Genomic DNA, 112,243 nt, shown 5'->3' on the forward strand with positions numbered 1-112,243 from the left:
TTTCTGTTTTTTGAAAAAGATCAAAAAGATACAACGGTGAAAAAGCTGTTTCAGCTGAAGAAAAAAGACGTCAAGGTCATGATGCTCTGTGTTGCTTCTCTGTTGATCTACATTTCGATTTTGGAATTCATCGGATTTTTGCTTTCTACGGTAATGCTGCTGATCGTTTTGCCCGCGGTGTTGGGATATCGAAATTGGACAACGGCTGCGCTCGTTTCACTGATTTTCAGCGGCACAATTTATTTTTCATTCAACTATGTGCTCAACATCATGCTTCCGCAGGGGGTTATGCCTTTTTAATCGAACATAAGGAGGAAAGTGCATGTTAGATAGTATATTATACGGATTTCAGGTGGCGCTGACTCCGCAGAATATCATGTTCGCTTTTATCGGGGTGCTGATCGGGACGGTTATCGGGATGCTGCCCGGGCTTGGGCCGATCACTGCGATTGCCATTATGATCCCGTTAAGTTACGGAATGGACCCGGCCTCCGCGTTAATTTTGATGGCGGGTGTCTATTACGGAGCGGTCTTTGGCGGTTCGACGTCATCGATTCTGTTAAATGCCCCCGGAGTAGCGGGCACTGTCGCAACATCGTTTGACGGCTATCCGATGGCAAAGCAGGGGAAAGCGGGAAAAGCCCTTGCCATCGCTGCAATTTGCTCCTTTGCAGGCGGAACGATCACCGTAGTTGCGCTGATGCTCGTCGCACCGACAATGGCAAACATTGCGGTGACATTTGGACCGACAGAATATTTTGCATTGATGATGCTCGGCTTGGTGGCAATTTCAAGCCTTTCCGAAGGATCGACAGTCAAGGCGCTGATTTCTGCGACATTGGGCTTTATGACCGCTACCATCGGGATTGATCCGCAGACGGGGACCGAACGGTTTACATTCGGTGCGGCAAGCCTTCTGGAAGGCATCGATTTTCTGATCGTGGCTCTCGGTTTGTTTGCACTTGCTGAAGTTGCGTTCTTGATCAAGACGCGGAACAAGCCGATGACGGAAGGAGCGTCTCAGGTCGGCAGCCTGAAGGTGACGAAAAGCGAAATGAAAGAGATTTCGGGACCGATCGCAAGGCATTCGGTCATCGGATTTTTGCTCGGCATCCTGCCCGGTGCAGGGGCGACAATTGCATCATTTATTTCTTATATTACAGAGAAGAGAATCTCAAAACATCCTGAAACGTTTGGCAAGGGAAATATCAAAGGGGTCGCAGCACCTGAGACTTCGAACAATGCGGCAACGAGCGGCGCATTCGTACCCCTTCTGACACTCGGGATTCCCGGATCAGGAACAACGGCCGTCCTGCTCGGCGCCCTTTTGGTCGTCGGCGTTCAGCCGGGACCGCTCATGCTGACGGATCATCCCGACGTGTTCTGGGGCGTGATCGCAAGCATGTATATCGGCAATTTATTTCTGCTGATTTTAAATTTGCCGTTAATTCCTTTCTTGTCAAAAATTCTTCTGATTCCGAAGCAGCTTTTAATTTCGCTCATATTTGTTTTCTGCCTGATCGGCGTCTATGCTGTGACATTTAATGTCGTACATCTTTATATTCTGGTGTTCTTCGGAATCCTCGGGTATTTTATGAGAGTGCTGTCTTTTCCGGCGGCTCCGTTTATTTTAGCTTTTATTCTCGGAAGTTTGATGGAAGAATCGTTTAGACAAGCGATGACGCTGTCATCAGGAAGCCTGTCCGTGTTTTTTGAAAGTCCCGTCACAATCGGTTTATTGATTACGGCTCTTTTGTCGCTCATCGTACCGCCGATTTCCCGGGCAATGAAGAACAAAAATAAAAAGTCGATCGATTTGGAAGGCTGAGCTTTTGATGTCCGGAACGCTACGTTTCCGGACTTTCATTTTTCACAGGCTTGTAGCGGCGTTCGGGACGTCCGACGGTTCCATAGAAAAGTTCTGTTTTTACATGCTTTTCCGCAGCTAAAAATTCTAAATAGCGCCTTGCGGTCGTCCGGCTGACACCGATGGTGCGCCCGAGGTTTTCGGCGGTGATGCCATCGCTGTTTTCGCTTTTGTTTAAAACGCCGGCTACTTTTTTCAGCGTCAGGCCGTCGATTCCTTTCGGATAATCGGCTTCAGCGGTTTGTTTTTCTTTCATGATGCTTCGCCTTTTTGCCATCAAGCTGTCAACGTCTGTCTGATCGATTGAAGACATTTCATTTACCTTGAGCCGGTAGGACCGATAGTTTAACAGCGTTTCTTTCAGCCTGGAAAACATAATCGGCTTGATCAAATAATCGACGGCTCCCGCGCGAATCGCCTGTTCGACATACTCAACTTCTTTCGCCGCCGTAATCATCATGACGTCTGTATGTCTGAGCTTTTGTCTGATCAGCCAGAGAAGCTCCATGCCTGAGCCGTCCGGCAGAAAAATGTCGAGCAGGACAAGGTCGGGCTTCACGTCCGGAAGCAAATCCTTTGCATCTTGAAAATTTTCTGCGATTCCAATAACAGAAAATCCTTCAATTTTGCTGATCAGTTTTTGATGTATGTCAGCGTTCCTGATGTCATCCTCCACGATAAACACTTGTAATGCTTTCATAGGTCAGTCCCCCAGCGTTTCTCTATTTTGGTATCACGACAGTAAACAATGCTCCGCCAAGGTCGCTTTTATCCGCTTTGATTTGTCCGTTTAACGCATTGACGGCTTCTTTGACTAAAAAGAGGCCGAGACCGCGGTGATTAGCCGCTTTTGTCGAATAAAACTTTTGAAAGATCCGCTCCTGTTCCCCCTCGGGAATACCGTCTCCCGAGTCTTCGACTTCAATTAAGATGTGATCTCCCCCGTCTGACAAGAAGACAAGGATGCTGCGGTCTTTTTTGTGGGAAACGGCGTCAAAAGCATTCTCAATCAAATTTCCTAAAATCGTAATGAATTTGCCTTTGTCCATTTCGTCCGGCAAAGCGTCCAATTTTGAGCTTTCATCGATTTCCAGGTTGATGTGCAGCTCTTTTGCACGGTTGACCTTTCCCAGCAGCAACCCGGAAAGAAGCGGATCAGGAATCGAATGGATGAGAAATCGCAGCATTTCCTGATGGCTTTTGTTCTCTTTTTGGATCAATTCGAGCGCTTCAGAATAGCTTTCCAGCTGGATCAGTCCCGCGATTGTGTTCAGCTTGTTTGAATATTCGTGGGTCTGGGCTCTCAGACCTTCCGCGTATTGCGAAGTTTGCGCCAGCTTTTTGGAGAGTTCGTCAATGTCCGTCTTTCTCCTGAAGCTTGCAACGGCCCCGCGGATTTTTTCGTTTTCGAAAATCGGCACTCTGTTGACGATTAATTCTTCATTTCCGATCGTTAATTCCTGATCTTTTTGCGCCGTTTTCGTTTTCATCACTTCGGGGAGCAGCGTATCTGGAAGAAGCTCGGAAATCGGTTTGCCGAGCCACTGATCTTCGCTTTCGACGCGAAGGAGCTCACACGCTTTTCTATTCAAGAGCGTGATTTCTTCATGTTTGTTGATGGCGATCAAGGCCTCGTGCACAGATTCTGTAATCGCCTGTTTTTCAGTATATAATTGATTAATTTCATAAGGTTCAAGACCGAAAATGGACTTTTTGACATTGCGGGAAATATAGACGGCTCCCAAAACCCCCATCAGCACGACAAATCCTAATAAAAATATTAATTTTGTCTGATATTGAGAGACGATATCCTGAATATTTTCTTTTAAAAAACCGACTGAGATGATTCCGACGATTTTGCCGTTTTCATTAAGGATCGGGGCTTTGCCCCTGATGGCTGGGCCAAGCGTGCCGACGGCTTCCGAAATATATGCTTCCCCTTTTTCAAGAGCGCGCTGATTGTCTCCGCCGACCATCGGTTTGCCGATTTTTCCCGGGTCCGGATGAGCATAGCGAATCGCATCCGCCGAGCCGATCACAATGTATTGCGCACCGGACTGCTTTCTCGCGTTTTCTGCAATTGGCTGAAGGATTCGGGACGGATCGTCCGTTTCAAAGGCTTCCTGGACGGAAGGCATCTGGGCGAGCGTTTTCGCCATATCGAGCGCTCTGGCTTGAATTTGTGTTTTTAACGAATTTTCTAAAATGATTAAATAGAGGCCGCTCATAACAGAAAGCAAGATGAATAGCAGGGTGAGAATCAGCAATGTAAGCTTGGTGGTCAGCTTCCGTTTGATGTCAAAAACTCCTTTTCTAAAAATTTCGAGTTCTATAATACTACTTTATATAAAATCAGCCTGAATTTGAAGCGTTTTCAAAAAAAGGAAAGCTTCCGCGCATGTTGAATACTTGATCAAACAGGAAGGAGAGAGACAATATGTTCAGTGCAATGATCGATCAAGAAGAGATCATCTGTCTTGCCGACGGATACAAAACCGAAGATCTCAAGCGATTGAGAAAACGACATTTATTTTACTGTCCGGTTTGCCGGTGTGAACTCGACCTGAAAGTCGGTGCCGTCAAGCTCCCACACTTCGCTCATAAGCCGGGTGCAGCATGTCCGGTGCCTCATGAACCGGAGAGCTCCTATCACCTGAAAGGAAAACGGCTGTTGTACGAATGGCTCGGCAGACAAGGCTTCCGCCCGGTGCTTGAACCGTATTTGCAAGAGATCAGACAAAGGCCCGATTTGCTTCTGGAACACGAGACCCGCCAGGTTGCGGTTGAATTTCAATGTGCGAATCTAGATGCGGCAGCGTACCGAAAAAGAACGGACGGCTTTCTCAAACTGGGAATCGCGCCGTTGTGGATTCTGGGCGGTAACCGGGTAAGACGCTTGGCGAGGAGTTTTTTTCAGCTTTCAGGGTTTCACTGGCAGTTCGCTCAGAAAAGGGATAAGCCTCCTAAGCTCCTGTTTTTTTGCCCCGAACAAAAGGCTTTCATCATCCTCGAACACTTGATTCCCTTTCAAACAAACAAAACATCCGCATCCTTGCGTTTTCTCCCACTTGCTGAAGCAGGCTGGCATGATTTAACCGCATGGGAAAACTGTTCGCCTCTCCAGCTTAAAGGTTGGAAAGAAAACATCCGCAGCTTTCGAATGTCGACCGTGCGTTTTTTATCAAAAGAAGCGAAGCAGATAGCCGCGCTCTTTTATGAAAAGTTCCGGCTCCCGCTCCCGTTTTTCCCCTCAGAAGTCTTTCTCCCGGTGCCGTCAGGCTATATTTTTGCCCACCCGGTTTATGTGTGGCAAGGGCACCTTTTCTTATTTATAACGAAGCATGATACGTTTCGCCTGCAGTCTGCGGTTCATTATATGGACTGGCTCGTCAAGGGTAAAAGGCTGAAGCTGAGATGGAGCGGGCAGCAAACGGCTGCTGATGCCGTTTGTGAATACATTTGTTTTTTGCATAAAAAAGGATTTTTAGAGAGGAAAGAGGAATTTTATTATTCCGCGGGTCCTGTTGCTCCGGAGCCGCGGCTGGAGGCGCTGTTAAAAAGGGATGAACATTATTTTTCCGAATGATTATCAAGCCTTTCGTTCAACCTAAAGAAAGGAAGGTGGTGTCCGGACTGTTTCAGATCAAAAGATATGTATTTTATTTTTTAACGGCGGGATTTTGCGTCTTTTTTTTCGCATATGATTTGACAAAAGACGGTGAAAAAACAGAAGATAAACACAATACAAGTTTATTGGACAACAATGGACTTGGAGTAAAGAAAGCGAGGGGATTGACAGTGGCTGAAGAAAAAAAATCGAAGAAACTGCCTTCAAGAGAAGAGGTGAAGCAAGAAGACACGTGGAGACTTGAGGATATCTTCCCGTCAGATGATGCTTGGAGCGAGGAATTTCAAGCCGTTAAAGAACTGCTGCCCAAGCTTTCCGAATTCAAGGGCAGGCTCGGCCATTCCGCCGATGATCTATATGAAGCGCTGACTTATCAGGATAAGGTGATGGAGCGTCTCGGGAAGCTGTATACTTACGCTCACATGCGCTATGATCAGGATACTGGAAATTCTTTTTACCAAGGTCTCAATGATAAAGCGGCCAACCTCTATACCCAGGCAGCGAGCGCAACGGCCTACATGGTGCCGGAAATACTATCGATTCAGGAAGAAAAGCTTCAGCAGTTCCTGCTGGAAAAAGAGGAGTTAAAGCTTTACTCGCATGCTCTCGAAGAAATCAATAAAGAGCGTCCTCACGTACTGAGCGAGGAGGAGGAAGGAATTTTGGCCGAAGCGTCTGATGTTCTTTCATCTTCTTCCAACACGTTCGGCATGCTGAATAACGCTGATATGGAATTTCCGGAGATCACCGATGAAAATGGAGAAAAGGTACAGCTCACACACGGCAATTATGTCACCTTTTTGGAAAGCGAGAACCGCGATGTCCGCCGCGCGGCATTCAAGGCGGTTTACGAAACATACGGCCGCTTTAAAAACACGCTCGCTTCCACGCTCAGCGGAGCTGTGAAAAAAGACAACTTTTATGCGAAGGTTAAACATTATAAATCGGCGCGGGAAGCTGCTTTGTCGCGAAACAGCATTCCTGAAGAAGTCTATGACAATCTTGTCAGCACGATCAACAAGCATCTCCCGCTTCTTCACCGCTATGTTGAGCTTAGAAAAAAAGTGCTTGAGCTTGATGAGGTACACATGTATGACCTGTATACTCCGCTGGTAAAGGACTCTGGAATGAAAGTTACCTACGAGCAGGCAAAGGACTATATGCTAAAAGGTTTGACGCCTTTAGGGGAAGAATATTCATCCATTCTGAAAGAAGGCTTGAACAACCGCTGGGTCGATGTGTATGAAAACAAAGGAAAACGCAGCGGCGCTTATTCTTCAGGAACTTACGGAACCAATCCGTATATTTTGATGAACTGGCAGGACAACGTCAATAATTTGTTTACGCTCGTCCATGAATTCGGCCATTCCGTGCACAGCTACTATACGAGAAAATATCAGCCTTACCCGTACGGAAACTACAGCATTTTCGTAGCCGAAGTAGCTTCTACGACGAATGAAGCACTTTTGGGAGAATACTTGCTGAATACAATCGACGATGAAAAACAGCGGCTCTACATTTTGAATCATATGCTTGAAGGCTTCAAAGGAACGGTTTTCAGACAAACGATGTTTGCCGAATTTGAACATGAGATCCATAGCAAAGCCCAGGAAGGGGAACCGCTGACACCTGAGCTGTTAACGAGCATCTACTATGATTTGAATAAGAAATATTTCGGTGACAATATTGAGATTGATAAGGAAATCGGTCTTGAGTGGTCAAGAATACCGCATTTCTATTACAATTATTATGTGTATCAGTATGCGACAGGCTTCAGTGCAGCTCAGGCACTCAGTCAGCAGATTTTAAAAGAAGGCAAATCGGCTGTTGACCGCTATATTGAGTTCTTGAAAGCGGGTAGCTCGGATTATCCGATTGAAGTGCTGAAAAAAGCCGGTGTTGATATGACATCTTCGGAGCCGATCGAAGCTGCGTGCAAAAAGTTTGAAGAGCAGCTGAACGAAATGGAAGAACTTTTGCAAAAAGTCAATCATTCATAATAGGCGAGTATATAGAAGAGGCTGCCGGTCATACCGGCAGCCTTGTTTTCGATGAGGTCAAAAACCTTTAAATGTTTTGCGGTGGTTGAGGCGGCTGAGCGTAAAAAGGATTGATATAAATAAGAGAGGGGACGTAATATAAAGGGGAAACATATTCATCAAACCTAAAATATTCAAGACGAAAAAAAATAATATTGATGCAAGTCCTAAAATGATCTGAAGCATAAAAACCCTCCTAAGGACTGATAAAATTTCACAGGGGGAGACGATGCGCAAAAAGGCAGCAAAACCGGGCGCCAGTTCGCATAAATCGCGGTATGGCAACGTGCGGCGGGCTCGTTTTCTTTGTTACTTTGATCATATGATGGACATCTATTTTTTATGTTTTTGTGACAAAAATGTGAAAACTAATGAAATCAGTTGTCAAAACTCGACATGATTTGATATTATAAAGATGTGAAATTGATCACAAACAAACATTTACCCCTTTGTTTGACCGTGAAAAATTTCTCCCATCCCCTTTGTTGTCGTTAAGACATAATTAGAAACCGCGCTTATCCCGGCGCGGTTTCTTACTGCTTCAAAAAGGAACGTGCGTTCGTTTTAGCGCGAAAAAAAACACGGGAGAAACCCGTGCTATTTTTCGCATTGATAAAGCGGTCCGGCATCATGATGTCCGTTTATATAGCGCCAGAACATGCCGTGTTTCGCTTCCACTCTTTCGACTTTGCGGGCGAACGCGAGCTTTTTCATTTCCCGTTCCACCTCTTCCAGCGTCCAGTCGTAAACGACGGCAATTTCTTTGTCGGCTACAAATTGAAAGTATTCGATAAAAAGTTCGAGCGGAGGTGTTTGTGAAGGCTTCGGCTCATCGCCGAGCATCTCAAACAATACTTCTTCGTAAATCTCGTATGAATAATTTCCGGTTACTTTTAAGCCTTCTCCTTCGCGGAGACTGTTAAAAAACGTAAGAGTCGGGACAGATGCCACTTCCATTTCGGCAGCGATTTTCAAATCGCATTGCAGGGCTTTCACGGCGCTCTGCGAATGAAGATCCCTTTTAAATTCCTCCAGATCGAGCTGTGTATGCTCTGCGATCGCCAGCAGCACCTGTTCTTCGGTGATATCCTGCCGATTGAGAAACAGGCTTTCCTGCATGCATCTCAAAAACTGCAGCCCTGCTTTTCTGCCTTGCAGTTCCGCCGCTTTTAAAGCGAGTGAAGCGAGGTATGGTGCGGAGAGCGCTTTGTCATGCAGGAGCGTCCCGTCACAAGACATGCCTGATCTGCATGCGATCTTTTCCCATGCCTCTGCGAGGCGGTGCTTTTTACGTTTCTGAACGTTCAGCGCTGTGATGCTGCATGCGGCGATGATCCTTAGTGTGAAAAAACGGCCGTAGCGGATTTTCAACTTTTTGATCGCCGGCTCCAAAGCCCAGCATTCAGGAGACAAAGGGTCGACAAACATATAAATTTCCATCGGTTTTTGCGGATGTCCATGGCAATGGGAGAAAAATTGGTCACGCTGATTTAGTGTCAATGTGAACCATCCTCCATTTTAGGCTGATTTACCATATGTCTGGCTGTCAATGTCAGCCTTTCAAAAAGAAATTCCCTTATTTCGCCCTTTAAACCGACATGATCCATTGCCTCTTTCATACACGAAAGCCATGCGTCCGCCCGTTCCGGTGTGATTGGAAACGGCAGGTGCCGCGCCCTCAGCATCGGGTGTCCGTGTTCTTCTGTATAAAGCGGCGGACCGCCTAAATATTGCGTTAAAAATTGCTTCTGTTTTCTTGCCGTTTCCGTTAAGTCGTCCGGAAAAATCGGGTAGAGCAGCGGATGCCGCTTTACACGCTCATAAAAAGTATCAACAAGTTGCGATAGAAGCTCTTCTCCAATCGCTTCATAAGGTGCGTTAAACGATTGTCCCATGTTGACTACTCCTTTTAATATGGCTAATAGGAAAATATACCGATTCCTATCGCAAAAAAATATTTATCTTGTGCATCATTTATTATTTCACGATTGTATATACTTATTTTAGCAACCTCGTTCCATTTCTACAAACAAACCGACTTCTGCCTGCGGGCGAAAATCGCTGATTTTGTTTCAAATATCATATCATATTCGCTTCTTAAATGTGTATTTTTAATACCGGGAGGATCAAAGAGGAAGTAAATGCGGACAAAAAAAGCCGGAAAGCATCCTTTCCGGCTCAGCGTGTCGACAAACCCTCGCATTCGTTGTCAGGCCTGCGCGTCGGTGCTCACGAATTCCAACATTCGCTCCGCTCCGATGCTCGGCCTTCCTAGACTGCAAGGGTTTTCAATCACGCTGAAAGGATGACAAAATCCCAAAACTAAAAGTCGTTTTGGGATTTTGTCAACAATCTGAGCCGGAAAGCATCCTTTCCGGCTTAAGCATAGTAATTTGAGGTGATTCTTTTTACATAATTTTGCGTTTCTTTAAAAGGGGGAATGCCTCCGTATTTTTGGACATTTCCCGGTCCGGCATTGTAGGCCGCTAATGCGAGGTTCACATTCCCGCTGTATTTATCGAGCATCTGCTTTAAGTATTTTGTTCCGCCTTCTATATTTTGTACGGGGTCAAAAGCGTTATTCACGCCGAGCGCTTTCGCCGTTGACGGCATGAGCTGCATCAGGCCCATGGCGCCGGCCGGGCTGACTGCTTTTTCCTGGTAGCGCGATTCCTGCTTGACGACGGCATGAATCAGCTTCTCATCGACTCCGTATTTTTCTGCGGCGTTTTTGATGATCTGGTCAATGCTCTGATTTTGGCCGCCGAAAGAGACGGGTTTCGCTGCGGCAGATGGGACGGCCGCAATTGCCGCAGGCTTTTCGGCTGTCAGCGGCGCCTGGAGCTGAGACCCTGTCGACACGGCCGGAACAACCGCGGGCTGTGAAGACTCCAAACCGCCGACATTGCTTAAATATTGGTTTAAAATCGAGCTGAAATCAAAACCAGCATCTTCGGAACCGCTGTCTGAAGCCGGATAAAACGACCGTATCGCCTGTAGTTCCAAAAGGGCGGCCAAATGGTTGACGTTCATTGTTTTCCCACCTTATTGATCTTTAAGTTTTTGTTCATAAAATCGGATGATTTTATTTTTGGTTTCACGCTCAGGGATGCCGAACGATTTCAGCAGTTCAGAGAAATCCCGTTTTCCGCGTTCATAGTCTGTCACTTCGAATTCAACTTCAAAGTCTTCTACCATTAAGTATCGGCTGTGATCCAAAACAATTAAGCCTTGCGGCAATTTTTTTTCTGCACGGCTTGTTGCAAGCGTTCCGAAAAGGATGAGCTCGTCCGGTTGAATGCCGAGGCGCTTCAGGCAATCGTATACCGGTCCATGCGGAATTGTGAACGTTTCAAATTCGGGCTTCCCGGTCAGCTCCTGGTGGGTTTCCATCAGACCTACAGGTGCCGGCTCTTTTAATGTCAGTACATATCGCTGCTGTTTTTCGCGAATTCTTAAAGCCGCTCCTTTTTCTTTTAAAGAAAAGGAGGACGTATCGTAATAATGGTTTTTTTGTATAACAAATTGCTCGGAAGTAAATTGATAATATGATTTGATTTTCTCAAATTCTTTTTTTGTCAGCATATTTTTAAATTCGATTTCAAGTTCCTGGCTCATTCTTTAATTTTTTCATCCTCTCAGCTGGTAAAATTGCATTTTCCTTATTATCTCTTGAGAAGGAACGTTTATCAATATTGAAGCTGATATGATAAAATGAATCTGTACTTTTATTGTAAAGGAGAGCATTATGCAGAACAGAATTGAGATTACAGAAGCCAATCTGCGAAACGACCGGCTGGTGTTGACCAGCGAAATCAATGACGGAGCGGAGCGGAAACCGGCCGGACGCATGCTGACAGACTCCGATCATTTTGCATTTGTATACATACTTGAACAGGACGATTCCTTTGAATACGTCATTTTAAACGAAGGCATCTGGTCCGATCTTAAAGCGGCCCTCGACGCCAATCTTCCTGTGTTTTTACATATCGGAAACACGGAGCTGGAGCTTAACGGGTTCCATGATGAGCTCGGATATTTAATAGAGAATATTAAAGATAATGCAAATTATGGCGAAGAAATGGAAGAGAGAGTGAAACGGATATTCCTCTAGAAAAAAAGGCGATGAAATTGGGGGAAGGTTTATGGACGAAAAACAATGGGAGCAATTTTTAGCGCCGTACCGGCAGGCTGTTGAAGAGCTGAAAGTGAAGCTGAAAGGGATCCGGACCCTTTACGAATACGAGGAGGAACATTCGCCGATCGAATTCGTGACAGGGCGGGTGAAGCCTGTTCCGAGTATTCTTGAGAAGGCCAAGCGGAAAAACATTCCTCTGCACAACATTGAAAGCATGCAAGATATTGCCGGGCTCAGAATCATGTGCCAATTTTTTGAGGATATTCGCATTGTCGTCGATATGCTTCTGGCGAGAAAGGACTTCACGGTCGTGGATAAGCGCGACTATATCGCGGAACATAAAGAGAGCGGCTACCGCTCCTACCACCTCGTCGTGCTGTACCCTTTGCAGACAATCAACGGGGAAAAACAGATTTTGGTTGAAATTCAAATCCGGACGCTGGCGATGAATTTTTGGGCGACAATCGAACATTCTTTAAATTATAAATACAGCGGCAACATTCCGGAAAAAGTAAAATTAAGGCTTCAAAGAGCTTCTGAAGCAGCATCAAGGCTCGATATGGAAATGTCCGAGATCAGGGGCGAGATTCAGGAGGCTCACGTGGCATTTTCACGCAAGAAAAAGGATGAGGATGACGGTTAGGGGAAAGGAGATGGAATGATGAAGTTTGCGGTATCGTCCAAAGGAAATGATGTTTCCGATTCATTAAAAAGCAAAATTCAAACATATCTGCTCGACTTCGGTCTTGAATGCGATGAAGAAGAGCCGGATATCGTCATTTCCGTCGGTGGTGACGGAACGCTTTTATACGCATTTCACAAATACAGCGGCCGCCTCGACAAAACGGCCTTTGTCGGGGTTCATACAGGACATCTCGGCTTTTATGCCGACTGGGTGCCGACCGAGATTGAAAAACTCGTAATCGCGATTGCGAAAACGCCGTATCAAATTGTTGAATATCCGGTTTTGGAAGTTATCGTCCGCTACAATGACGGCAGCGATGAAGCGAGATATTTGGCGCTGAACGAATGTACGATCAAGAGCATCGAAGGGACGCTTGTGACAGATGTCGAAATTAAAGGGGAACTTTTCGAAACGTTCCGCGGCGACGGCCTTTGCTTATCGACCCCATCGGGAAGCACGGCATATAACAAGGCGCTCGGCGGTGCGATTATTCATCCGTCCATCAGAGCGGTCCAGCTGGCTGAAATGGCGTCGATCAACAACCGGGTGTTTCGGACGGTCGGATCGCCGCTCATTCTGCCTGAGCACCACACTTGTTTAATTAAACCGATTAATGATGTGACGTTTCAAGTCGCGATTGACCATTTGACATTGCTGCATAAAGACGTCAAGTCAATTCAATGCCGCGTCGCAAACGAAAATATCAGGTTTGCCCGCTTTCGGCCGTTTCCGTTTTGGAAAAGGGTCCAGGATTCCTTTATCGGAAAAGGAGAATAGGAAGGTTTGCTGTGAGCGATTTTTTGATGAAACAGATCATAACAGAAGAGGACAGCGGGGTTCTTTTGAAAGAATACGTCCAGCGGCTGGGCATTTCAAAAAGGATGCTGACGGACATCAAATTCGGCGGCGGGGATCTTTTGGTAAACGGCGGGCATGTAACGGTCAGATACGTTCTTCAAAAAGGGGACGAGCTCGTCATACAGTTCCCTCCGGAAAAAATGAGCGAATCTTTGCGCCCGGAAGAAATTCCGCTTGATATTTTGTTCGAAGATGACCATGTCCTCGTATTAAATAAACAGCCATGCCTGTCGTCGATTCCCTCGCGCGAGCATCCATCAGGCAGCTTGGCGAACGGTCTGATTCATTATTACCAGCGGACGGGCGTGCGCGCGACCGTTCACCTGGTGAGCAGGCTTGACCGCGACACATCGGGTGTCATGCTTGTAGCCAAGCACCGCTTCGCCCACTCGCTTTTATCGGGACTGCAAAAAAAGGGAGCCGTCAAACGGCAATATCGGGCGGTCGTCCACGGTTTGATCGCAGAAGAGCAGGGAACGATCGATGCGCCAATCGGCAGAAAATCATCGAGCATCATCGAGCGTGCGGTGATCCCCGACGGGCAAAAAGCGGTGACGCATTTTTGGGTGAACAGGCGCTTCAGCGGTATGACGGATGTCTCCATCCGTCTGGAAACCGGGAGAACCCATCAGATCCGAGTTCACATGAGTCATATCGGATATCCTTTGTGCGGTGATACGCTGTACGGAGGAACCCGTGGCTTCATCAATCGGCAGGCGCTCCACAGTGAGACGCTGACGTTTTTTCATCCCTTCACAATGGAAGAGCTGACGTTTCAAGCGCCGGTTGCGCATGATATGAGTCAGTTGATAGAGAGCTGAATTAAGCTCTCTTTTTTTATGGCTCCATACGGAATCTTGACTCATCATAAGGCAATGAAGAGGGGACAGATTCGGTTGTCAGTTCGGGGTATCTGAAAGCGGTCAGCCTGTTGCCGAATACACAACCGGTATCGATATTGATCGTATGATGTATCATTCGCGGACGTTTGACAGGAGTGTGGCCGTACACCACCCACGGATCGCCTTTGTAATGAGCGGCCCAGTCCCGCCTGACCGGCCGTCCGTCAGGCAGCGTTTCTCCTGTAATATCTCCGTATAGCACAAACTGTTTTACTTTTCCGACAGGCTTTTTGCCGATGTCTTCCGCTTTGATGCCGGCATGTGCGACGACAAGTTCGCCGTTATGCAGGATCTCATAAAGAGGGGCGTTTTCATAAAGGCGCATGAAAAGGTCTCTGATATCCTTCTGTTTATGTTTCGGAAGGTTTCTGTATTCCGCCGCCGTCGTCTCCAGCCCGTGCTGCAGCTTCACCGGATTGCCTTTGAAAAAACGGTACAGCTTATTGCAGTGATTGCCGGGCACATATCGCACAGCTCCTTCTTCAACGGCCCGTCCTACAAATTCAACGACCTCCAGCGATTTTGGCCCTCTGTCTGTTAAATCCCCGAGAAAGACAAGTGTTCTGTTTTCCGGATGAACGGGAAACCCCGATGACAGCGAGTAACCGAGCTTTTCAATCAGCGCAATCATTTCGTCATAGCACCCGTGAATATCGCCGATTACATCATATTTCATGCGTTTTCTGCCTCCTGTCTGCGTATGTATATACATTGCCCAGTCCATATATAAATCAAGCTTCAGCGACTTTCGCCGGAGAAAATCAGGCATATTACTTTTTTTTCTGAGCGAGCATTGTTAAAATCGATTTTTACACCTGTGAGAAAAGAGTTCAGACGGTTCTTTTCCCACATGAAAATGTCTAAAAAGATGTCCCTTTTATTTTTAAAAAAGGGAACGCTAATCATACCCGGAAACCGGTTTTAGAGGAGGTACCAGTTTATGGAGCACACATCTGTCTCATCTTTAGTTGTCGTACTGATTATCGCATTTTTAACGCCCATCCTGCTGCACCGTTTCAGGTTAAGCATACCGGTGGTTGTCGCTGAAATTATCATGGGTCTTATTATCGGAAAAAGCGGGTTCGATCTGGTCGCCCAGCACGATACATGGCTCGAAACTTTATCGATGCTCGGATTTATCTTTTTAATGTTTTTAAGCGGGCTTGAAATCGATTTTTCCGCATTTGAAAAAGGAAAGAAAAAGCAGCTGCTTCCAAGCGGAAAGGAAGCGCCGAATACATTTAAAACGGCTTCGGTCATCTTTATTGCCGTCTTTATTTTATCGCTCGGCCTTTCTTACAGCTTTGTCATGGCAGGATTTATTGACAACGCCTTTTTAATGACGCTGATCATTTCGACAATTTCGCTCGGGGTTGTCGTTCCGACGCTGAAAGAAGAGCGTCTCATGAAGACAAATATCGGCCAGATTATTTTGCTTGTCGCCGTCATTGCCGATCTTGTCACGATGATTCTGCTTGCAGTGTTCGCCTCAATCTACGGGGACGAAAACAGCAATATGTGGCTGCTGATGATCTTATTTGCCGCCGGCGTCGTTTTATACCTGTTCGGAAGGATATTTAAAAAGCGGCCTTTTGTCGAAGTGCTGTCAAAAGGAACGATCCAGATCGGCACAAGGGCGATATTTACGCTGATCATCGTACTTGTGGCGCTGTCCGAGTCGCTCGGTGCAGAAAACATACTTGGCGCGTTTTTGGCCGGGGTGCTTGTTTCGCTGCTTTCGCCGAACAAGGAGCTCGTTCAGCAGCTCGATTCATTCGGATACGGATTCCTCATCCCGATCTTCTTTGTGATGACAGGCGTCAAATTGGACATTTGGTCACTGTTTGGCAATCCGAAAATTTTAGTGATGATCCCGCTTCTGTTTGTGGCTCTGTTAATCAGCAAAGTCGTTCCGGTGCTGTTTTTGAAAAAGTGGTATGACATGAAAACCGTGCTGGCTTCCGGTTTTCTCCTGACTTCCACGCTTTCTTTGGTGATCGCGGCGACAACGATCGGCGAGCGCATCGGCGTGATTGACGCGCAGATGTCCGGCGCGCTGATTCTGGTCGCTGTCATTACATGCATCATCACACCGACCGGCTTTAAAAAATTAATGCCGAAAACGGAAAGCGAAAAAGAGAAAAAGACGATCACCTTTATCGGCGCAAATCAAATGACGCTGCCAGTCACGCTCGAACTTTCTCCGGAAGATTATCACGTCAGAATCCTGCATGTCCGGCAGGAAAAAAAGGAAGAAAATCTGGCGGACCCGGTGTTTGATGTTGAAGTTTTGCCTGATTATGAATACGAGACGCTTCAATCATTCGGCGTTTTCCAAACGGATATACTCGTCGTGGCCACTGGCAGCGAAGAGCGCAATACAGGGATCGCACTTTTTGCGAAGGAGCAGAAAGTCGCGAGAATTATCGCCAGCGCAGATTCTCCAGACGCCGAATCCAGACTGAAAGATAACGGAATTGATACATTCTCTATTCTGCTTTCTACAAAAACGCTGCTGCGCGCGCTTATCGAGGCGCCTGGCGTTATGAAACTCCTGACGAACCAGGATGCGTCGCTGTATCAGATCAATATGAGCAATGAGCGATTTGACGGTGTTCTGTTAAGGGAGTTTCCGTTTACGGGAGATGTTATCTTCGTCCGAATTTTCCGCGGGGTGGACAGCATCGTGCCCCACGGGGATACAAGGCTGCAATTGGGTGACAGGCTGATCGCCACCGGTTCGCGCGAATATATTGCGGAATTGAGAAAAACGCTTGGAGACTGATGCTTGACCATTTTGCAATTCGTGATAAGATAAAAGTATAAACTGAATGAACAAGAAATGTTTTCCACTAGGGGAGTCCTTGATAAGGGCTGAGATAAAAGTGTGACTTTTAGACCCTCATAACCTGAACAGGTTCAAACCTGCGTAGGGAAGTGGCACGGTATTTGAGTATGTATTTATGCAAATTCCAAACCACTTTCCTTGCGGGAAAGTGGTTTTTTTATGTTCAGAATCGAAGGAGGAGCCTCGAAATGAAGTTTTCAGAAGAATGCCGAAACAGCGCTGCAAAATGGTGGGAAGGCAGTTTTGTCCATCCGTTTATTCAAGGGATTGGAGACGGCACACTTCCGGTTGATCGATTTAAATACTATGTCATGCAGGATTCCTACTATTTGACCCACTTTGCCAAAGTCCAATCCTTTGGTGCGGCATATGCTCGCGATTTATATACGACAAGCCGGATGGCTGAACACGCGAAAGGCACATATGAAGCCGAGATGTCGCTCCATAGGAAATTCACCGATCTATTGGGAATCACAAAGGAAGAACTGGAGTCGTTTCAGCCGTCGCCGACAGCGTATGCGTACACATCGCATATGTACCGTTCTGTCGTGAGCGGCAGTTTTGCGGAAATACTGGCCGCTTTGCTTCCTTGCTATTGGCTCTATTATGACGTCGGTGAGACGTTAAAAACGTGCAGGCCTGACAGCGCGGTTTATCAGGAATGGATCGCGACATACGGAGGCGACTGGTTTAAAGAACTTGTGACAGAACAGATCAACCGCTTCGATGAGCTGGCTGAAAACGCCGATGAGAAAACGCGCGCGAAGATGAAGGAGAACTTCGTCATCTCCAGCTTCTACGAATACAGCTTCTGGGATATGGCCTACCAAAAAGAAAGCTGGTCAAAAAGCGGGGTGGATCAGCTTGCATCTGCACGCGATCACCGATGACAAGCACTCTGTGGAAGAGCTTGCTGCAAAAATCATCTCGATTCAAAATGCCGTTGACTTTATCCATATCAGGGAAAGATCAAAAAAAGTAAGTGAAATATCAAGTTTAATCGACCGCCTTGCCGAAGAAGGGGTTGATAAGCGGAAACTGATCATCAACGACAGGGTGGATATCGCTTTGTTTCATCACATTCACCGGGTTCAGCTGCCTTCACACGGCTTTTCCGTCAAAAGTGTGAGGAGCCGTTTTCCGCATTTGAAAATCGGAAAGTCCGTCCATTCGCCAGAAGAAGCGGTTCAGGCTGAAACTGAAGGTGCAGATTATGTGCTGTTCGGCCACATTTTTGAAACGGACTGTAAAAAGGGCCGGAAAGGAAGAGGAGCTCTCAGTCTGGCTGAAGTGAAGGCGGCTGTCCGCATTCCGGTCATTGCGATCGGGGGTATTACCGAACAACGACTGGCGGAAGTCAAAATGGCAGACGGCATCGCCGTGATGTCGGGGATCTTTTCTCATGACAGACCGGATGAGGCGGCCGCGCGGCTTGCCTGTCTCGCGAAGGGAGATTCATATGAGAAAGCGCTATGATACGATCGTGATCGGCGGAGGCATCATCGGGACATCCATCGCTTACCATCTTGCGAAAGCGGGGAAAAAAACGGCCGTGTTTGAAAGCGGAGAAGTCGGCAAAAAAGCGACGAGCGCGGCGGCGGGCATGCTCGGCGCCCATGCGGAATGCGATAAACCCGGTACCTTTTTCGAATTTGCCAGAGCCAGCCAAAAAGCCTATCAGCGGCTGACGGGCGAATTGAAAGACATAAGCGGCATCGATATCAGAAAGCATGACGGAGGGATATTAAAGCTGGCATTTTCAGAAAGCGACCGCGAACACCTGATGCAAATGGCTGCACTGGATTCAGTGGAATGGCTTGAAGCCGCTGAAGTATATGAGCTGGAACCGCATGCCGGAAAAGGGATTCTCGGCGCTAATTTCATTCGGGACGACATCCATGTCGAACCGGCCGCAGTGTGCAGGGCATTTGCCAGGGGGGCCCGGATTCTCGGTGCCGATGTCTTCGAGTTTACCCCCGTTTTATCGATCGAATCTGAAGCGGGGGCCGTCCGCGTCACTGCTGCTTCATGCACCGCGGAGGCGGAGCACGTTGTCATTGCAAGCGGTGTGTGGAGCGGTGCTTTCTTTAAACAGATCGGCATAGACAAAAGCTTTTATCCTGTCAAAGGGGAGTGCCTGTCTGTGTGGAATGACGGCATCCCTTTGACGAGGACGCTTTACCATGATCATTGCTACATCGTTCCGCGCCATAGCGGAAAGCTTGTCGTCGGCGCGACAATGAAGCCCGGGGATTGGAATGAACAGCCGGAACTTGGCGGAATCGAGGAGTTGATCCGAAAGGCCAAGTCGATGCTCCCTGACATTGAATCCATGAAAATCGACCAATGCTGGGCCGGATTGCGCCCGGAAACAGGGGATGGCAATCCATATATCGGCAGACACCCTGAAAATGACCGGATATTGTTTGCTGCCGGACATTTCAGAAACGGCATCCTCCTGGCACCTGCAACCGGTGAGATGATAGCTGACATGATCCTCGGCAATCCGGTCAAAACAGAGTGGGCCGAGGCGTTTAAAGCGGAGCGAAAGGAGGCTGTGCACAGGTGAACATTCAGCTCAACGGCCGGAAAATAGAGTGGAGAGATGACGGCGGCACGATTTACGATTTGCTCGCATCCTACAGTTTGGAAAATCGTGTTGTCGTTGTTGAAAGAAACAGGCAGATTATCGGAAAAGACCAATATCAAACAGTCAAACTGGAAGAACACGATGTCATCGAAATCGTTCATTTTGTCGGAGGGGGATAAACCGTTATGTTAAAAATCGCAGATCGTCAATTCTCATCAAGATTATTGCTCGGCACAGGGAAGTATCCGTCATTTGAAATTCAAAAAGAGGCTGTCAGTGCATCTGAATCGGAGATCCTGACCTTTGCCGTCAGACGGATGAATATTTTTGAAGAGTCTCAGCCTAATTTTTTGGAGCAGCTTGATTTAAGCCGTTATACGCTTTTGCCGAATACGGCCGGAGCAAAAACGGCTGAGGAAGCCGTCCGGATCGCCAAGCTTGCTAAAGCGAGCGGTCTTTGCGACATGATCAAAGTCGAAGTGATCGGCTGTGACCGTTCGCTTCTGCCTGACCCGGTAGAAACGCTGAAGGCGTCAGAAGCCTTGCTTGAAGAAGGCTTCATTGTGCTGCCGTATACATCGGACGATGTCGTCCTTGCGAGAAAGCTTGAAGAGCTCGACGTACACGCCATTATGCCCGGGGCCTCTCCAATCGGTTCGGGACAGGGAATCGTCAATCCGCTTAACCTGTCGTTCATCATTGAACAGGCTAAGGTTCCCGTAATCGTGGATGCCGGAATCGGTTCTCCGAAAGATGCGGCATACGCAATGGAACTCGGCGCTGACGGAGTGCTTTTGAACACGGCAGTGAGCGGGGCGAAAGATCCGGTCCAAATGGCGAAGGCTATGAAACTCGCCGTTGAAGCAGGCAGACTCGGATACCTTGCCGGACGAATTCCGGAAAAGAACTACGGCATCGCCAGCAGTCCTGAAGAAGGGAAGTTGACGATTTGACTGGCAGGTATTCAAGACAGGAGCTTTTTCACCCGATCGGACCGGACGGCCAGGAAAAATTAAGTCGCGCCCGCGTCCTGGTGATCGGTGCGGGGGCATTGGGCGCGGCCAGCGCAGAAATGCTGGTGAGGGCCGGAGTCGGTTCGCTGACGATTGCCGACAGGGATTATGTGGAATGGAGCAATCTCCAGCGCCAGCAGCTCTATACGGAACAGGATGTGGTTGATCATATGCCAAAGGCAGCCGCTGCCGAAAAAAGGCTGCGCCTGATCAACAGCTCTGTTCAAGTGACCGGCATTGTAGCAGATGTTACCGCGGAAAAAGCGCTCGAGCTTGCGGAGAAAGCGTCCCTGATCGTCGATGCGACCGATAATTTTGAAACGCGGCTGATCATGAACGATGCGGCGGTCAAGTTAGGCATCCCTTTTCTGTACGGCGCGTGTGTCGCAAGCTATGGCATCACATATACCGTCATTCCGGGGAAAACGCCGTGCCTTCACTGTCTTTTGGGGCATTTGCCCGCGAATACCATGACGTGCGACACAGCAGGGGTGATCGGTCCGGTTGTTCAGCAGGTTGCCGCTTACCAGGTAACAGATGCCCTGAAGCTGCTGACAGGGCATGAACCGTCAGGAATGCTTCGCTCATTTGATATTTGGACAAATGAGCGCTCTGAAGTCCGGGCTGACGCGCTTAAACATGGCTCGTGTCCGACGTGCGGAAAAGGCGAGTTTCCGTTTCTTTCAGCTGAAAACGAAACAAAAGCAGCCGTTCTTTGCGGCAGACAAACGGTTCAGATCAGGCCGGCCGCGGAACAGCCGCCGGAGCTGGAGCCGCTTGCCGCCAGATTAAAAAAAGCCGGTTTGGATGTGACGGGAAATCCTTATTTATTATCTTGCCGTACGGAGGATTTTAAGTTCGTGATTTTTCGGGACGGACGCGCTTTGATTCACGGAACGAACGATATCAATCGCGCGAAAACGATATATCACAGGTGGATTGGCTAAAGGCCGAAGGGAGTGCAAACATCATGAGCATATACAAAGCATTAACAATCGCCGGGTCGGATTCAGGAGGCGGCGCCGGCATTCAAGCCGACATTAAAACATTTCAGGAGCTTGGCGTCTTTGGCATGACGGCTTTGACAGCGGTCACTGCGCAAAATACAACAGGGGTTCACGGCGTCTACCCGCTATCTCCGGAAGCACTCGGCACGCAGATTGATGCAGTGGCGGAAGATTTAAAACCTGACGCCGTGAAAACAGGGATGCTGTGGAGCGCGGAGATGATTGAGGTCATTGCTGAAAAAATTGCAACATACGAGCTTAAACGTGTGATTGTCGATCCTGTCATGATCGCCAAAGGCGGCGCTTCACTATTGAATGAGGAAGCAGTTGAAACATTGAAACGGCACTTGCTTCCGCTTGCTTATGCGGTAACGCCGAACATACCCGAAGCCGAAGTGCTGACAGGGAGAAGCATTCAAACAATGGAAGACCGCAAAAAAGCGGCTCGTGAATTGCATGAAATGGGCGTCCGCAACATTATCATCAAGGGAGGGCATCAGCCCGAGGATGGCAAAGTAACCGATCTCCTCTTCGATGGAGAGGTGTTCACGGAAAAAACGAACACCTATATTAAGACGAAAAATACCCATGGAACAGGCTGCACATTTGCCGCCGCTCTTACCGCGCAAACAGCGAAAGGAAACGGCATTCAAGGAGCTTTCAGCATCGCTGAGGCTTTCGTCCACGAAGCGGTTGCACACAGCCTTGATTTCGGAGCCGGCCACGGACCGACCAACCATTTTGCATATCAAAAGATATCCAATGCAGGGTTGGAACTGTAGTCCCGCAATAAAAATGAATTAATATCGCGGCAGACATCAAAAACGGTCTCTGCCGCTTTTTATATTCTGAAATTGTCAGCCTGCTATTAATTGTGATACTATATATTATGATCAGGTACTAATAAAATGTTAATCATTAGGAGGATTTCATACATATGAATTTATCACTGGAAGGCCGGAATATCGTCGTCATGGGTGTAGCAAATAAACGAAGCATCGCTTGGGGAATCGCCCGCTCGCTTCACAATGCAGGCGCAAGACTGATTTTTACGTATGCGGGTGAGCGGCTTGAAAAATCGGTCAAGGAGCTGGCCGATTCTTTGGAGCGGAACGATTCAATCGTACTTCCTTGTGATGTCACAAATGACCAGGAAATTGAAGCGTGCTTCGCCGACATCAAAAAAGAAGTCGGGGTCATCCACGGCATTGCACACTGCATCGCTTTCGCAAACAAAGAAGACTTGGCTGGAGAATACTTAAATACCACCCGCGACGGTTTTCTGCTCGCACACAATATCAGCTCTTACTCACTGACAGCGGTCGCTAAAGCGGCGCGCGGCATTATGACTGAAGGCGGAAGCATCGTCACGCTGACATACCTTGGCGGCGAGCGCGTTGTATCCAACTACAATGTCATGGGTGTTGCGAAAGCATCACTTGATGCCAGCGTCAAATACTTGGCGAGCGATCTCGGAAAAGACGGAATCCGCGTCAACAGCATTTCCGCAGGGCCGATCCGGACATTGTCCGCAAAAGGAATCAGCGACTTCAACTCGATTTTAAAAGAAATCGAAGAACGCGCACCGCTTCGCCGCACGACGACTCCGGAAGAAGTCGGCGACACGGCTGCTTTCCTGTTCAGCGACCTTTCCCGCGGTATGACCGGCGAAAACCTGCATGTTGATTCAGGCTATCATATCATCGCGCGATAACATAACGCTAAAAAGCAATCCGTTAAAGGATTGCTTTTTCTTTTCTTCTGATTTCTCCTTTTTTGCATATAGATATACCATGAACAGATCGGAGGGATCAAGATGTCTAGCAGAAAAAACGATGCGGAGCAAAAGCCGCTCATGTATATTGTGCAGCCGGACTATGATAAGGCAGAAGCGAACATGCAGGATATTCTGATTAAAAGAAAGAAGAAAGCAAAACCCGACGCTTCCGAACAAAAAGCCCGGCGAAAGGAACAGCAGGATGAAGCCGTCCGGCCAGACGAAAAGGACGGCGCCGAAGCGGTGCTTAGCGATGAGGCGAATCGGTCCGAAAAAGGAGTCAAACCGATTAAAAAGCCGCTCAGCAAGATGACCATCGCCGAGAAAATCGACTTTTTGGCAAGCCTTCCCGGCAATATGCCGAAAACTCTTTGCCTCATTGAAGCAGACGGGAAGACATACAGAGGAACGATCGCCGGAAAGAAAGGCGGTTCCGTATTTGTCAAAACGTCGAGCAAAGGGGCTCCGGCGGAACTGCAAATCGAGAGTATTACTTCCTTGCACCCGCTTGGCTTTTAAATTACACGATAAAAAAAGTCCCGATTCAGGGACTTTTTAATTTGAACGATTGATCAGTTGCGGATTTAAGCATTCGATCGCACAGAAGCATTCCAGATCCACTTCAATGCAGAAATTTGTTTTTTCCAAGCGGAACACATCGCAAATTTTGTCTTTATCTTCTGTGAAATCGAGAACGCGGCGATTTTCATCAAAGGCAATCAACAGTCTCAATGTAGCGCAGCAGTCGTCAATCTTTTCAACTCTGAAAAACACGGTGCTGAAGCAAGGGCCTGCCTGAAGCTCTCCGACATTTCCAAAGGCTACGAACGGCTTAGACTTTGAAGTGTATAAAATAAACGGAATGGTGTCGCCTAAGTGTCTCGAAGGGGAAAGCAGGTTGCTGAAACAGCTTGTCGGGCAGCCTTCTTCCTCAATGGCGTTTTGCAGATCGTGAATGTTTTCAACGGCTTCGCACACGCAGTTTTCGGCTGAACATTTCGTCATGTTATGATCCCTCCTAGTTCAGGATTTAAAAATTCATTTTTCGGCCTGGCTTTTCTATTGGTAAAAGGAGCTGCCGAAAGCCGGCAGCTTTCGTGAAAAGACTGGCATCAAGCCGATTATAACGGCCGGCTTGATGCAGTCCGACACCTTTTAACCGTGGTGCTGATTGTGTTTTTTGTCTGCTGCGCGATCAACTAGTTCAGGTGACAGACATTGAATCGCGCAGAAACAAGTCAAGTCAACCTCGATGCAAAAGTCCGTTTTCTCAAGCCCGAAAAAGTCAGGGTCACAAGGATGGCAGACGCTTAATGTGTCGCCGTTTATGTCCACAGGCCTCAGGATTGAAAGCGTTGCACAGCAATCTTTTAGACTTTCTGCCCGGAAGAAAATCGATTCGAAGCACTGCATATCATCTGAAAATCCGCCGACATTTCCAAATGTTGAAAATAAACCGCCTTTTTTGTCGTACAAAAGGAACGGAATGGTGTCTTTACCGGAAACCGTCGGACTCAGCAGATTGCCGAAGCAGCTCGTCGGACATGTTTCTTCAACTGCATCCTGTTCTTTTATAATTTGTTCTACTGCATCGCATACACAATTTTCATGCCGGCCATGATGTTTTCCGCAGCTCATGGATTTCAGCTCCTTTTTATAGGGATATTTGACTTTAGTCTTTAACAACATATGTACCCGTGCCCTTGTTGGTGTGGGTAATCGTCTATAAAAATGAAGAAAAGCAGAGCTTGATGGCTCTGCTTTTTTGTATTAAAGGAGTCCGACGATAAGTGTTGCGATAACAACGGTAAGCGTTTGGACAGCTGTAGAGACCAAGACGGCGACATCGGTATCTTCTGTTGTAACTGTGACATCGCGTGAATTGTCGATAATTAATTTTTGACGGTTTGTTTGCTTGTTTGCTGTTACCTGCAGCAAGTCTTGTGATACAAGCTCGGCAAGATCAGCATCGTCAATGATTGCCAGAACGATTGTAACAATTGCCGTCTGCACCGCAGTCATAACAGATGCGACAACTTGAGTATCCTCTGTAGAGACTCGGATATCGCAAGAATCCTTGATGATGATTGTCTCATCTGACAGCTGTTTGTTCAGGTTGAGCTGGTCGAGCTCCTGATTGATAAATGCATCGTGTTTACCGCACTTGCAGTTGTAATCGTCACAAACGTGTTTCTTAGGGTGTCTCGGATAATACTCAGTTCCCGGATGCTCGCATTCTGGATCTAGCGCAACCCAAGAATATGGTCTAGTTTCCATTTGTTTTCCTCCTTCCATTTACTATTATTAAATGTTTGAAGGCTCGAACTTGTATATGGCAGATACCCTACTCCAAATCCCCATTTTTTTCTTCGGTTTGGGCGGTGTTCTCCTGCTGCCTTCTTTGTCTCAGCTTTTCTCTTAATTTATTTTTACCTGAACGTTCTCTTCTTCGTCTCGGGCGTTCTTCGGATTGTGATGATGATTCATTGTTCGCTTCTTTCTTCTTTTCCTGCTGCCGCTGGATGAGAGCCTCGGACTGCGCCTTTAAATCTTCGAGTATTTTTAAGATGTTTTCTTTTTCTTCCTCAGACAGCGTTCGCACATTGTCTTTTGAAACGCCGTGTTTTCTAAGGATATTTTGCACAAGCGTATTTGTCAGCGGATTTACTTCCGCTTTAAGCTTTTCGCGATCTGCCAATTGTTTTTCACCTCAATTTCTCAAAAAATATTAGAAAGAAAGGAAGGCTTAAAGTATGTCAAGCTCTGTGATAAGCGCGATCAGCACTTCGGTTAAAACTTGGACGGAAAGCAGGATCTCCAGCGAGGAAAGCGTAATGGTGACATTGCGGCTGCCGATGACTTTGATGATGACTCTTCTCCTGCTTTGCAGCCTGTGTACGGCTAAAACATGTTCTGTTACGATGTCTGCTGTATCCTCGTCTTCGATCGCAAGCTGAGCCGATAAAATCGTCAAAGAGATCACAGTGGCTTGTAAAGAGAGAGCTGCTGTTATGTTTGCCGTGTTTACAGTGACATGTTCGGAATCAATCACTTCAATGAGCTGGTCATATTCCCGGTATAATTCGTCAAATGTTTTTGCGTACAGCGCTTCGGCTTTTTCATGAAACGACATAACTTTCACTCCTTTCTTATCCACACTTTATTAAATGCAGACCGGTAACTTAGCGGAATGAGGAAAACATACATTTCAGCACCCAAATTTGCTGTTTTAGGCAAGCCGGTTCCGGCATATATTTGGAAGCAGGAAAGGGGGAGCCCTGTGATACAAAGCTGGCTTTTATATATTCTATTTTCTATCGCGGTATTTCGGCTGACACGGCTGGTCGTGTTTGATACGATCATGGCGCCGTTTAGAAGCCTGTTTCACGAAGAGGTTGAAGAAAAAAACGAAAAAACGGGAGAGACCGAGACGTATCTTGTCATGAAAGGAAAAGGCGTGAGAGCGTGGATCGGCGAGCTGTTGAGCTGTTATTGGTGCACGGGTGTGTGGTGTACCGCGTTTTTGCTTGTTCTTTACGCCTTTGTTCCGACCATTGCCGAATGGCTGATTCTTCTGCTTGCCATAGCAGGCCTTGCTGGGGTACTGGAAACGATCGTGTCCAAATGGCTCGATTGAATGGGGATTTATCATTGGCAACTTATGAAAAGAAGACTCATATAATGGCGTATAAGCATGAGAAAGGAAGGAATGCAATGAGACAAGTGAAAAGAAGGCAGCAAGGCCGATTAACGAACGCTTCCAGCAATCATCAGTCCACTTTCTCAAAAAAAGTGAAGAAAAAAGGCTGCGGATGCGGCAAAAAGAAGAGAACCTATTAATATCAAAAAAAGCCGGATACAGTCCGGTTTTTTTGTTGCCAATTTTTCTTCTGATGCATACACCATCATAAGGGGGAAAAGCGATGAATGTATTTGAACAGCTGGTTGAATCAATATGCCGCAAGCACGATCAAACGCAAGCCGGCCATGACCGGGTGATCTTTGAGCAGCAGAAGGAACTGGAGACATTTGACCGTTCTGCCGAACAGTTCGGCAGGCAGGTCGAAGCGTTTGCAGAGAATGCTGAAAAATGGCTGGGAGAGGACGTGAGTCTGCCGGGCATCTATAAATAATCCACGGAAGCCCTATGCATCAATCCAAGCGAATCCTATCAACTGTCATATCGTGTAGGGAGAAAAGGAGGTGCTTTAGATGGGCTTTTGTGGCGGAGGCTACGGCGGCGGCTACAGCGGAGGCTATGGCGGCGGCTATGGTTCAACGTTTGTATTGATCGTTGTCTTGTTTATTCTTCTCATTATTGTCGGCGCTTCTTTTAAATATTAGTTTTTGAGTTGAAGCGAAGAGGGCGACGGCATGTGTGCCGGGCCCTCTTCTTTTTGAACGGGAAAAGCACAAGGCTTTTCAAAGATGCATAAGATAGCGTATCACTCCCAAAAAGGAGGCATAGGTATGGACAATCAATTTTTCAAAAACATCGAAAAGAAAACGGGCGTCAGCATGAATGAGGTCATGCAGCTTGCGAATTCGCTGCAAAATGCCAACTTCAAGGATGAAAATACGGTCCGCAGTGTGATTAAGCGTGTCGCTAAATTGGCGAACAAACGGGTTCCGAAGGAAATGGAAGATAAGATTGTTGAATCCATTGTAAGCGGCAAGGAAAAAATGGATTTCAACACGATCGCGAAAATGATGAACAGCAAAAAATAAACACCGCGCCTTCCGATAAAAGGAGGGCACGGTGTCTTTTATTGCAGCTGGACCTGGGGATTCGGGCGTAAAACAGGCTGCAAAAACCTTGAGCGGTATGCCGTTCTGCCCCTTCTGACGGAAGGGACGCTGATATACAGACGATCCTCGGCCCGGGTCATGGCGACATACAGCAGCCTCCGCTCTTCTTCAAGAGCGGTTTCGTCGCCTTTTCTCGCTGTCTCAAGGGCAAAGTCATGCGGAATCGAGCCGTCCTGCACCCCCAGGATATAGACCGTTTTGAATTCAAGCCCTTTCGCACGGTGGATTGTTAAAAGCTGAACACCGTATCCGTCAGCTTTTTGCTTTTCCGCTGCTCTCATATGATCGACATGCTCAAGAAATTCGGGGATCGTTTTGAATTTTTTTGCCGCTGTTTTGAGATCCCGCAGATCGTCAGACCCTTTTTCGAGCTTGTTTCCTTCGTTACCGCGCTTTTTCAAGTAATCGGAAAAGCCCATTTTTTCCTCTGCGAAAGAGATTGCTTCAACCGGTTTCATCGTTTTTAAGCCTGTGAAAAAAGGAACGATTTTCTTTATTTTATCGAGTTGAAACGGTTTGATGTCGGTTAGTTTTTCAAGCGCGTGAACCATCGTGCAATCTTCGGTAATCGAGAGCGCTTTAAGCGTATTTAATGCGGACTGCTTGAGAAAGAGGGCGGGTAAAATCTGTTTGACGGCTTCCGCGTCATCCTGATTTTGGCTTAAGTAGAGATAAGCCAGCATCTGCCGGACGATTCTCCTGCTGTAAAACGACCGGACGCCTTGTTCAGCCGTGTACGGAATAGCCGACTGGTGCAGACGTTCAAAGATTGCGCGCCCGCTGCTGTTTGTTCGGTATAGAATGGCGAAGTCATCAGGCTTAGCGCCCATTTCAATTTTTTCTTGGATATCAGAGACGATCATAATCGCTTCTTCCTCTTCATCATAAGGATAAAATATAAGCGGTTTTTGGCGGTCATCTCTCGCGGCACTTAATGTTTTCGGAAAACGCTTTTTATTTTTCCTCACGACCATATCGGCGCTTGCCACAATCGGATGGCTCGATCTGTAATTCGTCGTGAGGCGGACCGTTTTCGCCTTCGGATAATCTTTTTCAAAATCGAGTATAAAAGAAGGGCTGCTGCCTCTGAACGCGTAGATTGACTGGTCATCATCCCCGACACAGGTCAGGTTGTTTTCCGGGCTCGCCAACAGCTTGATGATGGCATACTGAACAGGGTTAATGTCCTGAAATTCGTCGATCAAAATCGCGTGAAAGCGCGTCTGATATCGTTTTAAAATGTCTGGCTGTTCTTGAAACAGCTGCCAGCATGCAGATGCCATATCGTCGAAATCGAATTGGCGCCGCGCAGCTTTTTGTTCTTCATATTGACGGTACAGCCGGTGAACCCGCTTTTCCCATTCGTCTTCCAGCGGAATCTGTTCGCCCGGAAGATAAGCGTTCTTCCAGTAGCCGATCTGCTGGATCGCCTGATCAACCGGAAAATCTTTTTCATCAAGCCCTTCTTCGGCAAGGGCCATTTTGATGTATTGTTCTTTTTGCCATTCCCATTTCAGCAGGTGCTCGCCATTCCATCTTGCCGGATCATGGTGATAAAGAATTTTGTAGAAAAAGCTGTGGAAGGTGCCTGTCACGAGGCGGTTCACAGTCTGCATCGGCAATCCGTATTGCGAGGCCATCCGCTCTTTCATTTCTTTCACGGCTTTTGTCGTGAATGTGACGAGCAAAATGGCGGAAGGCGGGATATCGAGCCGGGATATCATATAAGCCGCTCGCGCGGTTAATACCCGTGTTTTTCCGCTTCCCGCGCCGGCCAGAACGAGAAGGGGTTCTTCGGGGGCCGTCACGGCGGCAAGCTGTTTCTCATTCAGCGGCACATTCGGAAAGACCGGTTCCGGGGCCGTTTCTTCTGCTGGGGAGAAAGGAGAATGGATGGAAGCTTCGCGAGGCGGCGTCCAGAAGTCCGCATCCGTCTTCTTTTCCTCTCCGATCGCTTTGCCTTTCGGGAGACGGAACACGCCGCTTTCTGTATAGTCGTTCTGTCTGGTTTGCTCTGTCTTCTCGTTTAAGCAAGCTGCTTCACATTGAGAAAAATCCCCGTTTTCCCGGTGGAAAAAATGTGGTTCTTCATGAATCGACAATTTCAGTCTGAGAGGCAAGCCGCAATGTTTACACGTGATTCTGTCTTTTCTTGCTTCATCAAAGAGGAATTGCAGGTGTTCTCTCGAATATGTATGTATATGAATGTCTCGGTTATTGAATCGGGCGCATTTCAAAAAGAGGTCCTCCAATTAATGGGTAATCGTCTAGTGTTATGAGACAACGTCTATCATATCAAATGAAAACCGTTTAAAACAGTAGATTTTTGGGAATTAAAGCTGATGAGGAGGAGATCGAATGGGATATTTGCCGCCTGTCCATCATGATCAATATACACAGTACGCCAATCGCAGCATCAGCCAAAAATCGAACTATGCGCATATACAAAAAACCGCCAATATCCCAAGCGAGCGCGCCTACCGCGAAGTCGAAAAAAGAGAGGAAAACCAGACTGCGGCTTTTAGGCGGGTCTTGGAAAAGAAGCGAAAAAAAACGCTGAACCGCCGTGTTGCGGAAAAGGCGGAAAGCGGACGCTACGTTAACGAGTCCGTTTGAAAGATGAAACAAACCCCGGCTTTTATACCGGGGTTTTCGTTATTTTTTGCGCAGTTTTTTGAGTCCGAAATACAGAATAATCATAGCGGCCGCTCCGATCATAATCGGAGTCGTGTACGTTCTCGCCACATTTTCAACATGGTCCCACCGGCTGCCGAGCTGTATGCCGAGGTAGACGAATAATATCGACCACGGTATGATGGCCAGCACGGTCAGACCCGTGAATTTTAAAATCGGCATTTTCGCAATTCCTGCCGGAATGGAGATGGCGTGCCTGACCACGGGAATGAAGCGGGCGGAAAAGACAACGCCTCCGCCGTATTTCTCAAACCATTTTTCGGCCGTTTGAATGTGATGCTTTTGGATCAATAAGTACTTTCCGTATTTGTATAAAAACGGCCTTCCGCCGTAATAGCCGATCCAGTATAAAAACAATTGAGCAATCGTTCCCCCGATGACGCCGGCGATCACGGCCCCTGTCATCGTAATGGAGCCGCTTGACACCAAGTATCCGCCGTAGGCCAGTACGATTTCACTCGGGATGATTTCGATCATTAAACCGATTGCAATGCCGAAATAGCCAAGATCGGTCAGCCACATTAAAATATCATTCACTATGCTTCCCATTTTCGTTTTTTCTCCCTGCTTTTGATTTCATCAGCCGAACGTTGGAGCAGCCGCCGGGATGTTTCCCTGCCGTCCGCGCGGGAAACAAGCGAATCTCAAAAACCGTCCGGATGCGCCCTGTGCCATTGCCACGCGCTTTGAATGATGGTTTGTAAATCGCTGTATTGCGGCTTCCATCCGGTATCTTCCATCAGTGTCCGGCTGTCCGCCACAAGCACTGGCGGATCCCCCGCTCTGCGCTCGTCCGTTTTTGCTGCAATGCTTCGCTCTGTCATGTTTTCCGCGGTTTCAATGATTTCTTTTACGGAATGTCCGGCTCCTGTCCCTACATTATAAACATTTTGCTTCAGTCTGTCTTCATATAACCTGTCAAGAGCCGCCAGGTGGGCGGAAGCCAGATCGAGGACGTGAATATAATCCCTGATGCATGTTCCGTCCGGTGTCGGGTAATCATCTCCGAAAATGGACAGCTGCTTTCGCTGTCCCAAAGCCGTCTGCAGGACGAGGGGAATGAGATGGCTTTCAGGATCGTGATCCTCGCCGATCGCTCCGTTTAAAGCGGCGCCGGCCGCGTTGAAGTAGCGGAGGGCTGCCCATTTGACACCGTGCGTTTTCCCGACCCAGTGCAAGTATTTTTCGATCATCAGCTTCGATTCCCCGTAAGGATTGACAGGGGAGAGGGGGGCTGTCTCTTTGATCGGGACGTTCTCCGGGATGCCATATACGGCGGCGGTCGACGAAAAGACGATGTTTTTGACGCCTTCCTTGATGACCGTTTCGAAGAATGCACAAGACTTGAGCGTGTTTTCCCTAAAGTAGAGCTCAGGCTTTTCGATCGATTCGGACACAAGGCTTTTGGCGGCGAAATGGATGACAGCATCGACATCATGATGTTTGATGATGGCTTTGACAAGTGCCGCATCACCGATGTCGCCTTCGTAAAAGCTGATCCCGCTGACGGCTTCCCTGTGTCCGGTAGATAAATTGTCAAGCACGACGACGGAGCGGTTTTGCTTTGTTAATTCGAGTACGGTGTGGCTGCCGATGTATCCGGCTCCTCCTGTAACGAGTACGGATGTCATTGCCATGCTCCTTTCTGCGTCTCTTTTTTTAGGACGCTTTCCAGGTAGGCGAGCAGTTTTGGCCGCATCTCGTCCCGCATAAGAGCGATTTCCGTACTCGCTTTAAAACTGCCCAGCTTGTCGCCGATATCAAAGCGGCTTCCTTCCAATTTGCGCGCATACATGCTCTGTTCCCGGCAGATTTCCCTTAGTGCGTCAGTCAGCTGAATTTCATTTCCCGCACCGCGCTTCGTTTGTTCGAGCACAGGGAAAATCGAAGGCCTCAGCACATAGCGGCCCATAACCGCGATATTTGAAGGGGCTTCTTTGACAGACGGCTTTTCCACAAGATCGTCAATTTGATATACTTTGTTCTTTTGCGCGGACGTCTGAATAATGCCGTATTTGCTCACGTCCGCCGGATCGACTGGCTGAACGCCGATTACTTCTGTCTGATATTCTTCAAATACTTCGAGCAGCTGCCGAAGCGCCGGCGTTTCTGACACCATGATGTCGTCGCCGAGAAGGACGGCAAACGGCTCATCACCGATGAAATGCTTGGCCGATAACACCGCATGTCCGAGACCGAGGGGCTCCTTTTGCCGGATATAATGAATATTCGCCATATCGGCGATGTCGCGTATCTCTTTTAACACATCATTTTTTCCTTTGGCGAACAGGTTTTGCTCCAGTTCAACAGAGCGGTCAAAATGGTCTTCAATCGAACGCTTATTTCTTCCTGTAATGATAAGGATGTCTTCTATTCCTGATTGAACAGCTTCTTCCACGATATATTGTATAGCCGGTTTATCGACAATCGGCAGCATTTCTTTCGGCTGCGCTTTTGTTGCCGGCAAAAACCTTGTACCCAAACCGGCTGCTGGGATGACTGCTTTTTTTACTTTCATGGTTATTCACTCCTGGTCTTTTTTATGAATCTGTTCCGGGTTCTTGAAACACCCAAAGCCTGTTTCCGATAAAGTTGATCGCCATTCCTGCGACTGTTGCGGACATTTTGCTGACAAAAAGGGAAAGGCCGGCTTTTTGAAAAATATACAGAAGGACAAATGTAGCGCCCGCTGCTGCAAGATTGATTATGATAAACCGGACGATTTCCGCGCCATGCGCTTTTTCTTTTACTTGAAACGTCCATGTCCGATTCCAGATATAGCTGTTTGCTACGCCTGCCGAATAGGAAAACAGCTGTGCGGCCAGATAGGGTACGCGGAGGGACGTAAGGATGAAAAACACGGCGAAATCAACGAGTGTGTTTCCGGCTCCGACTATCCCGAAACGGGCGAGTGTGGTGATGTTTTTTTTGTTCATAACGGCATTCGGCTGTTTACCTCCCGTCTATTTTGTGTAGGGCTTCGTAAAAGCTTAGAAACAACTTTAATAGACAATGTTGAATAAACGATAAACAAAAGATGAACAAACTATGAAATGTTTTCTGAGGAAAAGAAAAACCGTTCCGCTTAAAAAGCGGAACGGTTACTTTTTGACCATTTTGACATGGGGGATATTCGCATCTAAAAATTCTTCAGACACGACTTTATAGCCGTGTTTTTCGTAAAAGGGAACAGCCTGTGTCTGCGCGTTCAGCATGAATTGAACCGCGCCTTGCTTGGCGGCTTCCTCTTCAAGCGCCTGAATGATCAGGTTGCCGATCCCGAGGGAGCGGTGGCTTTTCAGTACACAGATTCGTTCAAGTTTGCCATAGCTGTCGACAAGCCGTAGCCGGCCAGCGCCGATCGGCTCTTTTCCGTCATAGATGACGAGATGTGAAGATTCCTGATCGAGATGATCCATTTCTTCTTCCGGTGATACGTGCTGCTCCTTGATAAAGACTTCCTTTCTAACAAAGAAGGCGTCTTCAAGCTGTTGTTGATTCTTCACAATGACGGCTTCCACTGGCTTTCTTCACGCTCCTAAAATAAAAGTTTCATAGACGGTCCAAGATCCGTTGTCCAATTGGTAAAGCAGGTGAAAGCGGTCGATGACTTCTTCGTGCGACGCGTCTCTCATTTTCAGCGTGCCGAGGACGTCGGAATGCTCATCATCTGACAGCTTTTGTGCGACTGTGACATGGGGAACAAACGCATATTCGGGTTTGTCTTCCAAAACGCCGCTGTACATTTTTTCATGAAGCTGCGTCAATTCTTCTGTCGGTTCGGCTTTCATGTAGATGACATTATTGACAGGGGCAAAGGAACTGAATTTTGTAATCTTCAGCGTGACCGGTTTCAGCTCTTTTGAAAGTTCCCTCAGGTGTCCTACGACGCTCGCGATCTCGTCTTCGGACACTTCAAAAGGTGTTCTTAATGTAAGGTGGGGCGGAATTAAAGCGTAATTCGGGTCATAGCGTTTTCGGTAGGAATTTGCAATGTCCTGAAGTTTTTTTGATGGAAATAGCACAATACCGTATTTCATTTTGTTCCCTCCTTAAACAATTGATATGGTTTAGTATATCAAAGATGGGCCGATATACAGAGAGCTACAGCATTTTTTTTAAAGCGGGGGTGATGAGCGGCTGCCAGTATGTCCACTTGTGATCCCCGTCGAAAGCTTTGAAATCGTAGTTTGTCTGCTTTTCTTCAAGCAATTCTTTTAATTGCTCATTTGGACCGGTGAAATCCAAAATTTGATCATCAGTCGTTTTGACGGCGGTTTCTTTCTCTCCGATTTGGTGGCAAATTGAAATAAGCTGCAGGGAATCGGACTGTTTCACTTTATCGAGAACATGGCGGTCGACATAAGGTGACTGCATAATGACGTTTCCGAACATATTCGGATAGTCAAGCGCCGTCATGAGGGAAACCGTTCCTCCGAGCGAATCCCCGATCAGCGTCCTGCCTGATCCGACTTGGTATGTCGGGTACTCACTGTCGGCGAAAGGGACGAGTTCATTTGCCAAAAAACGTTTATACGCTTCGAATTTTGACCCTTCCGGATGGTATGTAAGCCTTCTTTCCTGTACGTTTTTGTACGGAATGCCGATGATGATGCTTCTTTCGATTTCGCCGTTCGCCAGCAGTTCTTCCACCTGTCTGCTGATGCGCCCGAGGCGGAAATAGTCATGTCCATCCTGTGCGATGATCACATGATATTTGTAAAGCGGCGAGAAGGATGACGGCAAATAGACGAGAAGCTCCATTTCCTCGCCGAGCTCTTCCGAAAAAAGCTTCTTCTCCTGAATGACTCCTGTTTTCATAGCCAAGATGAATTCCTCCAGAAATAATGTTTGTGAACGTTTCCATTCATTTTAACACGAAATTCTCTTGTGAAAGAAGCGAAAAGGGCTGCCGAACTGTTCGGCAGCCGTGATTTTTTATGTCCGTTTTTTTTCGTACCAGGGCGTTGACGGTCTATCCGGAGGGTATCCGCAGCGTTCGCGGTACATTTTTCTTTCCTCTGTGAAATCCCACCAGCTTTTAGCGCTTTCGGGATCGTTGGCATAATGGACGATGCATCGCAGCGCATCTTCTGCACAAGGATCTTCCCAGTAGCCTTTCAGTTTTTCGAGGCGGATGATCAAATCCGCACCTGATTCATGCTTGATGTCGCCAAGGGAATAGTAGCCCAGGTCAACGGCGCACTGCGCCATTTTCGGCCCGATGGAAGGAGCGGTTTGAAACTGGGCGAGCGCCTTGATGTATGCGGCGCGCTCCAAAGACGAACCGAGCGTATGTGCAAGGACGGACAGATCCATATATGCCGTGTTTTTTATTTTTACCTTGGCTGTCCTTAAGTTTGACCGTTCTTTTTTTGTCAGAGGCAGCTTCATATGAACACCTTTTAAAGATACAGATCGAACATGTTGACGTCATAGCCGAGCTGTTTTAAATAATTAAACAGCTGGGCCCTGTGATGGAAGACGTGGGTGAGCGTTTCCGTCAGCCAGCGGCTTTGGGTCATCCCTTCATCAAGGTAAAACGGCTTTGTTTTTTTCGTCAAAAATTCCTCGTCGGAGAGGGAAGTCATATACGTTTGAAAAGCAGCGAATCCTTTCTGCATAGCTTCAGCCATTTGGTCAGCCGACTGCAATGCACTATACTTCTTTTCAATTCGGGAGATGGCGGCCTCTTCCTTTTCCTGCATGATAGCCATGTCGGCTTCTGGGATGGCCGTCAGATGGCTTGCCAGTTCTTTCAGGCTTCGCATGCGGTCGGCGGGCCGGTAAGACCAGTCAGATTCCTTCACTTTTTTCAGAAGATGACACGTGGAGCGGATGCCCGTCTCCATCTCGTGGAACAAATCGCTCCGCAGGGCTTGAACTTGCTTCATTTGCTTCATCCTTTCCATTTTGCTTTATTCTAAAAGTATCACCTAATCCTGACAGGCTTTGTCACGATTCTAAAAAAAGTCAGTCGTACCTTGCTAAAATGTCAGCAGCCTTCCGTTTCAGCTGAAGCTTGATTTCTGCGGGTTCTTTGACAGTTGCCTCAGTGCCGAGGTTCCACAAAAGTTCCCCGAAATACTCAAGTTCTGGTCTGGGGAGGTTTGCATCGATCGCCCCCGTCCCGTCATCCCGCATGGTGAGGATCTTGAATAAGTCCACATCAGCCGCAGCCCGCCTGGCTCCTCTGCGTGTCAGTTCCGCTTGCAGCCGCACCGGTTCAGAGCACTCGCTCTCCGAATGTTTGATCCAGCTGAGAACCGATGGATAGGGAAGCTGGCGGGCCAGCGGGCTGGCCGCTTTTTCCGCCCGAAGGATGCGGTCGGCGCGGAACAGTCTGAACGCCTGCCTTTTAAAGCAATAGGCCGGACAGTACCAGAAGCCGTTCCAGCTGAACAAGCCGATGGGCTGGATGGATCTCTCCGCGCAATCGTCAGTTCCGTCATAAACGACCGTCAAAACGGATTGATTGATGGCTGCATCAAGAAGCGTTTCTAAATGTTCGGCGGCTTTTGGACGATGCGGATTCCAGAACACGATTCTGTCTTTCATCGCATCAATCCGCTCCTGTGTTTCCGCGGGAAGGTGGCGGTAGAACTTTTTTAAAACCATCCGCGTTTCCGCATCAAAGGGAAGCGATCCGAAAAACTGCAGAGATTGATACGCGAAAAACATAGCCGCCGCCTCTGATTGTGTAAAAAAGAGCGGCGGAAGCACAGGTTCATTCAGCAAATAATAGCCTCCGTTCGCGCCTGTTTCAGAATAGATCGGGACGCCGAGCGCGCTCAGCTCGTCCAGATCGCGGAGAATCGTGCGGTAGGAAACCCCGAATTCTGCTGCGAGCTCCCCGGCCGTAAATTTTCGTTTTGTATGAACGGTCATCATCAATTCGATTAATCTCTCTGTTTTTGGCATCTGATTCCTCCGGTTCCGTCGTTTGGTTTCATCATACCATGTTCAATATGAGGAAAGATTTAAAAATGACCCTTGAAAAATGTCTTGACTTAGGTTAAAGTAAAGAACAATCAGAAAATTGAAGAGATTCTTATCACGAGAGGTGGAGGGACTGGCCCTTTGAAACCTCAGCAACCGGTCTGCACTGACGATGTCAGTGTACCAAGGTGCTAAATCCAGCAAGCAGATGCTTGGAAGATAAGAAGAAGCGCATAATCCCCCTTCTTCTTATGAAGAAGGGGTTTTTTATTTTTAAAAGGATGGTGTCATATGACTGAACATGTACAAACAACGCTGGCGCAAATCGGCAACCGCAGTGATGAAATAACGGGAACTGTCAATCCTCCCGTTTATTTCTCTTCTGCGTACAGGCACAAAGGGATCGGGGAATCCACAGGGTTTGATTACATTCGCACAAAAAATCCGACAAGACAGCTTGTTGAAGATGCAATCGCGAAACTCGAAGGGGGAACGCGCGGCTTTGCGTTCAGTTCCGGTATGGCTGCCATTCAGACGATCATGGCTCTGTTTCAAAGCGGGGATGAGCTCATCGTTTCGTCCGATTTATATGGGGGAACGTACCGCCTTTTTGAAAACGAATGGAAGAAATACGGACTTCGCTTTTTCTACGACGATTTTTCAGACGAAGACTGTATCAAGTCGAAAATCACGAACAATACAAAGGCACTGTTTGTAGAAACGCCGACAAATCCGCTCATGCAGGAAGCTGATATTCAAAAAATCGCGCAAATCGCCAAAGAGCACGACTTGCTGCTCATTGTTGACAATACGTTCTATACACCGGTTCTGCAAAAGCCGATTGAGCTCGGCGCTGATCTTGTCATTCACAGCGCGACGAAGTATTTGGGCGGTCATAACGATCTTTTGGCGGGGCTTGTCGTTGCAAAAGGCGAAGAGCTGTCTGAGGAAATGTTCCAGCACCAAAACGCCATCGGCGCGGTTTTATCGCCGTTCGATTCATGGCTCTTAATGAGAGGGATGAAGACGCTCGCTCTCAGGATGAGACAGCATCAGGAAAACGCGCGGGAACTTGCGGCCTTTTTGGAAGAGCAGGAGGAAATTGCCGATGTTCTTTATCCGGGAAAAGGCGGCATGCTGTCATTCCGCGTTCAAAAAGAAGAATGGGTTAATCCGTTGCTGAAAAATCTCAAGACGATCTGTTTCGCCGAAAGCCTCGGCGGAGTCGAAAGCTTCATCACCTATCCGGCGACACAGACCCATATGGATATCCCGGAAGACATCCGAATTGCAAACGGCGTCTGCAACAGACTTCTGCGCTTTTCAGTCGGAATCGAACACGTCTCCGATTTAAAGCAGGATCTAAAAGCTGCGCTGGAAAAAGTAAAAGGGGAGGCGGTTCCGCATGAGTCATGAAAATTGGACGCTTGAAACAAGGCTTGTTCATAACCAAAATAAAACGGACGGAGCAACCGGAGCCGTCAGCGTGCCGATCCAGCACGCCTCAACCTTTCATCAAGGTTCTTTTGACAAATTCGGCGAATATGACTACAGCCGGTCAGGAACACCGACAAGAACGGCGCTTGAAGACACGATAGCCGAGCTTGAGGGAGGGACGAGGGGATTTGCTTTTTCATCCGGAATGGCCGCGATTTCCACCGCCTTTCTGCTTTTGTCAAAGGGCGATCACGTGCTTGTCACAAAAGATGTGTACGGCGGCACTTACCGGATGATTACGGAAGTGCTGAGCCGCTTCGGGATTGAACATACTTTCGTCGATATGACGGATTTAAATGAAATTGCTTTAAACATAAGGGAAAATACAAAAGTCATCTACCTTGAAACACCGTCAAATCCGACGCTCGGCATTACGGATATCAGAGGCGTCGTCAAGCTTGCCAAGGCGCACGGCTGTCTGACGTTTCTTGACAACACGTTTATGACCCCGGCGCTGCAGCGGCCGCTCGAGCTCGGCGTCGATGTTGTGCTACACAGCGCGACGAAGTTTTTAAGCGGACACAGCGACGTATTATCAGGACTTGCCGTTGTGAAAGACAAAAAGCTCGGGGAAGAACTTTATAAGCTGCAAAATTCGTTCGGCGCTGTTCTCGGCGTCCAAGACTGCTGGCTTGTGCTGAGAGGGCTGAAAACACTGCAGGTTCGGCTTGAAAAAGCATCTCGAACAGCTCAGCAGCTCGCTGAATTTTTTGAAAAGCATCCGGCCGTCAAACAAGTGTATTATCCGGGGCTGTCTTCGCATCCGGGTGCGTCAGTTCACAGGCACCAGTCATATGGCGCCGGCGCCGTCCTTTCGTTCGAGCTGGAGAATGCAGAAGCCGTGAAAAAGATTGTGGAACGCGTCTCTCTTCCGGTCTTTGCCGTCAGTCTCGGCGCTGTGGAGTCGATCCTTTCCTATCCGGCAAAAATGTCACACGCCGCTATGCCGAAAGAAGAGCGGGAAAAACGGGGGATTACCGACGGCCTTCTGCGGCTGAGCGTCGGTGTGGAACATGCCGATGATTTGCAGGCCGATTTTGCCCGTGCATTGGAAGCCGTATCCGGAGCGTTCGCCCGATCATAAAAGAAGCCGCAGACTCTTCAGGGAATCTGCGGCTTTTTTTGCGTTTAAACCAGGGTAGAAAACCATGTGCCCAAGAGGGTGCCGACATAATTGCCGATCAGATATCCGAACGTCCCGACCAGCATAACCGGAGCGACGAGGCTCTGCCAGCCTTTGGCGATCGCCATCGCCGCCGCTGTTGTCGGACCGCCGACAGATGCGTTGCAGGCCAAGAGAATTTCCTCGAGCCGAAAACGCAACAGCTTTCCTGCGGCAAGCGTTACGAGCAGGTTGGACATGGCAACCACAAACACAAATGCCAAAAGGAGCGGTGCGTTCATGAGAATGATCCGCAAGTCTGCCGGAATGCCGATCACCACAAAGAATAAGTAAATCAAATAAGTCCCGATTTCCTGTGTGCCGCGCAGCCGTTCAAAATAGCGGGGAAAGGCGATTGTCAGCAAAATTGTCAGCGTCGTCAGCAGCAGGAACTGGTCACCCAAGATAAAGGCAAGAAACTGAAACCCGCCGTCAGAAGAAAAACGCTCTTTGAAAAAGGCCGCTGTTTTTACAGACACAGCAACGATCGCGAAGGCGGTTCCGATGTTTAAAGCAATGTCCTGCAAGGACATCTCTTTTCTTTTCCAATAGGCTTCCGCCTGATTTTTGCTGCCGGCCGTCTCTTCAGGAACGCCAAAGCGCTTTTGAAACCATTTAAGCGCCGGTATCCCCATTAAAATGAAAAAAAGAAGAGCCATCATAAAATTATCCGCAACCACCGTCGATGATACATATTCACCGGGAGTTGAGAACTTCGCGGCCATCGCCGCAAAATTCACGCCTCCGCCGATATAAGAGGCACTGATCATCCCGCCGATTTGGTCAAGGTGCGGAATCTGCTGCTTAAACAGAAAAAAAGCAATCACGCTTCCGGCAGCAGTGCCCAGGGCGCTGATGCAAAAGATCATCAAAAGCCTGCCGCTTTCTTTCAGGATCTTCCGCACATTGATTTGAAAAAGCAGCAAAGGTATCGCAAGCGGAACAACATAGGACCACACCGCATCATAGACGGGCGACTCGGCCGGTAGAATCCCCGCATTTGTAAACAGCATCGATCCGCCCAGCGCCAGTACAGCCCCCGATACTGCCGCAGCCCAGCGATACCGCTGCTCCAAATAAATACTCACCGCCGCCCACACCGCAATAAACCCCCAAAGCATCCATTCATCATCCGCTGAAATGAGTGAAGAATTCATTATATTCCCCCTATTCTCATCCTATATTTTTAATTATCAGATAATTAAATAGTGTAAAACGGAATGTCCAATTGATCAATCACGAAAAAATAGTCACCATGTTGACAAAATTAACGAGTAAGAGTATTGTATATTCGTCAGCATATTGACTATATTCAAAGGAGAGAACAAATGGATACCAACAGCTTAATCAACGAATTACATTTGATGCAGCAAAGCTATGCGACATTGTTTTCAGTTGTCAATAAGGTGCAAACCCGAGGTGACGAATACATGGAAATATTAACTTCGAGGCAACACATGGCACTCATCGCCATCGCGCATTTGCCGACTGAAACTGCCACGCTTACGAATATCTCCAAAAAGCTTGGCACAACCAAACAGACCGCCAACAAGCTGATGACAGGTCTGATCAAAAAAGGCTATGTTAAATCAGTGCCAAATCAAAAAGACAAACGCTCTATTAATATTGAAATGACCGCTGAAGGAAAGAAAGCGCTGGTGGATTGTTCCGAAAGGTCCGTCTATTTCTTGGCTGACTTGTTTCATCGGTTTACGGCCGAAGAGGTTGCGACATTTTGGCGGCTGCTGCAAAAGCTTTACCGTTTTGACGGTGAAGAACAAGACGGTTTTGAGGAGAATGCAAACATTCAGCTTGGCGTAGGAAATTCATTAGATACAGAAAAGATTCTCGGAGAATTTGAGAAACGCCGCTACGGAGGAGAAAATGATGAAAAATAATCTTTATGTAAAAGCAACAACTTTTAAAATCAAAGGAAAGGAGAAGCTCTATCATGCAAAAGATAAATTCCTGCAGACAAAGGAAACCATTCGCCGCGGCACAAAATTAGACAGGACAGGACCCTTTTTCTCAAGCTGCATTGCTCTGATCATCATTGGATATTCCTGGGGGACAAAGGCGGAATGGCTCGTCTGGTTAGGGGCGGCAAGTCTTTTGAGCAACGTTTTATTGCTGTTTGCAACATTTTTTCGCCGAAATCAAAAATCGATTTGACATTCGTTTGTGCTGGGGCTAATGAGTCGCACCGTAGATCAATGAGTGACTTGCGAAAAGGATGTTGAAACTTATTAGAATTGTAGACTAGCGATTTCAAAGACAAGAAGCAGTCTTGTCTTTTTTTAGTTGAAACCTCTTATTTCCATATGCGTATAAAGAAAGGGAGGTGGAAAAGTGAAACAGAAAAAAAGAGAACAACTTGTTAACCTGTTTAGTGTGTTAAATGAAAAAAAGCAGATCAACGCGGCGGTATTAGTCGCTGAAGACGGAGACATTCTTTTTCAAGGCGCCTTCGGTTATGCAAACTTGGCAGATAAGCGTTTATTGCAGGAGGATTCCTTATTTGAATTAGCATCGCTATCCAAGCCGTTCACTGCTTTGGGCATCCTTCAATTAGCACAGCGAGGGGTATTAAATATTGAGGATCCCGTAGAACGGTGGATAACCGGATTTCCTTATCAGGGCATAACGATTCACGATTTGTTGACACATACGTCGGGTCTGCCCGATTATATGGAGTGGTTTTTACAACATTGGGATCATAACAAGATTGCTGTTAATCAAGATATCGTTGATATGCTGATGAATCATCAGCCGCAACGCTATTTTGCCCCGGGTGAAGGTTGGCTGTACAGCAATACGGGATATGTGCTGCTTGCAGTTATTATTGAAAAGGCATCCGGTCTGAGTTTTGCCGAATATATGAAAAAAAGTATTTTTGAACCGGTGGAAATGCGGAACTCAAGGGTGTATAACAGAAGGCTTCAACCTGAAACCATTGAGAACTATGCGTATGGATATGTGTATGACGTGCATACAGAACAGTACGTTCTGCCTGATGATGTTGAAGAAACAAAATATGTCTCCTATCTTGACGGGATTCAGGGGGACGGAACCGTAAACTCAACCATTCATGACTTATATTTGTTTGACCAGGCCTTATATACAGATTGTTTGATCAATCAAGTCTCAAAAGAGCTTGCTTTTACTCCCGCGTCTCTGAAAAACGGAGAGTCTGTAGATTACGGGTGTGGATGGGTGCTTCGGGACAGTCCTGAAACAGGGCGAATTGTCGGTCACAGCGGCGGCTGGCCAGGCTATTCAACCGTAATGATCCGATATATCGATCAACGAAAAACCTTCATTTATTTGAGCAATGTGGAACAGGATGATGAATATGAACAGGCCATCTTTGAAGCCGTTGAAAATATCCTGTTTGACAAGGCCTACAAAATCCCTGATCGCCCTGCCGATAAAAAGAAAAAAGAGATCGATCCGGCCATTTACAAAAGATATGTCGGAAGTTATTCACTTCAGGATGGCACCGCCGCTGATGTGACAGTTGATAAGAACCGGCTTTATATGCAAATCACCGGACAGATCCGTTTTGAATTATTTCCAGCTTCGGAAACGCGCTTTTTCCTCAGGTCATTGTCTGTTGAAGTGGAATTTATTTTGGAGGATGGTGTGGTCACCCGCTTGATTATTTATCAAAATGGCGCAGAGGAAGAAGCGGTGCGGATAGTGGAATCAAGCAGCAAGGTATGAACGTTGTTTGTCAGGAAGAAAATTAATCGTTCGAGGTTGTGGGGATATCAGCCTGGCTGAATTTCTGAGGCCATCTATAAGTAGGTTCATGAGGCTGAATAAATTTAATTTTATAAAAAATAGTCATCATGAGTTTTATGAGTTAAAAGAAAACGATCTAATAAAAGCGGAAGATAGACTTGGTTTTCGATTTCCTAAAGAACTCAGAGAATTTTATTTAGAAATTGGGTACGGGTTTATAAGAGGGAATAAAAGTGCAATAAACAGATTTTTAGATCCCGCTACTATCGCAGATATCACTTTAAGGGAAGATATTTACGAATTTGACCCTGATTTAGATGGTATATATGAAGATGAAGACAAGCTTGTTTTTTATGAGGTAAATGAAGGTGTATATTTAACGCTTGATTTAAATGATTCCGATAAGTCATCGGTATTCTTTTTTGATAAAAAAATAGCTGACTCTATAGAGGGGTTTATCAAAAAAGTTGATCAAAATGATCGATACTTTGAAGATATGGAAGATTAAACATTTTTTTGGATGGAGTTCTTACAAAGCTGGACTGCTAAAACAACAGAAAAAACCGAGCAGAAAAATATCTGCTCGGTTTAAAAACTAATACCTCGGCCATCCTTTGGAATCCCAGTATAAATCATTAATCAGCAGCTTAGGCGCTCCATTGTCAAGCGCATCATAACCATGTCTGACGATGATGTTGCCGTTCACGATATCTGCGCCGCCTGGGCCTTTCCATTGGTTGTTTCCGGAGTCGAGGATGGTGCCTCCGCCTTCCGTCATTTTCTTGCCGCTTTTGTCATAGTAAGGTCCCGTAATTTTTGTTGAGCGGCCGTAAGCGATTTTATACGTGCTGTTCACACCTTGACAGCATTTATCGAACGAAACGAATAAATAATAGTAGCCGTTTTTATATGTGATAGACGGCGCTTCAACCGCTCCGCCATGGCTCGGCCTTGATGCGATCGAATAAACCTTCCCTGTAGGTTTCATCGTTTTTTTATCAAGCTTTGTCAGCTTGATGCCGCTCCAAAACGAGCCGAAGGACAGCCACGGATTTCCTTCTTTATCAATGACTAACTCAGGGTCGATCGCATTATAATTGTTCGAGGTCGTCGTCCGGGTGACAAGCCCGTCGTCGCGCCAATTTCCGGAAGAGATCCGGTCTGTTGAAGCCAGTCCGACCGCCGAAGTATTGGAGCCGAACGCGGATACCGCATAATAAAGCCAATAGCGACCATTGTAATAGCTGATATCAGGCGCCCATTGGTTTTTTTCATGGTTTGGCACGTACTTTTTCCACCATGATAATGGAGTTGTAAAAATACTTGGCGCTGGGCTCCACGTTTTTCCGTCTGTCGATTTGATGACGCGGATTCCATTGCCGATACCAGTACCGAATGTATACCATGTATTTCCTTCTTTAATCATGGAAGGATCATGAATAACGTTGTCTCCTTTTGTATCCCAAAAAGCCGCTGATGTTGGCTCAGCTGCCGAGAAAATAAGCAGAAAAAATAAAATAAAACCAGAAATAATCGTCTTAGCCACAGTTGTTCTCCTTTCAAATCTCGATGTCCTTTAACAATCGGTCCTCCCTTTGAGAAATATTTCCCAACAACACGCACTTTATTTTAGCAGGGGTTCGGTCTCTCTCAATCAGACAAAGGACTTGTTTTGTAGTCCTGAAATAAAGCGAAAAACCCAGAAAATATCCATATTTAAAAAACAATCAAACAAAAGTCATTTTTTCGTCTGAATGTTAACGAGTTGGAGGTGATTAATCCGACTTACTTTGGATTATTTTGGATATTGTGAATTATGAAAAAATAATGTGGTTGTTCAAAAGCATTGGAAGAAGAAGCACGGTTTACCCTCGAATATTTTCATTTATCCCGAGAGGTGAATGACACTATTAGTTGATTTAGTGGGTTGAAATTGGTAATATGAATTTGAAGATAGACTGTCAAAATCATAAAAAGACCACAGGTGCGTCATCAACGTATCGCTCAAACGTTCAGGTGTATTTTTTTAAAAGAAAAGCATAAAATAAAAAAGACCCGACTGCGCCAACAGTCGAGTCGAGTGTACAAAGCGGCCCAACAAGGGCTTGGCTCAGTCATTTTAAATATAGACTTCCCTTTGAACTTTACCAGGGCTCAAGGGAAGTCTATTTTTCTTTCTTCGACAACACGGCAATTAACATGCCGAAAGCAATCATTAACGAGATTGTTTCGTATGCTGTCATAAGCATCACCCCCTTTCATAGGGGATGAGCCAACTTCCCTTGAGTGAGCCCGAACTTTGTACAAAGAATATTTTACCATAACTCTTTCGATCAGCGACTGTTTTTTGTTGAATGAAGACATACAGAGTATGAGAGGTAAGAATGGAAAAAATCAAACGCAAAAACGGCAGGAACTCCGTTGAAAATCAACGTTTTCCTGCCGTTTCGATAAGGATTGAGCCAGGACGGAATTTACGGACCTAATCCGATTCCGGTCGATGAAGAAGGCGTGCAGCAATTTATTTCGCTCGCGTTCATGGGCGTTACTTCGCTGTGGGCGTACTGGAAAAATAACGACGTGACGAAGAAAGCGCGGACAAAAGGCGAATAGATAACGGAACTTCTGGCGGGCGCCTACGTATAAGATCGTGGGTGCTCTGTACATAAACTGGTTTGCGGAAATTGTTTCCGATGAAGTATAATTTTACTCAGAAAAACAGTTCGGTAAGGGCGGAGGGGATTAGGTGTGACAGATATCCAAACTATTCAAATAGAAATTAAGAAAAGTAAGACAGGATGGATTAGGAAGCTTTTCTTTTTTCCGGCAGCTATATTCGGGTTTTTGATGGGCCTTGTTCTTTGCGTAACTATAGTGGGTATTATCCCGGGTTTCTTTATGATGACTGGATCTGTGGGTATATTTATGTCAGGTCTTAATTATCGGCAGGCCACTTGCCCGCACTGTAATAAGAAAAAATATGTAGTAAGTCAAGCTGAAGACTTCAAATGCGATCGTTGCGGAAAACCGACTATTATCGAGTGGACAAAACCCCATCTTTAATCAGATGGGGTTATTTAACACTAATCAACTTGCTTTTTTGCGTGACTTTTCTGTCATCCTTATTTTTAACAAAAACTTTCAACTGGTACTTACCGGATTCAGAAAAAGTGATAGTTGTTTTATTAGAAGGAGTGTACATACGCTTTTCTATTGTTTTCCCGTCTTTGTACACATACCAAGCGAATACAGAATCCGGGTCCGAGCTTTGCGCTTGAAATTCATGTTGGTCATTAATTTTTACTATAGATATCGGCTCATTGAGCAGTTTTATGTACGGAACTCCTGTTTCTTCTGAAATAATTTGTTTTAGATATTCAGGGAAATATTTCGCGACATCTGCGTGTTCATTGTAGTCTCCCAAATCTAAGGCATACTGCATTCCTTTTTTATTTAATTCTTTAGTTAACGGCTTGACGTGGTGGTTATAATGGTACTCGCCTTTGCCGACATGCAGATAAAGTTTCGGCGACGAATTTGAATTTCTAATTCTATCTTGTAATATAGTGTTCAAGAAATTTTTGTCTTGAGTACCGTTTCCTCCGGAAATAAACCTCGAAACATCCTCTAATGAACTACTGTTGAAAAGATAATCCCCTAAAAGATATTGAGGTGATCCGGAGATTACACTATTGAATTCATATTTTATCCCGTAGTAGATAGCTGCATAACCTCCTTTGCTGGAACCGCAGGAGATGATTTGGTCGATTTCGTTTTCGCGGACTATCTCGTTTATTAATGAAATTACTGATCTTTCTATGCTGAAATCCCTGTTTTCGCACAAATAATAACTAGCTCTACATCCGAAGTCATCTAATATGTAAAGCTTGTTGCAATCATATCCTTCTAATGCGCGTAGATAGTTATAGGCAGGAGGCTTTCCCTCTGCTCCGAATGCCGAGAAGACTACGACCAGACTTCGACATGTATTCGACTTTTGAAAAAGATATTTAACTTCTCTCTCCCCTTTAAAAACGGATTCTCCTTGAATCATTGCTTTTCCCCCTTGTTGCGAATCTCAAATAGTTCATTCATGTCCGTGATGCCGAACTTGTCAATAATCTTTTCTAGTGCTTCCTTCGGGTATCTCTTTGTTTTTCCAGAACATAATTCGCTAACTGACCGTGTAGATAGTTGCAACTCTTCTGCAAAATCTTTCTGTTCGTATCCGTGCTCCTCAAGCAACTCTTTAAGACGAAGACGCATCCACCTCACCCTTTCGTGGTGTATAACTGTAGTATAAGCTAAAGAAGAGAATTACGCAAACCGTAATTGACAATTCCGGTTTAGTGTAATTATAATTACGTTAAACGTAAATTACGGAAGGCGGAATCGTTATGCATTATTTAGCGGAACATCAAACGTTCGACTCGACGGCCGAACTCAACACGGCAGTCTACGAACACATCAAGCGCAATACATACGAATTAAACGACACGGACCGGCTGACGCTGAAGACGATCGCTCGTTATGCGGTCAAGTTCGCCGGCGCAGCGCATCTCAAAGCGGAGACACTCGCGGACCTGATCGGAAAGTCCCTCAAGACGGCGCGTCGTGCCGTCAACAAACTCGCATCACTTTCGATCATCCAGAAGGTCGCAACAACCCGGAAAATAAACGGCGGCCACGGCGCAAATATTATCGTCATTCTTCCGGTTGACCAGTCGACAATGACCACGCGTGGGGATGCCGAAAAGCCAACGGATGAAGCGGCCTAAAACTACGAATGAACCATCGCATTCTATTAATCTTTCAAAAAATCACGTAATAGATACAGTGCCGGCCTGCGGTCTTAAAAACGCGTTACCAAGCGAAATCTAATCCGCAATGGCGCGCTACTTTGAAGCGGACGAAATTTATAAATACTACGGAATCTTATTGCGGGCTAAGGCAAGCGTAGATCCGACGCTAATACTCGAAGAACATCCGCAGCCATTCGTTGAAGCGTGGCATGCAGCGATTCTCAAACGAAAACAGCAGAAAATTAGACGCTTCGACGACTACCTATACGCTAGCTTCCGACAAGCAGCATGGACGGTAAAAGCCCGTGAAAATCGCGTTAAAAACGTTGGGATATTGGCGGAGTTCGAAACGTTCCTCCAGGCGGAATAGATTGATTCCGAACATTTGTTCGAGTTATACTTTCATCATATAACCGAAGGAGGACGATCGTATGACATTACGCGATAGAGGAACGATGAAATGGACGTCAATATTCTTGCCGGAGCACATTGCGCAGCTTAGGCGCCTTAAATCCGAGATTGATCACGCATATGAGCGGAAGCCAGCGATTGATCCGGGAACATTGGTGGGACTTTGAATCGAAAATTCAATACGCGTACAGGACCGGTCAGGCTTGCGAGATCCGTTACTGGCGGAATTGGGTAGCGGAATGGGTGAATGGCGTGATTGATTCCGTTGATCCGGTCGGTGGGGCATTGCGGATTGATGGTGTAGAGGTGCCGTTTAGGGAGATCGTGTGGGTGGCGTTAGAGGACATTTAATAGAAAAAAGCCCGACAGATGCGAGCCTTAATTCTTACGTTTAATTTTTCTCTGCCTATTTAATTTTTTGCGAACTGAATTTATAGCCGAATACTTCGCATGTTGTGACACGAGGGAGTTCCCCGATAAATGGGTATAGCGCATTACCATTCTTAAATCACTGTGGCCTAATAACATTTGAAGGTGGCGTAAGTCTCCTCCGGCTTCTAGATACATAGTTGCGGCCGTATGGCGAAACAGATGTGGGTGAACTCGTTTCTTTTTACCGACTTCTTTTGCGTATTCGACGAGTCTCTTTCGAAAGTGATCCCGCGTCAATCTCTCATCATAGTTTGCGAGGAATATATAATCGGTGTCAAAATCGGCTTTATTCTCCGTGATTAATTCGTTTATTAATTTTGCCGTACGTGCTTTTCTATTTTTGGCGACAGTAGCCGGCATGTGTAGTGCGCACCCTTTAAAATCGAAGTCTTCCTCGCGCATTCCTAACGCCTCAGAGATACGCATCATTCCGTCTAATAAAACGTTCATAAGGACGTAGTCTCTAAAGTTGGCATACTCACGTTGATTAGGGGCTGCAAATAGTAAGCGCAACTCGTCTTCGTCTAAAATAACGATCTCTTCCTCAGGCTCCCTGACGTTCTTTATCCCTTGCATCGGATTATTTTCGATTAATCCTTCGTCGTATAACGTTTTAAACAACACTCGCAATGTTTTAAGACGGGTGTTAATCGTTGAAGGCGCCAACCCCTTCGTCATATACTCGTCTTTTTTTAACGCATGAGCCTCGAATTTTACCTACTCGTCCTGCATGTAGACAATATACTTCCGAATTACATCTCGATTAATTTCGTTTATTTACCGCGCTATCCCCTTACGATCTAAAAATTCGAGGAAGAATCCGTAATTGTCCTCGTACTGACCGATTGTGGAATCCGCCCGTCCTTCCGATTTCTTTATTGCGCGGAACTGTACGAATAGAACATCGAGATTAGTCGTTGTTTTCCGTAAAGTACGCTCTTTCTTAACGCGTTTACCTGATCTTTTTGCAGACAAAGTCACCGCTAAGTCAGCGGACGCAAAAACGGCAGGAACTCCGTTGAAAATCAACGTTTTCCTGCCGTTTCGATTCGGTATGATTCCGACTGGGCTCGAACCAGCGACCTCTACCCTGTCAAGGTAGCGCTCTCCCAGCTGAGCTACGGAATCATGATATGTAACACTGGGTATTTGTTTTGCTGACAAGTTCTATTATATGCAGATTAGATGGGTTCGTCAACAGTTTTTCGATTTTTTTTTTGAGAACTGGGAAAGAGTCTTGCAGTACGCCGCGCGTTATGAAAATATTGTCTTATATAGAAGTCAAAAGGGAGCAGAATTGGATGGATCTGATACTTAAAAGTGTTGATAGTATTTTAATCGTATTTTTAGCAATCTTTTTTATGTGGAAATTCGTTTATGAAATTAAACATGAGAAGCGGAAGGCTGTTATCTTGCTTTTGCTGCTCATCAATGTCTATTTTATTGTAAAAGTGTTCAATCTCGTGTTGCAATTGATGTAGCCAATATCAAAATGCAGTTAAGGAGACTAAAAAACCAATGAAAACAGAAAAGCAAAAAATGCTGGACGGAGAGCTTTATCTTGCTTCTGATCCGGTGCTGTGCCATGACAGACTCAAGGCGCGCAACATTACGAATGAATTCAACCATTCGAACGAAATCGACGACAATAAAAGGACCAAGCTGATCAAAGAGCTGTTTGGTTCAACAGGGGAAACGCTCCACATCGAACCGGTGTTTCGCTGTGATTACGGTTTTAATATACATGTCGGGGAAAATTTCTTCGCCAATTTTGACTGTGTTTTCCTCGATGTATGCGAAATCCGGATAGGCGATCATTGTATGCTCGGACCGGGCGTTCATATTTATACGGCGACCCATCCGCTTGATCCGTTCGAAAGGATAAGCGGTGCGGAGTACGGGATACCTGTCATCATCGGACGTAACGTCTGGATTGGCGGCAGAGCGGTCATCAATCCCGGCGTCAAGGTCGGCGACAATGCAGTGATAGCTTCCGGAGCCGTCGTGACAAAAGATGTCCCGGACAATGCCATCGTCGGCGGAAATCCGGCAAAGATCATCAAATACGTTGATAGCAAAAACACCAATTCTATGTGATTGGTGTTTTTATATAGACGCGGTGAATGTTGGAGCTGATCAAACATCCGCGGGAAGCAGATTTCTCCCGCGGATTTAAGTGTTATCGGGTGACCGTAATATTGTTGATGACCAGCTGTCCCAATGAATTGAGATACGAAAATGTCGCTTTGCCTGGGCTGACGGCTTTTACGTACACGCGGTCCGAGGTGACGCTGACGGTAATGGCGCTGCCGCTGTAGGACACGTTTGAAATGCCGACGTATTGATCTTCCTGTCCGACTTTCATCGGCCTGTTGATGACGATCGCCTGAGGGGCGAAGATTCCTTGTGCAGATGCGTGAGAAGAGAGACTTTCAGTTTTAGAGAGTTCCTGGGCTTGTACATGCATGGGACTTCCCGAAACAGCAAGCATACCTGCCAGTAATGATGAAGCAACTAAACTTTTACTTAACCACTTCATAACCATCATCTCTTTTCCTATGTGATAGTTCCAGGATATGGCATCTCCAGCCGGCAGTCAATCGTTTCCAGTGATGATTCACACATTGGACAAACGAAAACAAACATTTCGTGAAGCGGGCAGGAAGAACGGATCATCATTCCGAAGCTGTTCTTTGGTTCAAAGCGTTAATAAAGGTTTTTACATTTTTTTTGTCTTGCATGACGGGTGAATATATATATGAAAGCGTCCTGGTAAAGGTTTGATTTTTCAGCCGGATCACGGAAAGGTTTCCATGCTGCACGTCTCTTTCAATGACGCTTTCAGACAGGAGTGACAGGCCGATGCCTGTCATGAGCGTTTCTTTGATCCCCTGGTTGCTGCTGATCGTCAGAAACGACTTGACTTTCAAACCGTTTGAACGGATGACATGGTTTAAGTATTCGCGTGTACCTGAGCCGACTTCGCGTGTTACCCATGTTTGATTTTGCAGATCGGCCATTGTCACGTCCTGTTTGGCGGCAAGCGGGTGATTACTTGAAGCGGTGATAAACAATTCGTCCTGCATAAAGGCGTGGACAGAAAGCTCTTTTTCATTTGTCTGGCCTTCGATCAAGCCGATGTCCACTTTGTACAGGCGGACGGACTGCACGATTTCTTCCGTGTTTCCAATGACCGCCTTGAGTTCGAGCTCAGGATATTCTTTTTGAAGGTCGAACAAGAGCGATGGCAAAATGTATTCGCCGATTGTGAAGCTTGCACCGATTTTCAGCTCGCCTTTGATCGAGTTGTGGTGATCGAGAATGTCTTGCCGCGTTTGTTCATATATGGTGATCATTTGTTTGGCGCGGTCGTATAAAATTTCACCGGTCGGCGTGATTTTCAAATATTTCGGAGAGCGTTCAAATAATTTCGTCTGGAACTCTTTTTCAAGATTTTTAATGTGCATGCTCACGCTCGGCTGTGACATGAGAAGAAGCTCGGCCGTTTTTGTGAAATTTTTGACTTCTGCAAGGGTAACGAATGTCTTCAGCGCATCATAATGCACACGAATCTCTCCTTTATTAAAAATTTTAATAGCTGTGATAATTAATATATATTTTACTAATGTTGAGTATTCCAGTAAACTTTAAATTAGAATCTTTTTTAGGAATGTTTGGTTTGAAGCAGGCTGACGCCGAGCGGCAAAGGGGTTGTGGTGAGTGAGCGCTTACAATATTTCTTTGCAGCAAAGCCGTGATCGACAGATGTTTTGCGTCAATAAAACCGATTTGATTTATAGGAATAGTGGTTATATGATGAATGTAATCCTTTTCCGTTTCAAACAAGTCATAATTTTTTTATTCCTTAGTGAGGTGGATATCGTTGCAACTTCAGGTAATGAACAGTCCTTTTAACCAGGAGCAGGCAGAGCTCCTCAACCGCCTTCTGCCAACTTTGACGGCATCACAAAAAGCCTGGCTGAGCGGTTATCTGGCGGCTGTGCAAACCGCCGATGCCGCGGCGGCGCTTGAAACATTGCCGGCGGAAGCTCCGGCTGCAAGTCCGGCCCAGCCTGTTTCCAAAGAAGTGACCATTTTATTCGGGTCGCAGACAGGAAATGCACAGGGACTTGCTGAAAACGCGGCTAAGACGCTTACAGAACGGGGCTTTCAAGTCACCGTCTCTGCAATGAGCGATTTTAAGCCGAACCAATTGAAAAAATTAAAAAACCTTCTCATCGTCGTCAGCACGCACGGAGAAGGGGATCCGCCGGACAACGCGCTGTCATTCCATGAATTTCTCCATGGCAGACGGGCTCCGAAGCTCGATGATTTCCGTTATTCTGTGCTGGCTCTTGGCGACACGTCGTATGAATTTTTCTGCCAGACCGGAAAAGAGTTTGATCAGCGGCTTGGTGAGCTGGGGGGCACAAGGCTCCATCCGCGCGTCGATTGCGATCTCGATTATGATGAACCGGCTGCAGCATGGCTTGAGGGTGTCATCTCAAGCTTAAACGAAGGACAGGAACAGGGCGCAAGCTCAGCACCTGCTCAAACGGCAGCACCGCAAGCAGCAGGAGGAGAAACGGTATATTCGAGAAAAAATCCGTTCAGAGCGGAAGTGCTGGAAAATTTGAATTTAAACGGCCGCGGATCAAATAAAGAAACGCGCCACCTTGAATTATCGCTCGAAGGCTCAGGCCTGACTTATGAACCTGGCGATGCGCTCGGCATTTTTCCGGAAAATGACCCGGAACTCGTCGACATGCTGCTGGCCGAGCTGAAATGGGATCCGAATGCTACCGTCACGGTTGATCAAGGGGAAAACCTTTCCCTGAAAGAAGCGTTGACTTCTTACTATGAAATTACGGTGCTGACAAAAAAATTTATTCAGCAGGCGGCAGAACTCATTGCAAATGAAAAGCTGCGCGAGCTTGCCGCTCAGGAAAACGCGGATCAATTAAAAGCATATATCGCAGGCCGCGACCTGATTGATTTCGTTCAGGATTTCGGTCCGATCGCAGCAGCTCCGCAGGATTTTGTTTCGATTCTTCGAAAAATTCCGCCGCGTCTTTATTCGATCGCATCAAGCTTCGCTGCAAATCCGGATGAGGTGCATTTGACGATCGGCGCTGTCCGCTACAATACGCACGGCAGAGACCGAAAAGGGGTCTGCTCGGTTTTATGTGCTGAACGCCTTCAGCCTGGCGACACGCTGCCTGTTTTTATTCAGCCGAATAAAAACTTTAAGCTGCCGGAAAATCCGGAGGCTCCGATTATCATGGTCGGTCCGGGCACAGGTGTTGCGCCGTTTAGGTCATTTATGCAGGAGCGCGAAGAAACCGGAGCACCGGGGAAATCGTGGATGTTCTTCGGCGACCAGCACTTCGTCACCGATTTCTTATATCAGACAGAATGGCAAAAGTGGCTGAGTGACGGCGTGCTGACAAAAATGGATGTCGCGTTCTCGCGGGATACGGAAGAAAAAGTATATGTACAGCACCGCATGCTTGAGCACAGCAAAGAACTGTTTGAGTGGCTTGAAGAAGGAGCGGCTTTCTACGTTTGCGGCGACAAGAACAACATGGCCAAAGATGTTCAGAACGCATTGCTTGAAATTATCGAAAAAGAAGGCGGCAAAAGCCGCGAGGAAGCTGAAGCCTATCTGGCAGAAATGAAAAAGCAAAAACGTTATCAGCGCGATGTATACTGATTTTGATTGAAAGGGGACTTTTTCAACATGGGGAACGAAATATTAAAAGCGCCTGAAGGCCCGCCGAGTGATGTAGAACGCATTAAGAAAGAAAGCAACTATTTGCGCGGCACCCTGAAGGAATCGATGCTTGAGCCGCTTTCAGCCGGAATTTCCGATGACGACAACCGTCTGATGAAGCATCATGGCAGCTATTTGCAGGATGACCGCGATCTCCGCAATGAGCGTCAAAAGCAAAAGCTTGAGCCGGCGTATCAGTTCATGCTGCGCGTCCGGATGCCGGGCGGTGTCGCAACGCCTGAGCAGTGGCTTGTCATGGATGAGCTTGCCCGGAAATACGGAAATGGCACATTGAAGCTGACAACCCGGGAAACCTTCCAAATGCACGGCATTTTAAAATGGAACATGAAAAAAACGATTCAATCGATCCATTCAGCCATGCTGGATACGATTGCAGCATGCGGGGATGTTAACCGGAACGTCATGTGCGCTTCCAATCCGTATCAATCAGAAATCCACAGAGAAGTGTATGAATGGTCGAAAAAGCTGAGTGATGACCTCCTGCCGCGCACACGTGCGTATCATGAAATCTGGCTTGATGAAGAAAAAGTGGCCGGCACGCCTGATGCGGAAGAAGTCGAACCGATGTACGGACCGCTGTATCTGCCGCGGAAATTCAAAATCGGCATCGCCGTTCCGCCGTCAAATGATATCGACGTATTTTCCCAGGATCTTGGGTTTATCGCGATTGTGGAGGATGACAAACTCATCGGCTTCAACGTCGCGATCGGCGGCGGTATGGGCATGACCCACGGGGACAAAGCAACGTATCCGCAGCTTGCCAAAGTCATTGGCTTCTGTAAGCCTGATCAGTTATATGATGTCGCCGAAAAAACGATTACGATTCAGCGGGACTACGGAAACCGCTCGGTTCGCAAAAATGCCCGCTTCAAGTACACAATTGACCGCCTCGGCTTGGAAACGGTCAAAAACGAGCTGGAAAACCGCCTCGGCTGGAGCCTCGCTGAAGCAAAGCCGTATCATTTCGAGCATAACGGCGACCGCTACGGCTGGGTAAAGGGTGTAAACGGAAGATGGCACTTTACAATGTTTGTTGAGGGCGGCCGCGTCACTGACTATGATGATTACAAGCTGATGACCGGCTTAAGGGAGATCGCCAAAGTTCATACCGGCGATATCCGCCTCACAGCCAATCAAAACTTGATCATTGCCAATGTCACAAGCCAAAAGAAGAAAAAGATCAGCGAACTGATCGAACAGTTTGGTTTGACTGACGGCAGGCATTATACAGCGCTCCGCCGCAGCTCGATCGCATGCGTCGCACTGCCGACGTGCGGATTGGCGATGGCCGAAGCGGAACGATATTTGCCAAAGCTGATTGACAAAATTGATGAAATCATTGAAGAAAACGGCTTGAAGAATGAAGAGATTACCATCCGCATGACGGGATGCCCGAACGGCTGCGCCCGCCATGCGCTCGGCGAAATCGGCTTCATCGGAAAAGCCCCTGGCAAGTACAACATGTACCTCGGCGCCGCTTTTGACGGCAGCCGTCTAAGTAAAATGTACCGGGAAAACATCGGTGAAGAAGAAATTTTAAAAGAACTTCGCGACATTCTTCCGCGCTATGCGAAAGAACGCAATGAAGGAGAACATTTCGGAGATTTCGTCATCCGCGCCGGAATTGTTAAAGAAACGACGGACGGAACGAATTTCCATGATTGATGAGCATTTTTTAAAAAACGCCTCAGCCCTTTGATCGGTGCTGAGGCGTTTTCTGTTTACGAAAATGATCGAACCGTTTCCGACTCGATGATCATTTTCATAAACTCGGCAGCCGCCGGTGTTGCTTCTTCAAATGAGGGTGTAATCATGCCGACCTCGCGGATAATTTGAGGAGAGATGTCTTTTTTGATCAACCGATGGGATACGGAGGAAAGCGAAAAGTTAGAAATCAAGCCGATCCCCAAGTTGTTATTGACCATATTGACCAATGTTTCCGCGTTTTGCACAGTCAGATTTTCTTTTAATTCGAGGCGGTGTTTTTGAAAGATTTGAGATACCGCGACTTCGTGCCCGCCCTTGCAAAAGATCAATTCATTTTGATGTTTTTTCAGATCAATGAAAGGTGCGTCTTTTAAGTGATGATATTGCTCAGGGATGACGGCCGCCATCCGGTCTTGAAACAATACTTGACTTTCGAAACCGTCAAAGGGAGAGGCGACGATGCCTAAATCAACCAGGCGTGTTTCGACCCATTGCTTGATTTGGTCGGAGGTTCCTTCGACCAGCTCGATTTGTACGAGCGGATACTTTGACCTGAAGGAGGCGATAGCCTGCGGCAAAATATTCGCTGAGACGGCGGGGAACGAGCCAACTTTGACTTTCCCCCTGAGTAGATGATTTTCTTGATCGGCCACTTGGTATATTTTGTTTTCAATCACAATCATCTGTCTGGCCAGTACGGCGATTTCCATTCCCGCGTCAGTAAGCTTTAACTTGTTCTGTTTATCCCGAATCAACAATTTGACCCCGAGCGACGTTTCCATGGTTTTTATGGCTTTGCTCACGGCCGGCTGTGAAATATACAGCTCGTTGGCGGCTTCTGTCATATTTAGTGTCTCCGCGACTTTCACAAAGATGTGAAGGCTGTTCATGTTCATAACCAAATGGTTATACCTCCGATAATAAAAATGTATTTCAGTTATCATCCAATATAGCATATGCTGTACATGAAACAAAGAAGAAAGGTGACGGTTTATGTTTAAAGTACTGTTGGGGATCATCTCTGTAACACTTATTTGGGGGTATACCTGGGTGACGATGAAAATCGCAATCACTGACATTCCCCCTGTTTTATTTTCGGCACTGCGGCTGTTCATTGGAGCCGTTCCTTTGTTTGTAATTCTCTTGATCAAAGGAAGGAAGCGTTCAATAGGAAAGGAGAATATCAAGCATTATCTGGTGATGAGTTTATTGATGGGTTTAGGTTATATGGGGGTGTTAACTTACGGCATGCAGTTTGTCGATTCGGGAAAAACGTCTGTATTGGTGTATACCATGCCGATTTTTGTCACTGTCATCAGTCATTTTAAATTAAACGAGAAAATCAATGTGTATAAAATGCTCGGTTTATTTTCCGGGTTGATCGGTCTTTTGTTTATATTAGGAGGAGGGATTCTGCATGTTGATCAAAATGTCATATTTGGAGAGCTTTGTGTTTTAATCGCAGCGCTCAGCTGGGGCATCGCCAATGTATACAGCAAACTGAAATTTAAAGATACAGATATGATTCATATGAATGCATGGCAGCTTCTCACAGGGGCGGTGATGTTATTGATCTTCTCTTTTATACTGGAACCGTCCCGGCCGATTCACTGGTCAAATGAAGCGATCTTATCTCTTTTATTTAACGGTTTATTCTCTACGGCTTTGACGTTCGTCATTTGGTTTTGGATCCTGAATCAAATCGAAGCGTCAAAAGCATCGATGGCTTTAATGTTTGTTCCCGTATTAGGCCTTTTATTCGGCTGGCTGCAGCTGCATGAACCGGTCACAATCAGCATCCTGATCGGCGCCTTCATGATCTGCATCGGGATTTTTATGAATACTTATCAATTTAAAAAGGTGTAAAAAAAGGCAGAGGGTCTATATGGTATGATGAAATGGGAGGGAGATTTTATGAAAATCGAACACATCGCTATATGGACGAACAATTTAGAGGAAATGAAAGACTTTTATACCCGGTTTTTTCACGGAAAGGCGAATGAAAAATACGTCAATCCGAAAAAGCATTTCGAATCCTATTTCATTCAGTTTGAATCGGGAACACGGCTTGAGCTGATGAGACGTCCCGACCTTGCAAAAGGAGAGGAAAACGCTTCCGGCTATGCACATATGGCGTTTTCCTTAGGGTCGCGGCAAGAGGTTGACGAGATGACGAGCCGCTTTGAAAAGGAAGGATACCAGGTTGCCGGAAAGCCGCGCGTCACGGGTGACGGGTATTATGAAAGCGTCATCCTGGATCCTGACGGTAACATCGTTGAGCTGACCGTTTGACGGAAAAAAGCTAATGTCCGTTTTTAGACATTAGCTTTTTTCGTTTAGATGGCAGCATCGAGCTGATTGATTTTCCATTTGTTGTCTTCTTTCACAAACGTGATCTTTCTTTTCGCAGTCACTGATCCATCCAATGCCGGTACGGAAAATTCATAGGTGCGGGTATTGTTTTTTTGAGAAATCAGTTTGATTGTTGCTTTGTCCCATCCTAAGAGGTTGTCCCCATCGCCGACAGGAACGGCCATTTTTCCTTTATAAGACATAATGTTGTATTTTTCAAATCCTTTTTTAATGGCGTCTTTTGTGAAAACCGGTGCCAAGTAATCTGTTAACTTTGCTTTTGTGCTGAATTCACTGCACATATACGTATATGGAAGACCGCGGTATTCAAATGTTTTGGTTTGGCAAGTTGAGTTTTTCGCTTTTGGATTGTGGCCGCTCATCGTATTCCAAAAGTGCTCCCGTGCCTGCAAAGTCATTTGCATGACTTGTTTATTTGTTAAATTCCCTGATGTTTGGTTTTTCGCTGCGAGAGATGCTCCGGCAGGTAAGATGAGTAAAACAGCTAATAAACAAACGATTAACTTTTTCATGTTCCTCTCTCCTTAAATATATCTCTTATGTTACAAATGTTACAATAATTACAGATGGATTACAAGAGATTTGCGAGAAAAATTTTCCTCCGCTGTTTTCTAATATATGACGACATAAAAGCGACTGGGGTTATATGTTTAGGAAAATAAATTACGTCTATTGATTCGTTTTCCCGAATTTCTCTTCTCATAAACACAAAAGCTTCATGTTGAAAAAACATCTTATACTGAAAAAGAATTCCAGCTTGAACCAGCGTCAAGAGCAGGAAAGAGGACGTCTGAAACATAAAGGAATCATGTTGTTGAAAATCAGAATTTTACATAAAATCAAACTTTATCAGTAAAAAAACTGTAACGAAATTCGCATCAATCTGTCATAGCGGTGACATTTTGCTGTGTTACGATTTTCCCTGTTAGTTTCAAAAGGGCTAACAAGGGAGGATTTAACTTATGAAGAAGACAATCATGTCCTTGGCTGCAGCCGCAGCTATGTCGGCGACTGCATTCGGAGCGACTGCCTCAGCAAAAGAAATCGAAGTTCAAAAAGGAGACACGCTCTGGGGGATTTCTCAAAACTACGGAATGAACCTCAAGGACTTAAAAAAATGGAATCAGCTTTCATCAGATCTGATTTTACCGGGTCAAAAGCTGAACATTTCTTCTCAAGAAGAAAAATCTGAAGAAAAGCAGTACACCGTTCAGCTAGGGGACACGCTCTCAAAAATCGCAAAAGAGTTCGGTGTAACTGTAAGCGATCTTCAAAAACGGAACAATCTGAAGTCGGACCTGATTATTGCAGGGCAAACGATTGCGATAAATGGAGAAGCAGGAGAGGCTGCTGCTGCAGCGCCTGTGAAACAAGAGTCCGCGCAAAAACAAAACGATCAGCCTGTCAACGTGCAAAAGGAAATCACAGTGACAGCAACTGCGTATACGGCAAATGACGGGGGCATTTCAGGCATCACAAAAACGGGAGTCGACCTGAATGCGAACCGTGATGCAAAAGTCATCGCGGTTGATCCAAGCGTGATTCCGCTCGGTACGAAAGTATATGTGGAAGGCTACGGCGAAGCGACGGCTGAAGACACCGGAGGCGCCATTAAAGGCCATAAAATAGACGTATTTATTCCAGATAAAAAAGACGCTTTCAATTGGGGCGTCAAAACCGTAAAGGTCAAAATTTTAAACTAATATCAAAAAATGCAGGAGGCGCTTCATGCCTCCTGCATTTTTTTGATGGATCGATGTTTATGCTGGATGATGTTCCCCGCGACTGCTTTTCACAAAAACCGAAATCACAAGAGCAGCTGCTGCAAAGACGATGGCTACGAAATAAACCATATGAACGCCTTCTGTCATACCTTGCATGTGCAGCTCCTGACGGCTGGCTCCTGAAGAATGCGCGATAAAGCGATTCGAAACGGTCGTCAGAATTGTCGTGTACAATGCCGGACCGATGGCCCCTGACACTTGATTGACCGTATTCATAATCGCCGAGCCATGCGGGTACAGCGGTTTGGGCACCTGGTTTAAACCGAGCGTCATGATCGGAGCCATCGTTAACCCGACGCCGAGTGTGAAGCCGGCGTACAGCATCATTCCCGCCGCCATCGGCGTATCGCTTGAAATATTCGTAAACAGCGAAAGGACGGCAATCACAATGATCAACCCGGTGATCAACAGCGGTTTAAAGCCAAGCTTATCAAACAGGCGTCCTGCAACAAGAGATGTCATCGCCAGGACAAGGCCGCCCGGCAGCATAAGAATGCCTGTATAAAGCGGTGACAGCTCAAGCGCCATCTGGAAGTAAAGCGGCAAAATCAGCATCATCGAAAACTGTAGCATCATCACGATCCACATCAGGATAACCGAGACGGAAAATATTTTTGACTGAAACGGCCTCATATCAAGCATCGGCACTTTCAATTTGAGCTGGCGCATGACGAACAATATTAATCCGATGACACCGGCTGCCAGTCCGATGATCACTTTCGGACTGCTCCAGCCCGCAGCTTCCCCGGCGTTGCTGAAGCCGAAAACGATTCCGCCAAACCCGACAGTCGATAAAAGAATAGATAATATGTCAATTTTCGGATACGTCAGTTCGGTTACATTTTTCAGGCGGAACGCCGCATAAAAAATCATGAAAACCGATACTGGCAGCATCATGAAGAAAACAACGCGCCATGAATAATGCTCGACAATATAGCCTGAGATGACCGGACCGATCGCCGGGGCAAATAAAATAACGAGCGTTAGGATTCCGGTCATCGTTCCGCGTTTTTGCGGCGGAATCAAAGTCAATATCACATTCATCACAAGCGGCAGTATCAAACCTGTACCTGAGCCTTGGATGATCCGTCCGGCGAGAACGAGCGGGAAGACCGGAGCGATTCCGGCCAGAAAGGTTCCCGCCGTAAATAATGTCATCGCAGACAGAAACAACTGCCTTGTCGTAAAGCGCTGCATTAAAAACGCAGTAATCGGCACGGCGATGCCGATCATGAGCATATATCCGGTTGACAGCCACTGGGCCGTGTTCGCTGAAATGACGAAATCGTCGATGATCTTCGGCAAAGCCACATTCATGACCGTCTCATTAATCAGAGCGAGAAAATTTCCGACGATTAAAATGGCGATAATCATGAAGGAGCCTTTTTTAGCATGTTCCATTTGCATTTCCCACCCTTTATGATCGTTTTAGTAAAAAAGGAATTTGTTCGGCGGCTGCACTGAGGGGCCGACCGTTTTTTTTCGTCACTGAGAGCACATACGCACCCTCAATCATCGCCTGTATCGCGACGCTCAGCGTCTCGGCCGTTTCCGGCGCGTAGCCTGACTGGAGCAGTTTATCCTGATAGACAAGCTGCCAGTCTTGATAAACCTGTTCACAAGTTTGGCGGAGCCTTTCGCTGAACGACCACGTTTCTGAGGCGACGGATACGATCGGAATATCATCGTTTTCTTCCATGATGTATTCCTCGATTCCGTCAGCCATCATCTGGATATAAGATTGAAACGCCTTGACAGGATCAGCTTCTCGGCTGATCGCTGACAATATATACGCTTTGATTCTTTTCCCGGTTAATTGAATCGCCTCTTGCGCCAGTTCTTCTTTGCCGCCGGGAAAATAATAATAAAGCGATCCCCGCGGCGCTCCGCTTTCGGCTGTGATTTGGCTCAGACCTGTGGCATGGTAGCCTTGTTTGCGGAACAATCGTGAAGCTGCCCGCAATATTTTGTCGCGGCTGCTCATTTTTTCTGCCATCCTATCATTCCCTTATGATTTTATACTGATCGGTCTATATAATTTTAACGAAAAAAAAGACCTTTTTTGAAGGCCTATTTTAGAAAAAGGACGATTTGTCCATATTCGGTTCACCGGGAATCCGCTGAAGGCTTCAGAAAGCCGGCAAGCAGCGGCGCCACAGCGATCACTGCCAAGATCGACAAAAGGCTGTCAGATATGAGGTGAACAAAAGTGGAATTGATGGTATAGAGTGCGAGCACCGTTAAATAAACGGCCAAAAAAACGTAGCCGAAGATTTTCTTGCGGAACGGTTTTTTGAGTTGAATAAAAAGAAACAATCCGGCCATTAAAATGATAAACGTCACAGTTCTATTCTCCCTTCGCGAATGTTTCTCAATCCTCGTATGTCCGGTTTCTTTCTTTGTTGTCTTCAAATGCCAGCTGAATGACGAATAAAAACAGACAGGCGATGATTTCCACATCCAGCGGGATGGTGATGCTGTCCATCAATTCATCAGCGAGATGGATGGCAAGCCACGTAAAAAAACATTCGATCATAAAGGTCACGGCTTTATGACCGATCATAAAGCTCAAAATCTTTTCCGGGATTTCAAACAGCGCGCCGAGGCCAAAGGATAAAAGGATATACCAGAAGAGCGACCAGGGCGATTCGTATGTCACGCCGAAAATCGCGAAAAAACCGGCGACGCCGAAATAATAAGACCCGAATAAGAGCGTAAACACAGTGAGGATCAACAGAAAGATCAGAGTCACTGCGAGCATGGTACCGAGAGTTTTTTTAATCATTAAACATTCATTCCTAATCATGCAGTGTATATTCATGATATCAGAAAAATATCCGGTTGTGAGTTATTAATGAGATTTTGGGGTTAAAGTTTGTGTGGAAGGGGGGAGTGGAGAGAGCGTTCTGAAAAATTCCTTATGGATTTTTCGAGACCTAATTAATTACCATATATCATATTTGGAGCGTTTTCATTAGGGTTGCAAAGAGGATAGGATCCCAAATAAAAAAGGCTGCCAGCCGGCAACCTTACTTTGTTAATCATATTTCGTATTTGCTTGTTCTAAAACCGACGTGTTTACTAGAAGAATTATTTTCGTGCCTTAGGTGATTTTCGATTTTGGTTCAATTGCTTTAATCTTTTAAATCTCATAAAGAGATTTTTATTTTCCTAGAGGGAACATATTTACAACCGCTGCGACTCCCGGTACACTACATAAAAACAGGACAGGCAGGTGCAAAAAATCAAGAGATGAAGCAGGCTTTAACTGACCAATACGGCAGCTTTACAGAGATGGCAGAAAATGAAATAGAAGGAACCGATTATTCGGTGGCTGCGCGGGATGCAGGGAGCGCACTGCTTGTGATGGCTCCCCACGGGGGCGGGATTGAACCGGGCATCAGTGAAATTGTCAGGGCTTTTGCAGCGGGTTCTTCGGTTTATTTATTGGAAGGATTGAAAAGGCGCGGCAATAAGAGTCTTCATGTGACAAGCGCCCATTTTGACTGCCCGCTTGCCGTGCGAATGGCTGCAGGACATCGATACATACTGGCGTTCCACGGATATGACGAGCCTTCCCGCCGGCATACGCTCATCGGGGGGACAGATCGAAGGCGCGCCTTGTTGTTTGCGGAGACATTGGAGAAGCACGGATTTTCTGCGGAGCTGGCGGCTGAAAGGGGATATCTTTCAGGTACAAACCCTGCAAGCATCAACAATCGCTGCCAAACAGGGTTAAGCGTGCAATTTGAAATCAGCACTGCCCAGCGGAAGGCGATGTTTGAGCAATTCACATTAAAGGGCAGGCGAACGTCTCAAAATGAGGTGTTTTCCCGCTATGTCAAAGCTTTGAAGGCAGGAGCCCGCATCGCATATGGGCCGAGTGCAGCCGGGAGCTGAGCCGGCTGTTTTTTATTTTCTCAGCATATACGCCGGCCGGCTTTCTGCCGCGACCATTTTGCCGACGCCGTTTGCCGTTGTGTACGGGCGGCGGGTTTCCCGGCGGTAGCGTGCAAGTTCGTCTTCTTCTTTAAGGCGAGCAGCATTCGCTGATTCGCTCTCTTGGGAAAGGCTCGCCATCCATGCCTCATGAAACTGGATCCCGGCTTGCCGTTTTTCAAAGAGCTCGATCCGTTTGACAGCGAACGATTCCGTGACTTTAAAGAGGTCGGCGATCATTTTAGCGGCTTGGCATCGCAGCTGGGGAAAATCCATTTTTAAAAGCATAAAAGTAGGGACGCAAAAATGGTACATAAATTGATTGGCCTGGAATTCCTGCAGCTCCCTGAACATCTGATTCATATAAAGCTGGTTTCCCGCGTGCTTTAATACGTGGCATAACTCATGGGCAAAATCCTCCCACTGCTTTTCCTTTGAAAGGCTGCTGTTGAGAATGATGCTGTACATGCCGTCATGCTTAATCATCATGCTGTTGACATTTTCATAGTGAATCCAAATGTTAAAATGAGCGGCTATGCGATTCATATCAATGTGGTGGGGTTCAAAAAAACCAAACTTTTGATACATATTTTTGACGTATTCTTCTAGGTGAGATAAGTAAAACTTCAATACGAGACACCCTTTCGAACAAATGTTCTGTTTTTAGCGGGAAAGAAAAGCCCGTCAAAGGGGCTGTCATGTTTTCATGCAGATCTATCATATACGATGAGCAGCCTCTTTAGCAAATCTTTCCCTTTTTTATCGTCTTAACTATTAAATCGGCGCTCACCAGGTAACGTTTAATAGAAATTCCTTTTTTATCCGTTTTGTTTATCTCCGGGCTTTCGTTTTTTCTCTTTTTCTTTTAAGTATTGAATGAACTCGATGGCCTGCTGTCTGCTTTCGGGGGAAAATTCCTGCATGTCTCGGTATGCAATTTGCAGATCCGGATCTGCGATTTCGTCTTCAATCGTTTTTTTCTTTTCCGTTCCTGTCAACAGATAGTCAATCGTCACTTTATAGTAATCGGCGAGTTTTTTTAATGTTTCATAGTCCGGCTCGCTTCTTCCGTTTTCGTAATGGGAGTAGCGGGCCCGCGATACACCGATCTGCTTTGCAACTTCTTCCTGTGTCCGTTTTCCTCTCAGGCTCTTCAGTCTGCCGCCTAACATAGAATGACCTCTCTTCCTCAATTCGGCATGTTTATCTCTATTATAGATACAAAATGTATCGAAATAAACATATGATAAAAAAAGTATCAAAAAAGCATTGATGATAAGAAGTGTATCATATATAATCAAATCATCAGATACGTATTGTATCAAAAACAGGGAGTGAGAACATGTGCGAAAACGGTTGATCGAAGAGCGTTTTAAGAGGGGATGGACCCAAAAGCAAGTGTCGGAAAGGCTTGGACTCTCCGAGGTTTATGTTCGCAAAATCGAAAGGGGAACACGCAATCCCGGCAGAGAAACGATGCTGAAATTCGAAACGCTTTACTCAGTGCCTGATCGATTGCTGTTTCCCGATCTTTTTCAGGTCTGTTTGGATACATATTGTATCAACGGAACTCTGTATGAAAGAAGGCGATGTCATGAATCTTGAACATCCGATGGTCACACACATTCGAACGCACGGCTATCCAAAGGAAGCCGACAGAGAGCAAATGCGAAGACATGGCGGACCCGCCGGATATCCACAAGGAGGCAGAATGGGTAAAATTGTGATTTCCTACAGCTCAGACCGTTTTGATCAATGGCGGCTCGGCGAAGCCGGGGGATTCATCGCTTTTACGAAAGACGGAAAGCCTGTATTCCAATTCGATCGTAAAGGCCAATACGAACGGTATCTCAGACTGAACCGCAGAAGGCAGAAGGAAGGGGGAAGATGAATGTCCCGTCCGCTCGATCAAAGCTATCCCTTTTCCGTTTACTCAGGGATTTTAACACCTGTGCACTACGAGAAAATAGGCAATGCCATTTGGCTGTTTTTATGGTGCATCAGTTCAACAACTAAGGAAATCGAACGCGATGGGATGACATGGGGCATCGTGCTCGGCAACAAACCGCTGAAAGCCGCAGAATTGGCTCTTCAATTCGGCGTCAACGAAAAAACGGTTAGAAGATGGCTCGCTCTTCTCGAACGAAACGGCTACATTGCAGTCACAAGAGCGCCTTACGGAATGATTTTGTCAGTCAGACATTCAAAGAAATTTGCCTATGCCAGCCATGTCCGGTCAGGCAGTTCTGTTCGGACAGAAGAGACTGGCCGTGCGGACATCCTTGTCCAATCCAATAAAGATATCACACAAATCAACACAAAACATAATATGACTTCCATAAAAACAATAGCAGACCGATTTGCCGCCCTTAGGTCTTTGCAGGAAGGAAAGCCTGTCCATCCCTCGTCAAAAGACTACCAGGCCATCGCCCGGATTGTCGCCCGCGGAGTGTCTCTTCCGCAAACAATCAAATGGCTTGAACAATGCTTTGAAGAGTATGAGGCGCGGCGCCGAAGCCGCCATGAAACGATCAAGGTCTTCAGCTACTGTGAAAAATATATAATCGGCCGGCTGGCTGAAGCGGAAGAGAAAACAACTGTCAGGAGGGAGAACAATGTCCAAAAGAACAATCGAAGAGATCATGGACGAACTGAGAAACAGGAGCTGTCTATCACAGGGGGACAAACCGGAAGAATCCGCCGCAAAACGGTATGACTGTCCGAAATGCAAAGATGAACTTGGATTTATCGAACGGCGCGGAACGATGGAAGTATGGGTATCATGCGCCTGCCGCGAATGGCGGAAAGCGCAAAAGCTGTTGAAATCGAGCGAAATCACCGAACAATTTAAAAACTTAAATTTTGCTCAGTTCAAGACGAAAGGAAAACACCAATCTGTAAAAGAGGCGTATGAATGCGCCGTTGAATATGTACAAGCTTACCGGGACATCCGGGAAAGCCGCAAAAACAGCATCGCGTTCTTGGGACGACCCGGTTCAGGGAAGACGCATTTGCTGACGGCCGCCGCCAATGAGCTGATGAGGAAGCATTTCGTACCCGTCCTTTATTTTCCTTTTGTCGAAGGATTCAACGATTTAAAACAGGATTTCTCATTGCTTGAGGATAAGCTGAACCGGATGAAGCGAGTCGAGGTGCTGTTTCTCGATGACCTGTTTAAACCGGTGGGAGGCAGGCCGCGGGCGACGGAATGGCAGATCGAACAGACATATGCTGTCGTCAATTACAGGTATTTGAACCATAAGCCGATCATGCTGTCCAGCGAGCTAAGCGTTGAAGAAATTGTCAGCATAGACGAAGCGCTCGGAACGAGGCTGGTTGAAATGTGCCAGGACTTTCTCGTCGTCCTGAACGGGAGCTCTTTCGGCATCAATCATAGACTGGAGGGGATGGTTTGATGTGCCCGCTATGTAACGGGAGAAAATCAGTCCACCAGGACGCAAGGATCGGAACGATGTTCTGCGCTTGTCCAAACTGCCGCGCTGAAAGCGGCGATTTGACGGATGTGATCAAACATCTGGAAGCGCTGATTGCAAAAATGAAAACAAGGGTGAAACAAGGTGCTTAAATGTTTAAAAGCGATGATTCTCATCATCTGGACAGCAGCAAAAAGAGACGCACAAATGAAACGATGGCACGAAGAAGACGGAAAGTGAGGAAGACAAACGTGAAGAACGAAAGTGCGACGTACAGCCCGTCACCATGGCGCGTTGTCAGAACAAATAGCGACCTGTACATTTATTCAGCTTACAGTAAAGCCGAAAAGAAACGGTTTCCTTATTCCAGCGGGCGGGTGATTGCCAAAGTCGCCGACTACAGCGCATATTCCAAGGAAAAAAATGCCCGCTTAATCGCCGCGGCTCCCGAACTTTTGACCGCAGCGAAGCTCACGCTTGCCTATTTGAAGCGAAAACGGCCCGCTCGCTCTAATTCAGTTGAGAATCAATTGATAAATATTTTAGAAAAAGTCGTCACAAACGCGGAATTTGAAGAGGAGGAAAATAGATGAACCATCCGGCAAAGATACAAGATATCCACGATACGACGGTTGCAAGCCGCCTTAAAAAAGGAAAGGTGACAGTGATCGTTCTTGATGGAATGAACGGCACAGCTTGGCAGGCCGAGGCGCCTGAACACGGTAAAACCGTCATTGAAACGAGAAAGGGAGACCTCGCAAGGGTCGAATTTGAAATCGGCTATAAGCTATAGTTCTACAACTTGCATATTTGTCCAAGACGGAAAGCCTGCGGACGCTGATCAGATGCACATCTTACTGTGCGGCTGATTGGTGTCCTTTTTTATTTCAAAAAAACGGAGGTACACAAAATGGAAGATTTGCTTTTCGAATATAAAAGAGCGCTGAAAAACACGAAAAAACTGTATCGGGCCTATCAGGATGAACAAGGGCTGACTGCTGAACAGCTGAAAGATAAAAAACTGATCAGAAACATGATGACCGATTTGGAATATGTGATCGACTGGCTTGAAAACGGAAGGGAGCCGGGAATCAGAAGGGCGATTGACAGGCGAGACGCTTATAAACGGATGCTACTGAAAGATCCGCTGATCATCGACACGTTCTCAGAACAGATTGCATTTGAACCGGCTCAAGAAGTGTCAGCGTACGATAAAGCCCGGATTGAAACCGCGCTGTCTGCCCTTACGGCACGCGAAAAAGAAATCTTCATTTTACATAAGGTCGAACAGTTTTCCTATGAGCGGATTGCCGCCATGCTCGGCATCAAAAAGTCTACTGTTCAAACCAATGTGAAACGGGCACAGCTGAAAATCGCGAAACAAATCGAAAAGCCCCTCGATTGTATGGCATAACGATATATCTGTCTTTTGTCATACGTTTGCCACCTATAAGTGAAAAGAGAAAAAATATAATAAAACATACAGTTCTTAAATGGAAGATTCATATAGCGATGAAATATTACTGTTTCCGGGAATGAGAGGCGGTGAAGATGAACAATGCCAAGGAAAAGGGATCCAAAAAGGGATGAAGCTTTTCGTCTCTATCAACAATACGGGGGAAACATTACGAATCTCGCAATCGCAAGAGAACTCGGTGTTTCAAATCAAAAAGTCAGCGTTTGGAAAACCCGTGACCGCTGGAAAGAGGCTGTAAACGGGGAGGATACGAGCAGAGGAAAAGCAGATATCCGCAATGAAGGGCTGAATGAACGGCAGCGTCTGTTTTGCATCTATTATGTGAAAAGCTTCAATGCTACCCAAGCAGCGATAAAAGCCGGCTACTCCCCTGCCAGCGCTCATGTGACAGGCTGCCGGCTTCTGAAAAATGAAAAGGTGGCCGATGAGATCAGGCGGATCAAAAAAGAGATGGTAGGGGAGATATTCGTTGAGGCGATGGATGTTCTCCAAGTCTATGTGAAAATCGCATTTGCCGATATGACCGATTATGTGACTTTCGGCAAAAAAGAGGTACAGGCTGTCGGAAAGTCCGGACCGCTGTTTGATGAAGAAAACAATCCGGTTATGAAAGAGATCAGCTTTGTCGATGTGAAACATTCCGACCTCGTCGATGGTACAGTCATCACAGAAGCGAAACTCGGGAAAGAAGGAATTGCAATCAAGCTGGCCGATAAAATGAAGGCGCTCGAGAAGCTCTCACAGTATTTCGATCTTTTCCCTGATTCATTTAAGCGGAAAATTGAAAATGAGAAGCTGAAGCTCGCCAAACAAAAAGCCGACAAAGATGCGGAATCAGGACCCGTTGAAGTGGTCATCACCAGAAAAGGTGATTTGGCTTGATTATAAAAGAAGTCAATCCGCATTTTGAAGATTATTTGTTTAACTGGGATCAGACGTTTCAATTTCTTGTCGGCGGATACGGTTCGTCAAAAAGCTATCATACTGCTTTAAAAGTTGTATTAAAGCTGCTGCAGGAAAAGCGCACCGCTCTCGTTGTAAGGGAAGTGTTTGAAACACACAGGGATTCGACTTTTTCTTTATTCGCAACCATTATCGATGAGCTGGGTGTTCAAACGGCGGCAGAGGCCGTTTCTTCTCCGATGCACATCAGGTTTGCAAACGGCAGCCGGATTATTTTTAAAGGGATGGACAACCCGGCGAAATTGAAATCCGTCAACAACATCTCGCTGATTTGGATCGAAGAATGTTCGGAAGTGAAGTATGAAGGCTTCAAGGAACTAATCGGCCGGCTGAGGCATCCTGATCACAGGCTGTATATGATATTGACGACAAACCCCGTCAGCCAGTCAAACTGGACGTACAGACACTTTTTCAAGGATGAGCGGAACAAGCGGTTTATTTTGGATGATGAGGTTTTGTATGAAAAGCGGGTCGCTGTCGTCGGTGATACGTATTACCACCATTCTACAGCGGATGACAACCTGTTTTTGCCGAAAAGCTACCTCAAACAGCTTGATGATATGAAAGCATATGATCCCGATCTGTACCGGATTGCCAGAAAAGGACGGTTCGGGGTAAACGGCACCAGGGTTCTGCCGCAATTTGAAGTGATGGAGCATGAGGAGGTCATGAGACAGATCTCCGCCATTTCCAACCCGCTGAAGAGAACCGGAATGGATTTCGGATTTGAGGCATCATACAATGCCGTCGTCCGGGCGGCCGTCGATCCCGACAAAAAATATCTCTATATTTATTGGGAGTACTACAAAAATAAAATGACAGACGACAAGACGGCCGAGGAGCTTAACGAATTCGCGGTTACGAAGGAGCTGATCAAAGCCGATCCCGCTGAGCCGAAAAGCATTCAGTTTTTCAGGCAGAACGGCTTCAACATGACAGCAGCCCGCAAGTTCCAAGGCTCGCGCCTGCAATATACGAAAAAAATCAAGCGGTTTAAAAAAATATTCTGTTCTGACCGATGTGCCAATACGATCTACGAATTGCAGCCGCTGACCTATGCGACGGATAAAAACGGCAATCTGAAGGAGGATCAGTTTACAATTGATCCGCACACACTTTCCGCGCTATGGTACGCGCTTGATGATTATGAAGTCACCGATTTGAAGGCTGAGCCGGAAGTGAGAAAACGGCCGAACAGGAAAAGGGGGAGATAGTGTATGTCCACTCAGCAAACGGTAAGAGCAAAAGTCATGAAATCCCGTTTTCACGAGCCTGTAACAAAACAAATATATGAAGATCAATTTTCGGAGATCTACGGAGATGAGATTATCGCACCGCCGTACAATTTGAAAGAACTGAAAGCCATTGCCGAATATTCTTCAATTCTCCAGCAATGCATTGACGCCTATAAAACGAATATTGCAGGGTTCGGGCTTGATGTCGAGTACGCTTTTGATTTTAATGGTGCGGATGTGACGCCCGATAAGAAAAAGGCTGCTGAGACCGATTGGACAAGGCTTGAAGATTTTTGCCGCCATCTTCATTTCGATGAATCGGCTGAAACGATTTTAAGCCATATGATAGAGGACCGCGAAAAAACGGGGAACGGGTTTTTGGAGGTGCTCAGAAACGGCACGGGGCAGCCGGCCGGAATTGAATATCTCGATGTCAAAAATATGCGCGTATGCGGATTGACAGAACCGATCGAAGTGGAATTTGCCTACATGGAAAACGGATCGCTAAAAAACATCAAAAGGGAAAAAAGGTTCCGCAAATACGTTCAGATGATTGAAGGCAGGAAGGTGTACTTTAAAGAGTACGGCGATCCGCGCGTCATGGATATGACCACCGGAGCGTTTGACAGACAGACTCCGCCTGAACGAAGTGCGAATGAAGCGATCCATTTTAAAATCGGCAGCGGCGTCTACGGCGTTCCGCGCTGGATCGGAAATATCGTCAACCTGTACGGAGCGCGGAAAGCGGAAGAGCTGAATTATATGTATTTCAGACAAGGCCGGCACGTCCCCGCCGTTATTACGGTTGAAAACGGCATGCTCTCAGAGGCTTCGTACAGAGAGCTGCAGGAATATATGAACGACTTGGAAGGCGTTGAAAATGCCCACAAATTTTTGCTGATCGAAGCGGAGGGGATCGCACAGGAAAAAGACATTCACGGCAGCCAGGACATTACGCCGGTGAAAGTGGACATCAAATCACTCGCCGAAATTTTGCAGGAAGATGCGCTGTTTCTTGAATATGACGAGAAAACGCGGAATAAAATCCGCTCTTCCTTCAGGCTCCCGCCGCTCTACACCGGTGATGCCCATGAATATAACAGAGCGACAGCAGATACCGCCCGCAAAATCACCGAAGAACAGGTTTTTGAACCGGAGCGGAAAATATTGATCGGCAAGCTGAATACGCTGTTTCTCCGTGATTTAAACATTTTCCATGCGAGGCTCCAATTGAAAGGACCGGACTTTCGCGATCCACTTGAGATTGCAAAAGTGCTCGGTCCTTTTATTCAAGCGGGAGCGGTATCTGCAAATGATTTGCGTGACCTGGCCGGCAGAGTGCTCGGCAAGACGCTCGATGAATGGCCGGAGGAAGAATTCAGCAGGCCGCTCGGTTACCAGCAAAGCGCAAAGCGTGCTGAAGCGGAAGCCGGAGCACTGCTGCCTGAACTGCAGGAAGCCGTCGAGACATTGAAACAGATCACTGAAAGGAGGTGAACACTTCGTGCCGAGAGAGCTTAAAAATGCCAAGATCAATTTCGTCAGTTATGTCGACAAAGCGGCGAACAAAAAGAAATTCTTTATGACGAAATCGAGTGAATCGCCGACATTTGAAAAGGAAGTCAAGCTGATTGCGAAAGCCGAGGATGAAAAGAAGCTCGTCTACGGCGTGGTCTACGAGCCGGACATTCAGGATGCCCACGGCGATTTTATGTCGGCTGACGAAATCCAAAAAGCCGCCCACGGTTTTCTGAAAAATGCCCGGAAGATCGACAAGGATCACAATTTCCAGGGAGGCGTCGGAGAAGTCGTGGAGTCCTATGTTGCGCCGGCTGATTTTGAAGTGAACGGCGAAACGATTGTGAAAGGCTCTTGGGTGCTGGTGACAAAAGCCGGCGATGAGATCTGGGAACAGATTAAAAAAGGAAGCATCACCGGCTACAGCATGGCGGGCACTGCCGAAACGGTCGAACACCCGCCCCGCGCCGGCTCTAAAACCGATGAGACCGGCAGTTTCTTTCAGCTGTTTAAGCAGTTTTTTGCCGGCGACAAACAAAAAACGGGAGAGGAAGAAAAAAAGATGAAACGATCAGAAGTTCAAGGAACGATTGAAGCCGTCTTGGCTCCGCTTCTCAAACGTCTTGACGATTTGGAAGGGGATAAAGCGGCGGACGAAAAAGAGCAGCAGACAGACCAGGATGCACATGTGAAGGAAATCGTCGAGGACATGCTCGCCCCTCTGATTGCGCGCATCGAAGCACTCGAAAAGATGAGAGGTGCCTCAAAGCAGGCAGCGGCTGAAAAAGAAGGAGAAGAAGAAGTTAAAAAATCGATTTGGAGCGGATTGCTTTAATTTGGAGGAGGAAGAACATGAGAAATCAAGAGATTATTCGTAAAGCCGAGATGTCGCTTGCGACGTTGAAAAGCGGAGGATTAATGAATCCGGCGCAGGCTTCTGCATTTATTCGCATGGTGCAAAACACGCCGACAATTTTCAGCGAATCACGTGTGATTCAAATGGAAAACGACTCGCAAAAATTTGAAAAAATCGGTTTTGGCCAGCGGATTTTAAGAGCGGCTGATGAAGGGAAAGCATTGGCGAAGGACCAATTAACCGCACCGGTGACCAGCACAGTTGAACTGAATGCGAAAGAAGTCATTGCCGAAGTCAACATTACTTATGACACGCTCGAAAATAACATTGAAAAAGACGGCCTTCAACAGACGCTGATGCAAATGCTGGCGGAACGGGCCGCTGTGGATATTGAAGAACTGATCGTCAACGGTGATGTTGCGTCTTCAGATCCATACCTTGCTCAACTTGACGGAATCCGGAAGCAGTCCGTCTCTCACATCGTCGATGCAGGCGGGGAGCAAATCAGCCGACAGCTTTTCAAACAGGGACTGAAAGCTGTTCCGGCAAAATATATGCGCGTTCCGCAGGAATTCAGATTCTACACATCGCTCGGTCAGGAGATCGAATGGAAAGACCGCGTCGCAGACCGTCAAACCACTCTCGGGGATGCGGCTGTACAGGGCGGGCTTTCAACCGCTTTTGGCGTGCCTGTTAAAGGGGTCTCAAATATTCAGCCGTATGCGTACGGAGAAGGAGATGCAGCCGCCGAAGCATCAGACATTATTTTGACGCATCCGAAAAATATTATTCTCGGTTTCTCGCGCAATATCAGAATTGAAGTCGATAAAGACATTCGCGCGCGCAAATTTATCATTGTCCTGACGGCAAAACTGGACAGCAAATTCGAAGAAGAAGACGCGGTTGCAAAAATCGTCAATGTAAAAGAGTAAATGCCTGAGTCCGAACGTTTTCACTGAAAGCATCGCCAATCGGCGGGAAACGAGTCCGAGCACAAGCGAAAGCGCCCCGGACAACAGCTAAAAGCTCTGGAAGGATGTGATGAACATGCTGATCACGCCCGACGATATCATTCAATATTCCGTTATTGAAGCCGTGAAAAACCGGCCGCAGGAATTGCTGCGGCAGGATATCCTTGAAGCCGAAGCGGAAGCCGAGCAGATCACGGGGCATCGTTTTACAGATGAAAAATATGATCCGCTGCCGGAAAAGGCAAGGCTCGCTTTGCTGCAGCTGGCACAGTACTTTGCATTGAAAAACGGTGATGAATCGCTTTTGAAAGGCTACAAATCTGAGAAATTGGGTGACTACTCCTATACGCTCTCAAGAAGCGGTGGCCTGGCGAAGCCCGACGTCTATAAACTGCTCGAAGAATTTATTCTTGATTATGAATCTGTCCGATTCAAGGTGCGGCCGCTATGAGCTACAAAAGTCTATTAAGCGACCGTTGCGATATCTATCATTTAAAGGAAGATCATGCAGAGGAAGCAAGGTACGGCATTCCCGCGCCAAACCTGCAGCCGATTCGCACATACGGGGAAACACCCGATCTTCAAAACGTTCCCTGCTATTTTACGGAAAAAAATCAGTCGATCGTCCAGCAAGATCCCGAAAAGGTCATTTATCATTCATATTTGGCCCATTTTCCGGCGGATGCAGATGTGCGCCTTCACGATCTTGCGGTCTGGAACGGTGTCAGCTACACGCTCCAGCAGCCGCGCAACATCAAAGGCCATCACCTGGAAGTCTTAGCGGTCAGGGATGAAAAACTATGAAAATCAAAGGATTGAAACAGCTATCGCGGACGCTGGAAAAAGCGGGGCAGAGCGGCTTTCGAACTGAAGCTGCCAAGTGGCTTGAACAGACGGGAACCGATTTTTTAGATCTGGTCCGCGACGAAATTGTACGCGCCGGATCGATTGATACCGGCAGCCTTTTGCGCTCTTTCAAGCGAGGGGCTGAAGGGAACATATGGGAAATCGAAAAAGGCGGACTCACGCTTGAAGTCGGGACGGAGTTAGAGTACGCCTCATTCGTAAATGACGGCCATTGGACAGGCGGAAAAGAGGAAGTCAGGTGGATTCCGGGACAATGGCACAGCGGCCGATTTCAATACGATCCCGGTTCTTCGTCCGGCATGGTTTTAAAACGGCAATGGGTAAAGGGAACAGGCTATTGGGAGCATGCGTTTTACATATTTGAGCGTTTATTTGAAAAACGCCTGAATGAAAGGCTGCAAACATGGCTGAATTCCCTTTAAGGAGGTGAAGCTTTGAACGACGAAACGGGATCTGTTATGAATTTCTTTTATCAAGTCTTTCCTGTCGTCTGTTATGAAAAGGAAATACCCGACCATTTTCAAATACCGTCGCTATATTTTCCTCCCCCTTCTGTTTTTGATGAAAATGATACGGTTTCAACATTTAAAAAAGTCTTCACCCTGAATGTGAAACTGTTTCACCATGATTCACAGCAGGCCCACGATCATGCCGAGCGCATTGCAGACGCCGTAAGGGAAGCGCGGCACATCATCCCGCTCATTGACCGGTCGGGTAAAGACACGGGAGACAGCTTGAGGATCAGCCGGATCGAGACGAGGATAGGGGATTCCGGCACCGCGTCCATTATTATTCAATGGAACAGCCGCTACTGGTACAAACGGGAAACCGAACTTTCTCTGGAAACAATCGATTTTACAAACGGGGTGAAATAATTGACAGTCAGCAAAAAAACAAAGACCGAAGCAAAAAAGGCGCCTCTTGAGGAACGAGAAGCGCTGTTCTACATCGAGGATCTGAGGGAGCACGCGAAAGAGCTTTTCGGCATTAAACCGGAAGTTCTCGACGGTGCTCTTTTTCATGTGAAAGAAGAGCAGATTTCAAAGCTTGAGGCAAGTCAGCTTATTCAAACATTTTTAGCCAAGGAGGTCATGAATTAATGAACGGCGGAACATTTACACCAGGCAAAGAAAAAGATCGTGCCGGCATTTATTTTAATTTTAAAACGACAGCAGAGGAGCGGGTTTCCGTCGGGGACCGCGGCACAGTTGCCCTTCCTGTCGTCATGAGCTGGGGGGAGCCGCAATCATTCGTATCGATTTCCAGCATTGAAGATTTAAATAAAAAAGTGGGATTGAACATCGATGATCCGTCTCTTCTGCTTTTCCGCGAAGCGAAGAAAAACGCACAGACCGTTTTGCTGTACCGTCTGAACACGGGAGCGCCGGCGAAAGCCCAAATCGGCGAAACGCTGAGTGTAACGGCAAAATACGGAGGCGAGAAAGGGAACGACATTTCAATCCGCATTTCCGAAAATGTGCTCGATTCTAAAAAGTTTGATGTCACAACCTTTGTCGGAACAGATGAAGCTGACCGGCAAACCGTCAAAACGGCAGAAGAGCTTACCGCAAATGCGTACGTCACGTTTCAAGGGGAAGGCGCGCTTGAGCTGACAGCGGGCACAAAGCTTTCAGGCGGTGATAACGGAACAGCAAGCGTTGCCGATTACACCGCGTTTTTAGATGCGGCCGAAACGGAATACTTCAATACGATCGCACTTCCGGTTGCAGACAATGAACAGCTGAAAGCCACTTTTGCCGCTTTCATCAAACGCCTCCGCGATAAGCAGGGCCAGAAAGTCCAAGGCGTAGTCGCCGATTATGCCGGAGACGATGAAGGCATCATCAATGTAACGGGAGGCGTCGTGCTGGAAGACGGCACAGAAATCACGCCTGAAAAAGCGACGGCATGGGTTGCCGGAGCAAGCGCAGGCGCGACTTTTAACCAGTCGCTGACATTTGTCGAATACGAAGGAGCTGTTGATGTTCTGAACCGTCTGGATGAAGATCAGGTCATCGAACGTCTGAAAAAAGGCGAGTTTTTATTTACGTTTGATGCACGCGATCAATCGGTCAGTGTCGAAAAAGACATCAACTCTTTAACGAGTTTCACTGCCGACAAAAACAAAAAATTCTCGAAAAATAAAATCATCCGCGTCCTTGACGGAGTTAACAATGATTTGACCCGCGAATTAAAGGCTTTAATCAAAGCGCGAAAAGCAAGCGGCAGCGACATTCCTGCATCTGACGACGGTTTGCAGTACGTCAAAACGCTGATCATTCAGTATATGACGGCGCTTCAGGAAGCCGGCGGCATTACCGGTTTTGATTCTGAAAGCGATATTGCCATCACACTGAATGAAGACCGCGACGGGTTTTTAATCGATTTGGCCGTTCAGCCGGTTGATGCAGCAGAAAAATTCTACTTTAATGTGGAGGTAAAATAATATGGCATTAAAAGCGCAAAACACGATTTCCGGAAAAGAAGGCCGTCTTTTTCTCGACGGACAAGAGATGGCTCATATCAAAACATTTGAGGCAAACGTCGAAAAGAATAAAGCCGAAGTCAATATTATGGGCCGCCGCATGACGGGCCACAAGACAACAGGTGCAAACGGCACGGGGACGGCGACATTTTATAAAGTCACGTCTCAATTTGTCACATTAATGATGAACTATGTAAAAAAAGGCGATGATCCGTATTTCACGCTCCAGGCCGTCCTTGACGACCAGTCATCAGGCCGCGGAACGGAACGTGTCACACTGTATGACGTGAATTTTGACTCAGCCAAAATCGCCGGCCTTGACGTCGATTCAGAAGCGCTGGAAGAAGAAGTGCCGTTCACATTTGAAGATTTTGACGTTCCTGAAAAACTGAAAGATACGTTTTAAAAAAGAGCCCCGTATCCCGCTTTTTAAACTTAGATCGCAAAGGCTGGTCTTAAAGAAGGAAGCCGATTCAGTAGTCAGGACATTTAACACCAAGCACTCTCGCCAAGCCGAGGGTGCTTTTTCATTGCCAATTTAAAAATTGAATGTTAAAGGAGCAAGCAGACATGAGCGAAAAACAAGAAGAAAAAGTATATGATTTATCCTTTTTTATGCCGGGACAAACCGTTGAAGCCGAGGAAATCAAAGTGCCGATCTCAAAGCGGTTCGTCGATAAAAAGGGCAATGTCATTCCGTTTGTGTTTAAGCCGATTACAACCGAGCGCATTGACGAGCTTGAAAAAGAAAATACGACTTATAAAAACATCAAAGGCAGGGGCCGCGTCAAGGATCTCGACACCCAGCGCTTTTACGCCCGAATCGCCATTGAATCGACGATCTATCCTGATTTCCGTTCAAAGGAATTAAGAGAAGCCTATCAAACGGCCGACCCGGTCGAAGTAGCCAAACGCGTTCTGTCAGTCGGAGGGGAATATGCGAACTGGCTCAACAAAGCGATTGAAATCAACGGCTTTGAAGACGACCTTGAAGATCTGGAAGAAGAAGCAAAAAACTAATCAAGGATGGGAATAAAGAAGCGGTGTATCTCTATTTTGCGATGCACGAACTTCACTATTCTCCATCCCAGCTCCGGGAGCTGTACGAAGCCCCAAAACCGTTTAAAGCATTTTTATACGGACTCATCAGCTACAAACTTCAAATCTTGGAAAAAGAAGCGAGGAAAGGAGGTACATAATCCATGGCAAAACTGACGGCACGTTTTGACCTTGAAGACCGGGTATCTAAGAAGCTGCGAAGGATTCAGAAGGGGTTTACGGTTTTAGAAAAGAGAGCCGAACGATTGAACAGGCAAATCAAAATTAACATCAAAACGGAAGATCAGGCTTTTTTTCGGCTTAAAAAACTGAACAATTACCTGATGAGAAAGTTCATTCACTCCGTAAATATTGGGGTGATTATAGATGACCAGGCATCCGCTCAACTAATAGAAATACAAAGAAGATTAAAAAGAATCCCGCCAGAAACAACCGTTAAGTTAAATTTAGCGGACAATGTCTCACAAAAGTTAACTAAAATTAAAAGGATGCTCTCTAAGCGTGAATATTCCTTTTCAATCTCTGCTGAAGACCGTGTAACATTAACAGTTAAAAAAATAATCGGCTACCTCAAAAACAATTTGAAAAAAGGTTACTCAGTTCAGTTATATGTGCTTGATAAAATAACGAAAACAGCAAGCAGAATTGCCTCACTCTTAAAAAAACTAGAGAAAACGTACATTGTCACAATTGATTTAAACGACAAGGCGACGAATAAAATCAAAAACAAAAAAGTTTCAGGCGAAACATCAGAAGTCAAACACAATAAAAAGAGATCTTTCTTCGAACAAGGAAAAGACTTGTTAGGTGAATGGTGGAAAAAATCAGGATGGCCTTGGATAAAGGATACTGGGAAGGAAATTGGCAAGGCATTTGTAGATCGATTTAAAGATAGACTGATGGAGAAATTGAACAATGATATTTTTGATAAAATCATTGATAAAATCTTAGGTCCTCAGTCAACAAAAGGTTCTCAGTCAAAATCAAGTGGTTCAGGTCATGAACAATGCTGCTGTTTATATCCGCAGAAAGAGTTGCTAAGTTCAACCGGAAATAGTCAAACGGTCTCTGTTTCAGGTTCAAGTGAAGAGCATAAAGGTTGGAATTTAAAAAGCCTATCAAGGGGAATTATACCTGCTGCCAAGATTCTCTTCTATTTAAAAAGTTTAAGGCCCGCCAAAGAACCCGGTAAACTTGCAAAATTATTAGAGCCCTTAAAACCAACGCTTGAAAAATTAAAGCCGCTAGGTAAAAAATTAAGTCCGCTAGGCAAACTTTTGCCGCTTACAGATCTAATCGGCATCAACAAAGATAACGCAGGCGAAAAAATTGGTTCTGTAGGCGGCCGTATGTTAGGCACTTATGGTGGAGAAGCTGCCGGAGCGACACTTGGAGGATTGGTTGCAGGACCTCCGGGTGCAGTGATTGGGGGAGTAGTGGGCGGCTTTGCAGGCGGGATGGGCGGAGAAAAGGCAGGCGGTTCCCTCGGTAAAATGTTTGACACTTCCCAATTGAAGGAAGATCTCATGAACACGCTGTTTAATGGAGACTGGTGGAGCGAACAGTGGGATTCCCTTAGTCAAACCGCTTCAAATACATTTTTAAATGGCGACTGGTGGGGAGAAAAATGGGGATCTCTTAAAGAAACAGCCACAAATACGTTTTTAAATGGAAACTGGTGGGCTGAACAAGCCGGCTATCTTTATGGCACTTTGGAAGCTACATTTTTAGGTCCATTGAGTAATGTTTGGGGAACCATTGCAGGAACAATCAGCGAGACGATTTTTAACGGGGACTGGTGGAGTGAAAAATGGAACAATGCAGTAACATGGGCGCAGAATACGTGGGACGGAGCTGTCTCTGTATGGGACTCCATTACAGGAACCATTAAAGACACCGTTTTCAATGGAGACTGGTGGGGTGAACAATGGGGCAACGCTGTAACATGGGCGCAGAATACATGGGACGGAGCTGTCTCTGTATGGGACTCCATTACAGGAACCATTAAAGACACCGTTTTTAATGGAGACTGGTGGGGTGAACAATGGGACAACGCAGTGTCATGGGCGCAGAATGCGTGGGACGGAGCCGTCTCTGTATGGAACTCCATTACAGGAACCATTAAAGACACCGTTTTCAATGGGGACTGGTGGTCTGACCAATGGAATAGCGCTTTAGAAAGGGGTAAAAGTATTTTCGAAGGCGCGAAAAGCTGGGTCGGAGAGAAAGTTGAATATTTTCAAAAAGGTCGGGAAAGAGCCCATAAGGATCATGGCTTTGACGGCTATGCAACAGGCGGCTACATCACAAAACCGACCATCTCCTGGATCGGTGAAGCCGGAAACGAATTTGTCATCCCGACGGAAAACAACCGGGGACGCGGGAAGATGCTGCTTGCCCAGGCCGCGACTAAGCTCGGCATGCGCGTTGTTGACGACATGGGGGCCGCGGCGGGAGACGGGGGAGCTTCTTCTCCGGTTTCAAGCACCGCTTCATATTCGGCTTCTGTGTCGCCTGCTGTCGGCGTCGGGAATATAACGGCAGAGGCGCAGGCTTTCGGTCGGGAATTCACCGGCGGCTTTGACAAAGGGATCGGCTCAAACGCTCCTTCCCTTGATCAATGGAAGCAAAAAAACATCAGCAAGCCGTTTAGCAGCCTGCCGGCAGAATCGTCTAATTACGGAAAACAGGCGGTCGCCGGGTTCGCTTCCGGGCAAAATACTACCGCGACCGGAACGGGCGGTTTTCTTCAAGCAAAAGTAAATGCGCCTTATCAAACAACGGTGAAGACGTCATCTTCCTGGGGCGCAAATACAGTCAAAAACTTCGCTTCCGGGCAAAATGCAACACCGACCGGGACATCGCAGTATGTTGATAAAAATATCAACAAGCCGTTCCTTGATTCGAAACAGTCGGCTGCAGGCTGGGGATCAGGAATGGTCGGACACTTTATCAGCGGCATGAATGGAAAAGGCAGCGAAGTTTCTCAAGCTGCAAACAACTTGGCGAAAAAAGTGGAAAAAGCGTTTCGCGAAGAGCTGGATATTCATTCTCCGTCCCGGGTTATGATGAATCTCGGGCGTTTTGCGTCGGTCGGGATTGTCAAAGGTTTAAGTTCTGTCGATGTCAAAAGTTTTGCGGAAAAACAAGCGGGCTCACTGGCTGCTGCGTTTTCCGGAATCGGCGCCGTCGGCGGAAATGTAAAGTCGTGGCTGATGCAGGCGATCATGGCTACCGGTTCACCGGCGTCGTGGCTGCAGCCGCTTTCTGTCATTGCTCAAAAGGAATCCGGCGGAAATCCGCGCGCCTCTAACGGCTGGGACATTAACGCCAAGCGGGGAGACCCGAGCAGAGGTTTGATGCAGACGATCGGCCAAACGTTTAATGCGTACAAAGGAAAAGGAATGAATGATATTTTCAATCCTGTTCACAACGCGGTAGCGGCCATCAATTACATCAAATCACGATACGGGTCGCCATTTAACACGCCGGGGATTAAAAGCATGGCAAGAGGCGGAGCTTATAAAGGCTATGCCAACGGCGGCCTGATCACCAGCGAGCAGATCGCCCGCGTGGGTGAAGGCGGCAAGCGCGAATGGATCATTCCCGAAGAGCGCGGCATCCGCGGCAGATATTTGCTTCAACGGGCTGCAGGCGCGCTCGGAATGGAAGTGCATAACCCCGCTGAAGGATCCGGTTCCATTTCAAGCGGTCAGGCGGCTGCAGCCACCGCAGGCGGGGCCCGATCCCGGCAGCCGGCTGGAAACGGCGCCAAAGAAGTCAACATCTATATTACCGGCGACAATCATTATCACAGTGAGCGCGACCAGGAAACATTGATTGCGAAAATCAAGCGCGCTCTTGTCGATGAGCTTGAACGGGATATCCATATTGGGACGAAAGGAAGCGTAGCTTATGACTAAATCCGTGTACGAATTTTGGCTGACGCAAGGAAAGGAAAAGCTGCGCCTCCCTGTGCTTCCCGAGCAGCTTGACGTCAGCAATAATCTTGCGAACGAGTCTGTAAAGGTGTCAAAGTTCGGCGAGGTTACATTTATCAATGAACCGGGAGCAAAGACGATTTCATTTTCGTCTCATTTTCCGAAAAAGTATTCTCCGCTTGCGGAATATAAAGGGTTTCTTTCGCCGGAGAACGCGATTCTCAAAATCGAGAAGTGGATGAAAGCAAAAAAACCGGTTCAATTCCTCGTGACGGGTACGAAGATCAATTTCACATGCAGCATCGAAAACTTTTCGCATCGTGAGGGTGAAAAGGATATCGGTGACCGGGATTTTGATCTCACATTAAAAGAGTATCAAACAGCATCACCTCGGAAGATCAAGCAAAAAAAGAAAACGAAGAAAAAACGGCCGTCCAAACCGGCTCCAAAAATGTACACCGTCAAAAAAGGCGATACGCTCTGGTACATCGCAGGCCGTTTTTACGGAAACAGCCAGGAATGGCGGAAAATTTGGAACGCGAACAAACAGGCGATGATCAAACGAAGCAAGCGAAACATCAAACAGCCGGGGCACTGGATTTTTCCGGGGCAAAAGCTGAAAATACCATAAAACGATGCGCCGGGTGAACCGGCGTTTTTCTGTTAAATCAAAAGCAGGGGATAGCGATGATCGAATTATTTGTCATAAAAGAAAGCGAATGGTATGAACTTGTCACTGAAAGTGTCACATTGGAAGGAGAAAGGTACCAGGCCCCTCGTTCGATCGAAGCGTCGATTGTGATCAAGCAGGGAAGCCATAAATATTACAGCGTGCAGGAAGGCGATACCGTTTTATTTAAATGGAAAGGAAAAGAACTGTTTCGCGGAATTGTGTTCAGCAGGGTGCCGAAAGAATATACGCTTACGTTTAAAGCGTACGACATGCTTCAGTACTTGGTGAAAAACCAGGATGTCTATGTATTCTCGAACAAAACAGCCGCTGACATTGTCAAACGAATTGCGAACGATTTTCAAATTCCCAAAGGCCCGATCACAAGCACCGGACATACGATTAAATCACTCGTCTTTAAAGACAATACGAGCCTGTATGACATCATCTTAAAAGCGCTGAGGGAAACAAAAAAGCAAACCGGAAAAAACTATCAGCTGTATGCCGAAAAGGGAAAGCTGTGTTTAAGAGCATGGCCCGAGCCGGAGGATATCTGGGTTTTGGAAACAGGTGTGAACATTACGGACTACGCTTACAGTACGTCAATCGATGAAACGGCAACCCGGGTGAAGCTGAGAAAGCAGAAAGATAACAAAACCTATACCGCATCAGCCAGTGATGAAGCCGGTATGAAAAGATACGGTATTCTCCAGTATACAGAAACGGTTTCGGATGATATTAACGAGGCGCAGCTGCGCGACCGGGCGAAGAAGATACAGGCTGAAAAGAAAGGCGTCAAAAAAGAGCTAAAAAGCATACAGGCGCTCGGTATACCGGAAGTCCAAAGCGGACTGCCGGTTTATATATCGATTCCGGAAGCGGGCATTAAAGAAACCTATTGGGTTGATAAAGATAAACACGATTTTGCAGGGACAAAGCATGTGATGACGATTGATGTCGTCGCGAAAAATACAATACCTGAAGGAGCGACTTCATGAAATTAAGCGATGCGATAAAAGAGCTGGCTCTTGGAGCCGTAAACGCTGAATCGCCTGTTGATGTCATGCCGGCTGAAGTCGTGTCCGCTTCTCCGCTCAAGCTGAAGCTCCGCAATCATGATAAATTGGTGATCCCCTCCGACTTACTGGTGGTCGCCAGGCATTTGACAGAACATACGGAACAGATCCGGATTGACGGAGAAGACAAAACGATTCGCTTTTACAGCCAATTGCATGCCGGCGACCACGTGATGATTGCCGCCATGCCTGGGGGGCAGTCGTTTTTCGTGATAGACAGAGTGTAGGAGTAGGAGGTGGCTCGGATGGCTCTTTCACCGGAAGTATCTTTTGAAGATATCGATGATGACAGCGAAGTGATTGAGACTTCAAAAACGTACAAAATTGATTTTGAAACAGGCAGGATGACGGGTGATATGATTTCAGGACTCGAAGCGGTCGAACAAATGGTTTACATGGCGCTGAGAACTGAGCGCTACGCATACGCCGTTTACAGCCATAACATCGGAAATGAGCTGCAGGAAGTTCTTTCAGATCATGAAACGACCGACGCTTATAAAGAAATGGAGATACCGAGACTGATTGAGGAAGCCCTCATATATGACGACCGAATTTCTGCGGTAACCGATTTCGAGATTGAGCGTCAAGGTGATGCCTTCCATGTGTCTTTTTCGGTTGAAACCGATGAAGGGACATTGGAAATCGAGGAGGTGATAGGGGAAGATGTTTGAAAACCAGACATTTGAAGAGATTATGGAACGCATGCTTGAGCGGGTTTCGGATGAGATTGACAAGCGTGAAAACAGCGTTATTTGGAATGCGCTTGCCCCGGCAGCTGCCGAGCTGGCGCTTTCTTATATTTGGCTTGATCAAGTGCTGAATTTGGTTTATGCGGATACGGCTGAGGGCGAATATTTGGACAGAAGGGCGGCTGAGGCCGGTCTTGAGCGCTATCAAGCGTCCAAAGCCATTTGGTCAGCAGCCTTTACGGATGGCGTATCGGTTCCCCCCGGAACTCGCTTCTTTCTGGAAGACTTATATTTTACCATGCTCGAAGACGGCAAGCTTGAATGTGAAACGGCCGGGACAAAAGGAAACGCCAATCTCTCGGGGCGGCCTTTGCTTCCGCTCGATACCATTCCAGGGCTTGAAAAGGCGGTTGTGGGAAGTCTTGAAATTCCCGGCCGTGATGAGGAGACGGATGAATCGCTGTATGAAAGGTATTTGATCCGCGTCCGCCGCGAAGCGGTCAGCGCGAATCAGATGCATTACAAACAATGGGCCGAAGAAGTGGACGGCGTGGGTAAAGCGAAGGTCTTTCCGCTGTGGAATGGCGAGGGAACCGTAAAGGTTGTCATTACAAACGCGAAAATGGAACCTGCCTCTGATGCATTAATCGAAAGAGTCAAGCAATATATCGATCCCGATCCGGGAAAAGGGGAAGGTATGGCGCCGATCGGAGCTTATACTGCGGTTGAAAGTGCGGTCTGGAAAGACGTCAGCATATCTGCAAAAATCATTCCTGAATCAGGCCGGACGATCGATGAAGCTAAACAGGAAATTGTAGAAAAAATCACAGCGTTGTTTAAAGAAATGGCCTTTAAAGAAAGCGTCATCCGTCTCTCGCAGATCAACAACATGATCTATGAATCGTCCTCTGTCAGTGACTATTCGGAAGTCTTCATCAACGGGGAAGCGAAAAATCTGCAGTTGATAGAAACGGAAATTCCAAAGCTGGGGCAGGTGACCATCATTGAGCAAGATTGATGAAATGGCTTTTCATCTGCCGCCATACTTGACGGAAATCCGGGAGATCCAAGACATTTTAGCGGCCGAGGCGCCAGAATTTGAGAAGCAAAATCAAGAGATTTTCGATATAACAGACCAGCTTTTCGTCACGACGGCCACATGGGGGCTGGACAGGTGGGAAAAGATTTTGAATGTCAGACGCGAGGCTTCAGACGGCGTTAATATTCGAAGGGCACGACTGTTAACCAAGATGTCCAATATTCCGCCGATTACTGCGCGCTCGATCGAGCGCGCGGTCAATGCCTTTTTAAAACAGCCGTCCGCATCCGTCAGACTGACGGCCGGACGGTATCATTTTTTGCTGAGCGTAAACGGTGAGGATCTGCAGTTTATACCTTCGATCATTCAAACCGTCAATCATATGAAGCCCGCCCATTTGGCTTATACATTCCGGGGCGGGTTTCATTATGAATATCGGCCGCCGAAAAGCATTCATAACAGACTTGTTTTAAGAAGCAAAAACGGATTTTTCGGTACGATACCGGTTTATTTGGACGGACAGTATCTGCTTGATGATTCATTCTACTTGAACGGTTTTCGAGAAATCGACGGTCTGCCCCGCAGGTTTAAACAGCAGCTCACACTGCGCCACAAGAAGCGGCAATACATCCGGTCCGCCTCGAGCTTGACGATAAAGGCGACCGCTGAAAACCGGCGGAAACAGCAAACAAAAGCAGGCATGAAAACCGGCATTCCCAATCAAAACAAACAGATCCAATCCTTCAAAATCAGCTGCAAATGCGAGCATGAATTTAAGCAAGCAGGCGCGCTAGAAATGAGGGAGAAGTGGTGGACGTTAAACGGCGCATTTTTGCTCGACGGAACGAAGCAGCTGGCAGCAGCGGCGCAAAAAATCGCATTGTAAAGGAGAAATCAAAATGGCACAACAATTAACAGTGACAACGCTTTATGCGAGACAGCAAATGGCAAAAGCACGGGCTGAGGGGGGCAAGCTCACCAAAATCACAAAAATGGCTTTCGGAAACGGAGGTACAAACGATAAAGGTGAACCCGTTGCTTTACAGGGCAACGAACAGGCGCTGAAAAACGAACTCTTGCAAAAGGAAATCGACGGCTTTGTCTTCATGGAACCGGCGAAAGTCCGCTATACATGCACTTTGGGAGAAAGCGAACTGGCAGGAGAGACGATCAACGAGCTTGCCCTTGTCGATGAAGCCGGAAAATTCACAGCGGTCAGAACGATGACAGACAAGCAAAAAGACGGCGACATCGAGTTCGTCTTCGAAATCGACGACATTTATTAAAGGAGCTGAAACAAGGTGGACATCCAAAAACCGAGACGCCAGGTTCCTGTTTTTTTATCCTAAATAAGAAGCAAATACACCAGAGTGGTGCCAAACCTAAAAAAATACAGCAATAGTCATCACAATTGAATGAGAGGCGAAAACAGGATGGATATAAAAAAACCAATGAGTTTTAAAACAACAGATCGTGCCCATGCTGATCTTTTTAATAAAGTTGTCGATCAGCTCAATGAAAATGATCAACTGATTGTAAACTATATTGATGAGATCGATCAAAAAACAGCAACAAAAAAAGAGCTGGATTCACATGTGAAAGACGGCACACTGCATATTACAGAACATGATCGACACAGGTGGAATGAAAGTCAACTGTTTAATATTACTCAGGAAGATGGGCAAGGGAAAATTAATATTCATGAAAATGAAGATTTTCATGTTGTCCTCCCTCAGCATACAGGACTTATTCACTTTACGGCGGAGTCAGGGGCACTAAACGGACCTGGTCCTTCTATCAGAGGAATTTGGACATGTAATTCTGAGGGAAATGAAGGACAAATCATCGCTTTTGACAGAGCAAATAAAACCTATCGAAAATCAATTTTGGGGGGTAAATGGACGGAATGGACGGAATTGGAAACAACAGCAGGGTCTCAAACAAAAGTGGATGCTCATGCGGACAACCCCGACCTTCATATTTCCGAACAAGAACGTAAAAAATGGAGTAGCGGACAATTATACAAGTTAACGAATGATCAAGGTTCAAGGACAAGATTGCAAAGTGGAGCAGATATTTTAAAACTGCCGACCGGATTTTATGTTGCATTAGGGAATGAGGTACAAAATAACCCGGTTCAAGATAGTTCCTGGTTTACCTATGATGTCATTGAGGCTGATTTAGAACGAAAAACAATATATGCATGGCGGACTTATGATAATACATTATGGCATGGATCTGTTCATACTGATGGAATTTTTAAGGGATGGAAGCGAATTATAACAGCTGCTGATTTAGAGCCTGCCTGGACCGAAGTTCCCCTTAAGAACGGAGCTTCCCATGGTGATCGAAAGGTGCGTTGTGGTTTAATAGGCGGACTTCTAATATTAGAGGGGGAAATTGTGACAAAAAGGGGTGTTGTTTTTGGGACACTTCCGGAAGCCTATCGGCCGTCAAAATTTCGAAGCAGAATTGTTCCGATTTTCGGTACCACAGGGATGACTAAGTTATATATTGAACCTGATGGAAATATGAGATTGGAAGGCCAGATTGCAGATAAACTTGAGAACATTACATCTTATGGTTTAGATGAAGTGATTCCCCTTTAAAAAGTAAGGGGTTATACATTTTGATATCATACTTTTTTGTCGGCATAATGAATGTCGAGTACATGTGTAAAGGGGGATAAGAGACGGTGCAATCAAACGATATTTTTCAGAAAGAGATTACAGAATTAAAGTCCGGGCAAAAAATACTCGAAAAACGCGTCAGCACACTCGAACGAACATCAGACCGCCACGATCAGCAAATCATCTCAATTAACGAAAAACTGAACAAAATCGAAGAGAATACAACTTGGATCAAGCGCAGCATCACAGGCGCGATCATTACAGCGGTCAGCACCGGCATCATCGGCGGAGCGATCGCTGTTTTTTATAATTTATTGCAGAAATAAGGGAGGACAAGATGATGAAACATATCGACAAAGGCACGGTCGTCAGGACGGTGCTTCTTTTTATTGCGCTGGTCAATCAGACGTTGATCATGTTTGGAAAGCCGGTTTTACCGGTCGCCGAAGATCAGATTCATACATTGGCGGATGCCCTGTATTCGGCAGGGTCTGCGGCTTTTACGATCGTTGCATCACTGGTTGCCTGGTATAAGAACAACTATTTGACGAGCAAAGGGAAAATGCAACAAGAGGTTTTACAGAAAAAAGGTTTAACGAAATGAAGCCGTCTTTGAGGCGGCTTTCTGAATTGAATGTGAAAAGGAATGATGAAGTTTGGTCAAAGTCATCAAGAACTTTGTAAAAGTCAATCAATACACCCGTCCCGGGCTGAAGCTTGCGGCAGTCAATGGAATTGTCATGCATTGGACGGCGACGCCCGGGGCTTCCGCTTTAAATGAGCGCAATTATTTCAATGGCACTTGCATTATTGACAAGCGTTATGCCTCGGCTCACTATTTTGTCGACCGCCATGAGGCACAGCATGTTATTCCCGATCAGGAAGTCGCTTATCATGCGCATGATCAAAACCGCTGCTATGTCAGCTTCCTGAAGCCGAATGCCAATACCATGGCGCTCGGGGTCGAAATGTGCGTGGAAAAAGACGGTACCATCCATGAAAAGACGATTCGCAATGCGGCAGAGCTTGTAGCTGATTTGTGCAAGACATACGGTTTGTCCACAGATCGGATTGTCCGCCATTACGATGTCACCAACAAAAGCTGTCCAACCCCGTGGGTGAAAGATGCCGGCCAATTGTCAGCTTTCCGTAAAAGAGTAGACGCCCTTTTGGGAACGAAAACCGTATCCGTGTCAGCTGCCTCCACCAGCAAAACAAGCTCATCGTCGGGCATTATACTCAAAAAAGGAATGTCAGGCGCTCATGTGAAAAAGCTGCAAACGCGCTTGATCGCGGCCGGTTTTTCGCTGCCCAAATACGGGGCGGACGGAAGCTACGGAAACGAGACGGTGCAAGCGGTTGCTTCTTTACAAAAGAAAGCGGGAATTAAAGCCGATGGCATTTACGGCCCGGCAACTGAAAAAGCCCTCACAGCCGCTGAAGCGTCAGCGGGCGGTAAGAGCAAGACATGGACTCTTCCCGCCGGCATTTATAAGGTGAAAAGCCCGCTGATGAAAGGAACGGCCGTCACACAAATTCAGACAGCCCTTGCGGCTCTTTATTATTACCCTGATAAAGGGGCCAAAAACCACGGGATCGACGGATACTACGGAGTGAAGACGGCAAACGCGGTGAAACGTTTTCAGTTGATGTACGGTTTGGGGGCGGACGGAATATACGGACCGAAGACAAAAGCGAAAATCCTTGCTCTCTTGAAATAAAGGAACTTTTAAAGTTCCTTTATATTTTTAAAATTTTCAAAAATATATATTCACAACCATACTTGTATGGTAGTATGGCAGAGAGGAGGTGAGAGTCATGACAATGAAACAGTTAAACCCGCGGTCTGTCAGAGACCAAATCTATCAGATGCTGAAGGAAGAAATCATGAAGTTTCGGCTTGTGCCGGGTGAGCTGATATCGGAAAAAGAGATTTCAGAACGGTATGAAGTCAGCCGCACTCCGGTCAGAGAGGCTTTTTTGCAGCTGTCGAGAGAAGGGCTTCTCGAAGTCTATCCGCAGAAAGGAACCCGCGTATCGCTAATTGATCTTGATCTGGTGGAGGAAGCGAGGTTTATGCGGGAAAACCTGGAAAAGGCTGTAGCTGAACTGGCGTGTGAAGACTTTCCGGAGGAAGCTATGTTTAAGTTGGAGCAGAATGTGAAGATGCAGGAATTATCGATTGCACAGAAAAACTATGAAAGTTTGTTTGAATTGGATGAAGCTTTTCATCAGGCGATTTTTGAAGGCTGCGGAAAAGCGAATGTTTGGGCTGCGATTCAGCAGATGAACGTTCCCTTCCAAAGAATCCGTTTATTAAGGCTTGCCGCCGATTTTAACTGGAATACCATTCATCAGCAGCACGGGGCATTAACAGAAGCGATTCGAACAAAACAGAAGGCGAAAGCTAAGAAAATTGCCGAGGAGCATTTGCAGCTGGTCATCGTTGATAAACAGATGCTCATTAATGAGTTTCCCGGTTATTTCAAAAGTAAGCGCTTTTAAAGGAGTGGTGATGTGAAAGCTGCGGTGATGACGAAGCCATTTTCAATTGAATTTCGCGACGTTCCGCGTCCCGAACCGGCCAGCGGCGAAGTCCTTGTCAAGGTAAAGGCCGCCGGGATTTGCGGCAGTGATGTGCATTTTTACGACGGTTCAAATCCATATGCACAGTACCCTCAGATTTTTGGTCATGAGCTCGCAGGCATCATTGAAAAAACGGGGGCCGGGGTGAGGGAGCGATCCGCGGGCGAAAGGGTCGTAATTGAACCGGCTATTCCGTGCGGAGGCTGTTACCCTTGTCGGAAAGGGAGGACAAACGCCTGTGTGAACATCGATATGATCGGATCGGTTCGCAGAGGAGGCTTCGCTGATTTTATCATTGTCCCGGAAACGCATGTCCATCCGATTCCTGAGCAAATGGATTTTGCAGCCGCAGCGTTGTGCGAGCCGTTTTCCATCGGAGCGCAGGCGGTTCGGCGGGCAGCTATTCAAACAGGCGAAACGATTGTCATATTGGGAATGGGTCCGATCGGGTTAACGATTTTGGCACAGCTTAAAAAGCGCTTTGACTCCCGTGTAATCGCTGTCGATCCCGTACGGGAAAGGCTTGAGCTTGCCGAAGCATTCGGTGCGGATGCCGTTATACAGCCTGGTGAAGAGGATGCCGAGCAAATGATTCTGAAGCTGACAGACGGAGAAGGAGCGGGGATTGTGTTCGAAGCGGCCGGGATTCCCGCGACGATTGAGCAATCCGTCCATTTGGCAGCTGCCGCCGGGCGCATTGTCATTGTCGGCTTAACGGGGGAAAATGTGACGATTCCGGGTCTTCTTCTCACAAAGAAAGATATTGAAATTTACGGAACAAAACACAGTGTCAATCAATTTCCCGACGTCATTCAATTTTTGAATGAAAACCCCGAAATAGCCCGATCTTTTGTCACTGAGATCATGCCTTTTACAGAAATAGAAGAGGCATTGAAAAAAGCGAAAAACTGTCCCCATCAGGTCACAAAGATCATTTTATCTTATTGAATCGGTGAGGAGGAAGTGTGATGAAAATGGTTTTCAGATGGTATGGAGAAGGAAACGACTCCGTCACCCTTGAGCAGATCAGGCAAATTCCCGGTGTAGAGGGGATCGTTTGGGCGCTTCATCATCAGCCGCCAGGTGAAGAGTGGCCATTGGAAGAAATGTTAGAAGTGAAGCGGCAGTGTGAACAGCACGGTTTTCACATTGAAGTTGTTGAAAGCGTTAACATTCATGAGGATATTAAGCTCGGGCTGCCGACGAGAGATCTGTATATTGAAAAATACAAGCGAACGATTGAAAATTTGGCCAAAGCCGGCGTAAAAGTGATCTGCTACAATTTTATGCCTGTATTTGACTGGCTGCGGACCGATTTATACAAAAAGGCTCCAGACGGTTCCACCGCTCTGTTTTATGAGCACGTAAAGGTGCACACAATCGATCCTTTTGCGCTTGTCGATCAAATCGCCAAGCATCCCGAATTCACGATGCCGGGCTGGGAACCGGAGCGGCTGGAGCATCTGACAAGGCTGTTTGAAGCCTATCAAAATGTGACGGAGGAGGATCTGTGGAGCCATCTTCACTATTTTCTTGAACACATCATTCCAACCGCCGCACGCTGCGGAATCACAATGGCGATCCATCCCGATGATCCGCCGTGGCCGGTTTTCGGACTCCCGCGCATCATGACCTCAGGAGAAAGCATCGGTCGGCTTCTCCAGCTTGTCGATCATCCGGCTAATGGTGTGACACTGTGCAGCGGTTCATTGGGCGCAAATCCCGAAAATGATCTTACCGCCATGATCCGTGCGTATGCCGACCGGATTCCCTTTGCCCATATCCGCAACGTCAAAGTCTACGAAAACGGCGATTTTATCGAAACATCGCACAGAACAAAAGATGGCACCGTTGACATTTGCGGGATTGTAAAAGCCTACCATGAAACAGGTTTTTCAGGCTATGTACGTCCGGATCACGGCCGCCACATCTGGGATGAAAAGTGCAGGCCCGGCTACGGACTGTATGACAGGGCGCTCGGTATCATGTATTTATGGGGCATATGGGATTCGCTTAATAGAGAAGAACAGGGGGCTTCACAATGCTTGAAATCCATGAAAATTTAGCGGGAAAAACTGCGGTCATCACAGGCGGCAGCGGGGTGCTTTGCGGCGCGATGGCGAGAGAGCTCGGCCGGCAGGGTATGAATGTTGCCATTCTTAATCGAACCGTTGAAAAAGGAGAACTCGTGGCCGAAGCTATTCGAAAAGCCGGCGGCGCAGCGATTGCCGTTGAGTGTGATGTCATCAATCAACGAAGCGTTGAACGGGCGAAGCGCGTTGTGGCCGACCGATTCGGCGGCTGTGATCTATTGGTGAACGGGGCCGGCGGCAATCACCCCAATGGCACGACATCAGATGAAACATTCAACTCCGAGCACCTCTTCCAGGATAACATCAAGACATTATTTGATCTGAACTGCGATGATGTCGGTTCTGTTTTCAATTTAAACTTCCTCGGTTCTTTCATTCCAACACAGCAATTTGCAAAAATGATGCTGAACCAAAAAGGGGCATCCGTGATCAATATTTCTTCAATGAGCGCTCAAACTCCGATGACGAAAGTGCCTGCTTACAGTGCTGCGAAAGCGGGCATCGACAATTTCACGAAATGGCTGGCCGTCTATCTGGCCGAAACGGGGATCAGGGTCAACTCCATTGCCCCGGGATTTTTCCTAACCAATCAAAATGAACGGCTTCTTCTTGATCAAAACGGCGAATTTACCGACAGGGCAAAGAAGATCATCTCTCACACCCCGATGAAGCGTTTCGGCAGCCCGGAAGATTTGCTGGGGACGCTGCTTTGGCTGGCGGATGAGAATATGTCCGGATTTGTTACCGGTATAACAGTGCCGGTGGATGGCGGGTTTACGGCTTATGCCGGTGTCTAAACGATGCGATAAAGGAGGCCGATACATGAAGCAGATTGTGTGTGAAAAGCCTTATCATTTTAAAATGACGGATGTGAAAATACCGGAACTTAAGGATGGGGAAGCATTGGTCCGCATCAAACGGATCGGAATTTGCGGGACCGATTTTCACGCTTATTGCGGAAAACAGCCGTTTTTCTCTTATCCAAGGGTGCTCGGACACGAGCTGTCCGGTGAAATTGTCAGCATCGATGATACCGGCGGAACGCTTAAGCCTGGCGATCAAGTGTCAATTATTCCTTATTTGGAATGCGGAACATGCATCGCCTGCCGGCACGGCCGGCCCAACTGCTGCGTGAATCTGAACGTCCTCGGTGTTCATACAGACGGGGGCATGCGGGAATACATAAACATCCCGGCAGACCACCTGTTAAAAACAGAAGGATTGACGCTCAGCGAAGCTGCTGTCATTGAATGTTTGAGCATCGGCGCCCACGCTGCAGAAAGGGCAAATATCAAAAAAGGGGAAGCGGTGCTTGTCGTTGGAGCGGGTCCCATCGGGCTCAGCGTGATGAGATTCGCAAAATTGAAGGGGGCGAAAGTCATCGCGATGGATGTCAGGAATGAGCGCCTCACATTTAGCCGTGAATGGGCTGAAGCCGATGAAGTTGTATTAGCGGGAGAACATGCGGCGGATGAGATCAAACGGTTGACGAACCGCGACTATCCGGCGGCTGTCTTTGACGCGACAGGGCACCTTGGATCGATGAACAGCGCTTATCAATACGCCGCACACGGGGGCCGGCTGATCTATGTCGGGCTGGTTCACGGCCATCTGGTCATGCCCGATCCTGAAATCCACAAGCGGGAGCTGACCATTTTATCCAGCCGCAACGCATTAAGAAGCGATTTTGAGACGGTGATAAAAGCCATCAGGGATGGCGGAGCGGATGCGAACCGGTTTGTTACCGGACAGATTGCGTTTCGCGATGTTGTTGACGGATTTCAATCAGCACTTGCTCCGGAAACCAATCCTGTGAAAGTGTTGATCCATCTGTAATACCACATAAAATGAAAGCGTTTTCTAAATTCCGGAAAGAGGGGGTTGCCCATGTTTTCAAACGGCCGCGGGTTTGTCATCGTGATGCTTTTTCTGGCGGGAGTGATTAATTATTTGGATCGTTCAGCATTGTCTGTCGCCGCTCCTTTTATTCAGGAAGATTTGAACATACGTCCGGCGCAGATGGGCATGCTGTTCAGCAGTTTTTTCATCGGATATGCCATCTTTAATTTTATCGGCGGCTGGGCATCAGATAAGTATGGAGCGAAACATACGCTGTCGGCTGCAATGGTCGTATGGTCGGTTTTCAGCGGGGCCATTGCACTGACATATAATTTCGTCTCACTGTTTATCATCCGCGTCATTTTCGGCATGGGGGAAGGTCCGCTGTCAGCTGCAACGAGCAAGTCGGTCAACAATTGGTTTCCGCAAAAAGAAAGAGCAAGGGCGCTTGGCATGACGATGTGCGGAACGCCGCTCGGCGGAGCCATTTCAGGACCGATCGTCGGATTGATCGCGATCCATTGGGGGTGGAAGGCTTCCTTTGTGTTGATCATGATCATCGGGCTTATCTGGACTTGGTTCTGGATGAAATTCATGAAAGATAAGCCGGACGACTCCCGCAGTTTGTCCCCTGAAAAAGAAGCGCGTCCGAAAAAGGATACCGGCATCCCGCTGTCTTTTTATTTGAGGCAGCCGACCGTGCTGTTTACGGCGTTCGCATTCTTTTCTTACAACTATATTTTATTCTTTTTCTTAACGTGGTTTCCGAGCTATTTAACGTCAGCCCGGGGGCTGAGCATACACGATATGAGCGTTGCAACGATGATACCGTGGGTTGTCGGATTTCTCGGTCTCGCGCTTGGGGGATTTATATCGGATTATCTGTTCAAGCTGACGGGCAAACAGATGTTTTCGAGAAAAGCCGTGCTTGTGTGCTGCCTTTTGGCTGCGGCGGTATGCATTGGATTTGCCGGGCTTGTCACGACTGCGTTTGGAGCTGTTGCCCTTGTCGCACTATCGGTTTTCTTTTTGTATTTGACCGGCATCACATACTGGGCGATTATACAGGATATCGTTCATCCGGACAGGGTCGGGGGTGTTAGCGGATTCATGCACTTTCTTGCCAATACGTCCGGTATTATCGGTCCGACCGTTACAGGGTACATCGTCGAGTATACCGGGGCTTTCACAAGCGCTTTTTTGCTTGCGGGAGGGCTGGCGGTGGCAGGTTCTATTTGCGTCGCTTTGTTTGTGAAACCGATACGTTCTGAGAAGCTGCCTCAATCTGTTGCAGAAGGCGGACAGGGGCATCCTTTATGATGCACATACTGCTGAAGGCATAAAAAACCCCCTTCTCAGCAGGGAAGGAGGTTGAAAGTTCAGGCTTCACGGTTTGTTTTTTCTTTTGTTCAGCGTTTTAATGATTTTCTCGCTTCTTCTTCTGAGAAGAGAGGTATAGTCTGACAGGCCAAATTTTGCGAAATCGACGTGTTTGACTTGTTTTTTCAGTTTTTTCACAGCATCACCTAATTCAGCGCTTTTAGTTGATTGGTTTATTGTATGTATGAAACGGGAAAACGGAATAAGGACGGGAGAATTTTCCCGTCCTCGTTAAGCTTTTTTTCTTTTATACTCGCCGATCAGCCGTTCGTTTTGCCGGAAAATCCGTTCGGTATGGGGGCTGACTTCGTATTTCGCGATATTGGTTTTGGATTGCTTTTTAAACATTTTAAAGGCGAGGCGCTTTTTTGCGCTTTCATGGTCTTGCTGAAAAGCAGGCTCCATCAGTCGTCACCGTCCTCTTCGTTTGGTAGCAGAAGATCATAGATGCTTGTTAAAGAAGTAAACAGGAGGTAGTCAAATTCTGTGACAAGGTCTTCTGAGGTTAACTTCATGACATAGTCAAAATCGTGGATGGAAAAAGGAATGAGGACCATTTTTCCATTTTCTTCATAATAAACGTCTTTGCGCTCAAGCTTTTCTTGAACATCGAAGCGGTTTTCCATATGCTCAAGCAAATGATCCTTGCTTTCTTCTGAATTATATTCGCAAAGTGCAGCGGATATATTCATTTTTTCGGCAAATCGTTTGATGAGCTTTTCGATCCCTTCTGCATATGCTTCTATATTTCCATAATAGATGTGGATCGGTTCGTTTTTCAATAGGTATTGAAACGTTTTCAGCCTGTTTTGATATGTGTGGAGGAGGTCGTTGTTTTCTTCGAGAAGCATTCTTGTGTCTGTCGCGAGTTCGGAGCTGCCGAGCTTTTTAAAGTAAGCGTTTAAGAAAATAAAAGCGTCTGTCAGCGTGAAAAAAACGGCAACGATCAAGTAATGAAGCGGGTTTGTGAAAATCGACTGCGGATCGTGCGTCCAATAAATCACGGCGCCGATAACATAAAGCAGGTACCACGTTTTTCGGATCGCGACCGTTTTTTCGGTGAGCTTTTTTTCAAAACGCCACACGGCAGCCACATACAGAGCCAGCGCCAATACAATGAGCCAAACAAGGAATTGATAAAATAGCAGCATAACTGGTTTCCCTCTTCCCGAGAAATAGTGCAGTTCCTATTCTATTGTTATGCCGGCTTTCTTTTAAACATGAAAACTCCCGTCCTGGATTCGGACGGGAGTGTGCTGATTAAAAGAATAAATCTAGTATGAAATAGGCAAATGCACCGATGGTTGCCGAAATGGGAAGGGTAATGACCCATGTGATCAACATCCGTTTTGCGGTGCCCCAGTTTACGCCTTTCACCCGGTGGGAAGCGCCTACGCCTAAAATGGATGAAGAAATGACGTGTGTCGTGCTGACAGGCAAATGGACGATCGTCGCACCAAAGATGATGAGGGCTCCCGTCAAATCTGCAGAGACACCGTTGACGGGACGGATCTTCATGATTTTTCCGCCGACGGTTTTGATGATTTTCCAGCCGCCGACAGATGTTCCGAGTCCCATGGCTGTGGCGCATGCAAGCTGCACCCAGAACGGGATGTCAGTTGTACTGTGCAAGTTACCCGCAATTAAAGCCATCGTAATGATACCCATCGCTTTCTGTGCATCGTTCGTGCCGTGTGTATAGGACTGTATGGCAGCTGTCGCGATTTGAACGCGCCGGAACCGCTTATTCGTTTTGGCCAGATTGCTGTTCTTAAAAATGACTTTGACGATGCTGTAGATCAAATATCCTAAAACAAACGCCAAAACGGGCGATAATATAAGTGCTTCGATAATTTTAATAAATCCGTGGTATTTAATCGCGGCGAATCCTTCCGATGCGATGACAGCTCCGGCAATCGCTCCGATGATCGCGTGGGATGAGCTGCTGGGAATGCCGAAATACCAAGTCACCAGGTTCCATGTAATGCCTGCGATAAGAGCTGCAAGGATCACGACCGATCCGTTTTCCAGTTTGAAAGGGTCGGCGATGTCGCTCGTAATGGTTTTCGCTACGCCTGTGAACGTCATGGCGCCGGCGAAGTTCATAACTGCCGCCATTATAATGGCGTGCCTTGGTTTTAACGCTTTTGTCGATACCGAGGTGGCGATCGCATTTGCCGTATCATGAAAACCGTTGATAAAGTCAAATGCCAAAGCAAAGATGACAATCAGTATGGTTAATACAAATAAAAGATCCATTATAATCCCTCGTTACGCATTTTTCATTATGATGGTTTCTAAATTGTTTGCTACACTTTGGCATGAATCTGCGATTTCTTCTAGCGTCTCATAGATTTCCCTGTACTGGATCACTTTAATCGGATCGGTCTCTTTCCCGAAAAGATTCTTCAGCGATTTGCGGTGCAGGTTATCGCAGTTATGTTCGTATTCTTTAATTTTAATGGCGTGCGGCTGAATTTCTGTCAGGCGATTTTCCGCCAGCAATTCAATTGTCAACAGAATTTCTTTTGCGCATTCTCTGATATAGCCGCTGAATTTATCAATATGCTCATCTGAAGATGTGATCGAGAAGATTTCCATCATGGCTGAAAAGTGTTCGATACCGTCGAGTACATCATCGAGGCTGTTTGTAAGCTGAAGGATGTCTTCGCGTTCGATCGGCGTGATAAATGCTTTGTTCAGCTCCTTAATCATCGTATGTACATAATTATCTCCTTTTGTCTCATACTCTTTTAAGGTATCCGCGAATTCTTTAAGGGTTGTCTGATTCGTCACTTTATAGTTAACAAAATACTCAGCTGTTTCGTCTAAATTTTTTGCAATTTCCGTCAAAAGCACGGAAAACTTGTCTTTTTTTCTTTTCAACATTTGTAACCCTCCATTGTTTAAATGAGACAATGCACACATCAAAATATTATATAACTTTTTGTCGAAAAAAAACAGGTGCAGTCGAAAAAAACCATTTAATTTTTAGATATTCACATCTTTTAGGTGGGCGCAAGCACCAGCTGCCATCCGGGATTTTATGATGACAATAGGCGTTTTCTCCTTTCAGCTAATTGTGTCAAAAGAACGAATGACAGGATTTTTTTGAGGAATTTGGGAGTTTGGGTTCAAAAAAATAGAAAATTGGGAGTTTTCCTTATTTTCAGTTCGCTTTCCTGTTATAGTAGTAATAAACTGGAAAGGAAGGTGATCTGATGAGACGGTTAGCTTTCTTAGTTGTTGCGATTTGCTTGGCGGTTGGTTGCTTTTTCAGTCCGGTGTCAAAAGCAGAAGGGGTTATGAGCGGCGGAGATGGTGATAAAATCGCCGTCGGGAAAGACGGTATGGTGGCTACGGCCCATCCGCTTGCATCAAAAATCGGAGCCGAGGTGTTGAAAAAGGGCGGGAATGCCATTGATGCAGCAATTGCGATTCAGTATGCTCTGAATGTAACGGAGCCGATGATGTCGGGAATCGGCGGCGGTGGATTCATGATGGTCTACGATGGCGAGACGAAGGAAACGTCGATCGTCAACAGCAGGGAGCGTGCTCCACAGGGTGCCGAACCTGACATGTTTTTGGATGAAGACGGAAAGGTGATTCCTTTTTCAGAAAGGTCGAGACACGGAAATGCGGTCGGTGTGCCGGGAACGCTGAAAGGGCTCGAAGCAGCGCATAAAAAGTGGGGAACGAAGAAAATGGAAGACTTGATATCGCCTTCCGTTAAGCTTGCAGAAGAAGGGTTCCCGATCGATTCGGTTTTGGCCGATGCGATAAAGGACCATCAGGACAAGCTCAGCAAAACGGCCGCAAAGGATATTTTCCTTCCCGACGGTGAACCTTTGAAAGAAGGTGATATCCTCGTACAAAAGGATTTGGCCAAGACGTTTAAATTAATACGGAAAGAAGGGTCAAAAGCCTTTTATGATGGAGAAATCGGCCGGGCGATAGCAGATGTCGTGCAGGATTTCGGGGGTTCGATGACACCTGATGACCTGTCCCGCTATGAGGTCACAACAGATAAGCCGATCTGGGGCGAGTACCACGGCTATGATATCGCAAGCATGCCTCCTCCAAGTTCAGGCGGAGTGTTCATGCTGCAGATGCTGAAATTGATTGATGATTTTCATTTATCCCAATACGATCCAAAATCATTTGAAAAATATCATCTGCTCGCGGAAACGATGCACCTCGCCTATGCGGACAGGGCGGCATATGCGGGCGATCCAGAATTTGTCGATGTTCCGCTCTCAGGGCTGCTCGATCCCGATTATATTAAGGAGCGGCAGCAGCTGATCAGCCTTGATTCGATGAACCGCGATGTGAAAGCAGGCGATCCATGGAAATACGAGGCGGGAGAGCCGAATTATGAGATCGTGCCTCAGCCTGAAGATAAGACGATCGGGGAGACGACGCATTTTACCGTCACGGACCAGTGGGGCAATGTTGTCTCTTATACGACTACGATTGAACAGCTTTTTGGAACGGGGATTTTAGTGCCCGGGTACGGACTGTTTTTAAACAATGAACTGACCGATTTTGATGCGGTTCCAGGCGGAGCGAACGAAGTTCAGCCGAATAAAAGGCCGCTTTCAAGCATGACGCCGACGATCGTTTTTAAAGACGAAAAACCGGTGCTGACTGTTGGTTCCCCGGGAGGAACGACGATCATTGCTTCCGTTTTCCAGACGATCTTGAATTATTTTGAGTACGGCATGAGCCTTCAGGATGCGATTGAAGAGCCGAGAATCTATACGAACAGCCTGACTTCTTACCGCTATGAATCGGGAATGCCGGAGGATGTCAGACTGAAGCTCAATGACTTCGGCCACAGATTCGGTGCGAATCCGGTTGATATCGGCAATGTCCAAAGTATTTTCATTGACCGGGAGAACAGAACGTTTATGGGGGTTGCCGATTCAAGCAGAAACGGGACGGCGGTCGGCGTCAACATTAAGACATCGGCTAAATAGCGGAAGCAAGGGCTTGGTCTAAGGCTTTTAGATCAAGCCTTCTTCCGTCTGTCAGCGGGGAAAAGAGGATTTTTTTCGAAAGAAGAGAAATATATTTTTTGTAAGCGTTTACTAAGTTGCGAAGGAGGGAGACCATGATTCACACGTTGGCAAATGGATTTTACCGCTTTTGCGAGTGGGTGATGCGGCTCGCCTATTTGAATCTGTTGTGGATCGGCTTCACGCTGGCGGGAGCGGTCATCTTCGGTTTAGCGCCGGCGACTGCCGCGATGTTCGCTGTGACAAGACAGTGGGCGCTGGGAAAGATGGATATCCCGGTGTTTCAGACGTTTTATCAGGCGTTTAAAAAGAAATGGGCCAAAGCAAGCGTTCTCGGTTTGATATTGGGTCTGATCGGTTTATTGCTGATTGTTGATTTTCAAATTGCGGCCGTCTATTTTCACGATCAGCCGGTTGTCTTAAGTCTGTTCATCAGTTTGTTTATCATTTACGCCATCATCCTCTTTTACGCTTTTCCAATTGATGTCCACTACGATTTAAAACGGATTGCAGTGCTGAAATACAGCTTTATCATCGGCTTTTCCCGTCCGCTCACCTCGTTTTTCATGCTGATCAGCGCGTTTGGCATGATTCTGCTCGCTTTATTTCATGTCACATTTCTTCTATTCTTCAGCGGCAGCGCTTTAAGCTTCATTTTGACGAAGCTCTCGTTTCAGGCGTTCCGCGCAATAGACGGGCGCCGGACAGATAAGCAGGCTGCCGTCACACGCTTGAAATGAAGGTGTTCGTTCGGTGAACCGGTATCAGCATTTAAAAATTAAAGATCAATTGTTTATCTTGATTTCATTGATCATGGCCGTTTCGCTCATCTTGATCTTGAGCGGCGTTCAATACGCGTTCCGTGTCTATGACCAGCAGATTTACAGGAAGTCGTCACAGGTGCTGATGTTATCATCAAAAAGCATTGAAGATGAATTGAAAAAGATTGAGGATGTGTCATATCAACTGACCACTGACGCCGCCATCCAAGCAAACCTTCTGAAAGCCGGCCGCGGCCAAAACAAATACGTGACCTACCGAATGAAAAGCAAAATCTGGGATAAGCTTGCCGAATATACCGGCTCTAAGCGGTACATTAAATCGATTCATTTGTTTGATGCTTCCGGAACCGAGTATTCCGCAGGTGCGAATTTAACCGAAGCATTGCGGGAGCAAAAGAATGCGCTGATCGAAAAAGCGTCGCGCCAAAAAGGCGGCAACACGTGGGAGCCTATGCCGGGTGAAACCGGCGAGCTGTTATCCGTCCGGGAAATTCGCTCCTATGAGCGTTTAAACCTTGACCACCTGGGAACAGTGGTGATTGTCGCCGATTTAAAACGGGTGATCGGCGATCTTCCGAAAGACTGGGGGGAAGGCGCAGGCAAGATTGCGATGTCGGACGGGCAGGAGCTGTTTTTTTCTGAAATGCCTTTCAGCGAAACCGATGGACTACGTTTATCTTCTCACGCAGAAAACGGATATGACATTGTGGAGGAAAACGGCCAGCGCTTTTTCGTTTCATATGTCAAATCAGCGTATAAGAATTGGACGTATTGGAGCCTGATCCCTTTTGACGCGATGTTTTCGAAAATCTCTGCGATGAAGACGATCCTGATTTCCCTTTTTATTCTCTTCTTTCTGATTGCGGTTCTCTTTGGAAGGAAAATGGCCAGGGGCATTACGAGTCCGATTGAGAAGCTGGTGGCAGCCATGAAAAATGTCCAAACCGGCGATTTTAAACTGGCGCCGCTCACTCGTGCTCCTTCAGACCGGCAGGATGAAGTCAGCGTCTTAAACCGCAACTTTTTTACAATGGTTGAACGGATCAATGAACTGATTGCCGAGAACTACGAGAAGCAGCTGATGCTGAAAGAGACGGAATTCAGAGCGCTCCAAGCGCAAATCAACCCCCACTTTTTATACAACACGCTCGAGTCGATCAACTGGCTGGCAAAAACGAACCGTCAGCCGCAAATTTCAAAGATGACGGAATCCCTCGGGTTTTTGCTCAGGAATGCCATCAATATGAAAAACGACGTGGTGACGATCGAGGAAGAAGCTGAAATTGTGCTCCACTATTTTACCATTCAGCGTTTTCGCTTTGAGGAGCGGCTCGTTTTTGAACTCGACATTGAGCCGGCGGTGAAAAAATGCCGCGTGCCAAAGCTTGTCCTCCAGCCTTTGGCTGAAAATGCGATTACATACTGTCTCGAGCCCTTCATTGAACCTTGCCATATTCACATTAAAGCATATAAAAAAGGCGGGTTTGTATATTTAACGGTTACCGACAACGGACCGGGCATGGATGAAGACTTTTTGGAAAAAGCGAGAAGAGAGCTTGTCCGGACAAGAGGCAGAGGAATCGGACTGCAAAATATCGATGAGCGCATTCAGCTGATGTTTGGCAAAGGGTACGGCTTGACGATTTCAAGCGAAAAGAACAAGGGAACCGAAATGTTAATTAAAATACCATTTCAAAGCGGGGTGTGATGATGTATAAAGTGCTGTTGGCGGACGATGAACGGATTATTCTCGACGGCATCTCCAGCATGATCGAGTGGAGTTCGTTTGAAACGTCTTTGATCGGAGCCGCACAAAACGGGATTGACGCTTACCGCCTGATTATGGAAGAGCGGCCGGACATTGTGATCAGCGATATTAAAATGCCCGGGATGGGAGGACTCGAACTGATCGAGAAAGTGTCCCGCGACTACCCGTCAATCCGGTTTATTTTGCTGACGGGCTTCGGCCAGTTTGAATATGCAAAAAAAGCGATGTCATACGGAGTCAGACATTATTTGCTCAAACCCTGCAATGAAAACCACATTACAGATTCGCTTCAAAGCGTGATCGGCGAGCTGAAAAAAGAGGAATCGGCGCAAAAAGTAAAAAATGATCTGGAGATGATGAAGCCGCATCTTATGAAGCAAATGTTAAAAGAGCTGGTCACGGGCAGCCGTATCGAGGATGAAACGTGCCTGCGCTTTTTTTCAGAGCAAAAGGTCATCAGACTGATCCTGTTTTCCGTCCGGGACGGGGATGACAAAGACTATGCCCAAGGTGTTGAGTCCATTGCGGATGAGGTGCTGAACGGTTCTTTCATCGCTTCGGCCTGCGTTCAACAAGTGCTTGTTTGTGCAGTTGACGGAAAAGTCGCTCCTGCCGTACTTGAGGAAAAAATGAAAAGCGTCCAAGAACTTTCACGCCATCTGCTTCAATTTGAACCTGAAGCATCACTCAGCGAAAGCGGCAGTATCAGCGAAGCCTCCGCTATGTACGAAAAGGCATACGCACAGATCGTCCAACATGAAGGAGAGACATCGGTTTTAATCGGGAGGATGCTCGATCTCATCGAAAAGGAGGCCTCAAATCCGAAGCTTTCGCTGAAATGGGCAGCCCGCAACATGCTGTACATGAATCCGGATTATCTCGGCAAGCTGTTTAAACAGGAAACCGGTGAAAGGTTTTCAAGCTATGTTGCAAAGGTGCGCATCAAAAAGCGATCGCGAAGATGAAGAAGTCTAAAAACACGGCCATCGGCGCACTGGCAGAGGAGCTGGGGTTTGGCCACAATCCGAAATACTTCAGCCTTGTTTTTAAAAAATACACAGGACTCACCCCGTCAGAATTTCGAAAAAAAGAAGAAAACACGTTTTAATGCCGCCGGTATATTCGGCGGTTTTTTGCGTATTGACGGAATCTCTGTTTTTTTAACATTCTTCTCTGTTTTTTGAGTTTCTGGGACAAAAAGTTGAATTTAAAATGAAATGTAAGCACTTACAAAATAAGGAGGGGAAATGTTGATGAGAAGATTTGTGTTTTTCTCATTTTGCGTTTTGCTGACGCTCGGCCTGTTCGGATGCAGTTCAAACACTGAAGAGGCGGCCGGTGCGGACGGCAAAAAGAAGGTTACCTTGAGGGTCGCGTGGTGGGGCGGACAGCCTCGGCATGATTATACATCAAAAATCATCGAGCTGTATGAAAAGGAACACCCGCATGTCAAAATCGAAGCGGAGTTTGCGAATTGGGACGATTATTGGAAAAAGCTTGCCCCGATGTCTGCGGCGGGTCAGCTGCCGGATGTGATTCAGATGGATATGGCGTATTTATCCCAATACGGCAAGAAAGGCCAGCTTGAAGACCTGACTCCGTACGTCAAGGACGGGACCATCAATACCGAATCGATTGGTGAAAAGACGATCAAAGGCGGCAAAATCGGTGATCAGTTATACGGCTTCCCGCTCGGTGTGAATGTGCTGTCGGTGATTACAAATGATGACATGCTAAAAGAAGCGGGCGTTGAAATTGACGACGGCAGCTGGACGTGGACCGATTTTGAAAACCTGGCGCTAGAGGTCGAGGAGAAGACGGGGCAATACGGTTCAAACGGCATGCATCCGCCTGATGTCTTTTTCCCTTATTACTTGAGGACGAAGGGCGAGCGCTTTTATAAAGAGGACGGCACAGGCCTTGCTTATTCAGACGACAAGCTGTTTGTCGATTACTTCAAGCGTCAGGTGAAGCTCGTTGATGAAAAAGCATCGCCGACACCTGATGAAAGCGCGCAAGTGAAGGGAATGGAGGACGATTTTATCGTTAAAGGCCGAACGGCTGCAACATGGAATTATTCAAATCAGTTTTCGGCGTTCGCACAGCTGACCGATGCACCTCTGTCATTAAATCTGCCTCCTGAACAGGCGAAAGAAAAGGCGCTGTTTTTAAGGCCGAGCATGCTGTTTTCAATCCCGAAAAGCTCCGAGCAAAAAAAAGAAGCGGCTGCATTCATCGACTTCTTTATTAACAATGAAAAAGCCAATGCCCTGATCAAAGGAGAAAGAGGCGTGCCGGTTTCCTCCAAAATTGCGGAAACGGTGAAGAAAGAACTGAGTGAAGAGGAGAAAAAGATTTTCGAATATGTCGAACGGGCTTCGGAGTCCGCGGGGGAAGCGGAACCGCCTGAACCGATCGGCAGCGCCGAAGTTATCAAACTGCTAAAAGACACATCAGACCAGATTTTGTTTAAAAAGATCACGCCTGAAGAAGGAGCCGCGAAGTTCAGAAAAGAAGCGGACGCGATACTGAAAAGAAATCAACAATGATAAGCGGGACAAGTGGAGGAAGGCCGCTCATCAAATGCAGGAGGAAGTGAACGTGAAGCGAAAAAATAGAATTGACAATTTGGCGGGTTACGCCTTTATTTCCCCGTTTATTATCGGATTTTTATGCTTTACCGTCATTCCGATGGGAGCCTCGCTGTTTCTGTCTTTTACAAGCTACGATCTGTTCACCCCGCCCAAATGGGTCGGCCTTGACAACTATAAGGCGATGCTGACAGATGATGAAAAGTACTGGGGCTCGCTGAAAGTGACGTTTTATTACGTGCTCGCGGGTGTTCCGCTGCGCCTCGCGTTTGCGCTTTTCATTGCGGTGATTTTGAACAGAGCCGAAAAAGGTGTCGGCATTTACCGGACGCTCTTTTATCTCCCGTCCATTATCGGCGGCAGCGTGGCGGTCGCGATTATGTGGCGAAATGTATTCGGCAATGACGGTGTTATCAATGCGCTTTTGTTCTTCCTCGGATTTGACAAGAAGATTCTTTGGTATCAGGATCCGACAAGCGCATTGTGGACCTTGATTCTTTTGTCGGTGTGGCAGTTCGGCTCTTCCATGCTGATCTTTCTTGCCGGATTGAAAAATATCCCGCCGATGTATCAGGAAGCGGCAAGCGTCGACGGTGCAAACAGATTTCAGCGTTTTTTTCTCATTACGCTCCCGCTTCTCAGTCCGATCATCTTTTTTAACCTGGTGATGCAGACCATTTCAGCCTTCATGACCTTTACGCCGGCCTACATTATTTCAAAAGGGGAAGGCGGTCCGCTTGACGGGACGCTTCTATATTCTCTCTATTTGTTCCAGCGGGCCTTCAACTTTTTCCAAATGGGCTACGCATCGGCGATGGCATGGGTGATGCTCATCCTGATCGGCCTTGTCACATTCATATTGTTCAAAACTTCATCCTTATGGGTGCATTACGAATCGAAGGAGGGGTAGCTGGTGGAGCCGGTAAAAGACATTTCGGGGCGGGCGGCGCCTGCCCCGCTTCCCGCAGGAACGGGAAAGAAAAGAGCCGGGCAGCTCGTGTTCCATATCGCGACTGCCGGTCTTGCGATCATCCTTTTGTATCCCGTTATCTGGCTGATCGCAAGCTCGTTTAAAGAAAGTGCGAGCATATTCGCCACATCTCACTCGCTCATTCCAGACCCTTTGATCCTGTCCAATTACACGGAGGGCTGGAAAGGGATCGCCGGACAGCCGTTCATCACATTTATTAAAAATTCGCTTATCATCGTCGGCCTCTCGACGGTCGGTGCGGTTTTGTCCTCAGCGTTCATCGCTTACGGATTCGCACGGATTCCATTTAAAGGGAAGGCATTTTGGTTTAGCTGCATGATGGTGACGATGATGCTGCCGCACGAGGTTCTGATGATTCCGCAATACATCATTTTTGCAAAACTGGATTGGCTGAATTCATTCAAGCCGATCGTTGTTCCACAATTTTTCGGGCACGCGTTTTTTATCTTTTTGATGATTCAGTTCATCAGGACGATCCCGGTAGAACTCGATGAAGCGGCAAAAATTGACGGCTGCAGCCGTCTCGGCATCTTTTTCAGAATCATTTTGCCATTGATCGCACCGGCGCTCGCGACGTCCGCCATCTTCTCGTTTTACTGGAAGTGGGAGGAGCTGATCAATCCGCTTCTTTACTTGAACAAGCCGGAGCTTTACCCGGTTTCTCTGGCACTAAAGCTGTTTTTAGATACGGAAACGGCGTCTAACTGGGGGGCGATGTTTGCGATGTCAGTCGTCTCACTCGTCCCGGTGATTCTCGTATTTTTCGTTTTTCAAAAATCGATCGTCCAAGGAATCAGCATGAGCGGATTAAAATAACAAAGGGGAGAAAAATGCATGACAAAGCTTGTTTTTGATGAAGAAAAACTGAATGAAGTGATCGACAGAATCGTCAAGCGGACATTTCAGATGGATTTCGAATGGGATTGGCCGGGCGGCGTCGCGTTTTACGGCGTCGCTGAGGCGTATGAAGCAACCGAAAATGACGAATACCTCGAACTTTTGAAAAACTGGACGGATGAAAAGCTTGAAGACGGCTTGCCTAAGCTGTCGATCAACGGGGTATCCATCGGCCATACCCTTCTGTCGCTCTACCAGGCGACAGGAGATGACCGTTATCTTGACACCGCCCGGCAAATGGCGGACTATGTGCTCCGCGAAGCGCCCCGGTTCGCAGATGGGATTTTGCAGCACACCGTCAACTCAGAGAAACATGTATTCCCTGAACAGGCATGGGTCGATACGATGATGATGGCGGGCTTGTTCCTTCTCCGAATCGGCAAAACTGTCGGCAGCGAGGCATATTTTGAAGACGGGCTGCGCCAGTATCACGGCCATGAGGAATTTTTGCAGGACATGGAGACCAATCTCTATTATCACGGATGGGACCATGTGGCCAAAAACAATCTGTCAGGCATATTTTGGGGAAGGGGAAACGGATGGGCCGCTTTGACAATGGCTAAAGCGCTCCCTTTGATCGATGTTACGCATCCTTCATACATGATCATTGACGGTTCACTTCGAGACTTGTTGAGCGCGCTTGTCAGGCTTCAGCATCCTTCTGGTTTATGGCACACCGTACTGACGGATCCTGATTCATATCTTGAAGTGTCGGGATCTGCGGGGATTGCTTCCGGCCTGCTGTCCAGAGGCTCGCTATACCACAAATCCGTTCAGAAGGCGCTCACAGCCATAACAGATGCGGTCGCGCCTGACGGAAGGGTGGAACGCGTTTCAGCGGGCACAGCAGTGATGCGGGATGCACAGGGATACAAAGACGTTCCGTATAAACGGATTCAAGGCTGGGGACAGGGGCTTGCCCTGACGTTTTTGGCAGACGTCGTCCGCTCCAAGTCGCGCGCGTTCCAATAGAAATTGAAAAAGAAACATTCTTTTCATTGCAGTGGGGGGAGAGGGATGAAAAAGCTGCATCAAAGATATGTTTCACGGCGAAAAGGAAGTTTTTTTAAAAAAAGCTTTGTGCTGATTCTGCTGATTGCGTGTATTCCTGGCTTATTGACGGGTGCAGGAATCTATTTGTTTTCCGCTGCAAAAATTGAAAAAGAGCTCCAACAAATGCACGAGAACCAGGTGAAACGCCAAATCAGCCAAATCGATGACAAGCTGGAAGGGCTTGAGATCATGCTCTCCCAGCTTGCATATGATCCGCGCCTGATGAACGGTCTGGCCGATGCCGATCTGCAAACGGATTTTCAAACGACGTACAGGCTCTCAAAATCGCTGTTTGTGCTTCAGGATCAAAATCCGCTCATTCACAAGGTTGAACTGTTTATTCAAGGGAAAGAGCCGATTCTTTTAAATCCGGAATACAGCGGAATGACCGACCGGAACATCTTAAAGGCCTATCATTCGTTGCTTGAAGGCGGTCAAAACGTTTATTGGAAAGACATGAGCGCCGCTCCTTACGGAATGGCGCTTGTCCACAAAATTCCGGGAGGCATCTCAGAGCCGTTCGGCGCGCTGATTTTAACGCTTGACGAAAAAGAAATGGGGCATTTGCTGGAAAGCCTTTCACCGTATTCAAAGGGAACAGCGCTTCTTTTTCATCATAATCAAAAGCCTGTTTTTTCCGGGAGCAAACGCGGCAAAGCCAATTTTGAAAGCGTTTTAAAAGGGATGCTTGAGAAACAAAAAAATCAACAGGGCTCCTTTGTGATGGATTGGGGCGGAGGGGCGTATTCCGTTTCATACGGACGAATGGACAGATTAAACCAGGAATGGACCTATGTCTCGGCTTCACCGATGTCGGCAATTACGGCTCCGGTGTTGTTTTTATCGAAGCTCGTCGCGTCGGTCAGCATCGCCGGGATCATTCTTGCTTTCATTCT

Annotated in this window: 136 protein-coding genes, 1 tRNA gene, 2 pseudogenes and 2 riboswitches (2 of these 141 running past the window's edge); of the genes and pseudogenes, 93 read left to right on the forward strand and 46 right to left on the reverse strand. The window is 46.8% G+C overall.

All coding sequences use genetic code 11. From position 1 onward, the window contains the following. Positions 1-300, forward strand: the 3' portion of a protein-coding gene (locus MHH76_RS06600; RefSeq protein ID WP_025811638.1) for a tripartite tricarboxylate transporter TctB family protein. It extends 156 nt beyond the left edge of the window; 300 of the gene's 456 nt are visible here — the last part of the coding sequence; its start codon lies beyond the left edge, outside the window; it ends in the stop codon at positions 298-300. 22 nt (positions 301-322) lie between these two features. Continuing rightward, positions 323-1,828 carry a tripartite tricarboxylate transporter permease gene (locus MHH76_RS06605; RefSeq protein WP_003180636.1) on the forward strand — a complete coding sequence of 502 codons (1,506 nt, stop codon included), beginning with the start codon at positions 323-325 and terminating at the stop codon, positions 1,826-1,828. Positions 1,829-1,847: 19 nt separating this feature from the next. Here MHH76_RS06605 and MHH76_RS06610 read toward each other — a convergent pair whose 3' ends face one another. Further along, positions 1,848-2,567: a response regulator gene (locus MHH76_RS06610; protein WP_020450941.1), complete on the reverse strand. Its 720-nt coding sequence runs from the start codon at positions 2,565-2,567 to the stop codon at positions 1,848-1,850. Positions 2,568-2,589: 22 nt separating this feature from the next. Continuing rightward, on the reverse strand, positions 2,590-4,134 hold the full coding sequence (locus tag MHH76_RS06615; RefSeq protein ID WP_025811637.1) for a sensor histidine kinase: 1,545 nt from the start codon (positions 4,132-4,134) through the stop codon (positions 2,590-2,592). A 170-nt stretch (positions 4,135-4,304) separates the two neighbouring features. On the opposite strand from MHH76_RS06615, the gene MHH76_RS06620 reads away from it, so the two are divergent. Together MHH76_RS06620 and pepF are read left to right on the forward strand one after the other, a co-directional pair. Continuing rightward, positions 4,305-5,453 (forward strand): competence protein CoiA family protein, encoded by a 1,149-nt coding sequence (locus MHH76_RS06620; protein ID WP_025811636.1) that lies wholly within the window; start codon positions 4,305-4,307, stop codon positions 5,451-5,453. 212 nt (positions 5,454-5,665) lie between these two features. Then, positions 5,666-7,495, forward strand: coding sequence for an oligoendopeptidase F (gene pepF / locus MHH76_RS06625; protein WP_023856662.1), 1,830 nt, complete (start codon positions 5,666-5,668; stop codon positions 7,493-7,495). Between the two features lie 57 nt (positions 7,496-7,552). Here pepF and MHH76_RS06630 read toward each other — a convergent pair whose 3' ends face one another. The 3 genes from MHH76_RS06630 to MHH76_RS06640 form a co-directional block, all read right to left on the reverse strand. After that, entirely contained in the window at positions 7,553-7,720 is a 168-nt protein-coding gene (locus MHH76_RS06630; protein WP_023856663.1) for a hypothetical protein, read from the reverse strand. A 411-nt stretch (positions 7,721-8,131) separates the two neighbouring features. Then, a complete protein-coding gene (gene spxH / locus MHH76_RS06635) occupies positions 8,132-9,034 on the reverse strand; it encodes a protease adaptor protein SpxH (protein WP_003180650.1) in 903 nt (300 codons plus the stop codon). After that, positions 9,031-9,429, reverse strand: a complete 399-nt coding sequence (locus tag MHH76_RS06640; protein WP_003180652.1) for a thiol management oxidoreductase — start codon at positions 9,427-9,429, stop codon at positions 9,031-9,033. Before MHH76_RS06640 ends, spxH begins: the two co-directional genes overlap by 4 nt. Positions 9,430-9,675: 246 nt before the next feature. Here MHH76_RS06640 and MHH76_RS06645 point away from each other — a divergent pair, with 246 nt between their 5' ends. Then, positions 9,676-9,843, forward strand: coding sequence for a hypothetical protein (locus tag MHH76_RS06645; protein ID WP_155273793.1), 168 nt, complete (start codon positions 9,676-9,678; stop codon positions 9,841-9,843). A gap of 70 nt (positions 9,844-9,913) precedes the next feature. On the opposite strand, the gene MHH76_RS06650 is transcribed toward MHH76_RS06645, so the two are convergent. Both MHH76_RS06650 and MHH76_RS06655 read right to left on the reverse strand, forming a co-directional pair. Beyond that, complete coding sequence (locus MHH76_RS06650; RefSeq protein WP_025811634.1) at positions 9,914-10,567, reverse strand: lytic transglycosylase domain-containing protein; 654 nt, start codon at positions 10,565-10,567, stop codon at positions 9,914-9,916. Positions 10,568-10,579: 12 nt separating this feature from the next. Then, positions 10,580-11,152 carry a CYTH domain-containing protein gene (locus MHH76_RS06655; protein WP_043054290.1) on the reverse strand — a complete coding sequence of 191 codons (573 nt, stop codon included), beginning with the start codon at positions 11,150-11,152 and terminating at the stop codon, positions 10,580-10,582. A 130-nt stretch (positions 11,153-11,282) separates the two neighbouring features. Between MHH76_RS06655 and MHH76_RS06660 the strand changes: the two genes are divergently transcribed. The 4 genes from MHH76_RS06660 to MHH76_RS06675 are packed head-to-tail and all read left to right on the forward strand — an operon-like array spanning position 11,283 to position 14,036. Then, positions 11,283-11,648 carry a hypothetical protein gene (locus MHH76_RS06660; RefSeq protein ID WP_003180659.1) on the forward strand — a complete coding sequence of 122 codons (366 nt, stop codon included), beginning with the start codon at positions 11,283-11,285 and terminating at the stop codon, positions 11,646-11,648. Positions 11,649-11,679: 31 nt separating this feature from the next. Continuing rightward, positions 11,680-12,315 carry a GTP pyrophosphokinase family protein gene (locus MHH76_RS06665; RefSeq protein WP_003180661.1) on the forward strand — a complete coding sequence of 212 codons (636 nt, stop codon included), beginning with the start codon at positions 11,680-11,682 and terminating at the stop codon, positions 12,313-12,315. Positions 12,316-12,333: 18 nt separating this feature from the next. Continuing rightward, positions 12,334-13,134: an NAD kinase gene (locus tag MHH76_RS06670; protein WP_023856668.1), complete on the forward strand. Its 801-nt coding sequence runs from the start codon at positions 12,334-12,336 to the stop codon at positions 13,132-13,134. Between the two features lie 11 nt (positions 13,135-13,145). Then, positions 13,146-14,036 (forward strand): RluA family pseudouridine synthase, encoded by an 891-nt coding sequence (locus MHH76_RS06675; RefSeq protein WP_023856669.1) that lies wholly within the window; start codon positions 13,146-13,148, stop codon positions 14,034-14,036. A 16-nt stretch (positions 14,037-14,052) separates the two neighbouring features. Here MHH76_RS06675 and prpE read toward each other — a convergent pair whose 3' ends face one another. Next, the gene (prpE, locus tag MHH76_RS06680; RefSeq protein WP_020450951.1) at positions 14,053-14,793 is read right to left on the reverse strand and encodes a bis(5'-nucleosyl)-tetraphosphatase PrpE; all 741 of its coding nucleotides are present in this window, start codon (positions 14,791-14,793) and stop codon (positions 14,053-14,055) included. Between the two features lie 264 nt (positions 14,794-15,057). Here prpE and MHH76_RS06685 point away from each other — a divergent pair, with 264 nt between their 5' ends. The 10 genes from MHH76_RS06685 (at position 15,058) to MHH76_RS06730 (ending at position 23,871) form a co-directional block, all read left to right on the forward strand. Next, entirely contained in the window at positions 15,058-16,902 is a 1,845-nt protein-coding gene (locus MHH76_RS06685) for a monovalent cation:proton antiporter family protein (protein WP_020450952.1), read from the forward strand. Between the two features lie 59 nt (positions 16,903-16,961). Then, positions 16,962-17,070, forward strand: a riboswitch (TPP riboswitch). A gap of 83 nt (positions 17,071-17,153) precedes the next feature. Next, positions 17,154-17,855 carry a thiaminase II gene (gene tenA, locus MHH76_RS06690; protein ID WP_023856671.1) on the forward strand — a complete coding sequence of 234 codons (702 nt, stop codon included), beginning with the start codon at positions 17,154-17,156 and terminating at the stop codon, positions 17,853-17,855. Further along, a complete protein-coding gene (gene tenI / locus MHH76_RS06695) occupies positions 17,830-18,441 on the forward strand; it encodes a thiazole tautomerase TenI (protein WP_023856672.1) in 612 nt (203 codons plus the stop codon). Before tenA ends, tenI begins: the two co-directional genes overlap by 26 nt. Beyond that, positions 18,425-19,534, forward strand: coding sequence for a glycine oxidase ThiO (gene thiO, locus MHH76_RS06700; RefSeq protein ID WP_043054291.1), 1,110 nt, complete (start codon positions 18,425-18,427; stop codon positions 19,532-19,534). Before tenI ends, thiO begins: the two co-directional genes overlap by 17 nt. Then, positions 19,531-19,734: a sulfur carrier protein ThiS gene (thiS, locus tag MHH76_RS06705; RefSeq protein WP_020450956.1), complete on the forward strand. Its 204-nt coding sequence runs from the start codon at positions 19,531-19,533 to the stop codon at positions 19,732-19,734. The genes thiO and thiS overlap by 4 nt, the downstream gene beginning before the upstream one ends. Positions 19,735-19,740: 6 nt before the next feature. Next, a complete protein-coding gene (locus tag MHH76_RS06710; protein WP_268441356.1) occupies positions 19,741-20,508 on the forward strand; it encodes a thiazole synthase in 768 nt (255 codons plus the stop codon). Beyond that, complete coding sequence (locus MHH76_RS06715; RefSeq protein ID WP_020450958.1) at positions 20,505-21,515, forward strand: thiazole biosynthesis adenylyltransferase ThiF; 1,011 nt, start codon at positions 20,505-20,507, stop codon at positions 21,513-21,515. Before MHH76_RS06710 ends, MHH76_RS06715 begins: the two co-directional genes overlap by 4 nt. 23 nt (positions 21,516-21,538) lie before the next feature. Next, positions 21,539-22,357: a bifunctional hydroxymethylpyrimidine kinase/phosphomethylpyrimidine kinase gene (thiD, locus tag MHH76_RS06720; protein ID WP_020450959.1), complete on the forward strand. Its 819-nt coding sequence runs from the start codon at positions 21,539-21,541 to the stop codon at positions 22,355-22,357. A 155-nt stretch (positions 22,358-22,512) separates the two neighbouring features. Continuing rightward, entirely contained in the window at positions 22,513-23,289 is a 777-nt protein-coding gene (gene fabI, locus MHH76_RS06725; protein WP_003180687.1) for an enoyl-ACP reductase FabI, read from the forward strand. A 102-nt stretch (positions 23,290-23,391) separates the two neighbouring features. After that, positions 23,392-23,871, forward strand: a complete 480-nt coding sequence (locus MHH76_RS06730; protein WP_003180690.1) for a CotO family spore coat protein — start codon at positions 23,392-23,394, stop codon at positions 23,869-23,871. Positions 23,872-23,907: 36 nt separating this feature from the next. Here the strand turns inward: MHH76_RS06730 and MHH76_RS06735 are convergent, their stop codons facing one another. The 5 genes from MHH76_RS06735 to MHH76_RS06755 form a co-directional block, all read right to left on the reverse strand. Then, positions 23,908-24,357: a CotY/CotZ family spore coat protein gene (locus MHH76_RS06735; protein ID WP_023856676.1), complete on the reverse strand. Its 450-nt coding sequence runs from the start codon at positions 24,355-24,357 to the stop codon at positions 23,908-23,910. Between the two features lie 150 nt (positions 24,358-24,507). Further along, positions 24,508-24,990: a CotY/CotZ family spore coat protein gene (locus MHH76_RS06740; RefSeq protein ID WP_003180694.1), complete on the reverse strand. Its 483-nt coding sequence runs from the start codon at positions 24,988-24,990 to the stop codon at positions 24,508-24,510. Positions 24,991-25,122: 132 nt separating this feature from the next. Beyond that, entirely contained in the window at positions 25,123-25,629 is a 507-nt protein-coding gene (locus MHH76_RS06745; protein ID WP_003180696.1) for a spore coat protein, read from the reverse strand. Positions 25,630-25,696: 67 nt separating this feature from the next. After that, on the reverse strand, positions 25,697-26,050 hold the full coding sequence (locus tag MHH76_RS06750; protein ID WP_003180698.1) for a hypothetical protein: 354 nt from the start codon (positions 26,048-26,050) through the stop codon (positions 25,697-25,699). Between the two features lie 48 nt (positions 26,051-26,098). Further along, on the reverse strand, positions 26,099-26,485 hold the full coding sequence (locus tag MHH76_RS06755) for a spore coat protein (protein ID WP_020450962.1): 387 nt from the start codon (positions 26,483-26,485) through the stop codon (positions 26,099-26,101). Between the two features lie 147 nt (positions 26,486-26,632). Here MHH76_RS06755 and MHH76_RS06760 point away from each other — a divergent pair, with 147 nt between their 5' ends. The 5 genes from MHH76_RS06760 to MHH76_RS06780 all read left to right on the forward strand — a co-directional run bounded on the left by MHH76_RS06760 (position 26,633) and on the right by MHH76_RS06780 (position 28,080). Then, a complete protein-coding gene (locus tag MHH76_RS06760) occupies positions 26,633-26,989 on the forward strand; it encodes a DUF1360 domain-containing protein (protein WP_003180704.1) in 357 nt (118 codons plus the stop codon). 77 nt (positions 26,990-27,066) lie between these two features. After that, entirely contained in the window at positions 27,067-27,192 is a 126-nt protein-coding gene (locus tag MHH76_RS06765; RefSeq protein ID WP_254926386.1) for a hypothetical protein, read from the forward strand. 83 nt (positions 27,193-27,275) lie between these two features. Further along, positions 27,276-27,485, forward strand: a complete 210-nt coding sequence (locus tag MHH76_RS06770) for a hypothetical protein (RefSeq protein ID WP_020450964.1) — start codon at positions 27,276-27,278, stop codon at positions 27,483-27,485. A gap of 79 nt (positions 27,486-27,564) precedes the next feature. Beyond that, on the forward strand, positions 27,565-27,696 hold the full coding sequence (locus MHH76_RS06775) for a YjcZ family sporulation protein (protein WP_020450965.1): 132 nt from the start codon (positions 27,565-27,567) through the stop codon (positions 27,694-27,696). Positions 27,697-27,822: 126 nt separating this feature from the next. Then, the gene (locus MHH76_RS06780; RefSeq protein WP_020450966.1) at positions 27,823-28,080 is read left to right on the forward strand and encodes a stage VI sporulation protein F; all 258 of its coding nucleotides are present in this window, start codon (positions 27,823-27,825) and stop codon (positions 28,078-28,080) included. 38 nt (positions 28,081-28,118) lie between these two features. Here the strand turns inward: MHH76_RS06780 and MHH76_RS06785 are convergent, their stop codons facing one another. After that, the gene (locus tag MHH76_RS06785; RefSeq protein ID WP_025811628.1) at positions 28,119-30,398 is read right to left on the reverse strand and encodes an ATP-dependent helicase; all 2,280 of its coding nucleotides are present in this window, start codon (positions 30,396-30,398) and stop codon (positions 28,119-28,121) included. Between the two features lie 121 nt (positions 30,399-30,519). Between MHH76_RS06785 and MHH76_RS06790 the strand changes: the two genes are divergently transcribed. Continuing rightward, positions 30,520-30,777, forward strand: coding sequence for a hypothetical protein (locus MHH76_RS06790; protein WP_003180714.1), 258 nt, complete (start codon positions 30,520-30,522; stop codon positions 30,775-30,777). 39 nt (positions 30,778-30,816) lie between these two features. Here the strand turns inward: MHH76_RS06790 and MHH76_RS06795 are convergent, their stop codons facing one another. From MHH76_RS06795 to MHH76_RS06840, 10 genes are all read right to left on the reverse strand, one after another. Continuing rightward, positions 30,817-31,404, reverse strand: coding sequence for a DedA family protein (locus MHH76_RS06795; protein ID WP_020450968.1), 588 nt, complete (start codon positions 31,402-31,404; stop codon positions 30,817-30,819). Between the two features lie 95 nt (positions 31,405-31,499). After that, positions 31,500-32,486: a UDP-glucose 4-epimerase GalE gene (gene galE / locus MHH76_RS06800; RefSeq protein ID WP_023856677.1), complete on the reverse strand. Its 987-nt coding sequence runs from the start codon at positions 32,484-32,486 to the stop codon at positions 31,500-31,502. Further along, a complete protein-coding gene (gene galU / locus MHH76_RS06805; RefSeq protein WP_161513298.1) occupies positions 32,483-33,379 on the reverse strand; it encodes a UTP--glucose-1-phosphate uridylyltransferase GalU in 897 nt (298 codons plus the stop codon). The genes galE and galU overlap by 4 nt, the downstream gene beginning before the upstream one ends. Positions 33,380-33,395: 16 nt before the next feature. After that, positions 33,396-33,791: a GtrA family protein gene (locus MHH76_RS06810; protein ID WP_023856679.1), complete on the reverse strand. Its 396-nt coding sequence runs from the start codon at positions 33,789-33,791 to the stop codon at positions 33,396-33,398. Between the two features lie 165 nt (positions 33,792-33,956). Then, positions 33,957-34,376 (reverse strand): GNAT family N-acetyltransferase, encoded by a 420-nt coding sequence (locus tag MHH76_RS06815; protein WP_025811623.1) that lies wholly within the window; start codon positions 34,374-34,376, stop codon positions 33,957-33,959. Between the two features lie 9 nt (positions 34,377-34,385). Continuing rightward, positions 34,386-34,895, reverse strand: coding sequence for a YjcG family protein (locus MHH76_RS06820; protein WP_003180728.1), 510 nt, complete (start codon positions 34,893-34,895; stop codon positions 34,386-34,388). Between the two features lie 64 nt (positions 34,896-34,959). Then, the gene (locus MHH76_RS06825; protein ID WP_003180731.1) at positions 34,960-35,682 is read right to left on the reverse strand and encodes an esterase family protein; all 723 of its coding nucleotides are present in this window, start codon (positions 35,680-35,682) and stop codon (positions 34,960-34,962) included. 111 nt (positions 35,683-35,793) lie between these two features. Further along, complete coding sequence (locus MHH76_RS06830) at positions 35,794-36,249, reverse strand: helix-hairpin-helix domain-containing protein (protein ID WP_003180732.1); 456 nt, start codon at positions 36,247-36,249, stop codon at positions 35,794-35,796. An 11-nt stretch (positions 36,250-36,260) separates the two neighbouring features. Further along, positions 36,261-36,749 carry a DinB family protein gene (locus tag MHH76_RS06835; RefSeq protein ID WP_003180734.1) on the reverse strand — a complete coding sequence of 163 codons (489 nt, stop codon included), beginning with the start codon at positions 36,747-36,749 and terminating at the stop codon, positions 36,261-36,263. 79 nt (positions 36,750-36,828) lie between these two features. Beyond that, positions 36,829-37,776 carry a YafY family protein gene (locus tag MHH76_RS06840; protein ID WP_025811621.1) on the reverse strand — a complete coding sequence of 316 codons (948 nt, stop codon included), beginning with the start codon at positions 37,774-37,776 and terminating at the stop codon, positions 36,829-36,831. Between the two features lie 127 nt (positions 37,777-37,903). Beyond that, positions 37,904-38,020: riboswitch (SAM riboswitch) on the forward strand. A 65-nt stretch (positions 38,021-38,085) separates the two neighbouring features. Here MHH76_RS06840 and MHH76_RS06845 point away from each other — a divergent pair. Continuing rightward, positions 38,086-39,210: a methionine biosynthesis PLP-dependent protein gene (locus tag MHH76_RS06845; RefSeq protein WP_003180736.1), complete on the forward strand. Its 1,125-nt coding sequence runs from the start codon at positions 38,086-38,088 to the stop codon at positions 39,208-39,210. Next, entirely contained in the window at positions 39,200-40,375 is a 1,176-nt protein-coding gene (metC, locus tag MHH76_RS06850) for a cystathionine beta-lyase (protein WP_020450974.1), read from the forward strand. The genes MHH76_RS06845 and metC overlap by 11 nt, the downstream gene beginning before the upstream one ends. 44 nt (positions 40,376-40,419) lie before the next feature. Here metC and MHH76_RS06855 read toward each other — a convergent pair whose 3' ends face one another. Next, on the reverse strand, positions 40,420-41,610 hold the full coding sequence (locus MHH76_RS06855; protein ID WP_025811619.1) for a DUF819 family protein: 1,191 nt from the start codon (positions 41,608-41,610) through the stop codon (positions 40,420-40,422). A gap of 171 nt (positions 41,611-41,781) precedes the next feature. Here MHH76_RS06855 and MHH76_RS06860 point away from each other — a divergent pair, with 171 nt between their 5' ends. The 4 genes from MHH76_RS06860 (at position 41,782) to MHH76_RS06875 (ending at position 44,705) form a co-directional block, all read left to right on the forward strand. Beyond that, positions 41,782-42,351 (forward strand): MarR family transcriptional regulator, encoded by a 570-nt coding sequence (locus tag MHH76_RS06860; protein ID WP_023856686.1) that lies wholly within the window; start codon positions 41,782-41,784, stop codon positions 42,349-42,351. Next, complete coding sequence (locus tag MHH76_RS06865; protein WP_003180743.1) at positions 42,341-42,625, forward strand: hypothetical protein; 285 nt, start codon at positions 42,341-42,343, stop codon at positions 42,623-42,625. Before MHH76_RS06860 ends, MHH76_RS06865 begins: the two co-directional genes overlap by 11 nt. A 177-nt stretch (positions 42,626-42,802) precedes the next feature. Beyond that, complete coding sequence (locus tag MHH76_RS06870) at positions 42,803-44,176, forward strand: serine hydrolase (protein WP_023856687.1); 1,374 nt, start codon at positions 42,803-42,805, stop codon at positions 44,174-44,176. Between the two features lie 94 nt (positions 44,177-44,270). Beyond that, on the forward strand, positions 44,271-44,705 hold the full coding sequence (locus tag MHH76_RS06875; protein WP_023856688.1) for an SMI1/KNR4 family protein: 435 nt from the start codon (positions 44,271-44,273) through the stop codon (positions 44,703-44,705). Positions 44,706-44,792: 87 nt separating this feature from the next. Here the strand turns inward: MHH76_RS06875 and MHH76_RS06880 are convergent, their stop codons facing one another. Beyond that, positions 44,793-45,731 carry a glycoside hydrolase family 43 protein gene (locus tag MHH76_RS06880; RefSeq protein WP_039072711.1) on the reverse strand — a complete coding sequence of 313 codons (939 nt, stop codon included), beginning with the start codon at positions 45,729-45,731 and terminating at the stop codon, positions 44,793-44,795. 631 nt (positions 45,732-46,362) lie between these two features. Beyond that, positions 46,363-46,446: a putative holin-like toxin gene (locus MHH76_RS06885; protein WP_033155145.1), complete on the reverse strand. Its 84-nt coding sequence runs from the start codon at positions 46,444-46,446 to the stop codon at positions 46,363-46,365. A 208-nt stretch (positions 46,447-46,654) separates the two neighbouring features. Here MHH76_RS06885 and MHH76_RS06890 point away from each other — a divergent pair, with 208 nt between their 5' ends. After that, positions 46,655-46,810, forward strand: a complete 156-nt coding sequence (locus MHH76_RS06890) for a phage holin (RefSeq protein ID WP_025811616.1) — start codon at positions 46,655-46,657, stop codon at positions 46,808-46,810. Positions 46,811-46,945: 135 nt separating this feature from the next. Then, the gene (locus MHH76_RS06895) at positions 46,946-47,260 is read left to right on the forward strand and encodes a hypothetical protein (protein WP_025811615.1); all 315 of its coding nucleotides are present in this window, start codon (positions 46,946-46,948) and stop codon (positions 47,258-47,260) included. Positions 47,261-47,270: 10 nt separating this feature from the next. Here MHH76_RS06895 and MHH76_RS06900 read toward each other — a convergent pair whose 3' ends face one another. Then, positions 47,271-48,251: a hypothetical protein gene (locus MHH76_RS06900; RefSeq protein ID WP_025811614.1), complete on the reverse strand. Its 981-nt coding sequence runs from the start codon at positions 48,249-48,251 to the stop codon at positions 47,271-47,273. After that, entirely contained in the window at positions 48,248-48,463 is a 216-nt protein-coding gene (locus MHH76_RS06905; protein WP_025811613.1) for a helix-turn-helix transcriptional regulator, read from the reverse strand. The genes MHH76_RS06900 and MHH76_RS06905 overlap by 4 nt, the downstream gene beginning before the upstream one ends. A 131-nt stretch (positions 48,464-48,594) precedes the next feature. Here MHH76_RS06905 and MHH76_RS06910 point away from each other — a divergent pair, with 131 nt between their 5' ends. From MHH76_RS06910 to MHH76_RS06920, 3 genes are all read left to right on the forward strand, one after another. Next, positions 48,595-48,975: a helix-turn-helix domain-containing protein gene (locus MHH76_RS06910; protein ID WP_230631839.1), complete on the forward strand. Its 381-nt coding sequence runs from the start codon at positions 48,595-48,597 to the stop codon at positions 48,973-48,975. 455 nt (positions 48,976-49,430) lie between these two features. Further along, positions 49,431-49,577 (forward strand): hypothetical protein, encoded by a 147-nt coding sequence (locus tag MHH76_RS06915; protein WP_240635793.1) that lies wholly within the window; start codon positions 49,431-49,433, stop codon positions 49,575-49,577. Then, entirely contained in the window at positions 49,531-49,761 is a 231-nt protein-coding gene (locus tag MHH76_RS06920) for a YolD-like family protein (RefSeq protein ID WP_240635792.1), read from the forward strand. The genes MHH76_RS06915 and MHH76_RS06920 overlap by 47 nt, the downstream gene beginning before the upstream one ends. Positions 49,762-49,788: 27 nt before the next feature. On the opposite strand, the gene MHH76_RS06925 is transcribed toward MHH76_RS06920, so the two are convergent. Together MHH76_RS06925 and MHH76_RS06930 are read right to left on the reverse strand one after the other, a co-directional pair. Further along, entirely contained in the window at positions 49,789-50,520 is a 732-nt protein-coding gene (locus MHH76_RS06925) for a tyrosine-type recombinase/integrase (RefSeq protein ID WP_230631843.1), read from the reverse strand. A 377-nt stretch (positions 50,521-50,897) separates the two neighbouring features. Beyond that, a tRNA-Val gene (locus MHH76_RS06930) sits at positions 50,898-50,970 on the reverse strand. 173 nt (positions 50,971-51,143) lie between these two features. Between MHH76_RS06930 and MHH76_RS06935 the strand changes: the two genes are divergently transcribed. Further along, positions 51,144-51,323, forward strand: coding sequence for a hypothetical protein (locus MHH76_RS06935; protein WP_011197793.1), 180 nt, complete (start codon positions 51,144-51,146; stop codon positions 51,321-51,323). 37 nt (positions 51,324-51,360) lie between these two features. Next, positions 51,361-51,939 carry a maltose acetyltransferase domain-containing protein gene (locus MHH76_RS06940; protein WP_023856696.1) on the forward strand — a complete coding sequence of 193 codons (579 nt, stop codon included), beginning with the start codon at positions 51,361-51,363 and terminating at the stop codon, positions 51,937-51,939. Positions 51,940-52,021: 82 nt separating this feature from the next. Here MHH76_RS06940 and MHH76_RS06945 read toward each other — a convergent pair whose 3' ends face one another. Continuing rightward, positions 52,022-52,381, reverse strand: a complete 360-nt coding sequence (locus tag MHH76_RS06945; protein ID WP_023856697.1) for a hypothetical protein — start codon at positions 52,379-52,381, stop codon at positions 52,022-52,024. Positions 52,382-52,517: 136 nt separating this feature from the next. Continuing rightward, positions 52,518-53,408: a LysR family transcriptional regulator gene (locus MHH76_RS06950; RefSeq protein ID WP_020450991.1), complete on the reverse strand. Its 891-nt coding sequence runs from the start codon at positions 53,406-53,408 to the stop codon at positions 52,518-52,520. 317 nt (positions 53,409-53,725) lie between these two features. Between MHH76_RS06950 and MHH76_RS06955 the strand changes: the two genes are divergently transcribed. Then, a complete protein-coding gene (locus tag MHH76_RS06955; RefSeq protein ID WP_023856698.1) occupies positions 53,726-55,555 on the forward strand; it encodes an assimilatory sulfite reductase (NADPH) flavoprotein subunit in 1,830 nt (609 codons plus the stop codon). Between the two features lie 27 nt (positions 55,556-55,582). Beyond that, entirely contained in the window at positions 55,583-57,301 is a 1,719-nt protein-coding gene (cysI, locus tag MHH76_RS06960) for an assimilatory sulfite reductase (NADPH) hemoprotein subunit (protein ID WP_020450993.1), read from the forward strand. A 56-nt stretch (positions 57,302-57,357) separates the two neighbouring features. Here cysI and MHH76_RS06965 read toward each other — a convergent pair whose 3' ends face one another. Next, positions 57,358-58,245 carry a LysR family transcriptional regulator gene (locus MHH76_RS06965; RefSeq protein WP_023856699.1) on the reverse strand — a complete coding sequence of 296 codons (888 nt, stop codon included), beginning with the start codon at positions 58,243-58,245 and terminating at the stop codon, positions 57,358-57,360. A 91-nt stretch (positions 58,246-58,336) separates the two neighbouring features. Between MHH76_RS06965 and MHH76_RS06970 the strand changes: the two genes are divergently transcribed. Then, entirely contained in the window at positions 58,337-59,209 is an 873-nt protein-coding gene (locus tag MHH76_RS06970) for a DMT family transporter (RefSeq protein WP_023856700.1), read from the forward strand. A gap of 48 nt (positions 59,210-59,257) precedes the next feature. Beyond that, the gene (locus MHH76_RS06975) at positions 59,258-59,635 is read left to right on the forward strand and encodes a VOC family protein (protein WP_023856701.1); all 378 of its coding nucleotides are present in this window, start codon (positions 59,258-59,260) and stop codon (positions 59,633-59,635) included. A 44-nt stretch (positions 59,636-59,679) separates the two neighbouring features. Here MHH76_RS06975 and MHH76_RS06980 read toward each other — a convergent pair whose 3' ends face one another. Next, entirely contained in the window at positions 59,680-60,228 is a 549-nt protein-coding gene (locus MHH76_RS06980) for an IseA DL-endopeptidase inhibitor family protein (protein ID WP_023856702.1), read from the reverse strand. 450 nt (positions 60,229-60,678) lie between these two features. On the opposite strand from MHH76_RS06980, the gene MHH76_RS06985 reads away from it, so the two are divergent. Next, positions 60,679-61,419 carry a 3D domain-containing protein gene (locus tag MHH76_RS06985; protein WP_025811608.1) on the forward strand — a complete coding sequence of 247 codons (741 nt, stop codon included), beginning with the start codon at positions 60,679-60,681 and terminating at the stop codon, positions 61,417-61,419. Positions 61,420-61,476: 57 nt separating this feature from the next. Here MHH76_RS06985 and MHH76_RS06990 read toward each other — a convergent pair whose 3' ends face one another. From MHH76_RS06990 to MHH76_RS07005, 4 genes are all read right to left on the reverse strand, one after another. Further along, positions 61,477-62,901, reverse strand: coding sequence for a DHA2 family efflux MFS transporter permease subunit (locus MHH76_RS06990; protein ID WP_023856705.1), 1,425 nt, complete (start codon positions 62,899-62,901; stop codon positions 61,477-61,479). Between the two features lie 16 nt (positions 62,902-62,917). Continuing rightward, entirely contained in the window at positions 62,918-63,496 is a 579-nt protein-coding gene (locus MHH76_RS06995; RefSeq protein ID WP_023856706.1) for a TetR/AcrR family transcriptional regulator, read from the reverse strand. Between the two features lie 110 nt (positions 63,497-63,606). After that, positions 63,607-63,843: a hypothetical protein gene (locus tag MHH76_RS07000; RefSeq protein ID WP_020451001.1), complete on the reverse strand. Its 237-nt coding sequence runs from the start codon at positions 63,841-63,843 to the stop codon at positions 63,607-63,609. A 28-nt stretch (positions 63,844-63,871) separates the two neighbouring features. Then, positions 63,872-64,285, reverse strand: a complete 414-nt coding sequence (locus tag MHH76_RS07005) for a regulatory YrvL family protein (RefSeq protein ID WP_023856707.1) — start codon at positions 64,283-64,285, stop codon at positions 63,872-63,874. A gap of 467 nt (positions 64,286-64,752) precedes the next feature. Here MHH76_RS07005 and MHH76_RS07010 point away from each other — a divergent pair, with 467 nt between their 5' ends. Then, positions 64,753-65,400: a poly-gamma-glutamate hydrolase family protein gene (locus MHH76_RS07010; RefSeq protein WP_023856708.1), complete on the forward strand. Its 648-nt coding sequence runs from the start codon at positions 64,753-64,755 to the stop codon at positions 65,398-65,400. A gap of 12 nt (positions 65,401-65,412) precedes the next feature. On the opposite strand, the gene MHH76_RS07015 is transcribed toward MHH76_RS07010, so the two are convergent. Together MHH76_RS07015 and xre are read right to left on the reverse strand one after the other, a co-directional pair. Further along, on the reverse strand, positions 65,413-66,069 hold the full coding sequence (locus MHH76_RS07015; RefSeq protein ID WP_020451004.1) for an ImmA/IrrE family metallo-endopeptidase: 657 nt from the start codon (positions 66,067-66,069) through the stop codon (positions 65,413-65,415). Positions 66,070-66,257: 188 nt separating this feature from the next. Then, complete coding sequence (gene xre, locus MHH76_RS07020) at positions 66,258-66,611, reverse strand: HTH-type transcriptional regulator Xre (protein ID WP_020451005.1); 354 nt, start codon at positions 66,609-66,611, stop codon at positions 66,258-66,260. A 172-nt stretch (positions 66,612-66,783) separates the two neighbouring features. Here xre and MHH76_RS07025 point away from each other — a divergent pair, with 172 nt between their 5' ends. The 40 genes and pseudogenes from MHH76_RS07025 to MHH76_RS07220 all read left to right on the forward strand — a co-directional run bounded on the left by MHH76_RS07025 (position 66,784) and on the right by MHH76_RS07220 (position 98,187). Next, entirely contained in the window at positions 66,784-67,044 is a 261-nt protein-coding gene (locus MHH76_RS07025; protein ID WP_023856709.1) for a helix-turn-helix transcriptional regulator, read from the forward strand. Beyond that, positions 67,034-67,330 carry a hypothetical protein gene (locus tag MHH76_RS07030; RefSeq protein ID WP_033155144.1) on the forward strand — a complete coding sequence of 99 codons (297 nt, stop codon included), beginning with the start codon at positions 67,034-67,036 and terminating at the stop codon, positions 67,328-67,330. The genes MHH76_RS07025 and MHH76_RS07030 overlap by 11 nt, the downstream gene beginning before the upstream one ends. Beyond that, positions 67,331-68,155 carry a phage portal protein gene (locus MHH76_RS07035; protein WP_023856711.1) on the forward strand — a complete coding sequence of 275 codons (825 nt, stop codon included), beginning with the start codon at positions 67,331-67,333 and terminating at the stop codon, positions 68,153-68,155. It abuts the gene before it with no gap. Next, positions 68,055-68,855, forward strand: a complete 801-nt coding sequence (locus MHH76_RS07040) for an ATP-binding protein (RefSeq protein ID WP_025811606.1) — start codon at positions 68,055-68,057, stop codon at positions 68,853-68,855. The genes MHH76_RS07035 and MHH76_RS07040 overlap by 101 nt, the downstream gene beginning before the upstream one ends. Continuing rightward, positions 68,855-69,025 (forward strand): hypothetical protein, encoded by a 171-nt coding sequence (locus MHH76_RS07045; protein WP_023856713.1) that lies wholly within the window; start codon positions 68,855-68,857, stop codon positions 69,023-69,025. The genes MHH76_RS07040 and MHH76_RS07045 overlap by 1 nt, the downstream gene beginning before the upstream one ends. Before the next feature lie 99 nt (positions 69,026-69,124). Continuing rightward, positions 69,125-69,466 (forward strand): hypothetical protein, encoded by a 342-nt coding sequence (locus MHH76_RS07050; protein ID WP_023856714.1) that lies wholly within the window; start codon positions 69,125-69,127, stop codon positions 69,464-69,466. After that, positions 69,463-69,666 carry an XtrA/YqaO family protein gene (locus MHH76_RS07055; RefSeq protein ID WP_020451011.1) on the forward strand — a complete coding sequence of 68 codons (204 nt, stop codon included), beginning with the start codon at positions 69,463-69,465 and terminating at the stop codon, positions 69,664-69,666. Before MHH76_RS07050 ends, MHH76_RS07055 begins: the two co-directional genes overlap by 4 nt. A 117-nt stretch (positions 69,667-69,783) precedes the next feature. After that, positions 69,784-70,287: a sigma-70 family RNA polymerase sigma factor gene (locus tag MHH76_RS07060; RefSeq protein ID WP_020451012.1), complete on the forward strand. Its 504-nt coding sequence runs from the start codon at positions 69,784-69,786 to the stop codon at positions 70,285-70,287. Positions 70,288-70,431: 144 nt separating this feature from the next. Next, the gene (locus MHH76_RS07065; RefSeq protein ID WP_020451013.1) at positions 70,432-71,232 is read left to right on the forward strand and encodes a terminase small subunit; all 801 of its coding nucleotides are present in this window, start codon (positions 70,432-70,434) and stop codon (positions 71,230-71,232) included. Next, complete coding sequence (locus tag MHH76_RS07070; RefSeq protein WP_020451014.1) at positions 71,229-72,527, forward strand: PBSX family phage terminase large subunit; 1,299 nt, start codon at positions 71,229-71,231, stop codon at positions 72,525-72,527. The genes MHH76_RS07065 and MHH76_RS07070 overlap by 4 nt, the downstream gene beginning before the upstream one ends. 3 nt (positions 72,528-72,530) lie before the next feature. Then, complete coding sequence (locus tag MHH76_RS07075; RefSeq protein WP_023856715.1) at positions 72,531-74,045, forward strand: phage portal protein; 1,515 nt, start codon at positions 72,531-72,533, stop codon at positions 74,043-74,045. A gap of 7 nt (positions 74,046-74,052) precedes the next feature. After that, entirely contained in the window at positions 74,053-74,901 is an 849-nt protein-coding gene (locus tag MHH76_RS07080; protein WP_020451016.1) for an XkdF-like putative serine protease domain-containing protein, read from the forward strand. A 17-nt stretch (positions 74,902-74,918) separates the two neighbouring features. After that, entirely contained in the window at positions 74,919-75,854 is a 936-nt protein-coding gene (locus tag MHH76_RS07085; RefSeq protein WP_020451017.1) for a phage major capsid protein, read from the forward strand. 115 nt (positions 75,855-75,969) lie between these two features. Further along, entirely contained in the window at positions 75,970-76,344 is a 375-nt protein-coding gene (locus tag MHH76_RS07090) for a DUF3199 family protein (RefSeq protein WP_023856716.1), read from the forward strand. Beyond that, positions 76,341-76,697, forward strand: a complete 357-nt coding sequence (locus MHH76_RS07095; protein ID WP_020451019.1) for a YqbH/XkdH family protein — start codon at positions 76,341-76,343, stop codon at positions 76,695-76,697. Before MHH76_RS07090 ends, MHH76_RS07095 begins: the two co-directional genes overlap by 4 nt. After that, on the forward strand, positions 76,694-77,182 hold the full coding sequence (locus tag MHH76_RS07100; RefSeq protein WP_023856717.1) for an HK97 gp10 family phage protein: 489 nt from the start codon (positions 76,694-76,696) through the stop codon (positions 77,180-77,182). The genes MHH76_RS07095 and MHH76_RS07100 overlap by 4 nt, the downstream gene beginning before the upstream one ends. Positions 77,183-77,194: 12 nt before the next feature. After that, positions 77,195-77,635 (forward strand): hypothetical protein, encoded by a 441-nt coding sequence (locus MHH76_RS07105; protein ID WP_023856718.1) that lies wholly within the window; start codon positions 77,195-77,197, stop codon positions 77,633-77,635. Next, positions 77,636-77,860, forward strand: a complete 225-nt coding sequence (locus MHH76_RS07110) for a hypothetical protein (protein WP_020451022.1) — start codon at positions 77,636-77,638, stop codon at positions 77,858-77,860. Next, on the forward strand, positions 77,860-79,206 hold the full coding sequence (locus MHH76_RS07115) for a phage tail sheath family protein (protein WP_023856719.1): 1,347 nt from the start codon (positions 77,860-77,862) through the stop codon (positions 79,204-79,206). The genes MHH76_RS07110 and MHH76_RS07115 overlap by 1 nt, the downstream gene beginning before the upstream one ends. A 1-nt stretch (position 79,207) precedes the next feature. Beyond that, entirely contained in the window at positions 79,208-79,651 is a 444-nt protein-coding gene (locus tag MHH76_RS07120; protein WP_003180830.1) for a phage tail tube protein, read from the forward strand. A 164-nt stretch (positions 79,652-79,815) separates the two neighbouring features. Further along, positions 79,816-80,265 carry a phage portal protein gene (locus MHH76_RS07125; RefSeq protein ID WP_023856720.1) on the forward strand — a complete coding sequence of 150 codons (450 nt, stop codon included), beginning with the start codon at positions 79,816-79,818 and terminating at the stop codon, positions 80,263-80,265. Positions 80,266-80,306: 41 nt separating this feature from the next. After that, positions 80,307-80,444, forward strand: coding sequence for a hypothetical protein (locus tag MHH76_RS07130; protein ID WP_095290311.1), 138 nt, complete (start codon positions 80,307-80,309; stop codon positions 80,442-80,444). Positions 80,445-80,447: 3 nt separating this feature from the next. Continuing rightward, positions 80,448-84,227, forward strand: a complete 3,780-nt coding sequence (locus MHH76_RS07135) for a transglycosylase SLT domain-containing protein (protein ID WP_023856721.1) — start codon at positions 80,448-80,450, stop codon at positions 84,225-84,227. Next, the gene (locus MHH76_RS07140) at positions 84,220-84,876 is read left to right on the forward strand and encodes a LysM peptidoglycan-binding domain-containing protein (protein WP_023856722.1); all 657 of its coding nucleotides are present in this window, start codon (positions 84,220-84,222) and stop codon (positions 84,874-84,876) included. Before MHH76_RS07135 ends, MHH76_RS07140 begins: the two co-directional genes overlap by 8 nt. Positions 84,877-84,932: 56 nt before the next feature. After that, positions 84,933-85,913 carry a hypothetical protein gene (locus MHH76_RS07145; protein WP_020451029.1) on the forward strand — a complete coding sequence of 327 codons (981 nt, stop codon included), beginning with the start codon at positions 84,933-84,935 and terminating at the stop codon, positions 85,911-85,913. Continuing rightward, positions 85,910-86,218 carry a DUF2577 domain-containing protein gene (locus MHH76_RS07150; protein ID WP_023856723.1) on the forward strand — a complete coding sequence of 103 codons (309 nt, stop codon included), beginning with the start codon at positions 85,910-85,912 and terminating at the stop codon, positions 86,216-86,218. The genes MHH76_RS07145 and MHH76_RS07150 overlap by 4 nt, the downstream gene beginning before the upstream one ends. Before the next feature lie 18 nt (positions 86,219-86,236). Continuing rightward, on the forward strand, positions 86,237-86,662 hold the full coding sequence (locus MHH76_RS07155; protein WP_023856724.1) for a DUF2634 domain-containing protein: 426 nt from the start codon (positions 86,237-86,239) through the stop codon (positions 86,660-86,662). Further along, positions 86,655-87,698, forward strand: coding sequence for a baseplate J/gp47 family protein (locus MHH76_RS07160; protein ID WP_020451032.1), 1,044 nt, complete (start codon positions 86,655-86,657; stop codon positions 87,696-87,698). The genes MHH76_RS07155 and MHH76_RS07160 overlap by 8 nt, the downstream gene beginning before the upstream one ends. Next, a pseudogene (locus MHH76_RS07165) lies at positions 87,685-88,140 on the forward strand (putative phage tail protein); the annotation flags it as partial. The gene MHH76_RS07160 and the pseudogene MHH76_RS07165, both read left to right, overlap by 14 nt. A 478-nt stretch (positions 88,141-88,618) precedes the next feature. Next, the gene (locus MHH76_RS07170) at positions 88,619-89,005 is read left to right on the forward strand and encodes a phage tail protein (RefSeq protein WP_020451034.1); all 387 of its coding nucleotides are present in this window, start codon (positions 88,619-88,621) and stop codon (positions 89,003-89,005) included. 147 nt (positions 89,006-89,152) lie between these two features. After that, the gene (locus MHH76_RS07175) at positions 89,153-90,328 is read left to right on the forward strand and encodes a hypothetical protein (protein WP_025811599.1); all 1,176 of its coding nucleotides are present in this window, start codon (positions 89,153-89,155) and stop codon (positions 90,326-90,328) included. 86 nt (positions 90,329-90,414) lie between these two features. After that, positions 90,415-90,675 carry a hemolysin XhlA family protein gene (locus MHH76_RS07180; protein ID WP_023856725.1) on the forward strand — a complete coding sequence of 87 codons (261 nt, stop codon included), beginning with the start codon at positions 90,415-90,417 and terminating at the stop codon, positions 90,673-90,675. 14 nt (positions 90,676-90,689) lie between these two features. Further along, complete coding sequence (locus MHH76_RS07185) at positions 90,690-90,953, forward strand: phage holin (protein ID WP_023856726.1); 264 nt, start codon at positions 90,690-90,692, stop codon at positions 90,951-90,953. Positions 90,954-91,005: 52 nt separating this feature from the next. Then, entirely contained in the window at positions 91,006-92,070 is a 1,065-nt protein-coding gene (locus tag MHH76_RS07190; protein WP_023856727.1) for an N-acetylmuramoyl-L-alanine amidase, read from the forward strand. Between the two features lie 97 nt (positions 92,071-92,167). Then, on the forward strand, positions 92,168-92,854 hold the full coding sequence (locus MHH76_RS07195; RefSeq protein WP_023856728.1) for a GntR family transcriptional regulator: 687 nt from the start codon (positions 92,168-92,170) through the stop codon (positions 92,852-92,854). A gap of 12 nt (positions 92,855-92,866) precedes the next feature. Beyond that, the gene (locus MHH76_RS07200; RefSeq protein ID WP_023856729.1) at positions 92,867-93,883 is read left to right on the forward strand and encodes a zinc-binding alcohol dehydrogenase family protein; all 1,017 of its coding nucleotides are present in this window, start codon (positions 92,867-92,869) and stop codon (positions 93,881-93,883) included. A gap of 20 nt (positions 93,884-93,903) precedes the next feature. After that, complete coding sequence (gene uxuA, locus MHH76_RS07205; protein ID WP_023856730.1) at positions 93,904-95,001, forward strand: mannonate dehydratase; 1,098 nt, start codon at positions 93,904-93,906, stop codon at positions 94,999-95,001. After that, positions 94,977-95,825, forward strand: coding sequence for an SDR family oxidoreductase (locus MHH76_RS07210; RefSeq protein ID WP_023856787.1), 849 nt, complete (start codon positions 94,977-94,979; stop codon positions 95,823-95,825). The genes uxuA and MHH76_RS07210 overlap by 25 nt, the downstream gene beginning before the upstream one ends. A gap of 25 nt (positions 95,826-95,850) precedes the next feature. Continuing rightward, the gene (locus MHH76_RS07215) at positions 95,851-96,864 is read left to right on the forward strand and encodes a zinc-binding alcohol dehydrogenase family protein (protein ID WP_023856731.1); all 1,014 of its coding nucleotides are present in this window, start codon (positions 95,851-95,853) and stop codon (positions 96,862-96,864) included. Between the two features lie 51 nt (positions 96,865-96,915). Further along, a complete protein-coding gene (locus MHH76_RS07220; protein ID WP_023856732.1) occupies positions 96,916-98,187 on the forward strand; it encodes an MFS transporter in 1,272 nt (423 codons plus the stop codon). A gap of 66 nt (positions 98,188-98,253) precedes the next feature. Here the strand turns inward: MHH76_RS07220 and MHH76_RS07225 are convergent, their stop codons facing one another. From MHH76_RS07225 to MHH76_RS07245, 5 genes are all read right to left on the reverse strand, one after another. After that, positions 98,254-98,385 (reverse strand): hypothetical protein, encoded by a 132-nt coding sequence (locus MHH76_RS07225; protein WP_023856733.1) that lies wholly within the window; start codon positions 98,383-98,385, stop codon positions 98,254-98,256. A gap of 93 nt (positions 98,386-98,478) precedes the next feature. Then, positions 98,479-98,652: a type II toxin-antitoxin system SpoIISB family antitoxin gene (locus tag MHH76_RS07230; protein ID WP_023856734.1), complete on the reverse strand. Its 174-nt coding sequence runs from the start codon at positions 98,650-98,652 to the stop codon at positions 98,479-98,481. Then, positions 98,652-99,398, reverse strand: coding sequence for a type II toxin-antitoxin system SpoIISA family toxin (locus MHH76_RS07235; RefSeq protein ID WP_023856735.1), 747 nt, complete (start codon positions 99,396-99,398; stop codon positions 98,652-98,654). Before MHH76_RS07235 ends, MHH76_RS07230 begins: the two co-directional genes overlap by 1 nt. A 109-nt stretch (positions 99,399-99,507) precedes the next feature. After that, positions 99,508-100,506 (reverse strand): inorganic phosphate transporter, encoded by a 999-nt coding sequence (locus MHH76_RS07240; RefSeq protein ID WP_023856736.1) that lies wholly within the window; start codon positions 100,504-100,506, stop codon positions 99,508-99,510. Positions 100,507-100,518: 12 nt separating this feature from the next. Further along, positions 100,519-101,136 carry a DUF47 domain-containing protein gene (locus MHH76_RS07245; protein ID WP_023856737.1) on the reverse strand — a complete coding sequence of 206 codons (618 nt, stop codon included), beginning with the start codon at positions 101,134-101,136 and terminating at the stop codon, positions 100,519-100,521. A 332-nt stretch (positions 101,137-101,468) separates the two neighbouring features. Between MHH76_RS07245 and ggt the strand changes: the two genes are divergently transcribed. The 9 genes and pseudogenes from ggt to MHH76_RS07290 all read left to right on the forward strand — a co-directional run. Next, positions 101,469-103,226: a gamma-glutamyltransferase gene (gene ggt / locus MHH76_RS07250; RefSeq protein ID WP_023856738.1), complete on the forward strand. Its 1,758-nt coding sequence runs from the start codon at positions 101,469-101,471 to the stop codon at positions 103,224-103,226. A 134-nt stretch (positions 103,227-103,360) separates the two neighbouring features. Then, on the forward strand, positions 103,361-104,005 hold the full coding sequence (locus tag MHH76_RS07255) for a YesL family protein (RefSeq protein WP_023856740.1): 645 nt from the start codon (positions 103,361-103,363) through the stop codon (positions 104,003-104,005). Positions 104,006-104,018: 13 nt separating this feature from the next. After that, positions 104,019-105,755 carry a histidine kinase gene (locus tag MHH76_RS07260; protein WP_023856741.1) on the forward strand — a complete coding sequence of 579 codons (1,737 nt, stop codon included), beginning with the start codon at positions 104,019-104,021 and terminating at the stop codon, positions 105,753-105,755. Continuing rightward, positions 105,755-106,923: pseudogene (locus tag MHH76_RS07265) on the forward strand (response regulator). Before MHH76_RS07260 ends, MHH76_RS07265 begins: the two are co-directional and overlap by 1 nt. Before the next feature lie 139 nt (positions 106,924-107,062). Next, complete coding sequence (locus tag MHH76_RS07270; protein ID WP_033155143.1) at positions 107,063-108,364, forward strand: ABC transporter substrate-binding protein; 1,302 nt, start codon at positions 107,063-107,065, stop codon at positions 108,362-108,364. Between the two features lie 34 nt (positions 108,365-108,398). Continuing rightward, a complete protein-coding gene (locus MHH76_RS07275; protein ID WP_031305097.1) occupies positions 108,399-109,316 on the forward strand; it encodes a sugar ABC transporter permease in 918 nt (305 codons plus the stop codon). Between the two features lie 21 nt (positions 109,317-109,337). Then, positions 109,338-110,213: a carbohydrate ABC transporter permease gene (locus tag MHH76_RS07280; protein WP_223254846.1), complete on the forward strand. Its 876-nt coding sequence runs from the start codon at positions 109,338-109,340 to the stop codon at positions 110,211-110,213. A gap of 18 nt (positions 110,214-110,231) precedes the next feature. Beyond that, on the forward strand, positions 110,232-111,266 hold the full coding sequence (locus tag MHH76_RS07285) for a glycoside hydrolase family 88 protein (RefSeq protein WP_023856745.1): 1,035 nt from the start codon (positions 110,232-110,234) through the stop codon (positions 111,264-111,266). A 45-nt stretch (positions 111,267-111,311) separates the two neighbouring features. Next, a protein-coding gene (locus tag MHH76_RS07290; protein WP_023856746.1) for a helix-turn-helix domain-containing protein crosses the window boundary here: on the forward strand, positions 111,312-112,243 show its 5' end (the start). It continues 1,354 nt past the right edge of the window; 932 of the gene's 2,286 nt are visible here — the first part of the coding sequence; it begins with the start codon at positions 111,312-111,314; its stop codon lies off the right edge, out of view.

The sequence above is a fragment of the Bacillus sp. FSL L8-0193 genome (genome assembly GCF_037976065.1).
In the GTDB taxonomy this organism is placed as follows: domain Bacteria; phylum Bacillota; class Bacilli; order Bacillales; family Bacillaceae; genus Bacillus; species Bacillus paralicheniformis.

Coding starts and splice junctions, on each gene's coding strand:
- MHH76_RS07130 (WP_095290311.1), top strand. CDS start 80,307: ATGCACGAACTTCACTATTCTCCATCCCAGCTCCGGGAGCTGTACGAA.
- MHH76_RS06650 (WP_025811634.1), bottom strand. CDS start 10,567: ATGAACGTCAACCATTTGGCCGCCCTTTTGGAACTACAGGCGATACGG.
- MHH76_RS06765 (WP_254926386.1), top strand. CDS start 27,067: ATGAGACAAGTGAAAAGAAGGCAGCAAGGCCGATTAACGAACGCTTCC.
- thiO (WP_043054291.1), top strand. CDS start 18,425: ATGAGAAAGCGCTATGATACGATCGTGATCGGCGGAGGCATCATCGGG.
- MHH76_RS06775 (WP_020450965.1), top strand. CDS start 27,565: ATGGGCTTTTGTGGCGGAGGCTACGGCGGCGGCTACAGCGGAGGCTAT.
- MHH76_RS06980 (WP_023856702.1), bottom strand. CDS start 60,228: ATGAAAAAGTTAATCGTTTGTTTATTAGCTGTTTTACTCATCTTACCT.
- MHH76_RS06865 (WP_003180743.1), top strand. CDS start 42,341: ATGAAAAATAATCTTTATGTAAAAGCAACAACTTTTAAAATCAAAGGA.
- MHH76_RS07220 (WP_023856732.1), top strand. CDS start 96,916: ATGTTTTCAAACGGCCGCGGGTTTGTCATCGTGATGCTTTTTCTGGCG.
- fabI (WP_003180687.1), top strand. CDS start 22,513: ATGAATTTATCACTGGAAGGCCGGAATATCGTCGTCATGGGTGTAGCA.
- MHH76_RS06905 (WP_025811613.1), bottom strand. CDS start 48,463: ATGCGTCTTCGTCTTAAAGAGTTGCTTGAGGAGCACGGATACGAACAG.
- MHH76_RS07270 (WP_033155143.1), top strand. CDS start 107,063: ATGTTGATGAGAAGATTTGTGTTTTTCTCATTTTGCGTTTTGCTGACG.
- MHH76_RS07115 (WP_023856719.1), top strand. CDS start 77,860: ATGAACGGCGGAACATTTACACCAGGCAAAGAAAAAGATCGTGCCGGC.
- MHH76_RS06975 (WP_023856701.1), top strand. CDS start 59,258: ATGAAAATCGAACACATCGCTATATGGACGAACAATTTAGAGGAAATG.
- MHH76_RS07090 (WP_023856716.1), top strand. CDS start 75,970: ATGCTGATCACGCCCGACGATATCATTCAATATTCCGTTATTGAAGCC.
- MHH76_RS06745 (WP_003180696.1), bottom strand. CDS start 25,629: ATGGAAACTAGACCATATTCTTGGGTTGCGCTAGATCCAGAATGCGAG.
- MHH76_RS06985 (WP_025811608.1), top strand. CDS start 60,679: ATGAAGAAGACAATCATGTCCTTGGCTGCAGCCGCAGCTATGTCGGCG.
- MHH76_RS06780 (WP_020450966.1), top strand. CDS start 27,823: ATGGACAATCAATTTTTCAAAAACATCGAAAAGAAAACGGGCGTCAGC.
- MHH76_RS07055 (WP_020451011.1), top strand. CDS start 69,463: ATGAACCATCCGGCAAAGATACAAGATATCCACGATACGACGGTTGCA.
- MHH76_RS07060 (WP_020451012.1), top strand. CDS start 69,784: ATGGAAGATTTGCTTTTCGAATATAAAAGAGCGCTGAAAAACACGAAA.
- MHH76_RS06795 (WP_020450968.1), bottom strand. CDS start 31,404: ATGGGAAGCATAGTGAATGATATTTTAATGTGGCTGACCGATCTTGGC.
- MHH76_RS07135 (WP_023856721.1), top strand. CDS start 80,448: ATGGCAAAACTGACGGCACGTTTTGACCTTGAAGACCGGGTATCTAAG.
- MHH76_RS06945 (WP_023856697.1), bottom strand. CDS start 52,381: ATGAAGTGGTTAAGTAAAAGTTTAGTTGCTTCATCATTACTGGCAGGT.
- MHH76_RS06885 (WP_033155145.1), bottom strand. CDS start 46,446: ATGCTTATGACAGCATACGAAACAATCTCGTTAATGATTGCTTTCGGC.
- MHH76_RS06665 (WP_003180661.1), top strand. CDS start 11,680: ATGGACGAAAAACAATGGGAGCAATTTTTAGCGCCGTACCGGCAGGCT.
- MHH76_RS06940 (WP_023856696.1), top strand. CDS start 51,361: ATGAAAACAGAAAAGCAAAAAATGCTGGACGGAGAGCTTTATCTTGCT.
- MHH76_RS07125 (WP_023856720.1), top strand. CDS start 79,816: ATGAGCGAAAAACAAGAAGAAAAAGTATATGATTTATCCTTTTTTATG.
- metC (WP_020450974.1), top strand. CDS start 39,200: ATGAGTCATGAAAATTGGACGCTTGAAACAAGGCTTGTTCATAACCAA.
- MHH76_RS06840 (WP_025811621.1), bottom strand. CDS start 37,776: ATGCCAAAAACAGAGAGATTAATCGAATTGATGATGACCGTTCATACA.
- MHH76_RS06630 (WP_023856663.1), bottom strand. CDS start 7,720: ATGCTTCAGATCATTTTAGGACTTGCATCAATATTATTTTTTTTCGTC.
- MHH76_RS07285 (WP_023856745.1), top strand. CDS start 110,232: ATGACAAAGCTTGTTTTTGATGAAGAAAAACTGAATGAAGTGATCGAC.
- MHH76_RS07140 (WP_023856722.1), top strand. CDS start 84,220: ATGACTAAATCCGTGTACGAATTTTGGCTGACGCAAGGAAAGGAAAAG.
- MHH76_RS06640 (WP_003180652.1), bottom strand. CDS start 9,429: ATGGGACAATCGTTTAACGCACCTTATGAAGCGATTGGAGAAGAGCTT.
- MHH76_RS06920 (WP_240635792.1), top strand. CDS start 49,531: ATGAGCGGAAGCCAGCGATTGATCCGGGAACATTGGTGGGACTTTGAA.
- MHH76_RS07145 (WP_020451029.1), top strand. CDS start 84,933: ATGATCGAATTATTTGTCATAAAAGAAAGCGAATGGTATGAACTTGTC.
- MHH76_RS07240 (WP_023856736.1), bottom strand. CDS start 100,506: ATGGATCTTTTATTTGTATTAACCATACTGATTGTCATCTTTGCTTTG.
- MHH76_RS06645 (WP_155273793.1), top strand. CDS start 9,676: ATGCGGACAAAAAAAGCCGGAAAGCATCCTTTCCGGCTCAGCGTGTCG.
- MHH76_RS07275 (WP_031305097.1), top strand. CDS start 108,399: ATGCAGGAGGAAGTGAACGTGAAGCGAAAAAATAGAATTGACAATTTG.
- MHH76_RS07255 (WP_023856740.1), top strand. CDS start 103,361: ATGATTCACACGTTGGCAAATGGATTTTACCGCTTTTGCGAGTGGGTG.
- MHH76_RS06910 (WP_230631839.1), top strand. CDS start 48,595: ATGCATTATTTAGCGGAACATCAAACGTTCGACTCGACGGCCGAACTC.
- cysI (WP_020450993.1), top strand. CDS start 55,583: ATGGGGAACGAAATATTAAAAGCGCCTGAAGGCCCGCCGAGTGATGTA.
- tenA (WP_023856671.1), top strand. CDS start 17,154: ATGAAGTTTTCAGAAGAATGCCGAAACAGCGCTGCAAAATGGTGGGAA.
- MHH76_RS07005 (WP_023856707.1), bottom strand. CDS start 64,285: ATGATTAAAAAAACTCTCGGTACCATGCTCGCAGTGACTCTGATCTTT.
- MHH76_RS06915 (WP_240635793.1), top strand. CDS start 49,431: ATGACATTACGCGATAGAGGAACGATGAAATGGACGTCAATATTCTTG.
- MHH76_RS07160 (WP_020451032.1), top strand. CDS start 86,655: ATGTTTGAAAACCAGACATTTGAAGAGATTATGGAACGCATGCTTGAG.
- MHH76_RS06710 (WP_268441356.1), top strand. CDS start 19,741: ATGTTAAAAATCGCAGATCGTCAATTCTCATCAAGATTATTGCTCGGC.
- MHH76_RS06830 (WP_003180732.1), bottom strand. CDS start 36,249: ATGAAGCTGCCTCTGACAAAAAAAGAACGGTCAAACTTAAGGACAGCC.
- xre (WP_020451005.1), bottom strand. CDS start 66,611: ATGTTAGGCGGCAGACTGAAGAGCCTGAGAGGAAAACGGACACAGGAA.
- MHH76_RS06810 (WP_023856679.1), bottom strand. CDS start 33,791: ATGAACAAAAAAAACATCACCACACTCGCCCGTTTCGGGATAGTCGGA.
- prpE (WP_020450951.1), bottom strand. CDS start 14,793: ATGAAATATGATGTAATCGGCGATATTCACGGGTGCTATGACGAAATG.
- MHH76_RS07175 (WP_025811599.1), top strand. CDS start 89,153: ATGGATATAAAAAAACCAATGAGTTTTAAAACAACAGATCGTGCCCAT.
- MHH76_RS07075 (WP_023856715.1), top strand. CDS start 72,531: ATGTCCACTCAGCAAACGGTAAGAGCAAAAGTCATGAAATCCCGTTTT.
- MHH76_RS07045 (WP_023856713.1), top strand. CDS start 68,855: ATGTGCCCGCTATGTAACGGGAGAAAATCAGTCCACCAGGACGCAAGG.
- MHH76_RS06740 (WP_003180694.1), bottom strand. CDS start 24,990: ATGAGCTGCGGAAAACATCATGGCCGGCATGAAAATTGTGTATGCGAT.
- MHH76_RS06900 (WP_025811614.1), bottom strand. CDS start 48,251: ATGATTCAAGGAGAATCCGTTTTTAAAGGGGAGAGAGAAGTTAAATAT.
- MHH76_RS06770 (WP_020450964.1), top strand. CDS start 27,276: ATGAATGTATTTGAACAGCTGGTTGAATCAATATGCCGCAAGCACGAT.
- MHH76_RS06685 (WP_020450952.1), top strand. CDS start 15,058: ATGGAGCACACATCTGTCTCATCTTTAGTTGTCGTACTGATTATCGCA.
- MHH76_RS07035 (WP_023856711.1), top strand. CDS start 67,331: ATGTCCCGTCCGCTCGATCAAAGCTATCCCTTTTCCGTTTACTCAGGG.
- MHH76_RS06620 (WP_025811636.1), top strand. CDS start 4,305: ATGTTCAGTGCAATGATCGATCAAGAAGAGATCATCTGTCTTGCCGAC.
- MHH76_RS07195 (WP_023856728.1), top strand. CDS start 92,168: ATGACAATGAAACAGTTAAACCCGCGGTCTGTCAGAGACCAAATCTAT.
- MHH76_RS07040 (WP_025811606.1), top strand. CDS start 68,055: ATGTCCAAAAGAACAATCGAAGAGATCATGGACGAACTGAGAAACAGG.
- MHH76_RS06605 (WP_003180636.1), top strand. CDS start 323: ATGTTAGATAGTATATTATACGGATTTCAGGTGGCGCTGACTCCGCAG.
- ggt (WP_023856738.1), top strand. CDS start 101,469: ATGAGACGGTTAGCTTTCTTAGTTGTTGCGATTTGCTTGGCGGTTGGT.
- MHH76_RS06925 (WP_230631843.1), bottom strand. CDS start 50,520: ATGACGAAGGGGTTGGCGCCTTCAACGATTAACACCCGTCTTAAAACA.
- MHH76_RS06845 (WP_003180736.1), top strand. CDS start 38,086: ATGACTGAACATGTACAAACAACGCTGGCGCAAATCGGCAACCGCAGT.
- MHH76_RS07085 (WP_020451017.1), top strand. CDS start 74,919: ATGAGAAATCAAGAGATTATTCGTAAAGCCGAGATGTCGCTTGCGACG.
- MHH76_RS07120 (WP_003180830.1), top strand. CDS start 79,208: ATGGCATTAAAAGCGCAAAACACGATTTCCGGAAAAGAAGGCCGTCTT.
- MHH76_RS06970 (WP_023856700.1), top strand. CDS start 58,337: ATGTTTAAAGTACTGTTGGGGATCATCTCTGTAACACTTATTTGGGGG.
- MHH76_RS06735 (WP_023856676.1), bottom strand. CDS start 24,357: ATGACGAAATGTTCAGCCGAAAACTGCGTGTGCGAAGCCGTTGAAAAC.
- thiD (WP_020450959.1), top strand. CDS start 21,539: ATGAGCATATACAAAGCATTAACAATCGCCGGGTCGGATTCAGGAGGC.
- galE (WP_023856677.1), bottom strand. CDS start 32,486: ATGACATCCGTACTCGTTACAGGAGGAGCCGGATACATCGGCAGCCAC.
- MHH76_RS07245 (WP_023856737.1), bottom strand. CDS start 101,136: ATGTTGAAAAGAAAAAAAGACAAGTTTTCCGTGCTTTTGACGGAAATT.
- MHH76_RS06820 (WP_003180728.1), bottom strand. CDS start 34,895: ATGAAATACGGTATTGTGCTATTTCCATCAAAAAAACTTCAGGACATT.
- MHH76_RS07010 (WP_023856708.1), top strand. CDS start 64,753: ATGAAGCAGGCTTTAACTGACCAATACGGCAGCTTTACAGAGATGGCA.
- MHH76_RS07235 (WP_023856735.1), bottom strand. CDS start 99,398: ATGCTGCTATTTTATCAATTCCTTGTTTGGCTCATTGTATTGGCGCTG.
- MHH76_RS07185 (WP_023856726.1), top strand. CDS start 90,690: ATGAAACATATCGACAAAGGCACGGTCGTCAGGACGGTGCTTCTTTTT.
- MHH76_RS07030 (WP_033155144.1), top strand. CDS start 67,034: ATGAATCTTGAACATCCGATGGTCACACACATTCGAACGCACGGCTAT.
- MHH76_RS06935 (WP_011197793.1), top strand. CDS start 51,144: ATGGATCTGATACTTAAAAGTGTTGATAGTATTTTAATCGTATTTTTA.
- MHH76_RS07230 (WP_023856734.1), bottom strand. CDS start 98,652: ATGGAGCCTGCTTTTCAGCAAGACCATGAAAGCGCAAAAAAGCGCCTC.
- MHH76_RS06855 (WP_025811619.1), bottom strand. CDS start 41,610: ATGAATTCTTCACTCATTTCAGCGGATGATGAATGGATGCTTTGGGGG.
- MHH76_RS06860 (WP_023856686.1), top strand. CDS start 41,782: ATGGATACCAACAGCTTAATCAACGAATTACATTTGATGCAGCAAAGC.
- MHH76_RS06610 (WP_020450941.1), bottom strand. CDS start 2,567: ATGAAAGCATTACAAGTGTTTATCGTGGAGGATGACATCAGGAACGCT.
- MHH76_RS07155 (WP_023856724.1), top strand. CDS start 86,237: ATGGCTCTTTCACCGGAAGTATCTTTTGAAGATATCGATGATGACAGC.
- MHH76_RS07210 (WP_023856787.1), top strand. CDS start 94,977: ATGCTTGAAATCCATGAAAATTTAGCGGGAAAAACTGCGGTCATCACA.
- MHH76_RS06655 (WP_043054290.1), bottom strand. CDS start 11,152: ATGAGCCAGGAACTTGAAATCGAATTTAAAAATATGCTGACAAAAAAA.
- MHH76_RS06790 (WP_003180714.1), top strand. CDS start 30,520: ATGGGATATTTGCCGCCTGTCCATCATGATCAATATACACAGTACGCC.
- MHH76_RS07100 (WP_023856717.1), top strand. CDS start 76,694: ATGAAAATCAAAGGATTGAAACAGCTATCGCGGACGCTGGAAAAAGCG.
- MHH76_RS06995 (WP_023856706.1), bottom strand. CDS start 63,496: ATGGCAGAAAAAATGAGCAGCCGCGACAAAATATTGCGGGCAGCTTCA.
- MHH76_RS07095 (WP_020451019.1), top strand. CDS start 76,341: ATGAGCTACAAAAGTCTATTAAGCGACCGTTGCGATATCTATCATTTA.
- MHH76_RS07215 (WP_023856731.1), top strand. CDS start 95,851: ATGAAGCAGATTGTGTGTGAAAAGCCTTATCATTTTAAAATGACGGAT.
- MHH76_RS07170 (WP_020451034.1), top strand. CDS start 88,619: ATGGCACAACAATTAACAGTGACAACGCTTTATGCGAGACAGCAAATG.
- MHH76_RS06730 (WP_003180690.1), top strand. CDS start 23,392: ATGTCTAGCAGAAAAAACGATGCGGAGCAAAAGCCGCTCATGTATATT.
- MHH76_RS06990 (WP_023856705.1), bottom strand. CDS start 62,901: ATGGAACATGCTAAAAAAGGCTCCTTCATGATTATCGCCATTTTAATC.
- MHH76_RS06755 (WP_020450962.1), bottom strand. CDS start 26,485: ATGTCGTTTCATGAAAAAGCCGAAGCGCTGTACGCAAAAACATTTGAC.
- MHH76_RS06835 (WP_003180734.1), bottom strand. CDS start 36,749: ATGAAGCAAGTTCAAGCCCTGCGGAGCGATTTGTTCCACGAGATGGAG.
- MHH76_RS07065 (WP_020451013.1), top strand. CDS start 70,432: ATGCCAAGGAAAAGGGATCCAAAAAGGGATGAAGCTTTTCGTCTCTAT.
- uxuA (WP_023856730.1), top strand. CDS start 93,904: ATGAAAATGGTTTTCAGATGGTATGGAGAAGGAAACGACTCCGTCACC.
- MHH76_RS06660 (WP_003180659.1), top strand. CDS start 11,283: ATGCAGAACAGAATTGAGATTACAGAAGCCAATCTGCGAAACGACCGG.
- MHH76_RS07150 (WP_023856723.1), top strand. CDS start 85,910: ATGAAATTAAGCGATGCGATAAAAGAGCTGGCTCTTGGAGCCGTAAAC.
- MHH76_RS06670 (WP_023856668.1), top strand. CDS start 12,334: ATGAAGTTTGCGGTATCGTCCAAAGGAAATGATGTTTCCGATTCATTA.